Annotated in this window: 111 protein-coding genes and 1 tRNA gene (2 of these 112 cut by a window edge); 44 read left to right on the top strand and 68 right to left on the bottom strand. The window is 63.7% G+C overall.

Annotated features, from left to right (window positions below):
* The 4 genes from tuf (ACVCMJ_RS11970) to rpsL form a co-directional block, all read right to left on the bottom strand.
* Positions 1–581, bottom strand: the beginning of a protein-coding gene (tuf, locus tag ACVCMJ_RS11970; RefSeq protein WP_447081524.1) for an elongation factor Tu. The gene continues 613 nt to the left of window position 1, outside the view; the window shows 581 of its 1,194 coding nt (coding positions 1–581); the start codon lies at positions 579–581; its stop codon lies beyond the left edge, outside the window.
* A gap of 66 nt (positions 582–647) precedes the next feature.
* Positions 648–2,750 carry an elongation factor G gene (fusA, locus tag ACVCMJ_RS11965; RefSeq protein WP_447081629.1) on the bottom strand — a complete coding sequence of 701 codons (2,103 nt, stop codon included), beginning with the start codon at positions 2,748–2,750 and terminating at the stop codon, positions 648–650.
* A 40-nt stretch (positions 2,751–2,790) separates the two neighbouring features.
* Positions 2,791–3,261 carry a 30S ribosomal protein S7 gene (gene rpsG / locus ACVCMJ_RS11960; protein WP_447081628.1) on the bottom strand — a complete coding sequence of 157 codons (471 nt, stop codon included), beginning with the start codon at positions 3,259–3,261 and terminating at the stop codon, positions 2,791–2,793.
* Positions 3,262–3,416: 155 nt separating this feature from the next.
* Positions 3,417–3,791 carry a 30S ribosomal protein S12 gene (gene rpsL / locus ACVCMJ_RS11955; RefSeq protein WP_447081627.1) on the bottom strand — a complete coding sequence of 125 codons (375 nt, stop codon included), beginning with the start codon at positions 3,789–3,791 and terminating at the stop codon, positions 3,417–3,419.
* 395 nt (positions 3,792–4,186) lie between these two features.
* On the opposite strand from rpsL, the gene ACVCMJ_RS11950 reads away from it, so the two are divergent.
* The 9 genes from ACVCMJ_RS11950 to ACVCMJ_RS11910 all read left to right on the top strand — a co-directional run bounded on the left by ACVCMJ_RS11950 (position 4,187) and on the right by ACVCMJ_RS11910 (position 12,464).
* A complete protein-coding gene (locus ACVCMJ_RS11950; RefSeq protein ID WP_447081626.1) occupies positions 4,187–5,080 on the top strand; it encodes a 4-hydroxyphenylpyruvate dioxygenase in 894 nt (297 codons plus the stop codon).
* The gene (locus ACVCMJ_RS11945; RefSeq protein ID WP_447081625.1) at positions 5,077–5,958 is read left to right on the top strand and encodes a sugar phosphate isomerase/epimerase family protein; all 882 of its coding nucleotides are present in this window, start codon (positions 5,077–5,079) and stop codon (positions 5,956–5,958) included. The genes ACVCMJ_RS11950 and ACVCMJ_RS11945 overlap by 4 nt, the downstream gene beginning before the upstream one ends.
* Positions 5,942–6,808 (top strand): amidohydrolase family protein, encoded by an 867-nt coding sequence (locus tag ACVCMJ_RS11940; protein ID WP_447081624.1) that lies wholly within the window; start codon positions 5,942–5,944, stop codon positions 6,806–6,808. The genes ACVCMJ_RS11945 and ACVCMJ_RS11940 overlap by 17 nt, the downstream gene beginning before the upstream one ends.
* Position 6,809: 1 nt before the next feature.
* Positions 6,810–7,637 carry a shikimate dehydrogenase gene (gene aroE / locus ACVCMJ_RS11935; protein ID WP_447081623.1) on the top strand — a complete coding sequence of 276 codons (828 nt, stop codon included), beginning with the start codon at positions 6,810–6,812 and terminating at the stop codon, positions 7,635–7,637.
* A gap of 171 nt (positions 7,638–7,808) precedes the next feature.
* Positions 7,809–8,978, top strand: coding sequence for an ABC transporter substrate-binding protein (locus ACVCMJ_RS11930; protein WP_447081622.1), 1,170 nt, complete (start codon positions 7,809–7,811; stop codon positions 8,976–8,978).
* 104 nt (positions 8,979–9,082) lie between these two features.
* Positions 9,083–9,958 (top strand): branched-chain amino acid ABC transporter permease, encoded by an 876-nt coding sequence (locus tag ACVCMJ_RS11925; protein ID WP_447081621.1) that lies wholly within the window; start codon positions 9,083–9,085, stop codon positions 9,956–9,958.
* Positions 9,959–9,968: 10 nt separating this feature from the next.
* On the top strand, positions 9,969–10,949 hold the full coding sequence (locus ACVCMJ_RS11920; protein ID WP_447081620.1) for a branched-chain amino acid ABC transporter permease: 981 nt from the start codon (positions 9,969–9,971) through the stop codon (positions 10,947–10,949).
* Positions 10,946–11,689 (top strand): ABC transporter ATP-binding protein, encoded by a 744-nt coding sequence (locus tag ACVCMJ_RS11915; protein ID WP_447081619.1) that lies wholly within the window; start codon positions 10,946–10,948, stop codon positions 11,687–11,689. Before ACVCMJ_RS11920 ends, ACVCMJ_RS11915 begins: the two co-directional genes overlap by 4 nt.
* A 4-nt stretch (positions 11,690–11,693) precedes the next feature.
* Positions 11,694–12,464: an ABC transporter ATP-binding protein gene (locus ACVCMJ_RS11910; RefSeq protein ID WP_447081618.1), complete on the top strand. Its 771-nt coding sequence runs from the start codon at positions 11,694–11,696 to the stop codon at positions 12,462–12,464.
* A gap of 4 nt (positions 12,465–12,468) precedes the next feature.
* Here ACVCMJ_RS11910 and ACVCMJ_RS11905 read toward each other — a convergent pair whose 3' ends face one another.
* The 5 genes from ACVCMJ_RS11905 to ACVCMJ_RS11885 all read right to left on the bottom strand — a co-directional run bounded on the left by ACVCMJ_RS11905 (position 12,469) and on the right by ACVCMJ_RS11885 (position 16,735).
* Positions 12,469–13,638 (bottom strand): acyl-CoA dehydrogenase family protein, encoded by a 1,170-nt coding sequence (locus ACVCMJ_RS11905; RefSeq protein WP_447081617.1) that lies wholly within the window; start codon positions 13,636–13,638, stop codon positions 12,469–12,471.
* Positions 13,639–13,713: 75 nt separating this feature from the next.
* Positions 13,714–14,484, bottom strand: a complete 771-nt coding sequence (locus ACVCMJ_RS11900) for an amino acid ABC transporter ATP-binding protein (protein ID WP_447081616.1) — start codon at positions 14,482–14,484, stop codon at positions 13,714–13,716.
* A gap of 31 nt (positions 14,485–14,515) precedes the next feature.
* Entirely contained in the window at positions 14,516–15,352 is an 837-nt protein-coding gene (locus ACVCMJ_RS11895; protein ID WP_447081615.1) for a transporter substrate-binding domain-containing protein, read from the bottom strand.
* 51 nt (positions 15,353–15,403) lie between these two features.
* Entirely contained in the window at positions 15,404–16,066 is a 663-nt protein-coding gene (locus ACVCMJ_RS11890) for an amino acid ABC transporter permease (RefSeq protein WP_447081614.1), read from the bottom strand.
* Positions 16,067–16,735 carry an amino acid ABC transporter permease gene (locus ACVCMJ_RS11885; RefSeq protein WP_447081613.1) on the bottom strand — a complete coding sequence of 223 codons (669 nt, stop codon included), beginning with the start codon at positions 16,733–16,735 and terminating at the stop codon, positions 16,067–16,069.
* A gap of 240 nt (positions 16,736–16,975) precedes the next feature.
* Between ACVCMJ_RS11885 and ACVCMJ_RS11880 the strand changes: the two genes are divergently transcribed.
* From ACVCMJ_RS11880 to ACVCMJ_RS11860, 5 genes are all read left to right on the top strand, one after another.
* The gene (locus ACVCMJ_RS11880) at positions 16,976–17,875 is read left to right on the top strand and encodes a shikimate dehydrogenase (protein ID WP_447081612.1); all 900 of its coding nucleotides are present in this window, start codon (positions 16,976–16,978) and stop codon (positions 17,873–17,875) included.
* Positions 17,876–17,939: 64 nt separating this feature from the next.
* On the top strand, positions 17,940–18,389 hold the full coding sequence (gene aroQ, locus ACVCMJ_RS11875; RefSeq protein ID WP_447081611.1) for a type II 3-dehydroquinate dehydratase: 450 nt from the start codon (positions 17,940–17,942) through the stop codon (positions 18,387–18,389).
* A 1-nt stretch (position 18,390) separates the two neighbouring features.
* Complete coding sequence (locus ACVCMJ_RS11870) at positions 18,391–19,032, top strand: TetR/AcrR family transcriptional regulator (RefSeq protein WP_447081610.1); 642 nt, start codon at positions 18,391–18,393, stop codon at positions 19,030–19,032.
* Positions 19,033–19,157: 125 nt separating this feature from the next.
* Positions 19,158–19,979, top strand: coding sequence for a sugar phosphate isomerase/epimerase family protein (locus ACVCMJ_RS11865; protein WP_447081609.1), 822 nt, complete (start codon positions 19,158–19,160; stop codon positions 19,977–19,979).
* Positions 19,980–20,049: 70 nt separating this feature from the next.
* Positions 20,050–21,093, top strand: a complete 1,044-nt coding sequence (locus ACVCMJ_RS11860; protein WP_447081608.1) for a Gfo/Idh/MocA family protein — start codon at positions 20,050–20,052, stop codon at positions 21,091–21,093.
* 56 nt (positions 21,094–21,149) lie between these two features.
* Here the strand turns inward: ACVCMJ_RS11860 and ACVCMJ_RS11855 are convergent, their stop codons facing one another.
* Genes ACVCMJ_RS11855 through ACVCMJ_RS11845 form a run of 3 tightly spaced genes read right to left on the bottom strand, consistent with a single transcriptional unit; the run spans position 21,150 to position 22,811 of the window.
* Positions 21,150–21,542 carry a helix-turn-helix domain-containing protein gene (locus tag ACVCMJ_RS11855; RefSeq protein ID WP_447081607.1) on the bottom strand — a complete coding sequence of 131 codons (393 nt, stop codon included), beginning with the start codon at positions 21,540–21,542 and terminating at the stop codon, positions 21,150–21,152.
* Positions 21,543–21,553: 11 nt separating this feature from the next.
* Positions 21,554–21,847 (bottom strand): type II toxin-antitoxin system HigB family toxin, encoded by a 294-nt coding sequence (locus tag ACVCMJ_RS11850; protein ID WP_447081606.1) that lies wholly within the window; start codon positions 21,845–21,847, stop codon positions 21,554–21,556.
* A gap of 55 nt (positions 21,848–21,902) precedes the next feature.
* Positions 21,903–22,811, bottom strand: coding sequence for a LysR family transcriptional regulator (locus ACVCMJ_RS11845; RefSeq protein ID WP_447081605.1), 909 nt, complete (start codon positions 22,809–22,811; stop codon positions 21,903–21,905).
* Positions 22,812–22,914: 103 nt separating this feature from the next.
* On the opposite strand from ACVCMJ_RS11845, the gene ACVCMJ_RS11840 reads away from it, so the two are divergent.
* From ACVCMJ_RS11840 to ACVCMJ_RS11825, 4 genes are read left to right on the top strand one after another with little or no spacing between them, the layout of a single operon-like run.
* Positions 22,915–23,859: a ketopantoate reductase family protein gene (locus ACVCMJ_RS11840; RefSeq protein WP_447081604.1), complete on the top strand. Its 945-nt coding sequence runs from the start codon at positions 22,915–22,917 to the stop codon at positions 23,857–23,859.
* The gene (locus ACVCMJ_RS11835; RefSeq protein ID WP_447081603.1) at positions 23,856–24,245 is read left to right on the top strand and encodes a VOC family protein; all 390 of its coding nucleotides are present in this window, start codon (positions 23,856–23,858) and stop codon (positions 24,243–24,245) included. Before ACVCMJ_RS11840 ends, ACVCMJ_RS11835 begins: the two co-directional genes overlap by 4 nt.
* Positions 24,246–24,250: 5 nt before the next feature.
* Positions 24,251–24,709: a MaoC family dehydratase gene (locus tag ACVCMJ_RS11830; RefSeq protein WP_447081602.1), complete on the top strand. Its 459-nt coding sequence runs from the start codon at positions 24,251–24,253 to the stop codon at positions 24,707–24,709.
* Entirely contained in the window at positions 24,709–25,929 is a 1,221-nt protein-coding gene (locus ACVCMJ_RS11825; protein ID WP_447081601.1) for a CaiB/BaiF CoA transferase family protein, read from the top strand. Before ACVCMJ_RS11830 ends, ACVCMJ_RS11825 begins: the two co-directional genes overlap by 1 nt.
* A gap of 26 nt (positions 25,930–25,955) precedes the next feature.
* On the opposite strand, the gene ACVCMJ_RS11820 is transcribed toward ACVCMJ_RS11825, so the two are convergent.
* From ACVCMJ_RS11820 to ACVCMJ_RS11780, 9 genes are read right to left on the bottom strand one after another with little or no spacing between them, the layout of a single operon-like run.
* Positions 25,956–27,155, bottom strand: coding sequence for an ABC transporter substrate-binding protein (locus tag ACVCMJ_RS11820; protein ID WP_447081600.1), 1,200 nt, complete (start codon positions 27,153–27,155; stop codon positions 25,956–25,958).
* 23 nt (positions 27,156–27,178) lie between these two features.
* Complete coding sequence (locus ACVCMJ_RS11815; protein WP_447081599.1) at positions 27,179–27,877, bottom strand: ABC transporter ATP-binding protein; 699 nt, start codon at positions 27,875–27,877, stop codon at positions 27,179–27,181.
* Positions 27,874–28,599: an ABC transporter ATP-binding protein gene (locus ACVCMJ_RS11810; RefSeq protein ID WP_447081598.1), complete on the bottom strand. Its 726-nt coding sequence runs from the start codon at positions 28,597–28,599 to the stop codon at positions 27,874–27,876. Before ACVCMJ_RS11810 ends, ACVCMJ_RS11815 begins: the two co-directional genes overlap by 4 nt.
* Positions 28,596–29,588 carry a branched-chain amino acid ABC transporter permease gene (locus ACVCMJ_RS11805; protein ID WP_447081597.1) on the bottom strand — a complete coding sequence of 331 codons (993 nt, stop codon included), beginning with the start codon at positions 29,586–29,588 and terminating at the stop codon, positions 28,596–28,598. Before ACVCMJ_RS11805 ends, ACVCMJ_RS11810 begins: the two co-directional genes overlap by 4 nt.
* On the bottom strand, positions 29,585–30,436 hold the full coding sequence (locus ACVCMJ_RS11800; protein WP_447081596.1) for a branched-chain amino acid ABC transporter permease: 852 nt from the start codon (positions 30,434–30,436) through the stop codon (positions 29,585–29,587). Before ACVCMJ_RS11800 ends, ACVCMJ_RS11805 begins: the two co-directional genes overlap by 4 nt.
* Positions 30,437–30,458: 22 nt before the next feature.
* A complete protein-coding gene (locus ACVCMJ_RS11795; RefSeq protein WP_447081595.1) occupies positions 30,459–31,244 on the bottom strand; it encodes an SDR family NAD(P)-dependent oxidoreductase in 786 nt (261 codons plus the stop codon).
* Complete coding sequence (locus tag ACVCMJ_RS11790) at positions 31,241–31,588, bottom strand: NIPSNAP family protein (RefSeq protein ID WP_447081594.1); 348 nt, start codon at positions 31,586–31,588, stop codon at positions 31,241–31,243. The genes ACVCMJ_RS11795 and ACVCMJ_RS11790 overlap by 4 nt, the downstream gene beginning before the upstream one ends.
* Before the next feature lie 26 nt (positions 31,589–31,614).
* The gene (locus tag ACVCMJ_RS11785; protein ID WP_447081593.1) at positions 31,615–33,327 is read right to left on the bottom strand and encodes an FAD-dependent oxidoreductase; all 1,713 of its coding nucleotides are present in this window, start codon (positions 33,325–33,327) and stop codon (positions 31,615–31,617) included.
* A 1-nt stretch (position 33,328) separates the two neighbouring features.
* Positions 33,329–34,150, bottom strand: a complete 822-nt coding sequence (locus ACVCMJ_RS11780) for an SDR family NAD(P)-dependent oxidoreductase (protein ID WP_447081592.1) — start codon at positions 34,148–34,150, stop codon at positions 33,329–33,331.
* A 516-nt stretch (positions 34,151–34,666) separates the two neighbouring features.
* Between ACVCMJ_RS11780 and ACVCMJ_RS11775 the strand changes: the two genes are divergently transcribed.
* Entirely contained in the window at positions 34,667–35,284 is a 618-nt protein-coding gene (locus tag ACVCMJ_RS11775) for a helix-turn-helix domain-containing protein (RefSeq protein WP_447081591.1), read from the top strand.
* A 194-nt stretch (positions 35,285–35,478) separates the two neighbouring features.
* Here ACVCMJ_RS11775 and ACVCMJ_RS11770 read toward each other — a convergent pair whose 3' ends face one another.
* From ACVCMJ_RS11770 to ACVCMJ_RS11705, 14 genes are all read right to left on the bottom strand, one after another.
* Complete coding sequence (locus ACVCMJ_RS11770) at positions 35,479–37,086, bottom strand: GMC family oxidoreductase (protein WP_447081590.1); 1,608 nt, start codon at positions 37,084–37,086, stop codon at positions 35,479–35,481.
* Between the two features lie 11 nt (positions 37,087–37,097).
* Positions 37,098–37,889 carry a shikimate dehydrogenase family protein gene (locus ACVCMJ_RS11765; RefSeq protein WP_447081589.1) on the bottom strand — a complete coding sequence of 264 codons (792 nt, stop codon included), beginning with the start codon at positions 37,887–37,889 and terminating at the stop codon, positions 37,098–37,100.
* A gap of 39 nt (positions 37,890–37,928) precedes the next feature.
* Positions 37,929–38,693 carry an SDR family oxidoreductase gene (locus ACVCMJ_RS11760; RefSeq protein ID WP_447081588.1) on the bottom strand — a complete coding sequence of 255 codons (765 nt, stop codon included), beginning with the start codon at positions 38,691–38,693 and terminating at the stop codon, positions 37,929–37,931.
* Entirely contained in the window at positions 38,683–39,681 is a 999-nt protein-coding gene (locus tag ACVCMJ_RS11755; protein ID WP_447081587.1) for an NAD(P)H-quinone oxidoreductase, read from the bottom strand. The genes ACVCMJ_RS11760 and ACVCMJ_RS11755 overlap by 11 nt, the downstream gene beginning before the upstream one ends.
* A gap of 192 nt (positions 39,682–39,873) precedes the next feature.
* Complete coding sequence (gene lpdA, locus ACVCMJ_RS11750) at positions 39,874–41,277, bottom strand: dihydrolipoyl dehydrogenase (protein ID WP_447081586.1); 1,404 nt, start codon at positions 41,275–41,277, stop codon at positions 39,874–39,876.
* 7 nt (positions 41,278–41,284) lie between these two features.
* A complete protein-coding gene (locus ACVCMJ_RS11745; RefSeq protein WP_447081585.1) occupies positions 41,285–42,556 on the bottom strand; it encodes a pyruvate dehydrogenase complex dihydrolipoamide acetyltransferase in 1,272 nt (423 codons plus the stop codon).
* 1 nt (position 42,557) lies between these two features.
* Complete coding sequence (locus ACVCMJ_RS11740) at positions 42,558–44,765, bottom strand: alpha-ketoacid dehydrogenase subunit alpha/beta (RefSeq protein ID WP_447081584.1); 2,208 nt, start codon at positions 44,763–44,765, stop codon at positions 42,558–42,560.
* A 14-nt stretch (positions 44,766–44,779) separates the two neighbouring features.
* Complete coding sequence (locus tag ACVCMJ_RS11735) at positions 44,780–45,598, bottom strand: SDR family NAD(P)-dependent oxidoreductase (protein ID WP_447081583.1); 819 nt, start codon at positions 45,596–45,598, stop codon at positions 44,780–44,782.
* Positions 45,599–45,661: 63 nt separating this feature from the next.
* Positions 45,662–46,138, bottom strand: coding sequence for a VOC family protein (locus tag ACVCMJ_RS11730; protein ID WP_447082585.1), 477 nt, complete (start codon positions 46,136–46,138; stop codon positions 45,662–45,664).
* A 30-nt stretch (positions 46,139–46,168) separates the two neighbouring features.
* The gene (locus tag ACVCMJ_RS11725) at positions 46,169–46,891 is read right to left on the bottom strand and encodes an ABC transporter ATP-binding protein (protein WP_447082584.1); all 723 of its coding nucleotides are present in this window, start codon (positions 46,889–46,891) and stop codon (positions 46,169–46,171) included.
* The gene (locus ACVCMJ_RS11720) at positions 46,891–47,646 is read right to left on the bottom strand and encodes an ABC transporter ATP-binding protein (protein WP_447081582.1); all 756 of its coding nucleotides are present in this window, start codon (positions 47,644–47,646) and stop codon (positions 46,891–46,893) included. The genes ACVCMJ_RS11725 and ACVCMJ_RS11720 overlap by 1 nt, the downstream gene beginning before the upstream one ends.
* The gene (locus ACVCMJ_RS11715; protein ID WP_447081581.1) at positions 47,643–48,926 is read right to left on the bottom strand and encodes an ABC transporter permease subunit; all 1,284 of its coding nucleotides are present in this window, start codon (positions 48,924–48,926) and stop codon (positions 47,643–47,645) included. The genes ACVCMJ_RS11720 and ACVCMJ_RS11715 overlap by 4 nt, the downstream gene beginning before the upstream one ends.
* Before the next feature lie 4 nt (positions 48,927–48,930).
* Positions 48,931–49,872 carry a branched-chain amino acid ABC transporter permease gene (locus ACVCMJ_RS11710; protein ID WP_447081580.1) on the bottom strand — a complete coding sequence of 314 codons (942 nt, stop codon included), beginning with the start codon at positions 49,870–49,872 and terminating at the stop codon, positions 48,931–48,933.
* A 66-nt stretch (positions 49,873–49,938) separates the two neighbouring features.
* Positions 49,939–51,186 carry a branched-chain amino acid ABC transporter substrate-binding protein gene (locus tag ACVCMJ_RS11705; protein WP_447081579.1) on the bottom strand — a complete coding sequence of 416 codons (1,248 nt, stop codon included), beginning with the start codon at positions 51,184–51,186 and terminating at the stop codon, positions 49,939–49,941.
* Between the two features lie 342 nt (positions 51,187–51,528).
* On the opposite strand from ACVCMJ_RS11705, the gene ACVCMJ_RS11700 reads away from it, so the two are divergent.
* Both ACVCMJ_RS11700 and ACVCMJ_RS11695 read left to right on the top strand, forming a co-directional pair.
* Positions 51,529–52,299, top strand: a complete 771-nt coding sequence (locus ACVCMJ_RS11700; RefSeq protein WP_447081578.1) for a FadR/GntR family transcriptional regulator — start codon at positions 51,529–51,531, stop codon at positions 52,297–52,299.
* A gap of 18 nt (positions 52,300–52,317) precedes the next feature.
* Positions 52,318–53,061 carry an SDR family NAD(P)-dependent oxidoreductase gene (locus tag ACVCMJ_RS11695; RefSeq protein ID WP_447081577.1) on the top strand — a complete coding sequence of 248 codons (744 nt, stop codon included), beginning with the start codon at positions 52,318–52,320 and terminating at the stop codon, positions 53,059–53,061.
* Between the two features lie 58 nt (positions 53,062–53,119).
* Here the strand turns inward: ACVCMJ_RS11695 and ACVCMJ_RS11690 are convergent, their stop codons facing one another.
* From ACVCMJ_RS11690 to ACVCMJ_RS11675, 4 genes are all read right to left on the bottom strand, one after another.
* The gene (locus tag ACVCMJ_RS11690) at positions 53,120–53,824 is read right to left on the bottom strand and encodes an ABC transporter ATP-binding protein (RefSeq protein WP_447081576.1); all 705 of its coding nucleotides are present in this window, start codon (positions 53,822–53,824) and stop codon (positions 53,120–53,122) included.
* Positions 53,817–55,598 (bottom strand): branched-chain amino acid ABC transporter ATP-binding protein/permease, encoded by a 1,782-nt coding sequence (locus ACVCMJ_RS11685; RefSeq protein ID WP_447081575.1) that lies wholly within the window; start codon positions 55,596–55,598, stop codon positions 53,817–53,819. Before ACVCMJ_RS11685 ends, ACVCMJ_RS11690 begins: the two co-directional genes overlap by 8 nt.
* 15 nt (positions 55,599–55,613) lie before the next feature.
* Positions 55,614–56,480 (bottom strand): branched-chain amino acid ABC transporter permease, encoded by an 867-nt coding sequence (locus ACVCMJ_RS11680; protein ID WP_447081574.1) that lies wholly within the window; start codon positions 56,478–56,480, stop codon positions 55,614–55,616.
* A gap of 92 nt (positions 56,481–56,572) precedes the next feature.
* Positions 56,573–57,766 carry an ABC transporter substrate-binding protein gene (locus tag ACVCMJ_RS11675; protein ID WP_447081573.1) on the bottom strand — a complete coding sequence of 398 codons (1,194 nt, stop codon included), beginning with the start codon at positions 57,764–57,766 and terminating at the stop codon, positions 56,573–56,575.
* 208 nt (positions 57,767–57,974) lie between these two features.
* On the opposite strand from ACVCMJ_RS11675, the gene ACVCMJ_RS11670 reads away from it, so the two are divergent.
* From ACVCMJ_RS11670 to ACVCMJ_RS11630, 9 genes are all read left to right on the top strand, one after another.
* Positions 57,975–59,030 (top strand): LacI family DNA-binding transcriptional regulator, encoded by a 1,056-nt coding sequence (locus tag ACVCMJ_RS11670; protein WP_447081572.1) that lies wholly within the window; start codon positions 57,975–57,977, stop codon positions 59,028–59,030.
* 241 nt (positions 59,031–59,271) lie between these two features.
* The gene (locus ACVCMJ_RS11665; protein WP_447081571.1) at positions 59,272–60,018 is read left to right on the top strand and encodes an amino acid ABC transporter permease; all 747 of its coding nucleotides are present in this window, start codon (positions 59,272–59,274) and stop codon (positions 60,016–60,018) included.
* The gene (locus ACVCMJ_RS11660; protein ID WP_447081570.1) at positions 60,015–60,671 is read left to right on the top strand and encodes an amino acid ABC transporter permease; all 657 of its coding nucleotides are present in this window, start codon (positions 60,015–60,017) and stop codon (positions 60,669–60,671) included. The genes ACVCMJ_RS11665 and ACVCMJ_RS11660 overlap by 4 nt, the downstream gene beginning before the upstream one ends.
* A 7-nt stretch (positions 60,672–60,678) precedes the next feature.
* A complete protein-coding gene (locus ACVCMJ_RS11655; RefSeq protein ID WP_447081569.1) occupies positions 60,679–61,407 on the top strand; it encodes an amino acid ABC transporter ATP-binding protein in 729 nt (242 codons plus the stop codon).
* Positions 61,408–61,453: 46 nt separating this feature from the next.
* Positions 61,454–62,254: a transporter substrate-binding domain-containing protein gene (locus tag ACVCMJ_RS11650; protein WP_447081568.1), complete on the top strand. Its 801-nt coding sequence runs from the start codon at positions 61,454–61,456 to the stop codon at positions 62,252–62,254.
* Positions 62,255–62,323: 69 nt separating this feature from the next.
* Positions 62,324–63,850 carry a UxaA family hydrolase gene (locus ACVCMJ_RS11645; RefSeq protein ID WP_447081567.1) on the top strand — a complete coding sequence of 509 codons (1,527 nt, stop codon included), beginning with the start codon at positions 62,324–62,326 and terminating at the stop codon, positions 63,848–63,850.
* Positions 63,851–63,878: 28 nt separating this feature from the next.
* Positions 63,879–64,811, top strand: a complete 933-nt coding sequence (locus ACVCMJ_RS11640; protein WP_447081566.1) for a dihydrodipicolinate synthase family protein — start codon at positions 63,879–63,881, stop codon at positions 64,809–64,811.
* Positions 64,812–64,828: 17 nt separating this feature from the next.
* A complete protein-coding gene (locus ACVCMJ_RS11635; protein WP_447081565.1) occupies positions 64,829–65,833 on the top strand; it encodes a 2-dehydro-3-deoxygalactonokinase in 1,005 nt (334 codons plus the stop codon).
* Positions 65,834–65,843: 10 nt separating this feature from the next.
* Positions 65,844–66,491: a 2-dehydro-3-deoxy-6-phosphogalactonate aldolase gene (locus tag ACVCMJ_RS11630; RefSeq protein ID WP_447081564.1), complete on the top strand. Its 648-nt coding sequence runs from the start codon at positions 65,844–65,846 to the stop codon at positions 66,489–66,491.
* Here ACVCMJ_RS11630 and ACVCMJ_RS11625 read toward each other — a convergent pair.
* From ACVCMJ_RS11625 to ACVCMJ_RS11575, 11 genes are all read right to left on the bottom strand, one after another.
* The gene (locus tag ACVCMJ_RS11625) at positions 66,460–67,440 is read right to left on the bottom strand and encodes a LysR substrate-binding domain-containing protein (protein WP_447082730.1); all 981 of its coding nucleotides are present in this window, start codon (positions 67,438–67,440) and stop codon (positions 66,460–66,462) included. The two genes, ACVCMJ_RS11630 and ACVCMJ_RS11625, sit on opposite strands and share 32 nt — an antisense overlap.
* Positions 67,441–67,528: 88 nt before the next feature.
* The gene (locus ACVCMJ_RS11620; RefSeq protein ID WP_447081562.1) at positions 67,529–68,347 is read right to left on the bottom strand and encodes an IclR family transcriptional regulator; all 819 of its coding nucleotides are present in this window, start codon (positions 68,345–68,347) and stop codon (positions 67,529–67,531) included.
* 12 nt (positions 68,348–68,359) lie between these two features.
* Positions 68,360–69,079, bottom strand: coding sequence for an SDR family NAD(P)-dependent oxidoreductase (locus ACVCMJ_RS11615; protein WP_447081561.1), 720 nt, complete (start codon positions 69,077–69,079; stop codon positions 68,360–68,362).
* A gap of 32 nt (positions 69,080–69,111) precedes the next feature.
* Positions 69,112–70,167: an Ldh family oxidoreductase gene (locus tag ACVCMJ_RS11610; RefSeq protein ID WP_447081560.1), complete on the bottom strand. Its 1,056-nt coding sequence runs from the start codon at positions 70,165–70,167 to the stop codon at positions 69,112–69,114.
* Entirely contained in the window at positions 70,164–70,919 is a 756-nt protein-coding gene (locus tag ACVCMJ_RS11605) for an SDR family NAD(P)-dependent oxidoreductase (protein WP_447081559.1), read from the bottom strand. The genes ACVCMJ_RS11610 and ACVCMJ_RS11605 overlap by 4 nt, the downstream gene beginning before the upstream one ends.
* Before the next feature lie 60 nt (positions 70,920–70,979).
* Entirely contained in the window at positions 70,980–71,744 is a 765-nt protein-coding gene (locus ACVCMJ_RS11600; RefSeq protein WP_447082583.1) for an SDR family oxidoreductase, read from the bottom strand.
* Positions 71,735–73,225: a tripartite tricarboxylate transporter permease gene (locus ACVCMJ_RS11595; RefSeq protein ID WP_447081558.1), complete on the bottom strand. Its 1,491-nt coding sequence runs from the start codon at positions 73,223–73,225 to the stop codon at positions 71,735–71,737. Before ACVCMJ_RS11595 ends, ACVCMJ_RS11600 begins: the two co-directional genes overlap by 10 nt.
* A gap of 17 nt (positions 73,226–73,242) precedes the next feature.
* The gene (locus ACVCMJ_RS11590; RefSeq protein WP_447081557.1) at positions 73,243–73,713 is read right to left on the bottom strand and encodes a tripartite tricarboxylate transporter TctB family protein; all 471 of its coding nucleotides are present in this window, start codon (positions 73,711–73,713) and stop codon (positions 73,243–73,245) included.
* A gap of 109 nt (positions 73,714–73,822) precedes the next feature.
* Complete coding sequence (locus tag ACVCMJ_RS11585) at positions 73,823–74,794, bottom strand: Bug family tripartite tricarboxylate transporter substrate binding protein (RefSeq protein ID WP_447081556.1); 972 nt, start codon at positions 74,792–74,794, stop codon at positions 73,823–73,825.
* A gap of 65 nt (positions 74,795–74,859) precedes the next feature.
* Entirely contained in the window at positions 74,860–75,597 is a 738-nt protein-coding gene (locus ACVCMJ_RS11580; RefSeq protein WP_447081555.1) for an SDR family NAD(P)-dependent oxidoreductase, read from the bottom strand.
* Entirely contained in the window at positions 75,594–76,127 is a 534-nt protein-coding gene (locus tag ACVCMJ_RS11575; protein WP_447081554.1) for a 2,4'-dihydroxyacetophenone dioxygenase family protein, read from the bottom strand. The genes ACVCMJ_RS11580 and ACVCMJ_RS11575 overlap by 4 nt, the downstream gene beginning before the upstream one ends.
* 187 nt (positions 76,128–76,314) lie before the next feature.
* On the opposite strand from ACVCMJ_RS11575, the gene ACVCMJ_RS11570 reads away from it, so the two are divergent.
* The 6 genes from ACVCMJ_RS11570 to ACVCMJ_RS11545 all read left to right on the top strand — a co-directional run bounded on the left by ACVCMJ_RS11570 (position 76,315) and on the right by ACVCMJ_RS11545 (position 80,896).
* Positions 76,315–77,256 carry a thiamine pyrophosphate-dependent dehydrogenase E1 component subunit alpha gene (locus tag ACVCMJ_RS11570; RefSeq protein WP_447081553.1) on the top strand — a complete coding sequence of 314 codons (942 nt, stop codon included), beginning with the start codon at positions 76,315–76,317 and terminating at the stop codon, positions 77,254–77,256.
* Between the two features lie 27 nt (positions 77,257–77,283).
* Positions 77,284–78,315, top strand: a complete 1,032-nt coding sequence (locus ACVCMJ_RS11565) for an alpha-ketoacid dehydrogenase subunit beta (RefSeq protein WP_447081552.1) — start codon at positions 77,284–77,286, stop codon at positions 78,313–78,315.
* A 20-nt stretch (positions 78,316–78,335) separates the two neighbouring features.
* A complete protein-coding gene (locus tag ACVCMJ_RS11560; RefSeq protein ID WP_447081551.1) occupies positions 78,336–79,058 on the top strand; it encodes a 2-oxo acid dehydrogenase subunit E2 in 723 nt (240 codons plus the stop codon).
* Complete coding sequence (locus ACVCMJ_RS11555; protein WP_447081550.1) at positions 79,048–79,296, top strand: biotin/lipoyl-containing protein; 249 nt, start codon at positions 79,048–79,050, stop codon at positions 79,294–79,296. The genes ACVCMJ_RS11560 and ACVCMJ_RS11555 overlap by 11 nt, the downstream gene beginning before the upstream one ends.
* Positions 79,297–79,302: 6 nt before the next feature.
* On the top strand, positions 79,303–80,481 hold the full coding sequence (locus ACVCMJ_RS11550; RefSeq protein WP_447081549.1) for a fumarylacetoacetate hydrolase family protein: 1,179 nt from the start codon (positions 79,303–79,305) through the stop codon (positions 80,479–80,481).
* A 190-nt stretch (positions 80,482–80,671) separates the two neighbouring features.
* The gene (locus ACVCMJ_RS11545; RefSeq protein ID WP_447081548.1) at positions 80,672–80,896 is read left to right on the top strand and encodes a hypothetical protein; all 225 of its coding nucleotides are present in this window, start codon (positions 80,672–80,674) and stop codon (positions 80,894–80,896) included.
* Positions 80,897–81,232: 336 nt separating this feature from the next.
* Here ACVCMJ_RS11545 and ACVCMJ_RS11540 read toward each other — a convergent pair whose 3' ends face one another.
* Complete coding sequence (locus ACVCMJ_RS11540) at positions 81,233–81,997, bottom strand: FadR/GntR family transcriptional regulator (RefSeq protein ID WP_447081547.1); 765 nt, start codon at positions 81,995–81,997, stop codon at positions 81,233–81,235.
* 169 nt (positions 81,998–82,166) lie between these two features.
* Between ACVCMJ_RS11540 and ACVCMJ_RS11535 the strand changes: the two genes are divergently transcribed.
* The 7 genes from ACVCMJ_RS11535 (at position 82,167) to ACVCMJ_RS11505 (ending at position 89,985) form a co-directional block, all read left to right on the top strand.
* Entirely contained in the window at positions 82,167–82,850 is a 684-nt protein-coding gene (locus tag ACVCMJ_RS11535) for an amino acid ABC transporter permease (protein WP_447081546.1), read from the top strand.
* Between the two features lie 9 nt (positions 82,851–82,859).
* Positions 82,860–83,513 (top strand): amino acid ABC transporter permease, encoded by a 654-nt coding sequence (locus ACVCMJ_RS11530; protein ID WP_447081545.1) that lies wholly within the window; start codon positions 82,860–82,862, stop codon positions 83,511–83,513.
* A 22-nt stretch (positions 83,514–83,535) separates the two neighbouring features.
* Complete coding sequence (locus ACVCMJ_RS11525; protein ID WP_447081544.1) at positions 83,536–84,270, top strand: amino acid ABC transporter ATP-binding protein; 735 nt, start codon at positions 83,536–83,538, stop codon at positions 84,268–84,270.
* Between the two features lie 43 nt (positions 84,271–84,313).
* Positions 84,314–85,135: a transporter substrate-binding domain-containing protein gene (locus ACVCMJ_RS11520; RefSeq protein WP_447081543.1), complete on the top strand. Its 822-nt coding sequence runs from the start codon at positions 84,314–84,316 to the stop codon at positions 85,133–85,135.
* A 132-nt stretch (positions 85,136–85,267) separates the two neighbouring features.
* Complete coding sequence (locus ACVCMJ_RS11515; protein ID WP_447081542.1) at positions 85,268–86,548, top strand: L-fuconate dehydratase; 1,281 nt, start codon at positions 85,268–85,270, stop codon at positions 86,546–86,548.
* A 167-nt stretch (positions 86,549–86,715) separates the two neighbouring features.
* On the top strand, positions 86,716–88,506 hold the full coding sequence (locus tag ACVCMJ_RS11510; RefSeq protein WP_447081541.1) for an IlvD/Edd family dehydratase: 1,791 nt from the start codon (positions 86,716–86,718) through the stop codon (positions 88,504–88,506).
* Between the two features lie 66 nt (positions 88,507–88,572).
* Entirely contained in the window at positions 88,573–89,985 is a 1,413-nt protein-coding gene (locus tag ACVCMJ_RS11505; RefSeq protein WP_447081540.1) for an FAD-binding oxidoreductase, read from the top strand.
* A gap of 60 nt (positions 89,986–90,045) precedes the next feature.
* Here the strand turns inward: ACVCMJ_RS11505 and ACVCMJ_RS11500 are convergent, their stop codons facing one another.
* From ACVCMJ_RS11500 to ACVCMJ_RS11480, 5 genes are all read right to left on the bottom strand, one after another.
* Positions 90,046–91,770, bottom strand: coding sequence for an IlvD/Edd family dehydratase (locus tag ACVCMJ_RS11500; RefSeq protein ID WP_447081539.1), 1,725 nt, complete (start codon positions 91,768–91,770; stop codon positions 90,046–90,048).
* Between the two features lie 18 nt (positions 91,771–91,788).
* On the bottom strand, positions 91,789–92,631 hold the full coding sequence (locus tag ACVCMJ_RS11495; protein ID WP_447082582.1) for a carbohydrate ABC transporter permease: 843 nt from the start codon (positions 92,629–92,631) through the stop codon (positions 91,789–91,791).
* Between the two features lie 29 nt (positions 92,632–92,660).
* Positions 92,661–93,560 carry a carbohydrate ABC transporter permease gene (locus tag ACVCMJ_RS11490; protein ID WP_447081538.1) on the bottom strand — a complete coding sequence of 300 codons (900 nt, stop codon included), beginning with the start codon at positions 93,558–93,560 and terminating at the stop codon, positions 92,661–92,663.
* A gap of 101 nt (positions 93,561–93,661) precedes the next feature.
* The gene (locus ACVCMJ_RS11485; protein ID WP_447081537.1) at positions 93,662–94,978 is read right to left on the bottom strand and encodes an ABC transporter substrate-binding protein; all 1,317 of its coding nucleotides are present in this window, start codon (positions 94,976–94,978) and stop codon (positions 93,662–93,664) included.
* 71 nt (positions 94,979–95,049) lie between these two features.
* Positions 95,050–96,132 (bottom strand): ABC transporter ATP-binding protein, encoded by a 1,083-nt coding sequence (locus tag ACVCMJ_RS11480; RefSeq protein ID WP_447081536.1) that lies wholly within the window; start codon positions 96,130–96,132, stop codon positions 95,050–95,052.
* Between the two features lie 238 nt (positions 96,133–96,370).
* On the opposite strand from ACVCMJ_RS11480, the gene denD reads away from it, so the two are divergent.
* Positions 96,371–97,366 (top strand): D-erythronate dehydrogenase, encoded by a 996-nt coding sequence (denD, locus tag ACVCMJ_RS11475; RefSeq protein ID WP_447081535.1) that lies wholly within the window; start codon positions 96,371–96,373, stop codon positions 97,364–97,366.
* A gap of 3 nt (positions 97,367–97,369) precedes the next feature.
* Here denD and ACVCMJ_RS11470 read toward each other — a convergent pair whose 3' ends face one another.
* The 12 genes from ACVCMJ_RS11470 to tuf (ACVCMJ_RS11415) all read right to left on the bottom strand — a co-directional run.
* Complete coding sequence (locus ACVCMJ_RS11470; protein WP_447081534.1) at positions 97,370–98,815, bottom strand: NAD-dependent succinate-semialdehyde dehydrogenase; 1,446 nt, start codon at positions 98,813–98,815, stop codon at positions 97,370–97,372.
* A gap of 109 nt (positions 98,816–98,924) precedes the next feature.
* The gene (locus ACVCMJ_RS11465) at positions 98,925–100,058 is read right to left on the bottom strand and encodes an NADH:flavin oxidoreductase/NADH oxidase (protein WP_447081533.1); all 1,134 of its coding nucleotides are present in this window, start codon (positions 100,056–100,058) and stop codon (positions 98,925–98,927) included.
* 77 nt (positions 100,059–100,135) lie between these two features.
* On the bottom strand, positions 100,136–104,398 hold the full coding sequence (gene rpoC / locus ACVCMJ_RS11460) for a DNA-directed RNA polymerase subunit beta' (RefSeq protein WP_447081532.1): 4,263 nt from the start codon (positions 104,396–104,398) through the stop codon (positions 100,136–100,138).
* Entirely contained in the window at positions 104,398–108,510 is a 4,113-nt protein-coding gene (gene rpoB, locus ACVCMJ_RS11455; RefSeq protein ID WP_447081531.1) for a DNA-directed RNA polymerase subunit beta, read from the bottom strand. Before rpoB ends, rpoC begins: the two co-directional genes overlap by 1 nt.
* A 184-nt stretch (positions 108,511–108,694) precedes the next feature.
* Positions 108,695–109,075, bottom strand: coding sequence for a 50S ribosomal protein L7/L12 (gene rplL / locus ACVCMJ_RS11450; RefSeq protein ID WP_447081530.1), 381 nt, complete (start codon positions 109,073–109,075; stop codon positions 108,695–108,697).
* Positions 109,076–109,150: 75 nt separating this feature from the next.
* A complete protein-coding gene (rplJ, locus tag ACVCMJ_RS11445) occupies positions 109,151–109,675 on the bottom strand; it encodes a 50S ribosomal protein L10 (RefSeq protein WP_447081529.1) in 525 nt (174 codons plus the stop codon).
* Positions 109,676–109,892: 217 nt separating this feature from the next.
* Entirely contained in the window at positions 109,893–110,600 is a 708-nt protein-coding gene (rplA, locus tag ACVCMJ_RS11440; RefSeq protein ID WP_447081528.1) for a 50S ribosomal protein L1, read from the bottom strand.
* Positions 110,600–111,034 carry a 50S ribosomal protein L11 gene (rplK, locus tag ACVCMJ_RS11435; protein WP_447081527.1) on the bottom strand — a complete coding sequence of 145 codons (435 nt, stop codon included), beginning with the start codon at positions 111,032–111,034 and terminating at the stop codon, positions 110,600–110,602. Before rplK ends, rplA begins: the two co-directional genes overlap by 1 nt.
* Before the next feature lie 148 nt (positions 111,035–111,182).
* The gene (gene nusG, locus ACVCMJ_RS11430; protein WP_447081526.1) at positions 111,183–111,716 is read right to left on the bottom strand and encodes a transcription termination/antitermination protein NusG; all 534 of its coding nucleotides are present in this window, start codon (positions 111,714–111,716) and stop codon (positions 111,183–111,185) included.
* A gap of 14 nt (positions 111,717–111,730) precedes the next feature.
* On the bottom strand, positions 111,731–112,111 hold the full coding sequence (gene secE / locus ACVCMJ_RS11425) for a preprotein translocase subunit SecE (RefSeq protein WP_447081525.1): 381 nt from the start codon (positions 112,109–112,111) through the stop codon (positions 111,731–111,733).
* A gap of 41 nt (positions 112,112–112,152) precedes the next feature.
* Positions 112,153–112,228 (bottom strand) — tRNA-Trp (locus ACVCMJ_RS11420).
* An 81-nt stretch (positions 112,229–112,309) separates the two neighbouring features.
* On the bottom strand, positions 112,310–113,057 hold the 3' portion of the coding sequence (gene tuf, locus ACVCMJ_RS11415) for an elongation factor Tu (RefSeq protein WP_447081524.1). Its footprint extends 446 nt past the window's final position; only the last 748 of its 1,194 coding nucleotides appear in the window; the start codon falls outside the window, past its right edge; its stop codon occupies positions 112,310–112,312.

Below are 113,057 nucleotides of genomic sequence, written 5' to 3'. Positions count from 1 at the left end.
TGCATGATCGCCTGCTCGCCCAGCGGACCCGTGTCGCCCTCGAGCGCCAGCTTGGCCGAGCCCTTGACGATCGGCGTGTCATCGCCCGGAAAGTCGTACTTCGAGAGCAGCTCGCGCACCTCCATCTCGACGAGCTCGAGCAGCTCCTCATCGTCGACCATGTCGCACTTGTTCAGGAACACGATGATGTAGGGCACCCCCACCTGGCGGGCCAGCAGAATGTGCTCGCGCGTCTGCGGCATCGGCCCGTCGGCGGCCGAGACCACCAGTATCGCCCCGTCCATTTGCGCCGCGCCCGTGATCATGTTCTTCACGTAGTCGGCGTGCCCCGGGCAGTCCACGTGCGCGTAGTGCCGGTGCTCGGTCTCGTACTCCACGTGCGAGGTGTTGATCGTGATGCCGCGCGCCTTCTCTTCGGGCGCGTTGTCAATCTGGTCGTAGCCCTTGGCCTCGCCATGGCCGCTCTTCTTGGCCAGCACCGTGGTGATGGCCGCCGTCAGCGTCGTCTTGCCGTGGTCAACGTGCCCGATCGTGCCCACGTTCACGTGCGGTTTGGTCCGTTCAAACTTGCCTTTTGCCATGATAAATCCCGTATTCCTGAGAATTTAAAGGGGAAAGCGCCCGATCCCGGGGGATCGGGCCGCCCGTTACTTGCTGCGAGCAGCGATCACTTCGTCGGCGACGTTGCGCGGCGCCTCCGCGTACTGCTTGAATTCCATCGTGTAGGTCGCACGGCCCTGAGTCTGCGAACGCAGGCTGGTCGAATAGCCGAACATCTGGGCCAGGGGGACCTCGGCCTTGATGATCTTGCCACCGCCCGGGATGTCGTCCATGCCCTGCACCATGCCGCGACGAGACGACAGGTCGCCCATCACGGTACCAGCGTAGTCCTCGGGCGTCTCGACTTCCACGTGCATCATGGGCTCGAGCAGCACCGGGCTGGCCTTGCGCATGCCGTCCTTGAACGCCATGGACGCGGCCATGCGGAATGCGTTTTCGTTCGAGTCCACATCGTGGTAAGACCCGAAGAACAACGTAACCTTGACATCGACTACCGGATAACCCGCCACCACGCCGGCCGGCAAGGTTTCCCGGATTCCCTTGTCCACTGCGGGGATGAACTCGCGCGGCACCACACCGCCCTTGATGGCATCCACGAACTCGTAGCCGCCCCCCTGGGGCAGGGGCTCGAGCTTGAGCACGACGTGACCATACTGGCCGCGACCGCCGGACTGCTTGACGAACTTGCCTTCGATTTCGTCGCAGGTCTTGCGGATCGTTTCGCGGTAGGCGACTTGCGGCTTGCCCACATTGGCTTCCACGCCGAATTCGCGGCGCATGCGGTCAACCAGGACTTCCAGGTGCAACTCGCCCATCCCGGAGATGATGGTCTGGCCGGATTCCTCATCGCTGTGCACTCGGAAGGACGGGTCCTCGGCCGCCAGGCGCTGCAGGGCAATGCCCATCTTTTCCTGGTCGGCCTTGGATTTGGGTTCCACGGCCTGCGAAATGACAGGCTCAGGGAATTCCATCTTTTCGAGCAGGATGTGGTCGCCCACGTCGCACAGGGTTTCACCTGTGGTCACGTCTTTCAGACCCACCACAGCCGCGATGTCGCCCGCCACCACTTCCTTGATTTCGGAGCGGTTGTTGGCGTGCATCTGCAGGATGCGGCCCACGCGTTCTTTCTTGCCCTTGGCCGGGTTGAAAATGGTTTCGCCCGACTTCAGTACGCCCGAATACACGCGGATGAACGTCAACTGGCCCACGAACGGGTCGGTCATGAGTTTGAACGCCAGCGCCGAGAGGTCCTCGCTGTCGTCGGCCTTGCGGCGGACTTCGTTGCCCTCGTCGTCCGTGCCCTTGACCGGCGGAATATCCACCGGCGACGGCAGGTAGTCGATGACAGCATCCAGCATGCGCTGCACGCCCTTGTTCTTGAAGGCCGTGCCGCACAGCATGGGCTGGATCTCGCAGGCAATGGTGCGCAGGCGGATGCCAAGATTGATTTCCTCTTCGGACAGTTCGCCCGACTCGAGGTATTTATCCATCAGCTCTTCGTTGGCCTCGGCCGCAGCCTCGACCAGCTTTTCACGCCATTCGTCCGCCTGCGCGGCGAGCTCCGCCGGGATGTCGATGTAGTCGAACTTCGTGCCCTGGGAGGCTTCGTCCCAGACGATCCCCTTCATCTTGACAAGGTCGATGACGCCCTTGAAATTGTCTTCGGCGCCGATAGGGATCACGACAGGCACAGGATGGGCCTTCAGGCGAGTCTTCATCTGGTCATAGACCTTGAAGAAGTTGGCGCCGGTGCGGTCCATCTTGTTCACGAAGGCGAGACGGGGCACGCCATATTTGTTGGCCTGACGCCACACGGTTTCGGACTGAGGCTGCACGCCACCCACCGAGCAATACACCATGCACGCGCCATCGAGCACACGCATGGAACGCTCGACCTCAATGGTGAAGTCCACGTGTCCCGGGGTGTCGATGATGTTGATGCGGTGCTGCTCGTACTGGTGCTCCATCCCGCTCCAGAAGGCGGTGGTTGCCGCCGACGTGATGGTGATGCCGCGTTCCTGTTCCTGTTCCATCCAGTCCATGGTGGCAGCGCCTTCATGGACTTCACCCAGCTTGTGGTTCACGCCGGTATAGAACAGAATGCGCTCGGTCGTAGTGGTCTTTCCGGCGTCGATGTGCGCGGAAATGCCGATGTTGCGATAGCGCTCGATGGGGGTTTTGCGGGCCATAATGCTTGTCCTAGTAAATAACCGTCTGATATCCGACTGATTACCAGCGGAAGTGGCTGAAGGCCTTGTTGGCCTCGGCCATCTTGTGAGTGTCCTCACGTTTCTTCATCGCGCCGCCGCGGCCTTCGGCGGCTTCTATCAGTTCACCCGCCAGACGCAGGTCCATGGACTTCTCGCCACGCTTCTTCGCGGCTTCGCGCAGCCAGCGCATGGCCAGGGCCAGGCGGCGCACGGGGCGCACTTCGACCGGCACCTGATAGTTGGCACCGCCCACGCGGCGTGACTTGACCTCGACCACCGGTTTGATGTTGTTGATCGCGGCGTTGAAGACCTCGATGGGTTCCTTCCCGGTCTTGGCCTGGATCTGGTCCAAAGCGCCGTACACGATGCGTTCCGCCACGGCTTTCTTGCCGGACAGCATGACGACGTTCATGAATTTGGCCAGCTCGACACTGCCGAACTTGGGGTCGGGGAGAATTTCACGTTTGGGTACTTCGCGACGACGAGGCATTTCTATTTCCTTGTGACGATTCAGTTGAGCTGCCCTGGGGCGGCCACGGCTTCCATATCGGAGAGCCACTTACCTGCCGGAAGATGCGTTTTCCGGCTGCACGTTCGGCCATGAGGCCGGATGAAAGGCGGCTGGGAGTCAGCGCACGCGGCTGATTACTTCTTGGGGCGCTTTGCGCCGTACTTGGAGCGCGACTGCTTGCGATCTTTCACACCCTGCAGGTCCAGCGATCCGCGCACGATGTGATAGCGCACACCCGGAAGGTCCTTCACGCGGCCGCCGCGCACCAGGACCACGGAGTGCTCCTGGAGGTTATGGCCTTCGCCGCCGATGTAGGAGATGACCTCGAAGCCATTGGTCAGGCGTACCTTGGCGACCTTGCGCAAGGCGGAGTTCGGCTTCTTCGGGGTGGTGGTGTAAACACGAGTGCAGACACCGCGACGCTGGGGGCAATTCTCCAGCGCCGGGCTCTTGCTGTTCTCACGACTGACCTGGCGCGGCTTGCGCAGCAGTTGAGCAATGGTAGGCATGACCTTTTACGCATCCTTTGTACTTGCGTACATTTACGTCGATATCCATGGGTCTGGCGCCGCGGGGTCCAGTACCGGGTTAGTACTGGGTCTAATACTAGAACTGAGCCCCGAAGCCCAGGCGGTTCATGCAAAATCCGCCTGGCACGAATGACGTAAAGAGCGGGTCTTGCACGACGAAGACCCCCAACGCGGGGCCCTCGGTGTTGCCGGAAGCGGGATCCGTCAGAAACCCGAAGACACCAATGACAGGCGGCGCATACCGCCATCAGGGGCCAATAACCCAGCAAGCTCGCAATCTTAGCATGTTTCTTTTTTACCTGGCAATGGATTCTTTCGGCCAGGCAGCTATGATATTGTCAACTGCCCAACAGAACGCCACCACGGAGCATTCCATGACACACGAGGGTGTTGAAGAGACGAACCCCCTGGGGATGCAGGGCGTCGAATTCGTCGAATACCTGTCGCGCCACCCCGACGAGTTGGGCGGGGTGCTCTCGCAGCTTGGTTTCCGGCTGATTGCCCGGCACCGCTCACGAGCCGTGTTCCTCTATCGCCAGGGACGGATGAACATCATCGTCAATGCCGACGCCCAGGCTTTGGCCAGCCACGACAAGCCTGACGAAGGCGACCAGATCAACGCCCTGGCCATCCGTGTGGCGGACGCCAACGCCGCGTACCACCGTTGCATGCAGTGGGGCGCCTGGCCCATCCCTACGCGCGCCGACGTGATGGAGCTCAACATCCCCGGCATCCATGGCGTGGGTGATTCGGTGCTCTACCTGGTGGACCACCAGCGGGATTTCTCCATCTACGACGTGGATTTCGACTATCTGACCGACGAGCGCGAGATCACGCCCATCGTACCGGGCCTGGATTTCTTCGGTCTGGTGCAATACATCAATCCGGACCGCACCGCGGAATGGGTCGATTTCTACGCCCAGCTCCTGGGGTTCCGCGCCTTGCCGCCGGACACCCACTTCGGCATCCTGCCCAACGGCACCATCCTGCAAAGCCCCTGCAAAAGCTTTTATCTGCAGCTGGTGGAGCCCGTCGGCGATGCGCTCTTCGACGTGGAATGGTACGAGCAGTTCGCGCGCCTGGCCTTCGGCACGCCGGACGTGCCGCTCGCAGTGCGGGCGCTGCAGGCGCGCGGCGTTCCCTTCGAGAACAACGAATTCTCGCGCCCCGACATTCACGGCGCCGTGACTTCCGGGCTGTCCTACGACGTCAACTTCGAGCTGGTCCACCGCGAACCGCCGGCCACGGCCGATCGGGGTGCCGCTTGAACCGCAATTCCTTCGGCCTGGATCTCGCCTGCCTGGCGGGACCCCTCGAGGAACGCCTGGCCGCCGCCGAGGCGGCGGGCTTCTCGCAAGTCATGCTATGGGCGCGGGATCTGGCCAACCACCCCCGCGGTTACCGGGCTGCCCTCGAGCAGGTGCACGCGAGCAGGCTGCGCATCACGGGTCTGCAGCTCATGCGCAACTACGAAGGCCTGAGCGGCCCGACGCACAACCACAGGCTGGACGTCGTCAAGGCCCTTCTGGACATGTGTACCGACGTGGGCGCGCCTCTGCTGCTGGTGCGCGCATCGGCGACGGTGGACGCGCAGTTCGACCCGGATCGCGTCGAGGCGGACCTGCGCAAGCTCGCCAATCTCGCCGTGCCCGCGGGCGTACGCATCGGCTTCAAGGCCATCCCCTGGAGCCACGCGGTGCCGGACGCGGCGCGGGCCTGGGACGTGGTCAGCCGCGTCAACCACGCCAACCTGGGACTGGTGCTCGATGCATTCCACTTCATCGCCGACGGCCGGCCGCTGGATGCGCTCAACGAGATCAGGCCCGACAAGATCCTGCTCGTCCAGCTCGCGGATTTCGGCGTACCGGTCTTTCACGAATTGGGACAGAAGACGGGCGACCATCTGCGCGTCTTTCCGGGGGACGGCGTGCTGCAGGAACAGGTGGCCGCCTTCGTGCGGCACATCGACTGGCTGGGTTACGACGGCGACTACAGCCTGCTCGTCTTCAATGAAGACTACCAGGCACTCCCCGCGCAGGCCGTGGCGGGATTTGCCGCTCGGTCGGCAGCCTGGGTGAACACCCAGGTACTGCGGCGTCGGCTGCCACTGAATCGCAAAGGACCGGACCATGACCATCTTCGATGAACCCAAGATCGACTGCCACAATCACGTCATCGATCCCCTTCACTTCCCCTACATCGAAAACACGCGTTACCGCCCCAGCGGCCAGGAAATCGGCACCGCGCTCCAGTTCCGGGCCGTCATGCGCGCCTACGGCGTGAAATACGCACTGGTCGTGCAGCCCACCTCCGGCTACGGGACCGACAACCGCTGCATGCTGGATGCGCTGGCTCGCGGCGAGGGCCGCCTCAAGGGCATCGGGCTGGTTCCCAACGACGTATCGAAAGCGCGGCTGGCCGAACTCAAGGCACAGGGCGTCCTGGGCGTGACCGTGAACCTTTCCATCGAAGGGGTGGACCACTTCAGCCAGGCCGACACGCTGTTCAACCGCTTGGCAGACCTGGACATGTTCGCCCAGATCCAGTACCAGAAGGATCAACTGCTCGGCCTGCTGCCCTTGATCGGGCGCACGCGAACCCGGCTGCTGTTCGACCATTCGGGATGCCCGGACGTCCGGGCTGGCCTGGACCAGCCGGGTTTCCAGGCGCTGTTGCGCCTGGCCGATACCGGCCGGGCCTACGTGAAGCTCTCCGGCATGTCCAAGTACTCCGATGAGCCCTACCCATTCGGAGACACCAGGCCCTATCTCCACACTTTGCTGGAGGCCTTCGGTCCCCGGCACTGCATGTGGGCATCCGACTGGCCGCACCTGAAGGCCCCCGAACGGCTGGACTACGGTCCATTGCTGCTGTACGCCGAGGCCCTGATGCCGGACCCCGTCATCCGGCACCAGGTGATGTGGGAAACCCCATTCCAGTTGTTCGGCTTCGAGGCCGCTCCAATCCAGCCATCCCTTCACTCTGACAGGCTCTGACATGACCGACCGTTACGCCCTCGTGGGCAACCCCGTGGCCCAGTCCAAATCCCCCGTCCTGCATGCGGCGTTTGCCCGGCAGTTGAACCAGGACCTGACGTACGAAGCCATCCTGGCGACCAAAGAAAACTTCCACGAGACCGTCCGCCGGTTCATTGGCGAGGGCGGGAAGGGCATGAACATCACGGCACCGTTCAAGCTCGACGTCCTGGACCTGATCGACACGATGTCCGAACGCGCCCAGGCCGCACAGGCCGTCAATACCCTGAAGTTCGACGAAAACGGCGTGTATGGCGACAATACCGACGGTGCCGGCCTGGTCAACGACATCCAGGACTATCTGGGGGTCGCCCTGAAAGGCCGCCGCATACTGGTGGTCGGCGCCGGCGGCGCGGCGCGGGGCATCTTCCTGCCTCTGCTGCACACCTCCCCGGCCTACTTCCTGGTAGTGAACCGCACGGCACACAAGGCCCACGAGATCATCGGCGATCACGCCGAACCCGGAAAGGTGGAAGCGGGTTCCATCGATCTCGCCGCGGATGGCCAATTCGACGTGGTGATCAACGCCACATCCGCCAGCCTGACGGGCGACCATCTGCCGTTGCCCCAGGGGACCTATGCCAAGGGCTCCCTGGCGTACGAGCTGGCCTACAACAAGGGCCACACGCCGTTCATGGACGATGCCACCCGCGGTGGCGCGGCGCGACTGGCCGATGGTCTGGGCATGCTGGTGGGCCAGGCGGCGGAAGGCTTTCTGCTGTGGCGCGGCATACGCCCGGACGTCACGGAAGTCATGCGCATGCTGCGCAGCACGGTCAAGGCGATCTAGGAATCCCGGGCACGTCCGAGACGTGGGCCCGATGCGGCCGGTGTCGTTCAAGGCAAACAATCACGAACTAACCAGACCGTACACTAGGATGTGCCCGTATTCAAAGGCATCGGGCAGCGTGCTATAAGCAGCAAAAGCCCCGATCCATGCCGACACTACAAAGGAGACAACATGAGCACACGGGTACTGTTCACAAAGTACGCGCTCGCCGGTACATTGGCGTTCGCAGCCTCGGGCCTGGCCCTGCCGACCTTCGCGGCCGACACCGTCAAGATCGCCGAGATCATCGAGCTGACCGGTCCGGGCACCACGTCCGGCACCAACTTCAGGGATGGCGCGAACCTGGCGATCAAAGAGATCAACGCAGCAGGTGGCATCCTGGGCAAGAAGATCGTCACTACTGTGGGGGACACGCAGTCCAACCCCGGCGTCGCCAAGGGCCTGGCCCAGAAAGCCGTGGACGACGGTGCCTTCGCGGTATTCGGCCCAGTCTTCACCGGATCCGTCATGGTGAGCATGGCCGTCACCTCGGCGGCGGAGATTCCGAACTTCACGGGCGCCGAAGGCGCACCCATCACGCAGCAGGGAAACAAGTACATCTTCCGCACCAGCCTGACCCAGTCGGACGCCATGCCCAAGGTGGCGCGCTACCTCGATACGCGCAAGGACATCAACACGATCGCCGTGCTCTTCGTGAACAATGACTTTGGCGTGGGCGGACGTGACGCCATCGTCAACGCGCTGAAGAAGACCCACGTCAAGGTCGTGGACGTCATCTCCACCGCCCAAGGCCAGGTCGACTTCAGCTCGGCCGTCGTGAAGCTCAAACAGAGCAAGGCCGACGCATTGTTCGCCTACACGAACGAAGAGGAATCCGCCCACCTGCTGCGCGAACTGAAGAAACAGGGCTGGAACAAGCCCATCATCGGCGAAACCACGATCGCGGGTCAGAAGGTCATCGAACTGGCCGGTGCTGCCGCGGCTGACGGTGTCGTCGCCGACGTGGGTCTGACCGTGGACGCACCGGTGCCGGGAATGGCCAAATTCAAGAAGGACTTCCAGGCCGCTTACCACTACGTCTCCGACCATAACGGCATCAAGGGATACACGGGAATCTACATCCTCAAGGCCGCCATCGAGAAAGTCGGCAAGTTCGACCCCAAGGCCGTGGCCGCCGCCATGCATGGCATCCACCTGAAGGCCAAGGACCACCCCGGCATCCTGATGGACGTGTCCTATAACGACAAGGGCGACCTCGACCGCGAAAGCTTCCTCGTGAAGATCGTCAACGGCGAACAGAAGATCGTCGGTACCTTGCCGCCGCTGGGGTCGGGCTCCTGAGCCGCTGAGACACCCGCCGCCGCGGCCCTCGCGGGCTGCCCCGGCGGGTCATTTTCCCGGGCGGAGACCCGGGCCCGCCGCCCCTTCATCGCACGAGCGCTTCGATGATCAATTTCATGCAGCTGGTGATTTCCGGCATGGCAACCGGCTCCATCTACGCCCTGGTCGCCTTGGGCTTCACGCTCTTGTGGCAAGCCTCGGGGACCATCAACTTCGCCGCAGGCGAATTCGTCATGCTGCCGGCGTTCTCGATGCTGACCTTCCAGGCCCTGGGCTTGCCGCTGCTGGTGAGCTTCGTGCTCACCCTCGTGGTCGCCACCGCGGTGCTGGGGTATGGCTTCAAACGGGCCATCGTCGACCCCATGCGCAAGTTCGGCGTCATGCCCCTGGTCGTGGCCACCATCGGCCTGGCACTCATCATGCGCAGCGGGGCGCAGATCGCCTTCGGCGCACAGGCGATGCCCTTCAAGAACATCTTCGGCTACGACGTCTTCAGCATCGCGGGCGTCCACGTGTCGGCCAGCGACATGGGCATCCTGGGCTGCACCTTCGTGGTGGTCTTCGGACTGCAGGCGTTCCTGCAACACACCGTGACGGGCCGCGCCATGCAGGCCGTCGCACAAAACACCGAAACGGCGCGTGTACTGGGCATCCGCGTCAACCGCATGATCTTCTACACCTTTGCCATCAACGCCATGCTGGCCACCCTGGCCGCGCTGCTGGTCACACCCATGTACCTGGCCAAATTCGACATGGGCATCCTGCTGGGCCTGAAGGCCTTCCTGGCCGCCATCATCGGCGGGTTCAACAACTCACGCGGAGCGCTCCTGGGCGGGGTGATCATCGGCGTGAGCGAAAATCTCGTGGGAGCCTATATCTCATCGTCCTACATGGACGGCGTCGCACTCGCGCTCTTCCTGCTGGTGATCCTGTTCAAGCCCGACGGACTGCTGGGTGCACCCGTGGTGCGCAAGGTCTGAAGGGACAGCCATGAAGAAATTACATCTCGCACTGGGCCTGATCAGCCTCATCGCACTGATCGCAGCGCCTCACTTCTTCAAGACCTACGGGGTCTACCTGCTCACCTACTGGCTGATCTACGTCATCGCCAACCTGGGTCTGAACCTGATCGTGGGCTACGCGGGGCTGAAGGCTCTGGGCCACGCCGCGTTCTTCGGGGTAGGGGCCTACACATCCGCCATTCTGATGAAAACCGGAGTGGACTTCTGGTCGGCCATGGCCGTGGGCATGGTGCTCTGCTTCGTGCTGGGCTTGCTGGTGGGATTTCCGGCCCTGCGCGTGCAGATGCACTACCTGGCCTTTGCCACACTGGGTTTGAACGAAATCTTCGTCCTGGTCGTCAAGAACGAAAGCTGGCTCACGGGCGGCACCTTCGGTATCTCGAACATTGCACGGCCCAGCCTGTTCGGCTACGTCTTCAAGGCACCCATTCCCTTCTACTATTTCGTGCTGGCCTTCGCCCTGCTGTCCTTCTTCATCCTGTGGTGGATCGTGCACTCACCCTGGGGCAAGGCCTTCACGGCGCTGCGCGACAACCCCATTCGCGCCGAGAGCCTTGGCGTGAACATCCAGCGCTACACGCTGCTCACCTTCGCCATCGGCGGGGTCTACGCCGGGGTGGCGGGATCGCTGTTCGCGTCACTGGTGCAATACATCGACCCCTCCCCCTTCGACGTACAGATCTCGATCCTCATGTTCCTGATGGTCATCATCGGCGGGCCGGGCTACTTGCTGGGCCCGGTGCTGGGATCGTTCATCGGCGCCTTCGCTCCCGAATGGCTGCGCTTCACACAGGGCTGGTATCTGCTGCTCTTCGGTCTGGTCGTGGTCGTCCTCATGGTCTGGCTGCCAGGCGGCCTGCTGTCCCTGCGTCAGCGCCTCGCCTCCCGCAGTGAAGCCAGGGCGCACGAACTCGCGCGCCTGCGGCCCGCTCACCGGAAAACCGCATGAAGCCCATTCTGAGCGTCAAGGGGCTGAAGAAGTCCTACGGGGCCATCCAGGCCGTCAACGATGTGTCCTTCGACGTCATGCCGGGCGAGATCTTCGGCGTCATCGGCCCCAACGGCTCGGGCAAGACCACCATGTTCAACAGCATGCTGGGGCAGATCCACCCGGACGCCGGGCAGATCTTCCTCAACGGCGAAGAGATCACGAACCTCAAGCCCCAGCAACTGAGCATGCGGGGCGTGGGACGCACCTTTCAGACATTGCAAGTCTTTGGCAACATGACGGTGCGTGACAACCTCATCGTGGCGGCCCAGGAACACCGCAGCACCATGCTCAGGCGGCTGTTCGCCGCGACAGACTCGGGCCTGGGGCCGCAGGCCGATGCGCTCATCGAGATGTTCAACATCGCCCACGTGAGCCATAAACCCGCCGGGGCGCTGAGCTACGGCCAGCAGAAGCTGGTGGACATCGCCATGGCCTTCATGAGCGAGCCTTCGCTGGTGCTCCTCGACGAACCCTGCGCCGGCGTGAACCCGCGGCTGGTGGGCGGCATCTCGCGCATGCTCAAGCAGCTCAACCAGCAGCGCAACAGTTCTTTCATCGTGATCGAACACAATATGGATTTCGTCATGAGCCTGTGCCAGCGCATCATGGTCATGGTCGAAGGGGAAGTGATGATGATAGGCACACCAGCCGAAGTACGCGCCAACAAGCGGGTGCTGGACGCCTACCTGGGGAGCTGATTCCATGTCCGATAGCGCAATCGAATTCGAAAGCGTGGTAGCCGGCTACAAGGATCTGATGATCCTCAACGAGCTGTCGTTTACTGCTCGCGAATCCGCCATCACCCTGCTGCTGGGCCCCAACGGGGCGGGCAAATCCACCGTGCTCAAGACGCTCTTCGGCCTGCTGCGGGTACGCGCGGGCAAGATCCGCCTGCACGGCGAGGACATCACCCATGCCGACCCGCGCGAGCTGCTGGCACGCGGCATCGCCTTTGTGCCTCAGGGCCGCAACCTGTTCGGCCAACTCACGGTCTACCAGAACCTGGAGCTGGGCGGCATCACTTTGGGGACGAAGACCACGCGCGAGCGCATCCCCGAGATCCTGGATCGCTTCCCGCGCCTCAAGGAACGGCTGAATGCCCAGTCTTCCACCCTATCGGGCGGTGAGCAGAAGCAGCTGGAGATTGGCCGCGCGCTGCTGCTGCGCCCGCGTGTACTGCTGATCGATGAACCCTCCATCGGGCTCTCGCCGCAGATCGTCGCTGGCGTCTTCGAGTTGTTGCGGTCACTGGTCGCGCAAGGCCTGACGGTCCTCATGGTGGAACAGAACGTGAACAGCGCCCTGAAGATCGCGGACGACGCGGTGGCGCTTGCATCCGGCAGCTGCATACTGCACAAACCGGCGGCAGAGCTGCTGGCCGACCCGAACATCGAGCGCCTGTTCCTGGGCTCCGCAGCGGCCGAGGACGACGGCATCCCCGAAGAAGTCGACGCCGAGTCCGCACCGCACTGAGTGCCTACAACGTCCCATAGAGCGCCTCCCCGTGCTTGAGCAGGCTGCGCGCGATAACGCCGCGGTGGATTTCCGAGGTGCCGTCGAAGATCCGGAAGATTCGCGCATCACGGTACAGGCGCTCGACCGGCAGGTCCGCACAGTAGCCCATGCCGCCGTACACCTGGACGGCGCGGTCGGCCACACGCCCCAGCATCTCGGAGCAATAGACCTTGGCCATGGAGATCTTCTCGCGCGGATCCTTGCCTTGATCGATGTCGTGGGCAGCGTCCCAGACCATCCAACGCGCCGCATTGATCTCGATGGCGCTGTCGGCCAGCATCTGCTGGATCATCTGGAAATCCCCGATAGCATGCCCGAACTGCTTGCGCTCATTGGCATAGGACACCATCAGGTTCATCAGGCGCGTGGCCTTGCCGACGGCCCGGGCGCACACCTGGGCGAGACGCACCCGCCCCAGCGTCCGCAGGATCTGGCCAAAACCCGTGTTCTCCGCACCCAGCAGACAATCATCCGAGAGCGAGACCCCATCGAAATGCAGCTCCACATGGCTGGTGCCGGTGAGCCCCATCATCTTCTGGCTGCGCCCGACCGTCAGCCCCGCCAGGGCCTTGTCCACCAGAAAGAGTGAAATTCCGCGTGTACCTGCCTGCGGGTCGGTGACGGCCGAGACCACGAAAAAATCGGAGAATTCGCCGTCACTGATGAAATGCTTGCCGCCGTTCAGGACCCAGGCATCACCCTGGCGGGTCGCCCGGGTGCGAATGGCGCCGGCATCCGATCCCGCGCCCGGCTCCGTGATGGCAATGGAACAGGTCCGTTCGCCGCGCACCGTCGGCAACAACCAGCGTTCACGCTGCGCCGCATTCGCGTTCAAGAGTACTTCGTAGACGTTGCCGAAGGCCCTGCGGATCAGGATGTCCTTGGCGTGGCCGAATTGCTCCTCGACCAGCATGGTGTCGAGTGCCGACAGGCCGCCGCCACCGAGGTCCTCGGGGATGTTCATGGCGTACAGGCCATTTTCCCGGGATTTCTCGAACAGCGCGCGGGCCACGGACGGTTCCAGGAAGCCGTTTTCCTCGATCCCCTCTTCCAGAGGAAGGAGCTCCTTTTCAACGAACTTGCGCACGGTCTCGACCAGCATGACCTGCTCGATGGAAAGACTCAGATCCATGGTACGGTCCCCATCCAGAGGGAAAGCGCTTGCCGGATGTCACACCGACAGGAAAGCCGAGGGGCGGCGGCGCCTTCAGCGCCGCAGGATGTCCCCCAGGAAGGCCTGGGTACGAGGATGCTGGGGGTGATCGAAAAATGTGGCGGGCGGCGCCTCCTCGAGGATCCTGCCGTCCGCCATGAAGATCACCCGGTTGGCCACCGAACGCGCAAAACCCATTTCGTGTGTCACGCAAATCATAGTCATGCCGTCTTCGGCCAGCCCCACCATCGTGTCGAGCACCTCTTTCACCATTTCGGGGTCCAGCGCCGAGGTGGGCTCGTCAAAGAGCATCACCCGGGGTTCCGTGCACAGGGCGCGCGCAATGGCGACGCGCTGCTGCTGCCCACCCGACAATTGCGCGGGATATTTGTCGGCCTGGTTGAGCACGTGGACGCGGTCGAGCAGGCGGCGGGCCCGTTCCTCGGCCTGCGCCTTGGGCTGCTTCAAGGTATAAATCGGCGACAGCGTGCAGTTTTCAAGCACGGTCATGTGCGGAAACAGGTTGAACTGCTGAAACACCATGCCCACATCCAGACGCACCGCATTGATGGCCTTGGGGTCATTCGTCAGCGAGATGCCGTCCACGGAGATCCGCCCCTGGGAATAGCTCTCGAGGTGATTGATGCAGCGGATCAGCGTGGACTTGCCCGATCCCGAAGGCCCGCAGAGCACTATCCGTTCCCCCGGCTGCACCGACAGATTGATATCGATGAGGGCCTGATAATCGCCATACCACTTGTTCACCCCTTCCATGAGAATCATGGGACTGGATGACGAGGCGGCAGCGGGTTGGATAGTGCTCATGGGAAACCTTCGGAAAACGGTGCGGATTGGATTACTTGGCCACGAACGGGATGCCGGGAATGGAGGCCGGGAAATCCATCATGGAGTAGCCCATCCATTTGGTCTGGATCTTGGCGAGTTCTCCGTTGTCCTTGATCTGTTTGATGAAGGCGTTCAGCGCCGCGTTGAGCTCCTTGTCACCCAGCGGCGAGCAGGCACCGTTGTACAGACGGGTGAAGGTCAGCTTGTTTTCAAACGTGTTGGCCTTTGCGTCGTTGAGGCGCTTGACGTAGAACGCGTTGCCACCGACGGCCTGGACCTGTCCCGACAACATGGCCTGAATGGTGGCCGCGTCGTCGTCGAAGCGACGGATGACCGTGCCCGCGGGCGCGGCCTTGGTGATGTCAATATCCTGGACGCTGGAGCGGGGAACCCCGATGACGTATTGCTTCATGTCGGCCGCGGTCTTGATGGCCGTGGTCTTGGGTGCGACCAGCGAGATGCTGTTGGCGATGTACGGCTCGCTGAACTGAACCGCCTTGGCCCGATCGGGCAGCATTGCCATCGTGGCAAACAGAACGTCGACGCGCCCAGAGGTCAGCGCGGGGATGCGGTTGGCGACCTCGAGCCCGACGAATTTCGCCTTGACTCCCAGGTACTTGGCAAACAGCTTGCCCATGTCGGCATCGACGCCGTCGGCTTGGCCGGTGGTGGCGTTCACATAGCCCCAGGGCGGGTTCGCGGCTTGTATGCCAATGACGAGCTCGCCCTTGGCCTTGATCTGGGCCGGCGTGGCGGCCGATGCGGGCGCGCTGAACAGCAATGACGTGGAAGCCAGCAGGCTTGCTGCCGCGAAAAGGCCGCAGGCCTTGAGTGTGGTGAGTTTCATGGGGCTTGTCTCCTGTGGCTGGAAAAACCAGCAGTGATGATGATGAAGGTTTTAACGGTTTGATGAATCGCTGATGGCCAATCGGGCTTCGAGTCGGGAGCCGTAGATGGAAAGCGGCCAGCATAAGCAGAAATATACGATCCCGACGGCGCCGAAAACCAGCAATGGCGTAAAGGTCTGATTGGCCACGATGGTGCCGCTGCGGGTCAGTTCCGTGAAGCCCACGATGGCGGCCAGCGACGTGCCTTTGATCAACTGCACCAGGAAACCCACCGTGGCCGGCAGGGAAATGCGCAGCGCCTGCGGCAGGATGATCTTGCGCATGCGCACCCAGTAGCTCACGCCCAGCGCCGTGGCGGCCTCGGTCTGGCCCCTGGGGATGGCATCAATCGAGCCCCGCCAGATCTCGCCCAGGAAAGAGCTGGCGTACAGGGTGAAACAGACGGCCACCGACACCCAGGCAGTGATATTGAACCCGATCAGGGCCAGCCCGTAATACGTGACGAACAGTTGCAGCAGCAGCGGGGTTCCCTGGAAAATCCCAATGTAGGTCGCCGTGATGGTGCGCAGGAATCTGAAGCGTTCCGAGGTCCGGGCGAGCGAAATGACGAACCCCATGACACCGCCCAGCACCACGCCGATGATCGACAGCGCGATGGTCCAGCGCACACCCGCCAGCAGGAACATCCATTCAGGAAAGGTGGGGTTGTGCATTTACTTCACCGGATACTGGAAAAGCATGTTGAACACGGCGCGCAGACCCAGCAGCATGACGGTCGAAATCACCAGGTACATGCCGGTGACGGTGAAGAAGACCTCGAAGCTGCGGAACGTGTCGGAGACGATGCGCTGCGCCACCGAGGTCAGTTCGTAGGCCGAGATGGCGGATGCAATACTGGTGGTGAGGGTCAGCAGGATGAACTGGCTGGACAAGGATGGGAACACCGCGCGCATGGCGGGCCTCAGCACCACCAGACGAAACACGTTCAGTTTGCTCAGGCCCAGGGCAAAGCCCGCTTCGATCTGCCCTTTCTGGATGGACTGAACCCCGCCGCGAATGATTTCGATGGCATACGCCCCGCCATTGACACCCAGTGCAATGATGGCGGTGGGGGTGGGATTCAACCGCACGCCCGCGAGCGGCAGCGCAAAGAAGATGAAATAGATCTGGACCAGGAAAGGCGTATTGCGAATGATCTCGACAAAGGCAATGACAAGGCTGCGCAGTACACGATTGTGCGAACTGCGCAGGACGACGCCAACGATACCGATGACCGTGGCCAGCGCCATCCCCGCCAAGGCCAGGCCCATCGTGCCCGCGCACCCCGCCAGCAATTCGGGAAATTGCTGGAAGACGGGTTCAAAGTCGAACTGATAAGCCATCACTCATTCCGTTCGAATCTTGTTGAATACACTCATGGGAAATCACGCTATGTACTATACAGTTAATCAGAAAACCATGCTTTTGATGGTCGTGCGGCAGAACTTTTCTTCTAGGGAAGCCAGTCTGCAAGCTGCTCTGGGACTGAGGATGCCTTTTATAAACCCGGATTGACGTTCTGCTCGACAGCTCGTATATTACTCGAATGTACCAAGTGGTACGCTACATGTTTACCCTAATCCATGCGACTCAAGACAGAAAAGCCGGCACTGCTGCTCGGCCTCATCGGCGACGGAATCGGCCAGTCCCTGAGCCCCACCCTGTACGAAAGTGAGGCGGCGCACCACGGTATCTTATGCCTCTACCAGCGGGTGGACCTGGACGAACTGCACCTGACCGCCGATGCGTTGCCCGAGCTTCTCACCGCGGCGGAGCGATTCGGATTCGAGGGGCTGAACATCACCCATCCCTGCAAACAGGCGGTGATCCCGCACCTGCACAGCCTGTCCGACGAGGCGCGCACCATAGGCGCCGTCAATACGGTGGTTCTGCGTGACGGCAAGCGGATCGGCCACAACACCGATCACTACGGGTTCACGCAGAATATCAGGGACAACCTGCGCGACCGGGCCATCGGCCACGTGGTGCAGCTCGGCGCAGGGGGCGCAGGCTCGGCGGTCGCCGATGCGATCCTGCGGCTGGGCGCCACGAGCCTGACGCTGTTCGACCAGCTCGGGGACCGTGCGGAACACCTGGTCCAAGCCCTGCGGACTCGCTTCCCACGAGCCAAGGTCAGTGTGGGCCGCGATCTGGCGGGCGCGATGCGCCAGGCCGATGGCCTCATCAACGCCACGCCGGTCGGCATGCGAACCCTTCCCGGCACTCCGCTGCCGCCCGCCCTGCTGGAGAGCCGCCACTGGTTCGCCGAAATCATCTATTTCCCGCTGGAAACCGAGCTGCTGCGCATCGCGCGACAAAAAGGCTGCCATACAATCGACGGCATCGGCATGGTGGTGAACCAGGCCGCCCGCGCCTTCGAGCTCTATACCAACGGCATCCCGGCCGACGTAGCCCGCATGAAGAATCACATTACCGATGTGCTCTCGAAGCGTGCCGCAGCCCAGTCGGACGGCGCCCGCTGACCGAATTCTCCAGGCCAGTACCCCGCACCCCTACCCGATCCCTTTCACCCACGAGGCGACACCCATGAAGTTCCTCCTTCTGCACGGCATCAACCACAACATGTTCGGCAAGCGGGATCCCAAGCAGTATGGAACGATCACGCTGGAACAGATCGACGACCGGGTGCGCGGCCTGGCCAAGGAGCTGGGCGTCGAGCTCGAAACCTTCCAGACCAACTTCGAAGGCGCCATGTGCGAGCGCATCCACCAGGCCTACAAGGACGGCGTGGATGGCGTGATCATCAACGCCGGCGCCTGGACGCATTACAGCTACGGTCTGCGCGATGCGCTCGCCATCCTGACGGTTCCTATCGTCGAGCTCCACATGTCGAACATCCACGCGCGCGAAGAGTTCCGCCACAAATCCGTCCTCGCGGAAATCTGCCTGGGCCAGATCGCCGGGTTCGGGGTGGACAGCTACCTGCTGGCACTGCGCGCAGCCGTCTCGGCGGCGAAAGCCCGGCAGGCTGCGTGACATGTCCCGGACCTCGGCGGCTGTCAGCCGCAGCAACGATCCGGCCGCAACCCGCCAGGACATCCTCGACGTCGCCATCCGCGAGTTCGCCAAGAAGGGCCTGGCGGGCGCCCGCATCGATGAAATCGCGGCCCAGACGGCCACCAGCAAACGGATGATCTACTACTACTTCCAGAGCAAGCAGGGCCTGTACCTCGCCGCGCTGGAAGAGTCGTACCGCGGCATCCGCCAGATCGAGGGCACGCTGCATCTGGAAGACCTGCCACCCGTCGAGGCCATGCGCACGCTGGTGGGCTTCACATTCGACTACGAATCCCGGAACCAGGATTTCGTGCGCCTCGTGATGAACGAGAACATGCACTACGGGCACTATCTGGAGCAGTCCGACACCATCAATGACGTGAACTGGCCCGTCATCAACAGCATCCGAGACATCTATGCGCGCGGCTGCAAGGAAAACACGTTCAGAACGGGACTGGACCCCGTCGACATCCATGCGTCCATCAGTGCGCTGTGCTTCTACAACGTATCGAACCAATACACGTTCTCGCTCATTTTCCGGCGCGACATCATGTCGCCCGGAGCCTTCGCGAAGCGCCGCAGCAGCGTCATCGACATGATCCTGCGCTACATGCAGGTCTGAGCCGGACGCCACTGTTATCGAAAAACGCCATGCGAGAGCCCGCTTTCGCTTTTTTTGAACCTTCATGTACTACACAGTTCGTATAAGAGGCTCGCGCCTCTTCCATCACTGAAAGGATGGGCATCATGCAAAGAAGCTATTCCCTCGCGCATTTGACCGTCATGGAACTGGCTCCGCCCGCCATGATCAGGGCCGCGGCGCTGGCCGGCTACCAGGGGTGCGGACTGCGCCTGCTGCCTTTTGCGCCGGGAGGGACCGCGTACCGGCTGATGGATGATGCCGCGTTGCTGCGCGAAACGCTGGCCTGCATGCGGGACACCGGACTCCGCATCCCGGACATCGAAATCATCCGGATCGAGGGGCCGCTGGACGTGGAGTCCTACCTGTCCTTCTTCGAAGCCGGCCAGAAGCTGGGGGCGCAACACATCCTGGTTACCGGAGAGGATCCCGACCAAAGCCGGCTCATCGACTCGTTCGCGCGCCTGTGCGAGGCCTGCAGACCGTACGGGCTGACGGCGGACATGGAATTCATGCCCTGGATGACCGCCGATTCCGTCCGGACCGCCCGCAGCATCGTCGAGGCGGCCGGACAGGACAACGGCGGGGTCCTCATCGATCCGATTCACTTCCAGCGTTCGACCAGCACGCTGGCCGACATCCGGCAGCTGCCGGGCCGAATGATCCATTACGCCCAGATCTGCGACGCGCCGGCCAAGGGGCCGACGGACACCGCGGGGCTGATCCATGCGTCTCGCCACGAGCGCCTCCTGCCGGGCGAAGGCGACGTCCCGTTGAAGGAGATGATCGACTGCTACGCGCCTGACCTGACCATCAGCGTGGAGATTCCCAATACGAAACGACGCGCACAGGTCGGCACGCAGGCGTGGATCACGCAATGCCTGGAAGCCTCCCGGAAAGTCGGCGAGGCCGGGAACCCCGCGCACTGACACTACATCACGAATCGTGAATCAAGATTCCCGGAGACCACATCAGGGATCGAACAAGAGGAGCAAAACCATGACCAGCACCCGTATCGCCGTCGTGGGCGCGGGCTATATCGGCAGAGCCCACATAGCCGCCGCGCGACAGAGCGAGATCTGTTCCCTGTCGGCGATCGTGGATCCGGTACCGGCCACCCAGCCGCTTGCCGCCGATCTCGGGGTGCCGTTGTACGGCACGATAGAGGAACTGCTGGCGAAGGACCGGCCAGATGGCGTGATCATCGCGACGCCCAATCACCTGCACGTGCCGCACGCCCTGCAGTGCATCGCGGCCGGGCTGCCCATGCTGCTGGAAAAGCCGATCGCGCCCACGGTCCCGGAAGCCGAGGCGCTGGTGCGGGCGGCCGACGAAGCGGGCGCCAGGATCCTCATCGGCCACCACCGCGCGCACAGCCCCATCATGGCAAAGGCCTGCGAGGTCATCCAGTCGGGCGTCCTGGGCCGGCTGGTGACCGTGATGGGCAGCGCGCTCTTCCTGAAGCCGGACCATTACTTTGCCGATTCACCCTGGCGCCGGGAGCCGGGCGCCGGGCCCGTGCTGCTGAACATGATTCACGAAGTCCACAACCTGCGCATGCTGTGCGGCGAGATCGCCAGCGTGCAGGCCTTCGCCTCCAGCGAGGTGCGCCAGTTCCCCGTTGAAGACACGGTGGCCATCAACCTGCGATTCGCCAACGGCGTCCTGGGGACGTTCATGCTGTCCGACACCGCGGCCAGTGCGCGAAGCTGGGAGCAGACGTCACAGGAAAACAAAGCCTACCCGACCTATGAGGACGAGGACTGCTACCTGGTGGCCGGCACGAACGGCAGCCTGGCAATCCCGACGATGCGTTTGAAAACCTACCCCCGCCCGATGGACCGGTCCTGGTGGAAACCATTCGAGGTCGGGGTCGTCGGGATGGTGCGCGAGGATCCGATCAAGCTACAGATGGAGCACTTCGGCGCACTGGTGCGCGGCGAAATGGATCCCCTGGTGTCGGCGCGCGACGGGCTGCAGAATCTGCGCGTGACCGAGGCCATCGTGGCAGCCGCACGATCGGGGTCCACGGTCGAGCTCTGAGCCGGTTGGTGTTCACGCCAAGCGCCGGGTCCATGACCCCGCGAGTACGGGACGCATCATGCGGCCGCGCGTTCGACACCGGACTTCCGCAGCCGGTAGGGGCGGATCAGCACGCCAGCGGGCAGGCCCAGGCCATCCGCGAGTTTGCGGATCATCTCCAGGGTCAGTGGCCTGACACGGTTCAGAATATCGGACACTCGGCCGCGCGGGCCAATATAAGGCTCCAGGTCCTTGCGCGTCAGGCCGCGCGCATCCATGACATGGTCCAGAAAATCGATGGGATCGGGATCAGCAATCGGAAAATGCTCACGTTCGTATTGTTCGATCAGCAAAGCCAGCACGTCCAGTTGGTCGGCAGCGGGTGATTTGTCGGGGGCGTCCCATAACCTGTCGACCTCGAGCAGGGCGGCCTGATAGTCCTTCCTGGTGCGAATCAGCCTGAGTTCCATATCGGCCTCCTTCAAATGGATTTCACGTCGATCCCATCGTACTCACCATGCGTACCGATGAAACGGACATACATCAACGCCTTGTCATAGCGCACCGCCGCGACCATGCGGTAATCGTTACCCTTAATGTTGAACACGACCCTGTTGTTTGCTGTGAAGCTGGCGTTCCCATAAGCAGCCTTGATGTCGGCTGGTGTCTTCCAGGTTGCCCGGCTTGCCAGGGCATACCACGCACGCAAAGGCGTCTCCGCATCGGGATGAGATTTCCAGAATGCCCGCAGGGTGGAAAGGGCGATGATGCGCATGAATCACTATAGCGCGATACCAAAAGGGTATCAACATTGAATCGACGTTCAAGTCTTAATGTCCCGCGCCGAACAACTGCGAGACCACGCCTCGCAGCCAGCGGTTCCCCGCCTCCTGGTGATACCGGGCGTGCCAATGCTGCCGGACGGCGAAGCCATCGACCGGCAGAGGACACGGATAGACCCGGACGCCGCTGGCCTGGGCCAGCGTCTCGCCGATATGCCGTGGAAGCGTGGCGATCAGGTCCGTCGTCTGGATGATCGCCCCCAGCCCCAGGAAGCTCGGCAGCTCCAGCACCACCTTGCGTGAAAGCCGCTCGCGGGCGAGTGCCTGCTCCAGGAGGCGGGCTCCGGTCCCTGCGGTGATCGCGACATGTCCCTCGATCCGGTATTGCCTGATTCCGAACCGACGCCGAACCCGGGGATGATTCCGGTTCGCCAGACACACCCAGTCCTGGTCGTACAGGTGCTGCTGATACACGCCGCCGCTGAGCCACGGCACGTAGCCAATGGCGAGATCGGCCTCTCCCGACTCCAGGGCGCGCTCCGTACTGCCATCGATGCGCAGGGCATCGAGCCGGATTCCCGGTGCCAGGCGGCGAACATGGGTCAGCAGGCGGGGCAGCAGCGTGATGTGGCTGGCGTCCGTCATGCAGATCCGGAACCGGCGTTGCGCAGTGGCCGGGTCGAACGTGATGTCCCAGGCCACGAGCCGCCGCATCATCTCGAGAATCTCGCGGCACGACCCGATCAGCGCGTCCGCCTGCGGTGTAGGCGCCATGCCGCCCGGCGTACGGATGAACAAAGGATCGCGCAGGCAGTCCCGAAGCTGGCGCAGCCAGATGCTGACGGTGGGCTGGCTTTGCCCCATTTGCTCGGCAACCCTCGTCACACTCCGCAGCTCATAGAGCAGATCAAACAGCCGGAGCAGCTTCAGGTCGGGCAAGGGATTGGGAAGAACCATGATCACCCATCCTTTATTGTCTGCTGCAATGTGGAGATTGCGCTCATTGTATTGGCAATATCACCGCCCGCGTCTACTGTGTACCCAGTTCGGAGGAGACATCATGAAAATCGCCATTCTGGGGTCGGGCGCCCTGGGCTGCACCTTCGGGGCAGCGTTGACCGAGGCCGGCCACGAAACCTGGCTGCTGGGCCGATCAGCGGCCCACACAGAGGCCATGCGGCAAAACGGCCTGCAGGTGGAAGACGCCAACGGCACGCGCCGTGTCGCGGTCCATGCCACCAATCTGCCTGCCGAGGCGGGCCCGGCCGATCTCGTAGTGGTTCTGGTGAAATCCATGCAGACCGAGTCCGCCATGCGCGGCGCGCTGGCGCTGGTGGGCCCGGAGACGTCGGTGATGTCCTTGCAGAATGGCCTCGGACATGAAGACATCCTCGGCCAGATCGTCGGACCAGAACACGTACTCGCGGGCAAGACGTATGTGGGCGGGGTGCTGCTCGGCCCCGGCCGCATTCTGTCGGGCATCAGGGGCAAGCCCACCCTCATCGGCGAGCTCGACGGCCAGATCACGCCGCGCGTGCAGCGCATCGCCGAAGCGTTCAACGAGGCCGGGCTGGCCACCACCATCAGCGACAACATCATCGGCACCATTTGGGACAAGCTGCTCATCAACGTCGCCACTGGCGCACTGAGCGCGATCACCCGGCTCACCTATGGTCAGCTCTACGATGAGCCGCTGCTGAAGGCCACGGCGGTGGCCGCTGTCGCCGAGGCGATGGAGGTCGCTCACGCCATGGACATCCGCCTGTCCATCGCACAGCCCGACCAGGCCTGGGACATGGCCTCCGCAGGGCTGCCTTACGGCTTCAAGGCCTCGATGCTGCAGAGCCTGGAAAAAGGCTCGGTCACCGAGGTCGATTTCGTCAACGGATCGGTCGTACGCTATGGCGCGTCGGCAGGGATCGCCACGCCGGTGAACGTGACACTCGTGGCCTGCCTCAAGGGCGTGGAACGCGCGATGAAAGACCAACAGGGAGCCTCGCAATGAACGCACCGAAAACATATGTGGAACACGTCGCCATCCGGGTACGGGACATCCACTGGCACATCCGCTTCTTCGAACAGGTCCTGGGCATGACGCTGCGCGAGACCCGGGGGACGCCGGAGGCGCCCACGCAATGCTGGACCCACGAGGGAATACAGCTCATCCACGCGCCACAACAGGCCACGGCGCACGGGCCACTCGCGCACATCGGGATCATGTGCGAAGACCTGGAGGCCTCACTGGCCCTGGCGCAGCAGCACGGTGTCAGAACGACGGAAGGAAAACGCGACTGGCTCCAGTTACCCGACGGCATCGTCGTCGAACTCATCCAGGCCAGCCCCGCCAGCAGCGTCTCACAGGCACTGGCCGTCAACCCGCGAACGGAATGAATCATATGCCAGCCATCGAGAAGTATTGGGACGACGCCCGGGTGGGCGACGAGTGCGACAGCCCCAGCTACGTGGTCACGAAAGAACGCATTCTGGCCTACGCCGATCTGACCGGCGATCACACACCCGTGCACGTCGACGAAGCCTATGCAAAGGCCAGCCACTTCGGCGGTCTGGTCGCGCACGGCCTGTTCGGGCTATCCGTCGCGGACGGGCTCAAGACCCAGAGCGACTACCGCTTCCTGCCCGGCATGTCGCTGGGCTGGACCTGGGATTTCCGCCTGCCCATCCGGGTGGGCGACGTGCTGCACGTGCATTTCCGCGTGGACTCGATGCGGGCCAGCAAGAGCAAGCCGGACTGGGGCATCGTGGTGCTCGCCTCCGACCTGATCAACCAGGACGGACAGTCCGTCCAGAGCGGCGAGCACCGCCTGATGGTGCCGCGCAAACCCGGAGCATTCTGATGCAGGCCAGTCCTCTCAAAGGCATTCGTGTCGTCGACTACAGCCATTTCCTGGCGGGCCCGTATGTGGGGCGTTGCCTGGCCGCGATGGGCGCCGAAGTCATCAAGGTCGAGCGCCCGGGCATGGGCGATGCGGGCCGCCGCCACGCCGCCATCCTGGACGATCATCAGAGCGGCTACTTCCTGCAGCTCAACATGGGCAAGAAGGGCGTGAGCGTCAATCTCAAGGATCCGCGCGGCCAGGACTTCATGCGGCGATTGTGCGATTCCGCGGACGTCTTCATCGAAAACTACAGGCCTGGCGTCCTCGACAAGCTGGGATTCGGCTTCGAGGCGCTTTCGCGGCGCAATCCGAAGCTCGTCTACTGCTCCATCTCGGCCTACGGGCACACGGGCCCCGATTCCCATCGGGCGGGATTCGGACTCATTGCGGAGGCCAAGAGCGGGATCATGCAAATGGTCGGCACGCCCGACGCGCCGCCCCCCATGCTGCGCATTGCGCTGGGAGACATGTATACCGGCATTCACGCGGTCGCCGCCATCAACGCGGCCCTGCTCGGCCGCATGACGAGCGGTCGGGGCCAACACATCGACATGGCCATGTACGATGCGTTGGTGTCCATGCACGACTACGCCGTTCAGTGCTACACGCTGAAGGGCGAGCTGCCCGAGCCGGCCGGGCATGATCTGCCGACCTCCACGCTGTACGGATCCTTCCGGGCATCGGACGGCGATCTGGTGATCGCCGCACAAGTGGACGACGCCTGGAAGCGGTTCGCCGCACTCATCGAGGCCCACGGCGGACCGGCCGGCTTCGGCGCGGACGCGCGGTTCCACACCACGAACGGGCGCAACGCCCACCGGGCCGAGATCCTGGCCGTCGTCGAACCCTGGGTCGCCGCGCGCCCCGTCGCTCGAGTGCTGGAACTGCTCGATGCGATCGACGTCCCCAGCGCAAAGATCCAGCGCATCGATGAAGTGCTGCGAGACCCCCAGATCGAGGCAAGAGGCATGCTCCTCGAACAGCATCACCCGCGCTACGGGACGCTGAAGCTGCCCAATCTGCCGTTCCGGTTCTCGGACTGCGAGGCGACCGTCCCCGATGTCGCACCCGACCTGGGGCAGCACAATGCCGAGGTCGCCCGGTCGCTGGGTTTCAGCGACGCGGAAATCGACGCGATGGAGCGCGACGGCGCGCTTTATTCCACAGAAGGCATGTAGCCGCCGCGCCAGGGGAAAGTCCCGGTTTATTTCAGCTTGCACTCCCCGGACGGAGGCGGTACCAGGGAGGCCGGGAACGTGTGGGTAATGACGGGTCGCAGCACACCCTTGTCTTCCTTGACCTGTCCGATATAGTCGGGGATGACCAGCTGATGGTCTTCCGCCCGCATGGTCGCCGGCCCATAGATGGTGTCATACTGCAAGCCTTCCAGCGCCTTGGTGACCTTCCGGGGTTCGATGCTCCCGGCCTTCGTCACACCGGCGAAGATGGTTTGCATGCCGTTATAGGTCGAGCCTTCATTGTCCGTCGGAACGCGATGGAATTTGGCTTCCCACGCCTTGACGAACGCCTTGTTCATCGGGGTATCGATATCGGCTCCGTACTCCATGTTGCCTTCGATTCCCTTCGTGGCATCACCCGTGGCATTGACCACGAAGTTCATGATCATGGCGTGGCCGAGCGTGGTCTTCGAGGCCGCCAGACCGAAACTTTCCGCCTGCTTGACGTACCCGATCAAACCGCTGCCCACAAGCGCCACCCACACCCCGTCAATCGACGGATCGGCTTTGATCTGCGAAATGTAAGGTGCAAAATCTTTGGTGTCCATGGGCGGGAACAGCTTGAGGGATACCTTTTTGCCCTGAGCCTCGGCCGCCCTGGTGAACGCCTGCGCGGAGTCATGGCCCCACGCGTAGTCGGCGGCGATGATGGCGAAATTCTTTTGCGGGATGTCCTTCATCCACTGCCCGAACATGGCGATGTCCATTGAATCCGAGTGGTTGGTGCGGAACATGCCGGGCTTGCAACTGTCTCCCGTAATCTTGTCGCTCTTGCTCACGACTGCCATGAGCATGGCATCCCAGCGCTTCAGATTCTGACCGACGGCCAGGGTAATGGAAGAAGCGATGGGTCCGATCAGGAACTTGTGGCCATCCCGGGCCAGTTTCTCGGAAGCCTGAAGCCCCTGCTTGGGAGTGCTTTCGTCGTCGCCGGTCTTGACCAGCACTTTTCGGCCATCGATGCCGCCTTTGGCATTGGCCTCGTCGGCGGCGAACTGAATGGCCCGCATGACCTCTTCACCCTGTGGCGCGAAAACGCCCGAGATCGACGTGACGGCACCGACGCGGATGGGCTCCTTGTCGGCGGCCTGGACGGCCGCCATGCCGAGGGTGCACGCGGCCACGGCGGTGGCCACGAGCGAGCGTTTGATGGAATTGGACTTCATGAGGTTGTCTCCTTTCGGGGATGTCAGACTGCAATGTGCGAGTGAAGTGCTGCGGAGTTGCCAGGATCCACCGTTCCACTGGCCGAGACACGGCCTTTCTCAACGGCGTAATAGCGGGAGGTTGTCCGAGTCACCAGCCCGAGGTTCTGCTCGATCAACAGGATGGCGGTGCCCTGGTTCGTGACCAGGTTCAATGTGTCGGCCAGCTGATCGACGACGACCGGAGCAAGCCCTTCCGTCGGCTCGTCCAGGATCATGAGCCTGGGGTTGGCCATTAGAGAGCGGCCGATGGCCAGCATCTGCTGCTGGCCGCCCGACAGCGCCGTACCGGGCGTCCGGGCGCGTTCTTTCAGGATGGGGAACAGCCGATAGACTTCGCTCAGATTCCACGGCCCCTGGTTGCGGACGGCCGACCCCAGCATCAGGTTTTCCTCGATGGTGAGATTGGCGATGATGCATCGCCCCTGCGGGACGATCGCCACCCGCAACTGGGCCGGCGTATAAGGCATGGCTTTGCGCACGACGGTGCCGCCCAAGCGGATCTGGCCGGCGCCGACCCGGGCAAGGCCCATGAGCGCATTGACGGTGGTCGTCTTGCCGACCCCGTTTCGTCCGATCAGCGCAACCCGCTCGCCTTCGTCGACACGCAGACTCATGCCCTGCAGGATGTGCGCCGCACCGTAATAGGCGTGTACGTCGTCCATATTCAGAAGCGTGTTCATGCGGCACTCCCAAGATAGGCTTCGCGCACGCGGGGGTGGGCCCTGACCTCTTCCGGGGAACCGCTCGCAATGATGCGCCCCAGTTCGAAGACCGTGACACCATTCGAGATGCTGAACAGGGTGTCGGTATCATGCTCGACCAGCAGGATGGAAACACCCCAGTCGGCGGTGAGCCTGAGCAGGTGCGATGCCAGATCGGCGGACTCCTGAGGCGAAAGGCCTGCCATGGGCTCGTCGAGCAACAGCACGGCCGGACGCCCCACCAGGGCCAGCGCGAGATCCAGGCGGCGCTGCCGGCCATAGCCCAAGTTCTTGGCGGCGGCATGGGCCACGGCGGACAAATCGAGCTGGTCCATCACCCGCTGCATGTCCTGTTCGGGGGCTTTGGCCCCCACCTTGTGGGCTGCCAGATTGATCTGCGACGAGACCGTCATGTTCGGGAAAACGCTGGTCCGCTGAAAGGAGCGAGCCAATCCCCGCCTGCGCCGTTCGATGACGCTGCAATTCGTAATGTCCCATCCGGACAGGCGGATACCGCCGCGCGTCAGTTTCCGCCTCCCGCTGATGGCGTCGATCACCGTGGATTTGCCGGCGCCGTTTGGGCCGATCAGGCCGTGGATCTCGCCCCGCTTCAAGCTGAACGACACACCGTCCACTGCCTTGACGCCGCCATAGTGGATCGCGACGTCGGCCACTTCTAGAATCGCGCTGGAACTCATCATGATCTTCTCGCTTGAGGGTTTGGGTTCGCCCCGGCATGGCGAGACACCAGTGCGCGCAAGGCACCGCTCAGACCGTTGTCCGTGAACACGACGATCACGATCAGCATGAGACCGAAGAGCGACAGCCAGTGCGTGGACAGATCGCCAATCAGATCCTTGGCAACCACATAGACCACGGCCCCGAGAGCCGGGCCCGTGACAGACCAGTAGCCACCGACGACGACCATCATGAGCACGGTGCCGGAAACGCTCCAATGGAGACTATCCGGGGAGATGAAGCCCGAATTGAATGACGCCAGGATGCCGGCGATTGCCGTGATGACCGCTGATAACGTGAAGATCAGGGCGCGCGGGAGTGTCGGGCTGATGCCGATGAAAGCGGCGCGCTCCGGGTTGTCCCGGATCGCTTCAGTGGTGCTGCCGAAGCGGCTGCGGTGCACACAGACCAGTACGGCCAGGACGAGGACCAGGATGACGCCACTGATGGCGAAAATGACGTGGTTATCCAGAAGCGTGGCGACAGGCACACCAAACAGGGTGTCCGGCCAGTCGATGCTGATGCCGTCGGCGCCCCCGGTCAGATTGCGGGACTTCAGCGCGAGCTGATAGAACAGCTGCCCGAAGGCGAGCGTCAGCATCGCAAACGCGATCCCCGGCACCCTCACGATGACCAATGCCAGGATGAAGGCGAATACCGCGGTGGCCGCCAGACTGAGGAAAATAATGAGCTCGGCCGACAAACCGGTATCCTGCAGGCAGACGGCCACGAAGTACGCGCTCAGGCCAAAAAAGGCGGCGTGACCGAAGCTCACCATGCCGTTCTGCTTCAAAAGCACGCCAACGCCGCAAGCAAAAATCCCGAATATGGCGGCCTGCGTAAGAACGGAGAGCGTTGTGGCCGAACCCACAAGCTGGCTCGCGAGCAGGATCAGTACGATGCCGCCTGCCGTCATCGGCAATAACCGACTGGAACGGGTCCATGCATTCATGTGCGATTCCCAGCGATACCCGCCGGCCTCCAGATAAGGATGGCAATCATCAGGATGAAAGGAAGCAAGGCGGACACGTCAGGCAGATACACTGCGCCCAGCGTCTGGACCTGTCCCAGCACCAAGGCGGCGAGAAACGCCCCGGGGAGGCTGCCCAGTCCGCCAATGACGACAACCATGAAGGAGTCGATCAGTACGTTGCTGCCCATGGTGGGCGAAAGCGACAGGAATGGGGCCGTCACGACACCGGCAAATCCCGCGAGCGCCGTGCCGAGGCCGACCACGAAGGCACTGAGCCTGTCGGTGTTGACGCCCTGCATGGCAGTGGTGGTCGGGTCCGTGCTCGATGCGCGCACGAACAGGCCCATCCGCGTCCGCTGAAGCCACAGCGTCAGTCCGATGGCGACCAGCACGCCCACCAAGACGACGGCAAGCCGATAGGCTGGCAACGTGACTCCCATGAAGCTGATCGAGTGGCTCAGCAGGACTGGCTCGGCCAGCGAGAGATTGCCCTTCCCCCAGAACGTCTGGACCAGATCTTCGACAATCAGCAGCAACCCGAACGTCACCAGGATGATGCTCAGCGGGTCGTAGTTCTGCAGGAGCCGCAGGCCATAGCGATCCAGCAATGCGCCAATCAGGAACATGGCGACGCTTGCAATGACGAGTGCAGCCCAGAAATTGGTATACGCAGCAGCCGTGTACCCAATGTAGGCGCCCAGCATGTAGAGCGAGCCATGCGCAAAATTGACGACGCGCCTGAGGCCATAGATCAAGGCGAGGCCGGAAGCGACGATCGCGAGCAGCGCGCCGTACACGAGGCCGTTGATAATATTGACGGTTAACATGGTCAGTTGGTCTCGCAGAAGGTCAGGTGACCTGGCCAAGCAGGGTTTCGTCAGGCGCCCCGAACGCGAGCCAGCCGCCATCCGCGTGTATCGTGGCTCCGGTGACATAGCTGGCCTGGTCCGAGGCCAGGAACGCAATCACCGCGGCGATTTCCTCTGGCTTGGCCAAACGTCCGAGCGGTGTATGAGCTGCAATGCGCTCCGTGTTCAGCGCGCCATCGGCTTCCAGCTTTTGCACCAGCTCCGTCCGGACATAACCGGGCGCGACTGCGTTGACCCGCACACCCGAACGTGCCCACTCGCACGCCATGGTGCGGGTCATGGCGGCGATCCCCGCTTTCGCGGCTGAATATGCGTTTCGCCCGGGGATGGCCGCCAGCGCACTGATCGAGCACAGGTTCACGATGGCCCCGCCGCCATTGGCGATCATGATCCCGGCCACCTCGCGGCTCATCAGGAACGTTCCGCGCAGGTGGATGTCCAGGACCTTGTCGAAGTGATCCACTGATTGCCTCAGGGTCGGAACGGCCTGGTCGCCGATCCCGGCGTTGTTCACCAGCACATCGATCCGGCCGCAGGCGTCCATGACCTGGGCGACGGCCGCTTTGACATCGGCTTCGCCAGCGACATCGCAGGCCAGTCCCAAATGAGCGCCCCCCAGTTCCTGCGCCCTTTGCCGGGCCAGCCCGCCATCGAGATCGAGCAGGCACACCCTGTGGCCGGTTGCCGCCAAGGCGCGAGCCGTCGCGTGGCCGATTCCGGCCGCGCCCCCGGTGACCAGCGCCACGCAGGACGCTTCCCGGGTCATTGGCTGCCTCCCGGCTGGTAGAGCAGTTCGGCGCGCGACAGCAGCCGGGTCTCCTGGGCCACGATCAGATGGCCGGAAGCAGCCAGATAAGCCGGAAAGTCCGGGTGCGTATCCCGGCGGTGGCAGCGCTCCTGGTAATCGACCAGATCCTTGTAGGCCCACAGGTGGACGAACTGATTCAGGGGACCCACGGTGCTGGTGTAGAGGCCGACCGGATTGCCCAGTGTCTCACGCAGGATCGGCATGGCGAGGTTGTTGAAAACCTCCAGGAAGTCCGGCATCTTGCGCAAGGCAATCGTGTAGATGCGGTGATCGATCAAGGCGAGTGAATCATCGATATGCATGTCGTGTCTCGTATCCTGGCAACCGTTCAGGCCTGCGCGGCGGCAATGTGCCGGGCCGTGAGATAACTGAAGGTCATATTCGGACCCAGCGTGATGCCGGCCGCAATGTAGTGGCCGCCGAAGATGCTGGCCCGGTCGTTGCCGACCGCATACAGCCCGGGGATGGGCTCGGACTGCTGATCCAGCACTTCCCCATTGATCGACGTGCGAATTCCATCGAAAGTCCCCAGGTCGCCCATCACCAGCTTCAGTGCATAGAAAGGACCGTGCAGGATGGGGGCCACGCAGGGGTTGGGTTCGTGTTCGGCATCACCCAGGTAACGGTTGAATGCCGTGGAGCCGCGATGGAATTCCGGATCTTCTCCATTGATTGCGGAGGCGTTGTAGGCCTTCACGGTCTCCTCCAGAGCCTGGGCATCGATGCCTGTGGATTGCGCAAGTTCCCGCAAGGTACGGCCCTTGTTCAGATAACCGCGCTTGAGCATGGGCCCCAGCGGGACGGGTGCCGGCTTGGCATATCCGAGACCATATTTGCGAATGGTGTTGTGATCGCAGATGAGCCACATGGCCGTGTCGTTCTGTCCTTCGCAGGCCTGGATCATGGCCTGGCCGACGTCGTGGTAGGAGTTGGACTCGTTGGTGAAGCGCTTGCCGTTCCGGTTGACGCCGATCACGCCAGGTTTATAGCGGTCTATCAGATGCGGAAAGATGCCGTACTCCCCCTTCCCGAAGGGTACGCGGGAAACCGGTATCCAGGCGGAGGCATTCGGAAAGTCCAGGCGCAGCGCAGCGCCCCGCTGTTCAGCCAACCGCACGCCATCCCCGGTGTTTTCGAGCGGTGTGGGAGACAAGTGATGGCCGCCGCGATGGACATGCGGATAGACCTGCCGAAGACGCTCTTCATCGTGCGGGAAGCCGCCCGCCGCCAGCACGACTGCGCGGTCCGCAAATATCCGGACTTCGCCGCCCGGCGCGCGCACGACCGCACCCGTGACGCGCTGCGAGGCCTCGAGCAATCGGATGACGGGGGACTCGGTATAAATGGGAATCCCCAGATCCAAGGCCGACTTCGCGAGCCGCGCCATCAGCGCGTTGCCACTGGTGACGTTGACGCCGCGATGATAGAGCGCCAGTTCCTTCAGGTGCTTGGCCAGGCGCTTGGCCACGTAGATGAACGACGTCAGCGACTTCGTCGCATTGAAGAAGTGTTTGATGTCCGGACTTGATGAATTGAACATCATGCCGATGAAGGTGATCGTCTTGAGCGGGGATCTCAGACGCTTCATCTCAGGCCCCAAGGCCCGGATATCGTAGGGCTTGGCCAGGATGGAGCGCCCCACCTGCGCGGCTCCGATCTGGTCCGGGTGGTAATCGGGGTACTGGGTCGCGACGAATTTGACTTCGGTCTCGCGCTCGAAGAATTCCGCCATCTCGGGGGCGGCATCCAGGAAGACATTGATGATTTCCGGATCGAAGCTGGCGCCCGTTTCGTTCTCGATGTAGGCCAGTGCCTCTTCGCGCGTATCGGGAATGCCCGCCGAGCGCGCCACATGATTGCCCGGGATCCAGAGGACGCCGCCCGAGAACGCAGCCGTGCCGCCAAACACCGGCGCCTTCTCGACCACGATGACCTTCAGACCCTGTTTGGCCGCAACGATCGCCGCCGTCAGGCCCGATACGCCGGCCCCCGCGATCAGGACATCACAACGCGCGCCGTCCTGCAGTTCAAGTGTGTTCATCTCAGGCCTCACCCTTCGTCGTATCGTTGAATCCGGGACGCGGAACCATGTCCATGAGCATGGCGTCCATTCCGCCATTGACCGCAATGTCCGTCGCGTTCACATAGTCGGAGCGCGCGCTCAACAGAAAAAGTGCGGCATTGGCGATGTCGTCCGGTTCGCCCACCCGGCCGCTGGCCGTCATGGCGGCCCGGCGGGCCTCGAGTCCGGGCTGCGCGTAGAAGGCGGCCGACAGCGGGGTACGGATCATGCCCGGGCAGATGGTGTTGCTGCGGATGCGGTCGCCGCGCCACTCCACCGCCAGTTGCCGCGACAATAGCCGCACGCCGGCCTTGCTTGCGCTGTAGGCGCCGCTGCGCGTCTGCGGGTAGCTGCCGGCAATCGACGCCACGTGGACAATGCTGCTGTGGTTGCGCAGGCGCATCTGCGGATAAAACGCGCGCGCCGCCAACAGATAGCCCGTCAGATTGGTGCTCAGCACCCGATTCCATTCTTCCACAGCGACATCGTTGAGCGCGGCTGATCGCAAGATGCCCGCGTTATTGACTAGCCCGCTGCAGACACCCAGGGTTTCCTGAACCGCCCGTGCAGCATGTTCAAGGCTGTCGGCATCCGTCGTGTCACAGGAAACGGCCATCACTCGCGCACCGGTCGAACAAAGTTCTTTCGCAGCCATCTTCGCGGCTTCATGGTCAAAGTCCAGAAGTGCAACCCGTGCCCCGGCGTTCACGAGGCCCCGGGCGATCCCGAAACCGATGCCATGGGCCGCACCGGTGACAGCAAAAGTTCTCCCCTGCAAGCCAAGCCAGTCTGGCTCTTGCATGATGTTCTCCAAGCGAATTTGAAACGGTTTCCCGCCGCCCTGGAAGCCGGCCATCAGATCCGAAGAGAATGATCGGAGGGGTCTCCAGCGCGGGAAATCTCGGATGAGGGTCTTGTGTCTGATGGAAAATCCGAAAAACGATGCTGACCATTATCCGGATGTGATCATCCATCTGAATTGACGATTCGTGCTACTAACAGGACAATTCATGCATCAATTTCCTGGACACAGAGTGCGATGCGGGAAAACCCTAGCTATGGTTTGTATGCCACCAGAGGCCTGGACGACTGGGTCGACTCCGTTCACATCGAATCGATTCCGAAGCGATCCTCCCCGAATAACTGGATCATCAAGCCACATCTGCACAGATCCTTCATTCAGGTCCTGTACCTCACCCACGGCGGCGGAGAGATCGGATTCGGAAATGAACGATTTACGGTTCAGGCACCGTGCATCTTGTCAATTCCAGAACAAATAGAGCATTCGTTCCATTTTTCGCCGCAGGTGGATGGCCCCGTGATCACTGCGGTTCAGCATGTGCTGGAGCTCATCGTGGGCGCGGCCGACCCCGACATGCTGCGCGTCGTGCGCGAGCCCTTGTCCATCGAATTCGAGCGCGGCGACCCGGCTCTGGACGCGCTCGGGACGCTGTTCGATGCCATCTTCAAGGAATTTCTGAGCCGCGAGGTGGCCCAGCCAGGTATCTGCATGTCGCTGCTGGCGGCACTGGTCATGCGCATCGGACGCGTGCGCTACAGCCGGGGGCTGACCCTGGAGGCCGGCAGCACCCGCAAGGCGCAGTTGATCCAGAAATTCCGGACACTGGTGGACGAACGGTACCGCGAGCATTGGACGCTTGGCGTCTACGCCGAAAAGCTGGGCGTCACGGTCGGCCATCTCACACGGCTGTGCAGGGACGTGCTGGGCGTCTCCGCGTCCACGGTCGTCAATGAACGACTGGCCCACGAGGCCAGGCGCGATCTGGTCTACACCTCGGACGCCATCAAGCTGCTCGCGTGGAAGCTGGGCTTCGAGGACGAGGTGTACTTCAGCCGTTTTTTCAAGAAACACACGGGACTGAGCCCCATGCAATTTCGCCAGCAGGTCCGCGACCAAGTGGCCCGCAAGGGTTAAGGCCAATCGTTGGCCGTATAGAAATCCAGCATGTGCCGGGCCACGCAGGCAAACATCTCCAGCCCGGTCACAGTACGGCAGCCGGTCGCCCGGCGGGCCGAAACGCACCTACCTGTACATCTGCGCCACCCAACATCTGTACGGCACGCTGCTCATGGTCAACGAGTTCAGCAGCTGACAGGACCAGCGGCACGCTAGGGCGTATTGCGCGCATCCTGCAGAATCAGGTCTGCGCCCTTCTCGGCCACCATCATGACGGCGCCCTGAGTGTTGCCGGACACCATGGCCGGCATGACCGAGGCATCCACGATTCGAAGCCCGGCCAGACTCTTGACCCGCAGCCGCGAGTCCACCACCGCCAGTGGATCGGAACCCATGTGGCAGGTGCCGATGGGGTGATAAATGGTCTGCCCGTTGGCTCGCGCAAAATCCATCCACTCATCACGCGTGCGGGTTTGCGCGCCCGGACTGAGTTCCTGAGCCACATAGCGGGCCATGGAAGGCCGAGCCATGATGCGCCGGGCCACCTGCATGCCGCCGATCAGACTGTCCTGGTCTTCCTCGCAGTCGAGGAAATTCGGACGTATCGCCGGGCCGGCAAACGGATCCGCAGTGCGAACGTGGATGCTGCCTCGTGACTGCGGCCGCATCTGCGCCACGCCCAGCGTCATCCCCGGCAAACGGTCCAGAATGCGCTCGGCGGCATTGGAGTAGCTCGCGTGCATGAAGAAATACTGGACATCGGGCGTGTGCAGCTCCGGGCGGCTCCTGACGAAGCCGAAGACCAGGCCGGTACCCAGGGTCAGGATCCCGGTATGGCGGCTGAAATATTGCGCCACCGCCAGGCCAAGCCGCCAGCCCCGGGTGAGCTCATTGAGGGACTGAGTGTGCCGCACCCGCCAGTTCATGCGCGTGCAGAAGTGATCGATATAGTGCTCGCCCACCCCGGGGAGCGCGTGACGCACCGCAATCCCCGTGCGCTCCAGGATTTCCGGGCGGCCAATGCCCGACAGCTCCAGCACCTGTGGCGTCTGGACTGCGCCGGCCGCCATGATGACCTCGGCGCGCGCCTGCACGCTGATATCCTGTCCGTTCTGACGATAGGTCACCCCGTTACACCGGTTGCCCGCATCGTCCAGATCCACCCGCAGCACGTGGGCCCGCGTCCGGACGCTGAGATTGCGTCGGCCGCGCGCGGGCTTCAGGTATCCGTCGACCACGCTCCAGCGCCGTCCCCGGTGCTGCGCCACCTGGTAATAGCCGAAGCCCTCCTGGGACGCGCCGTTGTAATCGGGATTCAGGGGCTGGCCATCCTCGCGCGCGGCGGCCAGGACCGCGGCCGAGAGCGGATGCCGTTCAGCGACCTCGGTGATATGCATGGGACCATCATGCCCGCGCGCGTCGCCGCCGCCCGCATAGTTTTCGAAACGCCGGAAATAGGGCTCCACATCCGACCAGCCCCAGCCGGTGGCGCCCAGTTCCGACCAGCGATCGTAATCGGTGGGCTGGCCCCGCACATAGATCATGCCGTTGATCAGAGTGGAACCGCCCAGCCCCCGGCCCCGCGGCACGGCGATCCGGCGGTTCAGCGTATTGGGTTCCGGCTCGGTCTCGAAGCGCCAGTTGAAACGCGGATCCACCAGAAGCTTGCTGAATCCGGCCGGGATCGGGATCCAGAATCCCTGCTCGTCCGTACCCGCTTCGAGCATCAGCACGGTATGCCTGCCGGACGCCGTCAGGCGGTTGGCCAAGATGCATCCGGCTGTCCCGCCACCGACGATCACGTAATCGAAGGTATCCATGATGAAGGCCTTCAGGAGCGATCAAACATGAAGCGCGCCATCAACTCCACCTGGCAATCCAGCATATGGCGGCCATAGTGGACGGGACAGCCCCGCTGTCGAGCCGCCTCGAGCAGAGGAGTGAGTTCCGGTTTCATGATGATCTCGGCCACCAGCACCCGGGGCTCCAGCCGCGCCACATCGAGCGGCAGGGGGTCGTCGGGCCGCATGCCCAGCGACGTTCCGTTCACGACCATGTCATAGCCGCAGGGATCAGCCTCGCCAACGCCGATGTCGGCCTGCGGCAAGGCACGCCGGACGTGCTCGACCACCGCCTCCGCTTTTGCCCGGGTCCGATTGGCAACCGTCACACGGCTGGCGCCCGCTTCGGACAGCGCAAAGGCGATCGCCGAGGCGGCACCGCCCGCGCCCACCAGCAACGCCCGCTTGCCTTCAGGATCATGCCCCTGGGACCGCAAGCCACCCACGAAGCCGGCGCCATCGAACATGTCGCCCACCAGACGGCCATCGGCCGTCCGACGAACCGTATTGACCGACCCGACGGCCTGGGCGGCAGGCCCGAGCGCGTCACACAGGCGGGCGATGGCGATCTTGTGAGGCACGGTCACGATGAACCCGCCCAGGTTCTTCATACGACGCAGCCCGCCCAGCACCTCTTCCAGATTCTCGGCCGCCACGTGCATGGGCACCAGAATGGCGTCCACGCCTCGCGCGGCGAAATAGCCGTTCAGGACCTGGGGAGTCCTCACCTGCGCCACCGGGTCTGCAAGGATCGCAAACAAACGCGTGTTTCCTGAAATCATCCCTCTCTCCGTCTTATGTCATGCAGGTCCCACGGACCATCAGGTCATCAGCCAGCCGCCCGCCACATCCACGACCTGGCCCGTCACGAAACCGGCCTCCGGCGACGTCAGGAACGCGCAGACCTCAGCCACCTCGGACGGCTCTCCCAGGCGCCGCAGCGGCGTTTCGCGGATGATGGCATCGTTGGCCGCCCCGGCCACCGTCTTCAGCAGCGGCGTATTGATGCGCCCCGGTGCAATGGCGTTGACCGTGATGCCGGCCGGCCCCAGCTCCGCCGCCGCATGGCGCGTAAAGCCGATCAGCGCCGCCTTCGTCGTGCTGTAGTGCACCGCCACGATATCGGTCAGCGGCGCCTTGCCGGCGACGGACGACATCGAGACGATGCGCCCGAAGTGACGCTCCTGCATGCCCGGCGCCAACAGGTGCGTCAGGTAGAATGCCGCATTCAGGTTGACGCCCACGACACGATCCCACTCCGACGGATCCATCGCGCCAATCGTGGCCGGATGCCCGTCGTGCTTGGGCGAGATCCCGGCATTGTTCACCAGCGTATCGATCCCGCCCAGGGCGGTCTGGATGACATCGACCGCCCGTCGGCAGCCTTCCGCGGTCCCGACGTCCGCCGCCGCAAACGCCACCGTGCGGCCCTGTTCGCGCAGGCGCCGACACAGGGTCTGGCCACGGTCTTCGTCCAGATCCACGATGCCCACATGCGCGCCTTCCGCCGTATAACGGTCCACGATCGCGCTGCCGATGCCGCCCGTGCCTCCGGTCACCAGCACGACCCTTCCGTCATGCCTCATCTTTTCCTCCATTGACCTCGAGAATGATCTTGCCGATGTGCCGGCTGCTTTCCATCAACTCGTGCGCCGCGCGCGCCTCGGCGAGCGGGAACATCCGATGAATGACGGGCAGACAACGTCCCGATTCCAGAATCGGCCAGACATTGGCCTCGACCGATGCCGCGAGTTCGGCCTTCTGCTGCACCGACCGCGCCCTCAGGGTGGACCCCGTGAAGGTGAGGCGCCTGAGCATGATGGGCATGGCATCCAGATCAACCCGGCTGCCCTGCAGGAAGGCAATCTGCACAAGCCGCCCCTCCAGCGCCAGGCAGCGGATATTGCGCGGGATATAGTCGCCGCCCACCATGTCCAGTACCACGTCCACGCCCTTGCCCCCCGTCTCGCGGGCCACCACCTGGACAAAATCCTCGTCGTGGTAGTTGATTGCCACATCGGCCCCGAGCCTGCGGCAGGCCTCCATTTTCTCCGCATTGCCCACCGTCGTCATGACCCGCGCACCGCGCACCTTGGCGAGCTGAATGGCCGTCAGGCCGATGCCGCTGGAACCGCCATGCACGAGAACGCTCTCACCCGCCTGCAGCCGACCGCGCTGAAACAGATTCGTCCAGACGGTGAAGTAGGTTTCGGGCAGCGCGCTGGCCTGGATCATCGACAGCCCGCGAGGCACCGGCAGGCAATGGCCGGCGTCCACCACGCAATATTCGGCATAACCGCCGCCCGGCGTCAGGGCGCAGACGCGGTCGCCTGCCTTCCAGCGCGTGACACCGGCGCCGACCCGCACGATCTCGCCGGACACTTCGAGCCCCAGATACGGTGAAGCGTCAGGTGGCGGCGGATAGGACCCTGACCGCTGCAGGACATCCGGCCGATTGACGCCGGCGTAATGCACGGCGATGAGCACCTGTCCCGGGGAAGGCTTCGGCACGGGCGCGTCCACGAGCCTCAGGACACTCGCATCGCCGCCCTCACCATGATCGATCAATTTCATACCTGTATCCTTCAATATTGAAGCGCTTCAAAAAGCGCGTCAAAAAATGGCCGGATCGGTGAAATACAAGTCCCGCATGTCCGGCCCTCTCGGGTGAAATCGCACCACGGACGAGCCGCGGCAACTGATGCAACTTTAGCGCAACACAATCCATTCGGCCACAGGCAGCCACAAAAGGGGCACGCAACGAGGTCAAAGATGCAATGCCCGTTCGTACGCCGAGAGCACCGCCTCATGCATCGCCTCGGACTGCGTGGGGTGCGGGAACACGGTCTGCATCAGATCTTCTTCAGTGGCCTCCAATCCCATGGCGACCGCATAGCCCTGGATCATCTCCGTCACTTCCGCCCCCACCATATGGGCGCCCAGAAGCTCGCCGCTTTCCGCGTCCATCACAACCTTCACGAAACCCTCGGTGTCGCCGAGCGCAATCGCCTTGCCGTTGGCGGTGAATGGAAAGCGGCCCACGCGCACGGCGCGCCCTTTCGTGCGCGCCTGCGCCTCCGTCAGGCCTACATGCGCCACCTGCGGATGGCTATACGTGCAGGCGGGAATGCGCATGACGTCCAGCGGATGCGGCTCGCCGCCAGCGATGGCCTCCACACAGGCGACCGCCTCGTGCGAAGCCTTGTGGGCGAGCCAAGGAGCGCCAGCCAGATCCCCGATCGCATACACGCCCGGCTCGTGCGTAGCGCCCAAAGCGTCCGTCACCACATGGGAGCGCTCCACGCGCACAGCCGTCCGCTCGAGGCCCAGGTCTTCGTGATTCCCGACGATCCCCGCCGCCACCAGCACCACCTCGGCCTCGAGCGCGCGCACGGCCCCCTGAAGCTGGATCCGCCACACGCCGCCGGCCCGCTGGCTGCCGATCATGCGCGCGCCCAGATGGAGCTCCATGCCCTGCTTGCTCAGGGAAGCCGCCACATGCCTGGAGATTTCCTCGTCCTCCGGGGGCAGCACCCGATCAGCCATTTCCACGATATGCACCTGGACGCCGAGCGCATGATAGAAACTGGCAAATTCAACGCCAATGGCACCCGCGCCAATGACCACCATGCGGGGCGGCAAAAATACGGGCGACAGCGCCTCCCGGTAATACCAGACGCTGCCCGGATCGGGATCCAGGCCCGGCAGCACCCGCGCACGGGCCCCGGTCGCCAGGATGACGTGGGCCGCCTGAAAGGAACGTGCATGTGCGGAGTCCGGCACATTTTCGAGGCGGACGCTGCCCGCGCCGCCTAGGCTCGCTCGGGCGTGAATCACTTCGACGCCATTCTTCTTCAGCAGATAAGCCACGCCGCGCTGCAGCTCGCTCGCGACCTTGCGCGAGCGAGCCACCATGGCCGACAGGTCAGCCACCGGGGCGCCCACCGCGACTCCGTAGCGATCCGCCGATCGGACCAGCCGCAGTACGTCGGCCGACCGCAAGAGCGCCTTGGTAGGGATGCACCCCCAGTTCAGACAGATCCCGCCCAGATCGGCCTGCTCCACCAACGCCGTGCGCAGCCCCAGTTGTGCGGCCCGGATGGCGGCCACGTAGCCACCCGGACCGCCGCCAATCACCGCCACGTCGTAATCGTAGTCGACCGATTTCATGATGCCTTCAGATCAAAGCTGCCAGGGGGTTTTCGATGACGCGGCGAAAAGCGTCCAGCCACTTGGCCGCCGCCGCGCCATCGATGGCGCGATGATCGACCGATAGCGTGACGGTCATCATCGGCGTCACTTCCACGCTTCCCTCCGGACCTGCCACCACTCGGCGCTCGATGGCGCCGACCGCCAGGATGGCGGCCTGCGGCGGATTGATGATGGCGGCAAATTCCGTCGTCCCGTACATGCCCAGGTTGCTGACCGTGAAGCTCCCGCCCTGATATTCCTGCGGCGAGAGCCTGCCTTCGCGGGCCCGGGCCACCAGAGCGGCGATTTCCGCGCTGACCCGTGACAGGGACTTGTCGTGGACGCCGCGAACGACCGGCGTAATCAGCCCGGAAGGCGTCGAGACCGCCACCGACACGTCTGCACCGGCATGGCGAATCAGCGCCTCGTCGGTCCAAGTGACATTCATGTCCGGGCAATCCATCAGGGCCACGGCCACGGCCTTGACGATGATGTCGTTGATCGACACATGGCGCCCTGCCTCGTTGATCTGCCGGCGCAGCGCGGAAAGCGCCTCCATGCGGCACTCGGACCGAAGATAAAAGTGCGGGATCGTAGTCTTGCTCTCGAGCAGGCGGCGCGCGATCGTGCGCCGCATGGCGGAATGGGGAACCGCCACATCGCCCGGTACCCGCAGGGGCGCCGGCTCTGGCACGACCGCCGTCTCCACCGGCGCGGTCGACGGCCGCGCCGCCGTGGCGCGCGCCAGCGCCGCCTGCACGTCACGCTTCACGATCCTGCCGTGCGGGCCGCTGCCGGCCAGCCCCGGGAGCGGCAGGCCCGCCTGCGCCGCCAGCCTGCGGGCGAGCGGGCTGGCGAACACTCGGCTCGATGCCGTATCGGCAGGCGCTGGTGGCGCCGCCCGCGCAGCGGCAGGCGCCGGGGACGCCGGACCGGCCGGGCCCGCCGACGCCAGCTCCTTCAGCGGCCCGCCGGCCGGCTGCCCCGCCAGCAGCGCCTCCACGTCGACATCCCGCTCGCCGTCGTCCAGCAGCACCGCGACGGGAGCCCCTACCCGGGCCTCATGACCCGCCGCCACCAGGATGCGTCCGAGCCGCCCCGCCGATTCCGAGACAAACTCGACGACGGCCTTGTCCGTCTCGATTTCGGCCACGCAGTCGCCGGCCGCGACGGCATCACCCTCCACCTTCGCCCACGCGACGATGACAGCCGATTCCACGTTGGCCGACACCTCGGGCATTCGCAATAGCGTCGCCATATCAATTGCTCCCTTGGGCCCGCGCGGGAGCGCCCTGTCCGGCCATGGCGCGCTCCAGTCCCTCCATGACTTCTTCGGTACGGGCACAAGCCGCGCCTTCCAGAATCCTGGAAATGCTGGGGGAGGCTTCGCCGCCCGTCACGCGGAGCACGGGCTGGTCCAGCCAGTCAAAGAATCTGCGCTGGATTTCATCGCCGAGCCAGCTGCCGTAGGCCGTTCCGGTCGATCCCTGTTCCACGATCAGCACATTGTTGGTCTTGCGAATGCTGGCGCCCACCGTCTCCCAGTCCAGGCTCGCACGGTCGAGCCAGCGCAGGTCGATCACCTCGGCGTCGATTCCCGTTTTCTCCACCGCCTCCAGCGAATGCCGGACCATCGACAGATACGTCAGCACCGTCACGTCCTTGCCCTCGCGGCGCACCGCCGCCCGGCCCAAAGCCGTCTGGAAATCGAAATCATCCACCGGCGCCAGACCGGTGCTGCTGTACAAGTCCACATGTTCGATCACGAGCACGGGATCCTCGATGTGCAGCGCGGCGTTCATCAGCCCCACATAATCGAAAGGCGTGGACGGCGCGACGATGCGCCACCCCGGACTGGTCGCGAAAATGCCGGCAGGGTCCATGGAGTGCTGGGAACCGTAACCCGTGCCCATGGCCACCTTGGAGCGCAACACCAGCGGCATGCGGATGTCTCCACCAAACATGTGGCGCGCCTTGCCGATCTGATTGAAGACCTGATCAGCCGCCACCCACAGGAAGTCGGGATACATGAACTCCACCACCGGCCGGAACCGGCCGTTCATGGCGATGCCTCCTCCCAGCCCCGCGAATGCATTCTCGCTGATCGGCGTACCGAGGACACGATCCGGGAAGCGATCATGCAGGCCCCGCGTGGCGCCGTTGGTGCCTCCCTTGAGACGATGGACGTCTTCTCCCAGGATCACGATGCGATCGTCCGCTACCATGCGACGCTCCATGGTCTCGGCCACCACGTCGATGAACTTGCGCTCCTCGAGCTTCCCCTTGAAGGTGGCCTGCTCCTCGGTGCGCACGCCGCGCAGCTCGTGGAGTTCACTGCGGACGCCTACATCGCGAAATCCCGGGTCGGGCCACAGGTCGGGCCGGATGCGGCGCTTGCCCGGCCGCTCTGGATCGGCTTCGATGAGGGCGGCCACGGCTTGACGCATCGCCGCCTGCATACGCTCGCGCAGGGCCTCCAGATCCGCATCGGAGATCATCCCGCGGTCTTTCATGCGCCGGCCCAAAGCGGCCAGCGCATCACGGTTGCGCCACTGCGCCTCTTCTTCCTTGGAGCGATAGCCGAACGCACTGCCCGGATAACCCCCATTCTGGTGCAAATAGCGATAGACGTCCGCCTCGATGAGCGTGGGGCCGTTGCCGGCCCGCATGTGGGCCACGGCCTGCTCCATGGCAAGATGCACGGCATAGGCGTCCATGCCGTCCACCTTCCAGCTGGGTATATTGAAAGCACCGCCGCGCGAGGACAGGCGCGGCTCGGCCGTGGATTCTTCGACCTTGGTGGAGACAGCGTAACGATTGTTCTCTATGAAGAAACACAGCGGCAGCTTCCATGCCGCCGCCAGGTTCATGGATTCCAGCACCGATCCGATGTTGGTAGCTCCGTCTCCAAAGAAGGTGACCGAGACATCGTCGGTGCCGGCGTGGCGGTGCGCCCACGCAGACCCTGCGGCGAACGGCACCCCGCCCCCCACGATCGCGTTGGTGCCCATGACACCCGCTTCGGCCCAGCGAAGATGCATGGAGCCGCCCCGCCCCCGGCAGAACCCTTGCGACAGGCCCAGGATCTCCGCCAAGGTGCGCTGCAGCAGCGCTTGCACGTCTTCCCCCAGGGGCGCACGGGGATCGGCGCGGCCGGGACGCAGATAGGCCAGCGATTTCGCCAGGAAATGATGGTGCCCGCGGTGCGAACCATTGACCTGGTCCGATGCGCGCAGGAACGCGAGCGCGCCCGCGGCTCCGCCCTCCTGGCCAATGCTGGAGTGTGCCGGGCCATGCACCAGTCCGTCCATGGCGAGCTCCACCACGGTTTCCTCGAAAGCCCGGATCAAGTGCATGTGTGTCAGCAGCGTTCCCAGTACGGCGGGGTCCGCCGCCTTCCAGTCCTTCTCGGTGACACGCAGCTCCGACCACGCCGACGCCGGCGCGAGTGCAATCAGTTTTGACATAAACGAACTCCCGATCAAATGTATCCGTAGGCCGACCAGCCGCCGTCCGCGACGGCGACGTGGCCATTGATGAACGCCGCGTGGTCCGAAGCCAGGAACAGCACCAGGGCCGCAATCTCTTCGGGCGTACCCAGGCGCCCCAGCGGCGTGCGCCTGGACAGCACGTCCACATCCATGCGTCCCCGCGCCACCAGATCGTCCACCAGCGCGGTGCGCACATATCCGGGCGCAATGGCGTTGACCCGCACGCCCAATGGCCCCCACTCCACGGCCAGCGATTTGGTCAGCATGGCCACTGCGGCCTTGCTGGCGCAATAGGCGGCCCGGTCGGGGGCGGCGACCACGCCGTACATGGAGGCCGTGTTGATGATGACGCCGTGGCCACGGGCCGTCATGAGGCGGCCAGCCTCGCGGGCGCAATAGAACACCCCATTCAGATTGACGTCGATGGCTTTGCGCCACTGATCGCCCGTAAGCTCCAGCGTCGGGCAATTCATGGAGATTCCGGCGTTGTTGAGCAGGACATCGACGCCGCCCCAGGCCTCGTGCGTCTCGGCAAACGCCTGCCCAACAGCGGATTCGTCGTTGACCAGCCCCTGGTGGCACCGGACTTCCAGACCGGGATTCGCAGCCTCCAGTTCGTTGCACACGGACTCCATGGCCGCGACATCCATGTCGAACAGCACCAGCCGCGAGCGACAGGCCCCAAAGGCGTGCGCCATCGCGCGCCCCAGACCACTGCCCGCGCCGGTAATGAAAATCACCCGGCCGGCCAGGCCGTCAAAACCATCTCCGCGCGCCATCCTGACCAGCGCGGCCATCGAGTCCTGCATGTTCGTTTTCTCCACAACCATTGCCATGCGCCGCCTATGAGGCGCGAATCGCCGGATCCGGAATCACTGCCCGGCCGAAAGGTCGGGCCGGTAGGTCGTGATGTCGTCGTACTGCACCAACTCGACAATGTGGCCTTCCGGATCGCGAAGGAAGGCGAGCCACGTGCCGGGACGCACTTCGACCGGCTCGGGTCCCGTCATGAATGAGAGACCGTGGGCCCGCACGCGACTGCAGGCCGTTCGGATGTCATCGATGATGAACGTGATGTAGCTGCTGCCCGGTTGGTCCAGAATCAAAGGAGGCTGTGCGACCGCCTTCGGCGGCGACTCGGGCGCGAGCAGCTTCAGACGCTCGCCGCCAGAGGCCTGCAGCCGCACCACGACATAGGCCTGGTTGCTCAAGGCAGCCTGGCGGGCCTTCGCGGCGGAGACCCGAATCTCGTTGACGAACACGAGCCCAAGCACCGTCTCGTAGAACGCGCGCATCTTCGGCAAATCGCGGACATTCAGACCCACTTCCAGGGGCGCGACCATTTTCATCGACACTTCCATCTCCTCGGCGAACACTATTCAAACGGCCAGCCACTCGTCCAGAAGGGTGGGATGCGCAGCAAGATCACCCGGCGTCCCTTCAAAAACGATCTGGCCGTGTCCCATGACACAAACCCGGCTGGAAACCTTCAACGCGATCGTGAGCTTCTGCTCGACCAGGACCACCGCGACACCACGACGCTGAATGTCCCGGATCATGTCGCCCACCGCCGCCACGATCTTGGGCGCCAGCCCTTCGGTGGGTTCGTCAATCAGCATCACCAACGGGTTGCCAAGCAGCGCCCGGCACATGGTCAGCATCTGCTGCTCTCCGCCCGACAGGCTGCCCGCCATCGTGTTGCGGCGTTCCTTCAGGCGCGGAAAGTAGTCGAACATCTGCTCGACCGTCCAGACCGGGGCCCCTTTCACGGCGGGCTGGACCCCCAGGCGAAGGTTTTCGTCGACCGTCAAATTGGTGAAGATCTCGCGCTCCTCGGGGACATATCCGATGCCGCTGCGACACACCAGGTAAGGACGGCGCCCCGCCAGGTCCAGGCCCTGGAGACGGACGAAACCCGCGGCTGGCGGCACCAGTCCCATGATGGCCTTCAGGGTTGTCGAACGGCCGGAGCCGTTTCGCCCCAACAGACTGATCACCTCGCCTCGCGCCACGTTGAAACTGACGCCGTGGAGAATATGGCTTTTCCCGTAATAGGCATTGAGGCCGGAGACTTCCAGCAATGGATCGGTGCTGTCGGCCATCATGCCGTTTCCTCGCCGAGATAGGCTTCCTTGACAACCGGATTGGACCGGATCTCGTCGGGCGTGCCGGTCGCCACGATGCGGCCATACACCAGCACGCTGATGCGGTCGCTCAGGCCAAACACGACGTCCATATCGTGTTCCACGATGAATAGTGTCTTCCCCCGAGTGATGTCGCGAATCAGATCCACCGCATAGTCGGTTTCCTCGCGCGACATCCCTGCCATGGGCTCGTCAAGCAGAACGACCTGCGGTCGGGACGCAAGCGCCATGCCGATTTCCAATGAGCGTTGCTCCGAATAGGACAGCTCGCTGGCCAGCGTGGAGGCGCGATTCGCCAGGCGCAGGCGCTCCAGCAGCTCCCGGGTCTCCCGGGTGACTTGGGTCCGGCGCGCGATGGACTGCCAGAACACATACTGCAAGCCATGCTGGCGCATGACGGCCAGACGCAGGTTTTCAAACACGGAGAGGCCCGGAAATACGTTCGTGATCTGGAACGAGCGCGCCAGCCCCAGGTGATTGACGCGATCGGGGGGCAAGCCGGAGATCTTCTGATTGCCCAGAAACACTTCCCCGGCGCTCAAGCCCAATTGACCCGAAATCAGATGGAACAAGGTCGACTTCCCGGCGCCGTTCGGCCCGATCAATGCGTGGCGCTCGCCAGGAACCAAATCAAGGTCCACCCCATTGATAATGTCGATGGAGCCAAACGACTTGCGCACACCGCGCAACGAAAGAGCGGATTGAGCGTTCATGTCGATGCCCCCGACGCCACCGCCGGATCATTCGCCTCATCGGAGCCACGGGTGGCCGCCTCGATGGCCGCTCGCCATCGCCGCACGGCCTCGCGCAACACCAGCAGACCGATGGCGAACAGCACCAGGGGCACGAGCCATGTCGCGGCTGCAAGCGGGCGCCAGGACTCCCCGAACAGAGAGATGGCCGGCCATGCCTTGCCGCCGAGACGCGCCAGAGAAAGATAATCCTGAGAAAAAATGCGCTGGAGCATTTCCACGGAAAAGACAGTGCCACATGCCAGCAGCGCCGCCGCCACGCCATGCAGGACGAAGGAGGCCGCGAGCGCGCCAAACCCGCAACGGCGCACGCTGGCGGCTACCGTCTGCACCAGTCCGGCTATGCCACGCGGGACGAACAGCATCACGGCCACGAAAAGCAGCCCCTTGTAAAGCAGCCAAGAGGTGGTCAGGTCCGACACCACATAACCGAAGAAAGTCATCAGCGCCGCACCAATGGCCGGCCCCAGAAAGAAGGTCACGCCGCCGATGTAGCTATTAAGCAGCACCTCGGCCGACAGATCGAGATTGAACAGGACGTAATTGGCCGATTCGATGTTGATGGCCTGAAGGGCGCCGGCCACCCCGGCGAACATGGTGGATACCGCAAAAACAAGCACGCTGGCCATGTGCACGTTGTAGCCGAGGAACCGCAGGCGGCGCGTGTTCTCCCGCAACCCCAGTGCGACCCGGCCCAGCGGCGTACGCGTAAACAGATACAGCAGCCCCAGGCACAGCAACACCCACGCGAGGGTCAGGTAATACACCTGAACGTTGCTGCCAAAGGACAGGCCGAACGCCGGCATGCGCATGGTCGAGACACCGGCCTCACCGCCAAACCACCCGCCCAGGTGCGGCGCGAGCGAATACAGCAGTTCGCCGATCGCGAGAGTGATCATGGCGAAATACACCCCCGTGCGCTTGGTCGCAAACCAGCCGGCCACCAAACCGACCAGCAATCCCGTCACGGCTCCAACGAGCGGCATGAACGGCGTCGGCAACAGACCGGCCCCGCCCACCGCATTCATCGCGTGCACCGTCGCAAAAGCGCCGACGCCGAAGAACGCCGAATGCCCGAACGACAGCATCCCGGCCTGTCCGCACAACAGGCTGAAAGCGCAGGCGAACAGGCTCGCGATCAGCATCTGAATGCCGGCGTTGACCAGCGCGGGCGACAGCACCGCCGGCGCGAGCACCAAAGCGAGAACAATGATCGCGCCCAGAATGATCCTGGAGTCCATGGCCCTACTCCTTTTCACCCAGCAGGCCATACGGACGCACCAGCAGGATGACCAGCATCAGAGCGTACGGAATCGTGCCCGAGAGGCTGGAGAGCTTCAGGGTCAGCAGACCGCCGACCTCCCGAGCCCAGTCCCCCAACCCCACCAGCGCGAGCAGACTGGCCATGCTGTAGTCCACACCGATGCTGAAGGACGTGATCAGCCCGATGAGCAGGGACGCCAGCAACGCACCCTCCAGCGACCCCAGTCCGCCGATCACCACCACGACAAACACCATGACGCCAAGCTCGATCGCCATATTGGGATTCGTGGTGTAGAAGGCGCCGGCGACCGCCCCGGCCAGGCCGGCCAGCGCCGCCCCCACACCAAAGACCACCATGAACACCACCGGCACATTATGTCCCAGTGCCTCCACCATGGCTGGCCGGTGAATGGCGGCGCGAACGATGATGCCGACCCGCGTGCGCGTCAGAAGCAGATAAATGACGACGAACATCGCCAGCGCCACGGCGCCGATCAGCAGTCGATAAAACGGATAGGTCGAAGGACCGATCTGGAACGCCGAGAACGACAGTGACGCGGGGATCCGATAGTTGACCGGAAAATTGCCGAAGAACAGCTTGACGAATTCGGCGATGATGAACGACAGGCCGAAAGTGAGCAGCAATTCGTGCGCATGGCCGTATTTGTGCACCGGCCGGAGAAAATAGCGTTCGGCCACGACGCCCACCAGGCCCACCAGCGCAGTGGCCACCACCACCGACAACCAGAACCCCAGGTAAGGCTGCAGCGCATACGCGAAGTAGGCGCCCAGCATGTAGAACGATGCGTGCGCGAAATTCAGGATGCCCATCATGCCGAAGATCAGGGTCAGCCCCGCCGACACCATGAAAAGGAGCAGCCCGTAAATCACGCCATTGAGAAGCGAAACGACGAAGTAGTCCATATTGCCAAGCCGGAATGGGGCGTTACGCAGGATCCGGAACGCCCCGTGCGAGCGAAAACGGGGTCATCAGCTCGGGCGACGCATCTTGCAAGTGCTCTGGACCGGTGCCTCGGCTTCGGACGCCGCCAGCAGCTTCACAGGCTTGAACCCCATGTCCGTCCCGTCCACCTTGAACTTCGCACCGGTGGAGACCTCCGAGACCACCATGGGCAGCAAGACCTGGTGATCGGCCGCCCGCATGGTCCACGCGCCCATCGGGGTGTCCAGCTTGGTCTGCTCGATCTGGACGGCCAGCTTGTTGACGTTCAGCTTGCCGTTTTCAGGGGCGACCTTCTTCAGCGCCGCGCCGACCATCTCGATACCGAAAAGGGTCTGCGGCTCGACATAGACGGGGTAATGACCGACCTTGGCCTTGAACTCGTCGGCCATGGAAACGCCGGCCCCCCCGTTGGCTTCCGCATCGAACGGGTGCACCACATAGGCGCCCAGCGCCACATGCCCGGCATTGGCGAGATTTCCCGGCTGATCCAGGAAGGTGGTGGCAAAGCGGGCCTTCAGGCCGCCGGCCTTGGCGGCCTTCATGAGCAGCAGCAGGTCATTGGACCAGTTGCCCGTGATCACCGTCTCGGCGCCGCTGGCGATGATCTTCTGCACGTACGGAGAGAAGTCCTGGATCTTGTTCACGTCATGCAGCGTCTCGCCCACGACCTTGTAGTTGCCCTCGGCGGCATCCCGCTCGATGGCATGCTGCATGTCCACGCCCCAGGAATAGTTCTGGTTGATGGAATAGACCTTCGTGCCCAGCGTGTTGGCGGACTTCATGGCCCGGACCAGCGCCTTCACGCTGATGTCGGAATTCCCGGCAAAACGGAAGGCGTGGAAATTGCATTTGCTGCCGGTCAGCTCCATGGCTTCGGCACCCACATTGAGGAAGAGCACTTCCTTGCCCGGGTTGCGGATGTCGTACTTGCGAATATCCTCGCTGAGCTGGCCCGCAACGGCCGATGAGGCGCCCTGGACCACCATCTGCGCACCGTCCGCGATCGCCGCCTTCAGCTTCTCGGCGGCTCCCGCCGGGGTTCCCTGGCTGTCATATTGCAGCAGCTTGATGGGTTCGCCACCCCAGCCGCCCTGGGCGTTGAGCCGTTCCACCGCATAGCGCGTGGCATCCCGGTACATCAGGCCCGTGGAGGCCTGGGGACCCGACAGCGTTTCCACGATTGCGATCTTCAGCGGCTCTGCACTGGCCATGCCGCAGGCCACCGACAGGGCGGCACAGAGCATCAACGGTTTAAAAATGGCGCGGTTTGCCATGAGATTGTCTCCTGATTTCAAGATATCGCCCGGCCTCATCACCTCGGGGGCCGGGTCGAAGAACCGTTTTCCAACTGGTCTGACAGGTGAGTCTATTAGTCGCTTTTTTGGCTGTCAATCATAAACCGGCCCAACAAGGGTTTTCACCGATATGCCGGCGCCCGCGATTCTCCCTTCTTCTAGGATTGAAATTTATTGCGATATATCAATGCGTTATACGATAATTCCGGGAAGCGCCGCGTCGAAATCCGATCGCATGGCCTTCGGGCTGTGGGCAACATGGTTCCGTAAAAGCTGTCAGGCAGCTTGTGGCGCAATCCCGCCATGCTCTAATATCAGCCCATGAAGACACGCGAACCGCAGCCCGACAGCACCGCAGCCCCGACAGGACCCAGGTCCGAAGCAGGCCAGCGGGCGGCTGAACCCACCAGTCTCCCCGACGAGATCGCCAGTGTGCTGATCGCGGCCATCCGCAACGGCGCCTACGGCGTCGGAGACCGGCTACCCAGCGAACGCGAACTGTGCGAGGAATTCTCCGTAAGCCGCGCCGTCATCCGGGAAGCCCTGTCGCAGCTCAAGTCCGAGGGATTGGCCACGTCCCGAGCCGGCAGCGGTGTCTTCGTCACGGAGCCGAACTACCAGGACGCCTTCCGCATGCAGCCGGTGGACCTGGACGAGAAGCACTCGCTGGCCATGGTCATGGAGCTGCTGTCCGCCTTCGAATCGGCGGCGACTCGGCTCGCGGCCCAGCGGCGCACCGAAGCGGACCTGAAGGCCATCCGCCGGGCACTGGTGGGCATGGAGTACGAAATCGCCAACGACCATCTGGGTGACGAACAAGACTTTGCATTTCACCAAGCCATCGTCAACGCCACGCACAACCCTCACTACCAGGCGCTCAGCAAGCACCTGGAACACAGTGTCCGGCGCCTCATCCGCCGCGCCCGCAGCAATACCAAGGCCAACTCAGCCGATCTTGTGGAGGCCGTGCAGGAAGAACACAAAGCCATTTTCGCGGCTATCAAGGCCGGGGACCCGGCCGCGGCCGCGCAGGCGGCCGAACAGCACCTCGCCAATGCCGCCAAGCGGCTGAGGCTCTACCTGAAGATCTGACTTCGTCGAGGAACCGGAATGATCAGTTTCCAGCACAAAACGGTGGTGATCACCGGCGCCACCGGAGGGATAGGGCGCGCGACGGCGCAGCTGATGCATGCCTCTGGCGCCGGCATTGCCCTGTGCGACCTCTCCGTATCCAGTCTGGAAGCTTTGCGTGTCGAACTCGCGGCAACGGGCGGCTCCGGCCTGATCAGCAGTCACCCGCTGGACGTATCGGACTCGACGGCGTGCGACGCGACCCTGCGCGATATCACTGCCATCCATGGGCCGGTCGACCATCTGGTGAATGCCGCCGGCATCTACCCCGAACAGAAAGTCGAGCACATGACCGACCAGCAGTGGCGCGCGCTCATGTCGGTCAATCTGGACGGCACCTTCTACATGTGCCGCGCCGCCCTGCCGCACTTGCGCGAGAACAGCTCGATCGTGAACCTGTCCTCGATGGCGGGCCACCGCGGCAGCTTTGCGCACGCCCACTACGCGGCCTCCAAGGGCGGCGTGAGCAGCCTGAGCAAAAGCCTTGCGCGCGAACTCGCACCCCGGACACGCGTCAACATCGTCGCCCCGGGCATCATCGCCACCCCCATGATCGAACAGCTGGTGCGCGAGAAAGGTGCCGCCCTGATCGGCGACACGCCGATGAAACGCTATGGCACCGCACGTGAGGTGGCGGGCGTCATTGCCTTCCTATGTTCGGAACTCGCCTCCTTTGTCAACGGCGAGACGGTGCATGTGAACGGCGGACTGTATATCGTTTAGGGTAGCGCGGGCAGGAGACACGCCGGTGCACCAGCTGCGGGCCACCGGGCTGCGCCCCTCAATATCCAAGGTAGGCGCGCTTGATGTGGGGGCTCGCGAGCAGTTCGCTCCCGGTGCCCTCCTGCACGATGCTGCCGTTTTCCAGTACATAGCCACGGTCGGCAAGCTGCAGGGTCTGGAACACATTCTGCTCGACCAGGAGCACCGTCATGCCGCCGGAGGTGATGCGCCGGACGATGTCGAACATCTGGTCCACGAGCAACGGCGAAAGGCCGACCGAAGGTTCGTCGAACACGAGCAGCTTGGGCTCCGCCATCATGCCGCGTGCGATGGCCACCATCTGCTGTTCGCCCCCTGACAGCGACCCTGCCATCTGGTCCAGCCGCTCGCGCACGCGCGGGAAGATCTCCAGCACCTCGGCCATCCTGCGCCGTGCATCGGCGCGCGCCGCCCGTTTGTAGGTGCCCATCAGCAAGTTGTCGCGCACCGTGAAGGTCGGAAAGAGCTGCCGTCCCTCCGGAACCATGGTGATGCCGGCGTCCACGATCTCGAATGAAGGCTTGTTGGTCAGATCCCTGCCCTCGAACTCCACCCGCCCTTCGGTGGCGGCCACGACGCCGCACAGCGTCTTCAGCGTCGTCGTCTTGCCCGCCCCGTTGGCGCCGATCAGCGTGACGATCTCGCCGGCATTCACATGGAAGCTCAGCCGGTTGAGGACCTGGGTCTTGCCATATCCGGCGCACAGATTGGTGATGTTAAGCATGCCGATACCCCTTGCCCAGATACGCCTCGATCACCTGCGGATTCTCGACGACCTCCCGAGGTGTGCCGCTGGTCAGCACCTGCCCCTCGTTGATGACGATGATCCGATCGGACAGCGCCATGACCGCCTGCATCATGTGCTCGATCATTACCACCGACACCCCCGATTCCCGTATCCGCCGGATCATGGCGATCGCCTTCTCGATATCGGTAGGATTCAGCCCCGCCATGACTTCGTCCAGCAGCAGAATCCTGGGGCGCGTCGCCAGCGCACGGGCCACCTCCAGCCGCTTCATCCCGCCCACGGTCAGGCTTCTGGCTTCGACCTGCAGTTGGTCGGCCAGCCCCGTCTGCTGCGCGATCGCCAGCGCCTCGGCCTCCGCCTGGCGCCGGTCGGTGGTGTGGATGAACGCGCCCAGCATGATGTTCTCGAGGACCGTCAGACCGGTGAAGGGTTGCGCAATCTGGAAGGTCCGGCTCAGCCCCTTGTGGGCGAACTGGAAGGGTGCGCGGCAACTCGTCCAGCCGCCGCCACGCTCCAGCATGCGCACCGTCCCGCTGTCCGGCCTCAGGAAACCCGACAGCTGGTTGAACACCGTCGTCTTCCCGGCCCCGTTGGGACCGATGATTCCCAGGATCTCGTTTTCGTACAGCGCCAGCGAGACATCGTGGGTGGCGCGCAGACCACCGAAGTTCTTGAACAGGTGGCTGGCTTCGAGCACCGGCTGTTCACCCCGCACGCAGCCGCTGGCCAGCGGCTGCACCGCGCGGCGTTCCCCGTTTCCGCGGCCCAGATAGGGCAGGCGAGCGAGAATCGTCCTTTCGACATAGCCGCCCAGGGCGCCGACCAGCCCATGAGGAATGGTGAGGACGACGACGACCAGTATCACACCGTAGATGAGGCCATGCACGCCGTTGCCCACGCCGCTGAGCCAGGCCCGGGCCAGCTCGGCAATGGGCAGCACCAGGAAGGTTCCGGCTACCGGTCCGGCCACGGTTCCCATGCCACCGATCAGGGCGAACATGGCGATCTGAATGGAAAGATCCAGCGAGAAGGCCGAGGCGGGATCGATGAACGTCAGATAGGTAATGTGGAACGTTCCCACCACGCTGGTCAGCATGGCGGAGAGTACAGCCGCCAGCGTCTTGACTCTGGCCGTATTGATGCCCACCGCCAGGGCGGCATCCTCGCGCTCGCGGATGGCCAGCAGATAATGCCCCAGGCGCGCCTTGCGAATGACCCACGATGCCCACAGCACCAGCAGGAACAGCACGAACGCGATGATCAGATAGTTGGTCTTGTCGCGGAACACCATCCACTTCCAGCCTATGCTCAGAGGCAGGCTGATGCCGCTGGAGCCGCCGGTCCAGCTCTCTTCGTGGATGACGAGAAGCCGCACGACCTCCAGGATCGCGATGGTGGCCAGCGCGAAGAACGGGCCCTTGAGCCGCAGCGTGGGGTAGCTGATGACGGCCGCCACGAGCCCGGACAACAGGGCGCCCACGATCATGCCGAACCACGGCGAGATTCCGAAATCCTGGGTCAGCAGCGTGGCTGCGTAGCCGCCAATGCCGTAGAACACGGCGTGCCCCAGGGAAAGCTGGCCCGCGAAGCCGCCCACGATGTTCCACGCGACCGACAACGACGAGAACACGAAAAGCAGCACAAACAGATTGGTCCAGAACGGGCTATCCAGTGACAGCGGAAGCATGAACATCAGCGCGAACAGGATCAGGCTGACGTAGGTTCTCGGATGACGAATGTCGGGAAACACGCGCGGGACTCCTTATCAGTCCGTGCCCAGGCCAAACAGCCCGCTGGGACGCAGTATCAGGATCAGCAGGAAAACGCCGAAGTAGACGACCTCCTTCAGGTCCGGCGAGATGTAGTAGCCCGCCATGGTGTCCACGACGCCGATGATCAGCGAACCGGCCACGGCACCATACAGATTACCCATGCCGCCCAGCACCACAATCACGAAGGCCGTCAGGACGAAATAGGTCCCCACCGTCGGGAAGACCGGGTACTGGGGTGATAAAAGGCCGGCGGCCACACCCACGAACGCAGTGCCCAGGCCGAAGGCGACCACGTAGACCGATTTGACGTTGACGCCCATCAGCATGGCCGCATACCGGTGCTGCGCCACGGCCCGCAGTGCGCGACCCAGGTAAGTGCGGTGCATGAACAGATGCAGCAGGATGGCCAGTATGATCGCAACGACGAAGGTGAAAATCTGCCCGGTCACCAGGGACAGGGGCCCTACGGCCAGCGAACCGGTGCCGACCGTCACGTGTGCGCGAAAGACGTCGGCACCGAACACCACGAGCGCAAGATTCATCAGCAGGATCGATACGCCCACGGTCGCAAAAATCTGGATCTCCTCGCCCGCATCCAGCAGCGGCTCAATGACGACCTTCTGCATGAAGGCGCCCAACGCGAACAGGATGATCACCACGGGCACGAGAGCGACATACGGATGGACGCCCAGGTGGATCGACATGAGATAGACGAGATACATGCCGACCATCAGGAACTCGCCATGGGCGAAGTTCACGACACGCACCACCCCGAAGATGAGCGTGAGCCCCAGGCTGATGATGGCGTAGACGCCACCCAGAAGGAGGCCGTTGACGAGCAACTGAAAAAAGATGTCCATGGACCCAGTCTCCGATTCGCCCCATGCCACGTTGGGGACAGCCGGGCAGCGGGGCCGGCGCGCCGGCCCGCTGCTCCATCATGCGGCTGCCCTCACTTCTTGAAGACGGGCTGCGCCTGAGACAGGTCCTTGGGTGCGATCGTCTTCAGATCGCCGTCCTGCCATTGCATCAGGTACAGCGAAGACGCGACGTTCTGCCCATCCTTGTCAAACTTGAAGCCCCAGCCGTTGGCCGTCTGCCCCACCGGCACCTGGTAGGCCAGGACCGCATCGCGGATCTTGTCCTTGTCCAGAGACCCCGCCTTCGCCATGGCATCCAGGAAAGCCTTGGCACCCACATAGTTCGCCAGGCTGTGCCCCGACTGCGGTGTACCGTTGTAAGTGGATTTGTACTCGGCCAGGAATTTCTCGAGACCGGGGGCTCCCTTGGGATTGATGGAAATCTGCGGGAAGTCGAGGTTGAACACCCCGTTGATATCCGAGCCCACCGCCTTGGCTGTATCGACCAGCGAATAGCCGCCGCCCGCACCGATCACCACTGTGGGGTTGAAATTCGCTTCCTTTGCCTGTCGGAAATAAAGCACTGTGTCGTTCTGGTAGGAGGTTTGCAGCACGACATTGGCCTTGTCGCCCTTCAGACGCAGGATGAGGGAGGACAGGTCCACGGACTTGGCCGAATACGGCAACTTCTGCACTACGGTATAGCCCAGCGCCTTCGCGCGTTTTTCCTCGGTGGCCGCCACGTCGGTGCCGTAAGGGCCATCCTCGTGAATGATGCCGATCCGAACGTCCTTCTTGTCCAGTCCCATGCCCGGAGCGATCGTCTTGTCCAGCGCACTCACGACAGCATCGCCGAACGTTTCAGTATTCGGGTTGCTGCGAAAAAGGTATTTGTAGCCACGGGTCGTGATCTTGTGGGCCGTGGCGCCGAGTTCGAAATACGGGACACCCGCCAGTTCTGCGACCGGAGATGCCGCGTACGCCAGCCCAGAGGCATAGCTTCCAAAAATGGCCGCGACCTTGTCCGCCACCAGTTGTTTGGCGCCGGATACGGCCTGATTCGGATCGACCGCGTCCACCTTCACGATCTCGATCTTGTCGCCATTGATGCCGCCGGCTGCGTTGCGCTCGTTGACGGCCAGCTCCAGACCGCGAAAGCTCTCCTGCCCCAGCAAGGCCAGACCGCCGCTGAAGGGATACAACGCGCCGATCTTCACGGTGGCCGCCGTTGCCGTAGTCGCCAGAACACTTGCCGCCAGGGCAAAGACCAGTTTCCTGTATTTCATGTCTACACTCCTCATCCCATGCGACAGACGTCGTGTCGGGGAAATATTGTCGGATTGAACTTCCTTCTTCCGGGTGCTGCGATGTGGCCGTTGAAGCGCTTCAAAAACCCGCCTCGAAAAAAGGAAATGCCGTTTCGTGATCACTTATAATCGTTGAAGCGCTTCATTCCCTTCCGCCAGATTATCACGACACCAAAATTCACTGTCAATGCCCAAGCACCCTGCACGAACGGAAGGCAGCCACCGTCGCCCCACACTGGCTGACGTCGCGGAGCTCGCAGGCGTGTCTCTGGGCAGCGCCTCGCGCGCGCTTTCCATGCCGGAACAGGTCAAGCCCAATACACTGCAGGCCGTCAACCGCGCCGTCAGCCAGTTGGGTTATATCCGGGACGGAGCCGCCCGCGCGCTTGCATCGCGCCGCACGCATACCATCGCTGCCGTTTACCCTACGCTGAACAATCCGATCTTTGCGCACTCCACGCATTCGATGCAGCAGACGCTCTGGTCGCTGGGCTTTCAATTGCTCATTGCGAGCCACGAATACCACGCCGAGGACGAAGCGGCCCTGATCAGGGCGACGCTGGAACGAGGCGTCGACGGCCTCATCATGGTCGGGACCGATCATCCCGCAGCCGTCTACGCGATGCTGGAACAGTATGAGTTGCCCTACGTCCTGACCTGGTCGGTGGACGAGAGCGACCATCCCTGGTGCGTGGGCGTCTCGAACTTCGACACCGCCCGCCGCCTGACCGAGAAGGCACTGACCCTGGGACACCGGCACATCGGCATCTGCGGCGGCGATATCTCCTGCAACGAACGCGCACGGTGTCGGCGCAAAGGCATCCTGGCGGCCGTCGATGCCGCCGGCGCCCTGGTCCGTCCCGAATGGATCGTTGAATTCCCGTTCTCCTACGAGGGCGGGCGGGCCGCCATCCGTCACTACTGGGGCCTGTCGAACCGGCCCACCATCATCTTCTTCGGCACGGACCTGCAGGGCATGGGCGCGCTGGATGAATGCCGCCGAATGGGCATCCGAGTCCCCGAAGACATCTCGCTGATCGGATTCGATGGCATCGAAGAAGCCGCCATGCTGCAACCCGCGCTGACCACTGTCCGCATCCCGGCCCATGAGATCGGCGCCCGCGCTGCGCGCATCATGACCCGGCTGATCGCCGGAGAAGCGGTGGAGCGCCAGCTTCCGATGGAAGCCACCTACGTCGAGGGCGGGAGCCTGGGCCTCCCGCGCGAGACCCCCGCTTTCTGACCCGACGACCGGCCGCCGTCCACGCAGCGGTCCGCCCGCCTTCCAAAGTGGATCGTGGTTTTCCCCAGTACACCGACCCGCCCGGTCAACGCGCCTCGTCCAAGGACCGCGCCGTTGCGGGCTGCCGCTCCCGCCATTCCAAAAATCGTTCAGCCGACCACAAATATTCCATCGACGCCACGATTCCCGCTGCGGATACTGTTTCCGCGGCAGGCATACGCCGCCACTCAATCTGTCCACCATGAATTACACCTTCGACTTCAGCTTTATCGGCCAATACTGGCCCAGCTTGCTGGACGGCCTCTGGATATCGGCTGAAATGTCGGCCGTTGCCCTGATCGGCGGTTTCCTGCTGGGCGTCATGCTGGCCGTGGCACGAACCCAGGGCTCCCCGACGGTTCGCAGGCTGGCGACCGGATTCGTGGACCTGACCCGGAACACGCCGTTGATCGTGCAGACCTTCTGGCTGTTCTTCGGTCTTTCCGCGCTGGGATTCCTGGTGCCGGCCATTGCCGCCGCCGTCGTTGCACTGGCGGTCAACACGTCGGGCTATACCTGCGAAATCGTGCGGGCGGGAATCGATTCCGTCCACTACGGTCAGAAAGAGGCTGCGGCATGCCTGGGCCTGAGCCGGTCCCAGGTCATGCGCAACGTCGTGCTGCCTCAGGCCATCGAAAAAATGTACCCGGCGCTCATCAGCCAGTTCGTCCTCGTGATGCTGGCGACATCGATCATGTCGCAGATTTCCGTCGAAGAACTCACCGCCGTCGGCCTGCAGATCCAGACCCGCACCTTCCGGGGCTTCGAGGCGTATCTGGTCATCGCGGCGATCTACCTGGTGATGTCCTGGCTGCTGCGCGTCATCATGAACCTCTGCTACAACGTCGCCTTCCCCAGGCAGCGCCACATCAGCCAGGCGCGGTCGACCTTCCGCCCGGGGGCGCCCGCACCGAGCGACACATCGATCGCGACAGGAGCAAAACCATGATCATGGGCGTGACGTCCGGCCAGTGGTTCTTCATCCTGCAAGGTGCGGGCTGGACTCTCATCCTGTCCTTGCTGGGGTTCGTGGGCGGTACGGTCGTCGGGCTGCCCGTTGCCGTGTTCGGGACATCGAACAGCCGCGTGCTGCGGATCCTCACGGGCGGCTACGTGAAACTGATTCAGGGCATACCGCTTCCGGTGGTCATGTTCATCTGCTATTTCGGCATCAGCATTGCCGGCTACGATCTCCCGGCCCTGGTGGCGGCCGGCATCGCGATGACGCTGTATTCCAGCGCATTCCTGGGCGAAATCTGGCGCGGCTGCATTGAAGCCATTCCAAAGACGCAATGGGAAGCCTCCGAGAGCCTGGCGCTGGGGAAGATCCAAGTCCTGACCAGCGTCATCCTGCCACAGGCCCTTCGCGTGGCCATCCCGCCGACCGTCGGGTTTCTGGTGCAGATCGTCAAGAACACGTCCTACGCCGTGGTGATCGGCTTCTTCGACCTGACCTACTCTTCGCGCGTCATCAACAACTCGACCTTCAAGCCTTTCGTCATCTTCACGGCGGCGGCACTGATTTACTTCGCCATGTGCTATCCGCTGTCCGTACTGTCGTACCGCCTGGAGCGCAAGCTCAAGCGCCACTCCAGGTTGTGAGAACTTCATGAATTCGACCGTCCAATTCCAGAACGTCCGCAAATGCTACGGCCACAACGAGGTGCTGAAAGGCATTTCCTTCGACGTGCCCAAGGGCAGCGTGGTCGCACTCATTGGCCAGAGCGGTTCAGGCAAAAGCACGGCCCTGCGCTGCATCAACGGGCTGGAGGAAATCCACGGCGGCGAGCTGTACGTCTGCGGTCGCGCGCTGCACGAGAAAAACTGCGACATCACCGCGCTGAGACTCCAGGTGGGCATCGTCTTTCAGAGCTACAACCTGTTCCCGCACCTCACCGTGGAGAAAAACATCACGCTGGCGCCGCGCAAGGTCAAGCGCACGGCCCCCAAAGAGGCGCGCGAACTGGCAGCGCACGTGCTGAGCCAGGTCGGGCTGGCGGACAAGGCCGGCGAATATCCCGACCAGCTCTCGGGCGGCCAGCAGCAACGCGTCGCGATCGCCCGGTCGCTGGCCATGCAGCCCGAGCTCATGCTGTTCGACGAGGTCACTTCGGCGCTGGATCCGCAGATTACCGGAGAGGTGCTGAAAGTGATCGAAGGTCTCGCGAAAGACGGCATGACGATGGTGCTGGTCACGCACGAAATGGGCTTCGCCTCGGCGGTCGCCGACCAGATCATCTACATGCGCGAAGGGGTGGTATGGGAAGCAGGAGACGGCAATCTGCTCAAGCACCCCAGCACCCCCGAACTGCAGCAATTCATCAGCAACGGGCTGTGACCAACCGGCATAGCCCGATATTTCCCACAAGAGGATGGAGCACGCAATGAAAATCATGAAGACCTTGTCCGGCATGGCGCTGTGCACGGCAGCGCTGGCCTGCGCCGTGGGGGCGCAAGCCAACGAACTGCAGAACATTCAGAAGAAGGGCGAGATCCGGATTGGCGTGGACATCAGCGCGCCTCCGTACGGCATGGTCGACAAGGACGCCAAGCAGACCGGATTCGACGTGGAATCGGCCCGCCTGCTGGCAAAGGATCTCGGCGTAAAGCTGGTCGTCGTGCCGGTCACGGGGCCCACCCGCGTCCAGTTCCTCCTCACCAACAAGGTGGACGCCATCATGGCCTCGTTCTCGATCACCGACGAACGCAAGAAGGTCATCGACTTCTCGAACCCCTATGGCGTCGTGCCGGTCGTGGTGTTCGGCCCCAAGGCTGACCCGATCGCCGGGCCCAAGGACTTGGCGAACAAGTCGATCGCGGTCACCCGGGGGACCACGAGCGACATGACCATCACGGACAGCACCAAGGGGATCCCGGGCGTGCGGATCGTTCGCTACGAAGACGACTCCACGTCCAACACCGCCGCCTCCACCGGCCAGCAGAAGGTTCTGGTCGGCGCACCCAGCGTGCTGCCCGAAATCCAGAAGGCCAATTCCAAGGCCGACCTGGCCTACAAATACACGGCCACCGAGTTCCCGATGGGGGTCGGCATCCGCCAGAACCAGCCGGAGCTCAAGGCGCGCATCAACCAGTGGGTCGCCACCAATCTGAAGAACGGTGAGCTGAACACGATCTACAAGAAGTACTTCTTCGGACAATCGCTGCCAGAATCGATGTTGAAGTAGCATACCCGCATCACTATCCCGAACCGCCGGGCCCCCTCGCCGCCCGGCGGCCGTTACGAGACAACCGCCATGTCAACGAATACCCGTTTCCTCATCCTCAATCCTGCCGACGACGTCATGATTGCGCTGCGGGATTTCCCCAAGGGAGAAAAGGTCAACCACATCGAGCTGCTCGACCCCGTCCCGTTCGGCCACAAGATCGCGCTGCGCGCTGTGGCGAACGGCCAGCCTGTCAAGCGCTACGGGCAGATCATCGGGTTCGCCACGCAAGACATCGCAGCCGGCCAGCATGTGCACATGCAGAATCTGGAATTCCGCGAATTTGACAAGGATTACCGCTTTTCAGAGGACTACGAACCCACCAGAACGGTCGACGAGCCCGACACCTTCATGGGATTCGTGCGGCCTGACGGACGCGTTGCCACCCGCAACTACATCGGCATCCTGACGTCTGTGAACTGCTCGGCCACGGTGGCTCATGCCATCGCGGACCAATTCCGCCGCGACATCCGCCCGGAGGCTCTGGCGGACTTCCCGAACGTGGATGGCGTCGTGGCGCTCACGCACGGCGTGGGCTGCGGGATCGATTCCAGCGGCGAGGGCCTGAAGGTGCTGCAACGCACGATTGCGGGATACGTGCGCCATCCGAACTTCGCGGGCCTGCTGATCATCGGACTGGGGTGCGAGACCAACCAGATCCCGGCCCTGATGAAAGCCCAGGCGCTCGAGGAAACCGCGAACCTGCGCGCCTTCACCATCCAGGCCGTGGGCGGCACTCCCAAGAGCATCGCCAAGGGCGTAGAACTGATCAAGAGCATGCTGCCCGAGGCCAACAAAGTCGCGCGTACGCCCGTGCCCGTCAGCCACCTGACCATCGGCCTGCAATGCGGCGGCTCGGACAGCTTCTCGGGCATCACGGCCAACCCGGTCCTGGGCGCCGCTGTCGACATCCTGGTGCGCAACGGCGGGACCGCCATTCTGTCGGAAACGCCCGAAATCTACGGTGCCGAACACCTGCTGACCTGCCGCGCGGCAACGCCGGAAGTCGGCCAGAAGCTGGTGAACGTCTTCGAGTGGTGGGAAGACGTCTGCCACCGCAACAACGCTTCGATGAACAACAACCCGTCAGCTGGCAACAAGAAGGGAGGCTTGACGACCGTGCTGGAAAAATCCCTGGGCGGCGTCGCCAAGGGCGGCACGACCGGCCTGATGGAGGTCTACGATTACGCGGAGCCCGTCGAAGCCAAGGGGCTGGTCTTCATGAACACGCCGGGCTACGACCCCATGTCGGCGACCGGCCAGGTGGCAGGAGGCGCCAACATCATCTGCTTCACGACCGGGCGCGGTTCGGCCTTTGGCAGCGTGCCGTCGCCTTCGCTGAAGCTGGCCACCAACACGGCCCTGTGGATGCGCCAGCAGGACGACATGGACATCAACTGCGGCAGCGTGATCGATGAAGGCCGCGACATCCGCGACCTGGGACGCGAATTCTACGAAATGATCATCCGTTGCGCGTCCGGCGAACCCTCCAAGAGCGAGCTCTACGGCTACGGCCAGAACGAATTCGTTCCCTGGCAGCCCAGCGTGATCTGCTGAAGCTCAGCCACATTATCGGTACGAACCTATGTCAGACCTCTATCAAAAAGCCCGCTACAAGGGCGTGTACCCCGTCGTCCCGACCATCTTCCAGGACGACGGCTCTCTGGACCTCCCAGGGCAGCTGCGCTGCGTCGACTTCATGATCGACGCAGGCTCGGACGGCCTGGGACTGCTGGCCAATTTCTCGGAGCAATTCTCGCTCACGGACGAAGAACGCCGGCTGCTGACCGAGGCGATCCTCAAGCACGTCGCCGGGCGGGTGCCGGTCATCGTCACGACTTCGCACTACAGCACCGACATCTGCATCCAGCGCAACCGGCACGCGCACGATTTCGGCGCCGCCATGGTCATGGTGCTGCCGCCCTACCACGGCGCGACCATCCGCTGCCCCGAAGCCGCCGTCCACGAGTACTACAGCCGCCTGTCCGATGCCAGCGACATTCCGATCATGGTGCAGGACGCGCCCATCAGCGGCACGCCCCTGTCGGCCGAATCGCTGGCCCGCATGGCCCTGGAGATCGAACAGATCTCCTACTTCAAGATCGAGACGCCGGGCGTCGCCTCGAAGATCCGCACCCTGGTCCAGCTGGCCGGCAATGCCATCGAGGGGCCGTGGGACGGCGAGGAAGCCATCACGCTGCTCCCCGATCTGGATGCGGGCGCAACCGGCGCCATGACGGGCGGCGGCTATCCGGACGGCATCAAGGCCATCTTCGACAGCTACCAGGCGGGCGACCGCGAGCGGGCCACCGCGCTCTACCAGCAGTGGCTGCCGCTCATCAACTACGAAAACCGGCAGACCGGCATCCAGACGAGCAAGATTCTCATGAAGGAAGGGGGCATCATCGGTTCGGACAGCACTCGCCACCCGCTGCCGCAGGCGCGGGCCGAGACGCGAAAGGGCCTGATCGAAACGGCCCGTCGGCTGGATCCCATGGTCCTGCGCTGGGCGGCCTGAGGAGGACCGCACGCACCATGGCACCGCGCCAATTCATCGGCATCGACTGGGGCACCAGCTCCATGCGGGCCTATCTGTTTGGCGATGGCGGCCGGGTACTGGACAGCCGCGAGGCCGGCTGGGGCGTGATGAACCTCCCGGCCGTTCCCGGCGCCCACCCGGGCGACCGGGAAAGCCAGTTTTCACGGGCCTTCTGGGAGCTGCTCGGCGACTGGCTGGAGCAGCCCGGCACCTGCCGGCGTGTGATGGCCTGCGGCATGGTCGGCAGCAACCAGGGATGGCGAGAAGCGGGCTACATCGGCGTTCCGGTCGGTCTCGCGGACATCGCGGGATCGCTCACCGAAGTCGATGCCGGCCGGGGAGTCACCCTGGCGATCACGCCCGGCTTGCTCCAGGAGGGCGCGCTACCGGACGCGATCCGAGGTGAAGAAACGCAGATCGCAGGGGTGCCTGCGCTGCTCGCACAGAAGGGCACAGACATGCAGGGATGCTGGCTGCTGGGCCTGCCGGGCACGCACAGCAAATGGGCCGCCGTCCGGGACGGCCGGATCCTGCGCTTTGATACGTTTCTGACTGGCGAGCTCTACAGCCTGCTGGTGCAGCACAGCATCCTGGGCCGGACCATGGGTGACACGATACTGGCGCCCGACAGCGACGAATCACGACAGTCCTTCATGCTGGGCGTGCGCAACGCCACGACCGCCGTCGGCCGCAAAGGCTTGCTGGGGACCGTCTTCAGCAGCCGGACCTTGTCGATCACCGGGCGCCTCACCGGCCCGGAGCAGCGCGAATATCTGTCGGGTCTGCTGGTGGGGTACGAGATCCAGGGCCTGCTCGCCAGCCTGCAGGGCGAATGGCGCACGGCGCGCATCGCGCTCGTCGGCCGGCCCGGCCTCTGCGTGCGCTACCATGAGGCCCTACAGGAACTGGGGCACTCGGCCGAGATGTTGTCGGAGGACGCCGGCATCCACGGGCTCTGGTCCCTCATCCAGCATGACGCCGCGCGCACGGCACCGTCATAGAAACACCGAAATGAACGAACAGACACTGAAACAGCACTTCCTCGCGCAACTGGACGAAACCGGACTGGTGGCCATTTTGCGGGGTATCCGCCCCGACGAAGTGCTGGCCATCGGGACGGCACTCTACGAAACGGGCTTTCGCCTCATCGAGATTCCACTGAATTCCCCCGACCCGCTGCGCAGCATCGAACGTCTGACGACGGAGCTTCCGCCCGACACACTGGTGGGCGCCGGAACGGTCATGACACCCGCCCAGGTTGCCGACGTGCACGCCGCGGGCGGCCGGCTGATCGTGATGCCGCACTCGGACCCACAGGTGATCCGCGCCGCCGCTGTCGCCGACCTGGTCGTGCTGCCCGGTGTGGCCACGCCGACGGAAGCCTTTGCCGCACTGGCTGCCGGCGCCACGAGCCTGAAAGCCTTTCCCGCGGAGCTGCTGACCCCCGCCGTCCTGAAGGCGTGGCGCGCCGTGCTGCCGCGCGACATCCGCCTCCTGCCGGTGGGCGGCATCACCCCCAACAAACTTCAGGCCTATCTGGAAGCCGGCGCCTCCGGGTTCGGGCTGGGCGGCGCGCTGTACCGCCCCCGAGATACGGCCGACAAGGTCCGACAGAACGCCCAGGCGTTCATGTCCAAGTGGCGGGCAGCGAAGAAATAGGATCCCTGGACCCGACTAGCGTGTGATTCCGCGCCGCATCGATCAGCAGTTGCACGACGGCGGTCGTGGTCCCCGTCTTTCGCGTGACGATGCCATAGGTATCGGCGGGGACCTTCAGGTCAATGGGCAGAATGCGGATCAGCCCGACCGATGTGAACATGTCGGCCACTTCGGTCGGCAGCAACGCCGCCGTATCGACGCTGTTGCCCAGGATGGCGACCGTCACGAAGGTCGAGTCGGTCTCGACGAAACTCGCCGGCAGCGACAGTCCGGCAAGATTCATTTCCTTCTCGAGCAGGATGCGCAGCGGCATTCTTCGGGGATAGACCACCCAGCGGAAGCCGCGCAGCTGCGCGAACGACATCTCGCCGGCGACTTCCGGGTGCCGGCTGCCGACCACGACCGAAGTCGGCTCCCCACTCACGGGGTAGTAGCTGTATTCGTAGGGTTCGGCGCTTACTCCGGGCCGGCCGATCATCAAGTCGATCCGCCCATCGTCCAGCAGCTTCAGCAGATGGCTGCTGGTCCCCTCGATGATCTCGATGGACAGATTGGGGTAAGCGGCCCGCAGGCTCGCCAGCGCCGACACCAGAATGCGCGGCACCGCCCCCATGATGGTCCCGATCACGAGGCTGCCGCCCGCGCCAGTGCGAATGTCCTCTACCTCGCGGCAGAAACAGGTGAGCTCCGACGAAATGAGCGTGGCATATCGAATCGCGCAGTGCCCCATGGCGTTGGGCACCAGGCCGGCACGGGTCCGCTCGAACAGCGTCACGCCCAGCATGCTCTCGATTTCCTGAAGGGCCTTGCTCGCGGCGGACTGCGTCATGAACATCGCGGTCGCCGCCTTGCGCAGCGACTTGTGTTCGCTCAGAGCAATCAGCAACTGCAGTTGCTTGATCCGCAGCTTGCTGACCACAGCCTTCACCATCCGGTCCGCGTCATTCATGATTGTCATGGTCACATGAAAGGATTCGATCGGTACCGGTGAGTGTACGACAGGCGCCCAGCGCGGCGACTGGCCGCCAGACAGGCGCTCACGCCACGGTGCGATCAGCGGCGGGCACCCGGGCGATCCGTCGCGAGATGGCGGCGCAGGCGGTACGCAACGGCATCACATAGGCCTGCATCGGATCGGGCCGCTGGCGGAAGCGCAAGGTGCTGACACTGACTGCCGCCACCGGACGGCCGCTGGCGTCCACGATGGCGGCCCCGAAGCAGAAGATTCCATCTTCGTTTTCTTCTTCGTCCTGGGACCAGCCCCGCGTCCGGACAGCGGCCAGCTGCTCGCGCAGCGCCTCGGTGGAGCCCACGGTATTGGCCGTATACCGGGGGAATTCCAGGCGCTGCAGGATCCGCTCGCACGTGGCTTCGTTCAGGGCGGCCAGATAGGCCTTGCCGACTGCGGATGAATGCATGGACACGCTGGAACCGATGCGCGAAGCCATGCGGACCGCGCTGGGGCTTTCGAGCTTCTCGATATAGACCATTTTCCGATCGTCGGGTACGGCCAAGTGCACTGTCTCGCCAGTCGCGTCCCGCAGCGCCGCCAGATCCACGACGGCCAGGCGGCGCAATTCGGACTGCTCCCAGCTACGGCTGGCGAATTCGATCAGGCGCGGCCCCAGCACGTAGGTCTTCTCGCCAAGGCTTGGCGCCAGCAAGCGTTCGGCCACCAGGCCGGCCACCGTACGATAGACCGTGGCGCGCGGATAGCCGCTCAGCCGCACGAGCTCGGCGACCGAACAGGGGTGGTCGCTTTCGGCCACCAGTTGCAGCAAATGGATGAACTTGGAGAACGCCGCCGTACCGGCCGGCCGGGAGCGCAACGAAGGACTGCGATCAGCGAATGTCATGGCAAGCAACCCTCACGCGACGAGATATCCGCCATCCACGGGAAGAATGACCCCCGTCATGAAGGCAGAAGCCGGCGAGCACAGGAAGGCCACGCAACCGGCTACGTCTTCAGGCGTTCCCCAGCGGCCCAGCGGAGTGCGGGAAAGAATGGGCGCCGAACGGACCGGATCTTCCTGCAGCGGCCGGGTCAATGGCGTTGCGATCCAGCCCGGGGCAACCGCGTTGACCCGTATGCCGTCCTCCGCGTAGGCCAGCGCCAGGGACTTGGTGAGTTGCGCCACGCCGCCCTTGCTCGCCGCGTAGCCGGGCACCAGGGCTCCGCCAAAAAAACTCAGCATCGAAGCCGTATTCACGATCGCGCCGCGCGAGGTCTTGAGCATCGGACGCGACGCGCTGCACAGCCGCATGGTGCCGGTCAGATTGACCGCCAGCACCTTCTCGAATACATCCACCTGGTGCTCGGCCCCCCGGCGGATAATGCCGGCACAGTTGACGAGGATATCCAGCGAATCGATCTGCCCGAACAGGTCTTGGATGGACGCCTCGTCGCTGACATCCGCCACCGCCACGCGGACTCCCGACGCCAGCGAGCCGTCGCCCGCGTCCAATCCCACAGCCGTGACACGGGCCCCGAGCGAAGCGAGGCAGTTGGCCACACCCGCCCCGATCCCTTGGGTCGCACCGGTCACCAGCGCATACTTGCCCGCGAACAGCTCATTTTGAAAAGTCATCTTCTTCTTTCGAGACCAGCCGGCCCCATGCCTCAATCCCCGGGAAACACGAGCCCGTACTCGCGCGCGCAGGCGTCCAGCATGGGCGCGATCGCCGGATGCAGCAGGACCCCATCGCGTTCCTGTTCCTGTTTGCGGGCGGCGCCCCGGTCTCCGGGCATGCGCACGGGCGCACCACCCGGTCGGGGAGGATTCGCGCGGCAGGCCTCTCCCAGCCAATCAGTCTGGCGCGTGAATCCCGCCAGGCCGCCGAAAGCTTCCGGATCATACAGCGACAGGAACACCGTAGCACCCCAGCCCTCCGCGGGATCGGCACGGCCATGGGCCGCCAGGCCGCCCGTCAGGGCCTCGACCAGCACCGCCAGCGCAAATCCCTTGTGTCCGGCATCGACGCCGCCGAGCGGCAGGATGGTCCCCGGGGGATCGGCCGCCAGAACGGCGGGATCATTTGTCGGCCGGCCCTGCGCATCCTGCAGGCAGGCGTAGTCGAACCGCTGGCCGGTCTTCTGCAGGCGGCCGCACATGCCGTTGGTCACCAGCGAGGCCGAAATATCGATCAGGAACGGGCTGCCGGAGGTCGGGATGCCCGCCGCAATGGGATTGGGCGTGAACACGCCGCGCGTGCCGCCGAACGGTGCCACGCTGCCACCGTCGGGATCGGAACTGGCCAGCACCATTACCAGCCCTTGCTCGGCCGCCTGAAGCAGATAGGCGGCGAGGCACGCAATATGGTGACTGCGCCGGATCACGAGCGTGGCGGTGCCGTACCGGCGAGCGCGCGGCTCCAGCACCCGCATGCCCTCGCGCACCAGCCAGGGCCCCGGCAGACGCCGCCCGTCCCAGCACAGCGCCGCCCCGCGATCCGAAATGACTTCAGGCGCACCCGACGCCATCATGCTGCCGCTGCGCAGCTCGCGGACGTAAGGGGCCAGCAGCGCCAGCCCGTGCGTGTCGTGGCCCAGCAGATCGCCCTCGACCAGGACGTCGGCGACGTCACGCGCCTTGTCCTCGTCCAGGCCGGCGGCCTGCAGCAGGCGCCCGGCAAAGCGCCTGAGGATTTCTGCCGGAATGCGTTCGGAAGCCATCAATACGTCGCCCTTCCGCCGGAAATGTCGAAGGTACCGCCCGTCGTGAAGGAGCAGTCGGCCGATGCCAGCCAAGCCACCAGCGCCGCGACTTCGTCGGTCTGGCCAAATCGGCCCATGGGAATCTTGGACAACATGTAATCGATGTGCTGCTGGGTCATTTGATCGAAGATCGCCGTATGCACGGCCGCTGGCGTGACGCAGTTGACCGTGATGCCGGTGCGCGCGAGTTCCTTGCCCAGCGACTTGGTCAACGCAATCACCGCCGCCTTCGACGCGCTGTACGCCGACGCATTCGGATTGCCTTCCTTGCCAGCGATGGACGCGATGTTGACGATGCGGCCGTAATTGCCGGGCACCATGCGGGCCGCCAGCGCACGGCAGCACAAAAAGGTGCCGCGCAGGTTGACGGCCATGACCTGGTCCCAGTCCTGCACGGAATAGTCGCACACCGTCTGGTTCGGACCCGTGATTCCGGCGCTGTTGACGAGAATTTCGACCACGCCGCCGTTCTGTTCGGATTGCGCCGTGGCGGCAGCCACGGAAGTCTCGTCGCTGACGTCCACGACCACACCGCGGACCTTCCCTCCCTTGAACCCGGCACGCGCCTGCTCGAGCATATCGGCGTTGCGGTCCCACAGGCTGACCGCAGCGCCGCCTTCGGCGAGCTTGTGCGCGATGGCCAGGCCGATGCCCGAGGCGCCCCCCGTCACGACTGCGTGTCTGCCGGAGAAGTTGTACTGATTCCCTGCCATGATGGCTCCCTGTGTCAATACGGAATGATGGATCGGACTGAATCGGCTCAGGCGAGCCGATCAGCCCCGGCCGACGAACGGCATTTTGGTCGCCATGACGGTATGGAACAGCACATTGGCTTCCAGCGGCAGGTTCGCCATGTACAGCACCGATTGGCCGACAATGTCCACGTCCATGCGCGGCTCCGCCGCCAGCGTGCCGTTGGCCTGCGGCACGCCTTCGCTCATGCGCGCCGTCATGTCGGTGGACGCGTTTCCGATGTCGATCTGGCCCACCGCGATGTCGTATGGGCGCCCGTCCAGCGAGGCCGAACGCGTCAGGCCCGACACCGCATGCTTGGTGGCCGTATAGGGTGCCGAAAGCGGGCGCGGGGCGTGGGCTGATATGGAGCCGTTGTTGATGATGCGCCCGCCCGGAGGGTTCTTCGCCTTCATGACGCGGAAGGCCTCGCGAATGCACAGGAACATACCCGTCAGATTGACGTCGACGACCTGCTGCCATTGGGCCAGTGTCAGGTCTTCGAGCGGCACGGCCGGCGCGCCGCGCCCCGCATTGTTGAACAGCACGTCCAGACCGCCGAAGTGCTGGACGCAGGTTCGAAACAGACGCGCGACCGACTGCTCGTCGGTCACGTCGGTGGGCACGGCCAGCGCCCGGTCGCCGGCGCCGGACTGCGCGGCCACTTCTTCCAGCGGTTCCGGACGGCGGCCGGCAAGCGCGACGCGATACCCATCCGACAGCAGCGCCAGCGCAGCCGCCCGGCCAATGCCGGAGCCCGCGCCGGTGACAATGGCGATTTTCGAGTGTGCAGCCTTCACGCTAATCTCCTCGCGCGAATGGCGCGCAAAATGAACGGCACGATCCAGATGGCCAGCGTGATGATGCCCAGCGTCCCGGCGATCGGCCGGTCAAAGAATGCCAGCAGATGACCGTCGGATTTGATGAGCGAACTGACCAGGTTGCTCTCCAGCATACCGCCCAGAATGATCCCAAGGATGGTGGGGGCCAGCGGGAAACCGTTTTCTTCCATCAGATAGGCGATGACACCAAAAGCCAGCGTGACACCCACGTCGAACAGGCTGTTATTGATGGAGTAGGACCCCACCAGGCAGAACAGCAAGATGAGCGGCATCAGGATGTTGCGGGGCACCTTCAGCACCGTGCGCGCCAGGCGAATGGCGCCATAGCCCAGCGGGACCATCAGCAGGTTGGCGAAAATGAAGATCAGGAAGATGGCGTACAGAGGAACGGCGTTCTCGATGAAGATGGTGGGCCCCGGATTCAGGTTCTTCATGTAGAGCACACCGATCACGATGGCCGTGATGGAATCCCCCGGGATCCCGAACACCAGCGCCGGGATCCACGCGCCGCCCAGCGAGGAATTGTTGGCCGAACTGGCCTCGACAATGCCCTCTACGTAGCCGGTGCCGAATCTTTCCGGCGTTCGCGAGAATTTCTTGCTGATACCGTAAGAGATATATGCCGCGATGTCCGCGCCGGCCCCCGGCAGTGCGCCTACGACCACCCCGAGCACGCTGCCCCGCACCACGGACATCGGATATTTGATGACGACGTGGTAGAGGCCCTTGAAGATGTGCCCCACGGTGGCATCGATCTTCTGGAACCCGTGCGCGCTGGTCACGGCATAGCGCAGGACCTCGGACACGGCAAACATCCCGACCATCACGGGAATCAGCGACAGACCGCCCAGCAGGTCCGGGTTGTCGAACGTGAAGCGCGCGTAACCGCCTGGATTGTTCATGCCTACAGTCGTCGCGAACAGGCCGATCAGCAGCGACACAAATCCCTTCAGGGGACTTTCCGAGGCAATGAAGATGGCGCAGGTCAGGCCGAGCAGCACCAGCCAGAAGTACTCGTAAGTGGAGAAGTCCAGCGCAAACTCGGCCAGCACCGGTGCGAAGAAAATCAGCACCAGAGTACCGAACAAGCCGCCGATACAGGATACGACCAGACCCGCCCCCAGGGCCCGCCCCGCTTCGCCCTTCATGGCCATGGCGTGGGCCTCGTCGGTGTAGGCGGCGGATGCGGGCGTGCCGGGGATACGCAGCAGACAGCCCGGGAGATCACCCGAAAAAATTGCCATAGCCGTGGCCGATACCATCGCGGCAATGGCCGGCACCGCCGGCATGAAGAAGGTGACGGGCACCAGCAGGGCCACCGCCATGGTCGCGCTGAGCCCGGGCACGGCGCCGATGAAAAGACCGTAGATGGACGACAGCAGGACCACCACCAAGACGTAGGGGTCCGTAATCATGCCGAACGCGGCAATAATGTGATCAAGCATGGATCAGTCTCCGGCGATCAGGCGAATGGTTCGAGCAGGCCCCAGGACAGCGGCACGTGCAACAGGGAATAGAAGGCGTAGAAAATGATCACGCCCCCCAGGACGGCGACCACCACGGCGGGTACCGGCCGCACCCCAAAGGCCAGGAACAGCGTCAGCAGGAAGATCACGGAGAAGACGACGAATCCGACGCTGTCCGAGAACAGGATGTACAGCACGATCATGATCGGCACCAGCAGGAACCGGAACACGCTGTGGGCGCTGCGGAATTCGTTCGACAGCCGGAACCACTCCGCACGCGGCCGCGCCTTCAGGCCGTTGCGGATCAGGAAAATAGCACAGAGAATGAACCCCGCGCCTATGGCGGTGGGGAAAGCGCGCGGCCCGAAGTCCTGGCCGGGGATAACGGGAAAGGTCTGCGAATACAGCACGACGGCAATCCCGAAGAGCGCGAGCAGGATCCCGGTCAACACGTCACTGACTTTCATGCGAATGGTCCTTGGTTCGGTCCGGGCGGGCGCACGGCGGCCCGCCCGGTGACGCCCGGCAGCATGCCTTCAGGCGTACAGGCGCCGGGCAGCCGCCGCGCCCGGGAGATCAGTCCTTGGCCAGGCCCAGGGTCTTCATGATCTTGCCCATGTCGGCGTCGCTCTTGGCCATGAAGGTGCCGAAGTCCTTGCCACTGGCGTAGGCGATGCCGTAGCCCTGCTTGGTCATGAAGTCCTTGTACTCCTGGCTGTGATTGATCTTGTCCAGGACCTTCTCGTACTTGGCCGCGATGTCGGCCGGCAGGCCCTTGGGGGCCACGATGCCGCGCCAGGCACCCATCGCCCAGTCGGACCCGGTTACCGACTTGAGCGTCGGCACGTCCGGATACAGGCCAGCCGGTTTGTCCGCCATCACTGCCAGCGGCTTGGCTTTCCCCGCATCGATCAGGGAGCGGGCCTCGGGCAGGGAGACCGGAACCAGGTCCACCCCCCCGGCAACCAGCTCCAGCATCGCCGGCGCCGCTCCGTTCGACGGCACCCAGCGGATGGCGTCCGGCTTGATCTGCAGGCTGTTCAGCATGCCGGCCAGCGCGAGCTGCCAGATGCCGCCTTCGCCCGTGCCGGATGCCTTCAGCTTGCCGGGATTCGCCTTGGCCGCATCGAGCAGATCCTGGAGTTTCTTGTATTTCGAGTTGGCCGCCACGGTCACACCCGACGGGTCGAAGTTCATCAGCGCCAGCGGCGTGTAATCGCTGGGGGTGAGCTTGGTCAGCGCCATGTGGTGCTGCATGGAGATCTCCACCGAGATCAGCCCGATGGTGTAGCCGTCGGGTTTGGCCGAGGCCATGGCCTGGTTGCCCACGACCCCGTTGCCCCCCGGGCGGTTGACCACGTTGACCGGGGTACCCAGTTCTTTTTCCATGAGACTGCCGATGATGCGCGCCGTGGCGTCCGTGCCGCCCCCCGGCGACCACGACAGCAGCAGCGTGATGGGGCGATCGGGCCAAGCGGCGCTCGCCGTGGCCGAGACCATGGCCAGTACGGTGACTGCGGCCATTTTCGTCAAGGTGAATCGTTTCATTTGTCCCTCTCCGTTTTGTGGATCATGAGTTGAAGACACTGCAGACTGCCAAACAGGCGCGTTCATCAGTAGGTCGCGCGCCCGCCCGACAGATCAAAGACTGCACCGGTACTGAACGTGCAGGAATCCGAGCACAACCACGCGACCAGTTCGGCCACCTCCTCAGGTTCGCCCAGCCGCTTCATGGGGCTTTTGGCCACCATGGCTTGTACATGCTCGGGCGTCATCTGCTCGAGCAGCGACGTCCGCACCGCGGCCGGCGCAATGGCGTTGACCAGAATGCCCGAACCGGCGAGCTCCTTGCCCAGAGATTTGGTCAGCGCGATGACCCCGGCCTTGGAGGCGCTGTAGGCCGACGAGTTGGGAGTGCCTTCCTTGCCCGCCAGCGATGCGATATTGACGACCCGACCCCGCCCCGTGTCCCGCATGAGCGGGAGCACGGCGTGGCACACATTGAACACGCCCAGCAGATTGACTGAAATGATCCTGGCCCACACGGTGGGATCGAAGGATTCGAGCGGAACCGTGGGGCCGGAAAACCCCGCATTGTTGATCAGGAAATCCAGCCGGCCATGGTGTTCCCGGACCTCCTGGGCCGCCCGCATCACGGACGGCAGGTCGGAGACGTCGACCGGCGCTGCATCGGCGTCGGCCGCATCCGCCGCCAGGTCCCAGGTGCAGACGGTGGCACCGGCCTGCTGCAGACGCTCACGAATCGCCGCACCGATGCCCGCGCTGCCGCCCGTGACCACCGCCACCGAGTCGGAAAAGTCATAGCGGGCCGTTCGATGCGCCCCATTCATCGGATGAACTGGTCCACGTAAGCCTCGCCCAGACCGACTTGGGTGTAATGCGCCCGACACATGGCGATCTTGGTGAAGACGTCCTCGTAGCCGATGTTCTTGCCGTAGGGATCGGTGTAGTACATGACGCCGTTGACCTGGAAGAACGTGATCATTTCCTCGACGTCCGGCGGCACGTACAGCGTGTGTGTCTCGCCAGGCGGTTCGAACACATAGCTGCCTTCGGTGGCCTCCCAGTCATGTTCGAGATAGCGCCAGCGGCCCTTCAGCACGAACCCGTGCACGGGTTGGGGGTGCCGATGACAGGCCAGCACGCCCGAGCGCCGCACGCGCAGCAGGTTGGTCCAGTAGCCCTGTCCGGCATTGAGGCATAGCGGCCGAAACCAGACGTTCTCGGCCTGCGGCACCCAGATCCGCTCATCCGTCGGGATGGCGTTGCCCACCACAATGTCCGACAGCGCCTCGCGTGGGTTGACTCCCTGGAACGGCAAGGTCTTCGAACCGGGGTCGGCAGACGATTTCTGGTCCATCGGATGCTCCACAATGTGAACACATGATCTACTATGTAGAAAATGTTAAAAAGGACAAGACCTTTCAGCTACTAGGGATTTCACGCAGAAAGAATCAGGCAGGCCGCTCGGGCCCGCCGCGACAAGACCAGAATGACCATCCGGCCATACGAAGCCGGACGAATCATCACCAGAGGAGCAGAGACCGGTGAACGCAATCGACCTGTATCGATGGATGTTGACCAGCCGCCAGTTCGAATCGGCGCTAAGCAGCAGGAACCCACGCTGGTTTTCGACGGAAGGAGAAGAGGCGACGATCGTGGGCAGCTTCGCCGGCATCCGGGAGGGCGACATCGCCGCCCCGCACTACCGGGGCCCCTTCGTGACCTACCTGATGCGCGGCGCCGACATGAAGCGTCTCGCCTGCCAGGCATTCGGCAAAGCCGGCGGCTACAGCAAGGGCCGCTCGGTCCCCTTCATGGGACCGGCGGCATTGGGGTTCGTCCCCTGGGTCGCTGGCGACTTGGGCACGTCGCTGGGCATCGCAACCGGCGCGGCGCTCGCATTGCGACGCGGTGGACGAGGTCGCGTCTGCGTCTGCTCATTCGGCGACGGGACGTCCAACCGGGGCGACTTCCACGAGAACGTCAACTTGGCGGCGCTCTGGAAGCTCCCCATCGTCTACGTCTGCCAGAACAACGGCTGGGCGATCTCCCAGCCGTCGCGCAGCTACCTCCCCGCCCCCATCGTCGAGCGCGCAAAAGGCTATGGCATCCCGGGTGTCGCGCTGGACGGCAACGACGTGGAAGCCGTGCACGGCGCAGTCACACAGGCTATGGAACGGGCAGCGGCCGGAGACGGCCCCACGCTGATCGAGGCCCGCACGTGGCGCAAGGGCGGCCACTGGGCCAACGACAAGACGCCGTATCGCACGGCTGCCGACGTCCCGGATCACCCGTGCGACCCGTTGGACCTCATGCGCCAGCGGCTGCTGGACCGCCGCCTGGCGAACGCGGCCGACCTGGAGCGAATGCGGGACACCCTCGTGGCACAAGTCGACGCCGCCATCGAATATGCACTGAGCCAGCCGAACGCCGGCGAGCCCGAGTTCGGGCTGGACGAGGTTCTCGCCCCGGCCAATTCGGTCTGACGCAGCCACCCCCTATTCGAGACCATCATGAACCAGGTCAAGACTCAAGCCGACACCGGCACCGCCGTCCGCCAGCCCAGACTCACCTTCGCGCAGGCCGTGATCGAGGCCATCCGGCATGAAATGCGCGCGGACGACACCGTCCTCTATCTCGGTCAGGACGTCGGGCCCTTCGGCGGCGTGATGCAAGGCACACAGGGGCTGTATGAAGAATTCGGGCCGCAGCGGGTCATGGAGACCCCCATCAGCGAATCCTCCATGGCCGGCGTCGGACTGGGCGCGTCGTGCTTCGGCTGCAAACCCATCGTGGAGCTGAGCTTCGGGGAATTCCTGCCGGCTGCCATGAACCAGCTCATCAATCAGGCGCCCAACCTGCATTACATGACGGCAGGCGCCCTATCGCCGCAAGTGGTCATCCGTACCCGCGCCGGCGACGGCCCGTACGGCGGCCATCCACAGGATTATTCGGTCTGGTTCTGCCACGTCCCCGGACTGAAAGTCGTGATGCCGGCCACGCCGCCGGACGCCTACCAGCTCATGCGGGCCGCCATCCGCGATCCGGCCCCGGTACTGTTCGTCGAGCCCATGTCGCTGTCGCACGGACGCCGCGAGGTCGTGGACCTGGACGCCGCGGACGCCACCTTGGGAAGCGCCCGGATCGCCCGCGCCGGAAAAGACCTCACCATCGTGGCCTACGGGTCGGAACTTCCGCACGTCCTGCGAGCCGCCGAACAGGCAGCCCTGGACGGGGTGGACGCGGAGGTCATCGACCTTCGGTCGCTCGCGCCCTGGGACGAAACCATGGTCATGGCTTCGGTGCGCAAGACCGGCCGGCTGCTGACCGTCCACGAAGCCTGGAAGGCCTTCGGACACGGCGCCGAAGTCATTGCGCGCGTCACAGAAGTGCTGGGTGCGGAAGGCCGCACGGTCCGAGTTGGCCGCGTCGGAGCCAGACCCGTCCCCATTCCCACCGGACCGTTGCGCAAGCTCGCCCTGCCGGCCCTGCAGGAGATCCACACGGCCCTCCTGCAAACCGCAGGGATTGCGCCCCGATCGTGACCTGCCACGGATCCCAACGCATGGAAAGCACCTTCAACCACGTGCCCGTCGCGCGCCAATACAAGCTGTCGGGCATGCAGAAGTTCGTGGCCGAGCGCCTAACGGCCAGCCGGCACGAGACCGCCAGCGTCACCGCCATGGCCGAGGTCCCCATGCGCGGACTGCTGGAAGCTCAGGACGCCTGGCGCGCCCGCGGGATCGAAACCAGCCTCACCCACCACATGATTCATCTGACGGCCCACTGCCTGGATCGTCACCGGCTGCTGAACAGCACGCTGCATGAGGGCGTCGTCTACGAATACAGTCCGATCAACGTGGCGCTGGCCATCTCCATGCCGAACGGCGACCTGCAGGCCGTGGTCATCCGCGACGCCAGCGGCAAGAGCGTGGCGGACATCGCAACGGAGACCGACGCGCTGATCGGCCTGGCGCGCGACGGCAAGCTCGAGCTGGAACACGTCCGCGGCGGCACCTTCACGCTCAGCAACTATGGCAGCCTCAGGCACACGGTCTGGGCCACGCCCATCATCCCGCCCGGGCAATCGGGCGTACTTGGGATGGGCCGCGCACGGCCGGGGGTGGTGGCAGACGACAGCCCGCAGGGCTGGCACGTGGAAACCGTCGTTCCACTCTCCTTCACCTACGACCACCGCGTCATCAACGGCGTTCCCGCCGGGCGCTTTCTCGAAGACCTCGCAGACCTCATGATCCACGCTTCCACGGAGAACCCGCATGAGCCATGAACACACCGTCACTCTGCCGGAACTGGCCAACGATTTCCGGTCCGGCACCCTGGTCGCCTGGCGCAAGGCCGTCGGCGATACGATCCAGCAGGGCGAAGTCATCGCCGAGGTCATGACCGACAAGGTCAACCTGGAGGTCGAATCGCCGCACGCCGGTACCGTCAAGACGCTTCTGGTGGAAGTGGACGATACTGTCAGCGTCCATCAACCTATTGCCATCATCGAACAAGCCCACTGACCCGCCATGCAAACCCATCTCTCTCTGCTCCCTGAAGACCATGAGCAGGCCCTGCTCATCGGCCGCATTCACGACCCGCGCGACGAAGGCCCCAGCATCGTGGCCATCAAGGGCCACACGCTGCATGACCTGACGCCGCGCTTTCCGACCGTATCGCAACTGCTCGAACAGAACGAGCTGACCGCGATCGTGGCCGGAACGCCGGCCACTGCGCGATGGTCTCTGGACGCCGTGATGCGCAGCACGCTCGACAACGACCGCCACGCCGCCCGCTTTGTCGCCCCCTGCGACCTGCAGGTCATCAAGGCTTGCGGCGTGACCTTTGCCGGCAGCATGCTGGAACGCGTCATCGAAGAAAAAGCCGGCGGCGACCCGACACGCGCCACGCAGATCCGCGACGAGATCGTCAAGGTGATCGGCTCGGCCGTCTCCAGCCTTCGCCCGGGCTCCGAAGATGCCGCGCGGGTCCGTCAGTACCTTGTCAAAGAAGGGCTGTGGTCCCAGTATCTGGAAGTCGGTATCGGCCCGGATGCCGAGGTCTTCACCAAGGCGCCCGTGCTGTCGTCCGTCGGAAGCGGTGAAGCGATCGGCATTCTGGCGGCCTCGAAATGGAACAACCCTGAGCCCGAACTGGTGCTCGCGGTGAATTCGCACGGCCAGATCCGCGGGGCGACGCTGGGCAATGACGTGAACCTGCGCGACATCGAGGGCCGAAGCGCGCTGCTGCTGGGCAAGGCGAAGGACAACAACGCCTCCTGCGCCATCGGTCCCTTCATCCGGTTGTTCGACGAGCGCTTCACGCTGGACGACGCGCGGCATCTCGAACTCGAACTGAACGTCAGCGGTGACGACGGATTCACGCTCGCGGGCCACAGCTCCACCAGCCAGATCAGCCGCGACCTGACGGACCTGGCCGCGCAGACCTGCGGCCGGCACCACCAATATCCCGACGGCTTCATGCTGTTCACCGGCACGCTGTTCGCGCCCACCGAGGACCGTGACGCCCCGGGCCAGGGCTTCACCCACAAACTGGGCGACGTGGTGCATATCCGCTCGGCCCGGCTGGGGTCCCTCGTCAATCGCGTCACCCACAGCGAAGACGCCCCCGAGTGGACCCAGGGCATCACGTGGCTCATGGCAAACCTGGCCAAGCGTGGCCTGTTGGGGAATCTCAGCCCCCGCTAGGAGCCGCTGCCCGAGAACCGCGCCTCCTCCGCGTCATCTTCCGACGAGACGACGCGGGCCAATTCCCGAATCGCCCGTTCCCCTTGATAATCCTCACGTTCCGGCGTCAATGACCCGGGCGTGCGGGCGGTCCTGTTTCGTCACGAGTCCTATAGTCGAGATGTATGGCTGGATGACGAAGGAGAACGCGATGTCTGCAATCCTGTTGGCCTGGGTTATCACCGGGTGCGTGTTGGTGCTCGTCTACGTTGCTTTCTTCGAGGACATCGAAAGCCACTGGGCATCCGTATTCTGGGGTGATCCGGTGCTCGACCTGCTGACCATATTTCTGTGGCCCGTGACGCTGCCGGTGTTCCTGCATGCCCGCTTCCTGAAGAGAAAAGTGTCGATGCCGGAAGCTCCGCGGCGGGGCTGACTTCGTCGGTTCGCCGCCGGATCCACGTTGTGTCCCGGGGGCGTCGTATGGGGGGATCCGCCCTCATTTTCCCAGCGATCGGTGCATCCGCATCGATAAAGCGGTTCGCCGCATCGCGGGCAAATCGTTTCGGGGGTTGTCCGCGGACCGTCATTGGCTTGTCCGGGCGTCGAATCCTTCTGAGTCATGAGCATTGCTCCCTACAGGAATCAGGACTGTCAGCATTCGCGAGAATGGACGAATGGCTCTGCGGCAGCTGCTTTCAGCCTACTCCGTCTCGTCGGCCCTTCGGCGCCAGAGACTGTCGGAAATTGACGGAAGTCAAATTGGCGCCGGTCAGCGGGGCCCGATCACAGTCATCAGACGGGCATGCGCGCGCGTCAGATGGCGCTGCATCGCCGCCTGAGCCTGCAAGGCATCGTGATCGGCCACCGCCTCGTAGATGGCCTGGTGTTCATCCACAGCGCTCTGCCACACTGCCTGATTGTCGAACAATCGGTGCATGGAGCCGCCAATCGGCGTGTAGCGCTGATCAAAGAGCTCTTCGACGGTCTGGAGCAGAAGCCGGTTGCCGGTGGTCGACGCCAGCGTGGTATGAAACTGGCGGTCGGCGTCCGCCAGCGGCTTGTCGCCCGCATGCTCGCGCATGTCCAGCGCGTCGCGCATGGCGTCCATGCTGGCGGACAGCGCCTGGATCTGTTTGCGCGAAATGAAACGCGCCGCGTGCGCCGCCACGCTGCTCTCCAGAAAAAAGCGGGTCTGGTTCACCTCCCGGGGACTGTAGCCCATGAGGGAGGCCTCCGACGCCACGTCGCCCGCTGCGGAATCCCCGGCGGCAGGCTCGAGCTGCAAGGCATCGCGCGTCAGATAAATACCCGAGCCGACACGGATCTCGATCTCACCCTGGAGCTCCAGAACGATCAAGGCCTCGCGCAGGCTGGGCCGGGAAATCTGCAATTGCCGGGCCAGATCGCGCTCAGAAGGCAAGCGCGCCCCCTGGGGCACGTTCATCCGATGAATCGCGCGCCGAAGCGTATCCGCGATATGCATGTAGCTGCGGGCGCGGTCGAGAACCGGCACGGCGGTGACTGTTTTTGGCATGCAAGCCACCCCTCGATTTGTGGCACTGAGTCGGGGCCCATTTTATCTGGTCAAACCAGTTTGATAAAAACTAGGGAAATCCATAACTGGTTTTACCGGTCAACCAATTTAGACTAGCAGGCACAGACGGTTCCATGCCCGCCTTCCGGTGGCAGACAGGTTTTCAACCATGACGTACCAATTCGATTTCAGCGCGGTCCTGCAGTATTGGCCCCTGCTGCTGCAGGGCGCGGAAACGACGCTGATCATGTCGTTCTGGTCCACGGTGGCGGGCTTTGCCATGGGCGTCGTCTGCGCCATCGCCCGCAGCTCAGGCACGCCCGTCGTCCGGCGAGTCGTGGGCGGCTACGTGGAGATCATCCGCAATACCCCGCTCATCATCCAGAGCTACTTCCTGATTTTCGGCCTGGCCAGCGTGGGGCTCAAGATGTCCATCATGGCGGGGGCCATTCTTGCGCTGGTGATCAACATCACCGCCTACACCTGCGAAATCGTGCGCGCGGGGATCGAATCCGTTCCGCGGAGTCAGCGCGAGGCCGGCGAATGCCTGGGCCTGTCGCCCCTTCAGGTCTACTGGCACGTCATCCTGTCGCCGGCCCTGGAGCGCGTCTACCCGGCGCTGACCAGCCAGTTCGTGCTGCTCATGCTGGTCACCAGCCTGTTGTCGGCGGTCGGCACCGAAGACCTGTTCGGCATTTCCGGCAACATCCAGGCCATGACTTTCCGCAATTTCGAAGTCTTCATCGTGCTGTGGGTGATGTATCTCATCATGTCGGCCCTGGTGCGCGCGATGTTCGCGCTGGCCAGCCGCATCCTGTTCGTGCGCAAACGCAAGCTGGGCACACTGCTCTGAGGACGCGCCATGAACAACGATCAGATCCTCTATCTTCTTCAGGGCGCATGGGGCACCGTCGAGCTGTCCGTCCTGACCTTCGTCTTCTCGGCCGCGCTGGGACTGGCCATCGCGCTCATGCGCGTCTCCGCCAGCCAGACGCTGCGCGGTTGTGCGTTCGGCTACATCAACCTCATCCAGGGCACGCCGCTGCTGGTCATCATGGGCGTGTGCTTCTACGGCCCCTCGATCCTGGGCTTCACGGAGACGTCGCCCATGTTCGCGGCGGTCCTGGCGCTCACCGTCCACGCGGCGGCCTTCCTGGGCGAGATCTGGCGCGGCTGCATCGAATCCGTTCCGAAGAACCAGTGGGAAGCGGCCGAATGCCTGGGACTGAACCGCATCCAGCGCATGTTCAAGGTCATCCTGCCACAGGCCTTGCGCATCGCCACCCCCCCAACGGTCGGATTCATGGTCCAGATCGTGAAGAACACGTCGTTTGCTTCCCTGGTGATCGGTTTCGCCGAACTCTCCTACAACGCCAAGATCCTGAACAACTCCACCTTCAAGCCTTTCCTGTATTTCGGCGTTGCCGCCGCCCTGTACTTCGTCATCTGCTATCCGCTTTCCTGGGTCAGCCTGAAGCTGGAGCGCAAGCTGACGGTCGCCCGCGACCAGGGCTGAACGACGACTCCCGGAGCTCTCCATGACAGAAATCGTCCGCCTCAAGAACGTCCATAAATGGTTCGGAGACAACCACGTCCTGAAGGGCGTGGACCTCAGCGTCAAAAAGGGCGAAATCGTCGCCATCATCGGCCAGAGCGGGTCCGGCAAAAGCACGGCGCTGCGCTGCATGGACCACCTGGAAATCATCAACGAAGGCGAGATCTCCGTCTGCGGCCACACCTTTGGCGCGGGCATCTCCAGCAGCGACCTGAAGAGCCTGCGCCTGGATGTGGGCATCGTCTTCCAGAGCTACAACCTGTTCCCACACCTGACGGTCGAGCAGAACATCACCCTTGCGCCCCGTTCGGTGCGCAAGATGCCCAAACAGCAGGCGCGCCAGATCGCGTTGGACGTGCTCACCCAGGTGGGGCTTGCGGACAAGCTGGCCTTCTACCCGGAACAACTTTCGGGCGGCCAGCAGCAGCGCGTGGCCATCGCGCGGTCCCTGGCGATGGACCCCAAGCTCATGCTGTTCGACGAAGTCACCTCCGCCCTGGATCCGCAACTGACGGGCGAGGTGCTGCGCGTCATCGAAAAGCTCGCGGCCGGCGGCATGACGATGGTGCTGGTGACGCACGAAATGGCCTTTGCCATGAAGCTGGCACACCGGATCATCTTCATGTTCGAGGGCAAGATCCACGAACAAGGCACGGCAGATATTCTGCGCAATCCCAAAACTCCGGAACTGCAGCAGTTCGTCAGCAACGGACTTTAACCGACGGGCCCGGTCGGGCCCGGCCCATTCAAGGAGACACCCCATGAATTTCTTTCCGTTGAACCGCAGCGCCGTCGCGCTGACCCTCGCAGCCACCGCGCTGTTCACGGCGTCGGTTCCCGCGCAGGCGAACACACTGGCGCAGGTCCAGCAGCAGAAGACGCTGCGCGTCGCCATCGACCTGAACGCGCCGCCCTACGGCATGAAAGACGCCGACCTGAAGGAAGTCGGCTCGGACGTGGAAACCGCGCGCCTGTTCGCAAAAGAACTGGGCGTGAAGCTCGACATCGTCCCCACGACACAAGCCAACCGGATTCCGTTCCTGCTCACCAACAAGGCGGACGTGGTGATCTCCAGCCTGACCATCACGCCCGAACGCCAGAAGGTCGTGGACTTCACCATCCCGTACGCGGCCATCCAGTCGGTGATTGCCGCGCCGGCCAGTGCGGACATCAAGTCGCTCTCCGACCTCGCGGGCAAGACGGTGGTCACCGCGCGCGGCACCACCAACGACATGAATGTCACCAAGCTGGCGCCGGCGGGCACCGACATCGTGCGCTTTGAAAACGACGCGACGGCCATGACCGCCGTGACCAGCGGGCGCGCGGACATCTATTCCGGTGCGCCGGCCATCATCGCGTCGCTGAACAAGGAGCTGAAGAAGAACGGCAAGCCGCCTCTGGTGACGAAAGTCGTGATGGCCACCTCCATGCTGGGCCTGGGCGTCGCAAAGAACAACCCCGCGCTGCTCGACAAGCTGAACGAGATGATTCGCAAGGATCTGAAGAACGGCGAGCTCAACACCATCTACAAGAAGTATCACGGCGCCGACCTGCCGCAAGACGTGCTGAAGGAAGGCAAGTAATCCCATCGGGCAAAGCCCGCAGCGGGACTGCCCGTTCGGCCGGCTGGTGAACCCGGGCCGGCCGGATGGGCGCCCGGGACGCCCCAAACGAGCATCCCCCCGCATTTTCGATTTCACAGGACAGACCTGACCATGACCATCATTCAATCCGTCGAAGTGCTGGATGTGCGCTTTCCGACCTCGAAGAACCTGGACGGCTCGGACGCGATGAATCCGGACCCCGACTATTCCGCTGCGTATGCGATCCTGCACACGGACGTCCCCGGGCTGGAAGGCCATGGCCTGACCTTCACCATCGGGCGCGGGACAGAGATCTGCTGCGCCGCCATCAATGCGCTCAAGCATCTGCTGATCGGCATGGACCTGGACTGGATCACCGAGGACATGGGCCGCTTCTGGCGCCACATGACGTCTGACAGCCAGCTGCGCTGGATCGGTCCGGACAAGGGCGCCACTCACATGGGCACCGCTGCCCTGGTCAACGCGGTCTGGGATCTGTGGGCCAAATCAGAGGGTAAACCGGTCTGGCGGCTGGTGGCCGACATGACGCCCGAACAGATCGTCCGCCTGATCGATTTTCGCTACATCACCGATTGCATCACCCCGGCGGAAGCCCTGGCGCTGCTGACCGAGCGCGCGCAAGGCAAGGCGGGCCGCCTGCGGGAGCTGGAGCAAAACGGCTACCCGTGCTACACCACGTCGGCCGGCTGGCTGGGCTACAGCGACGAGAAGCTGCGCCGGCTCGCGACCGAAGCCGTGGATGCCGGCTTTTCGTACATCAAACTGAAGGTCGGACGGGACCTCCAGGACGACATCCGCCGCCTGCGCATCGCCCGCGAGGTGCTGGGCCCCGACCGGCATCTGATGATAGACGCCAACCAGGTCTGGGACGTCGACCAGGCGATCCCATGGCTGGAACAACTCGCCTTTGCGCGGCCCTGGTTCATCGAGGAACCGACGAGCCCGGACGACATCGCCGGCCACCGCCGCATCCGCCAGGCCATGCAGGGCCACATGCAGGTCGCCACAGGCGAAATGTGCCAGAACCGCATCCTGTTCAAGCAACTGATCATGGAATCGGCCATCGACGTCGTCCAGATCGACGCCTGCCGGCTGGGCGGCGTCAACGAAGTCCTCGCCGTCATGCTCATGGCCGCAAAATACGGCCTGAAGGTGTGCCCGCACGCGGGCGGCGTGGGCCTGTGCGAATACGTGCAGCATCTGTCGATGATTGATTACCTGTGCTTCTCGGGCACCAAGGAAGGCCGGGTGATCGAGTACGTGGACCACCTGCACGAGCACTTCGTCCATCCCTGCGAGATTCGCAATGCGGCGTACATGGCGCCCACCCACCCCGGCTACTCGATCGAAATGAAGCGCGAGTCGCTCGCGCAATACGCATTTCACGGGTAAAGGCACGGCGATTTTCGATGGCGGTGGCCCGTGCAGCCACGCCGGTGGAGAAGCCTTGTTTCGGAGGAATTGAGGACTAAGATAAGACCGGATACTGTGGGTAGCGTCATGGACGCCGCCGGATAGGCGGCCCGAGGTTCAATCAACAGTGAGGCAGGGACAGGTTTATGTCATCATCAGAGAAGCCGTCGAAAAAATTGCGCAGCCGCCGGTGGTTCGACAGTTCCGAAAATCCGGGAATGACGGCGCTGTACGTCGAACGCTACCTGAACTACGGGCTTACGCGTGACGAACTGCAATCCGGCAAACCCATCATTGGCATTGCACAGACCGGATCCGACTTGTGCCCCTGCAACCGCCACCACATCGACCTGGCCAAGCGCACCCGGGACGGCATCCGGGATGCCGGCGGCATCCCCATGGAGTTCCCGGTCTACCCCCTTCAGGAGACCGGCGTACGGCCTACCGCCGCCATGGAGCGCAACCTCGCCTACCTCGGGCTGGTGGAAGTGCTGCACAGCTACCCGCTGGACGGCGTGGTGCTGACGACCGGCTGCGACAAGACGACACCCGCCTGTCTGATGGCGGCCGCCACCGTCAACATCCCCGCCATCGTGCTATCGGGCGGTCCCATGCTGGACGGCTGGTGGCACGGCGAACTGGCCGGATCGGGCACGGTGATCTGGGAAGCTCGCCGGAAATTGTCCGTGGGCGAAATCAACTACAACGACTTCATGGACATCGCGGCATCGGCCGCTCCCTCCATCGGCCACTGCAACACCATGGGCACGGCGCTGTCGATGAATTCGCTGGCGGAAACGCTGGGCATGTCGCTGCCCGGCTGCGCCGCCATTCCGGCGCCTTACCGGGAGCGCGGCCAGATGGCCTACGAAACCGGCCGGCGGATCGTCGGGCTGGTACATGAAAATCTGCGCCCGTCGGACATCATGACCAAGCAGGCCTTCGAAAACGCCGTGGTGGCCGCGGCCGCGCTGGGCGCCTCGTCGAACTGCCCCATTCACATGATCGCCATCGCACGCCACATGGGCGTGGACCACGATCTTCAGGACTGGCAGCGCCTGGGGCCCAAGATCCCGCTGCTGGTCGATTGCCAGCCGGCCGGGCGCTTCCTGGGCGAGAAATTCCACCGCGCGGGCGGCGTGCCGGGCGTCCTGCGCGAGCTGATGCAGGCGAACAAATTGCACACGGACGTCATGACGGTAACCGGCAAGACGCTGGGCGAGAACCTGAAGGCCGTCCCGGAACCCGACCGCGAGGTGATCCGCGCCTACGACAAGCCGCTCAAGCCCAACGCAGGCTATGTGGTGCTCACCGGCAACCTGTTCGACAACGCCGTCATCAAGACGAGCGTCATCGACGTGAAGTTCCGCGAGCGCTTCCTCTCGGACCCCGCCCATCCCGACCGCGTGGACCTGAAGGCCGTGATCTTCGAGGGTCCGGAGGATTACCACGCGCGCATCGACGACCCAGCGCTGGGCATCGACGACAAGACCATCCTGGTCATTCGCAACGTGGGGCCGGTGGGCTATCCGGGCGGTCCGGAAGTCGTCAACATGCAGCCGCCCGCCGCGCTGCTCGCCCGGGGAATCGACACCCTCCCCACCATGGGCGACGGCCGCCAGAGCGGGACTTCGGCCAGCCCTTCCATCCTGAATGTGACGCCCGAATCCGCCATCGGCGGAGGACTGGCACTGCTCAAGGATGGCGACGTCATCCGGCTTGACCTGAACACCTGCCGCGTGGACGTGCTGATCTCCGACGAGGAACTGGCCCAGCGGCGCGCCGCCTGGCAGCCGCCGAAGCTGGTGAACCAGACGCCCTGGGAGGAAATCTACCGCAATACCATTGGCCAGCACGGCACGGGCGCCTGCATGGAGCCGGCCACGCTGTACCTGAACATCATCGAAACCCGCGGGGAAGCCCGCGACAGCCACTGAACGGCACGCGCTGCCACGGCCGGCGGCATCCGTCGCGCCGTGGCAGCCCGCGTCCGGCGCCCGATCATGGACACGCTGACCCTTCAGACACTGCACCGCGCCATCCCGGCCGCCTGCGCGAGCGAATTCCGGTCGCTGCTGGGCGACCGCTTCATCACCTCCGAAGCCGTCCGGACGCATCATGGAACGGACGAGTCCCCTTATCCTGTCTGCCTCCCCGACGCAGTGATCTTCCCCCGCGACGTGGACGAGGTCGTGCGCATCGTCGGGCTGTGCCAGCAGTACAAGGTCCCCGTCATCCCTTTCGGGATCGGCTCGTCGCTCGAAGGGCACGTGCTTCCCATTCAGGGCGGCATCACGCTGGACTTCGCGGAAATGAACCGGGTGCTCGCGGTCAACGCGGAAGACTTCACCGCCACGGTCCAGCCGGGCGTCATCCGCACCCAATTGAATGAGGAGATCCGCGACACGGGCCTGTTCTTCCCGGTCGATCCGGGCGCCCACGCTTCCATCGGGGGCATGACCGCCACGCGCGCTTCCGGCACCAATGCCGTGCGCTACGGCACCATGCGCGAAAACGTGGTGTCGCTGAAGGTCGTGACCGCGAAGGGCGAGGTGGTGCGCACCGCCAGCCGGGCCCGCAAGTCGTCATCCGGCTACGATCTGACGCACCTCTACGTCGGCAGCGAGGGCACGCTGGGCATTATCGTGGAGATCACTGTACGCCTCTATCCGCGCCCCGAGACCATATCGGCGGCTGTCTGCAATTTCCCCGCGCTGGCCTCGGCCGTGCAATCCGTGGTGGAGATCATGCAGTATGGCATTCCCATCGCCCGCGTCGAATTCATGGATCAGCATGCGGTCAACGCCGTCAATCGGCACAGCAAGCTCGGCTTGAAGGAAACGCCGCTGCTGCTCTTCGAATTCCATGGCAGCAAGGCCGGCGTCCAGGAACAGATCAAGGCCGTACAGGACATCGCGCACGGACAGGGCGGCACGGATTTCCAGTGGGCGGAGCGCCCGGAAGACCGCACGCGCCTGTGGCATGCGCGGCACAACTCTCATTACGCCGGGCTGCAGTTGCGCCCGGGCAGCCGCAGCGTGGCCACCGACGTCTGCGTGCCGATTTCACGGCTGGCCGACTGCGTGACGCAGACGGCGGCCGACCTGGAGGACATGCCGTTCCCCTACACCATCGTGGGCCATGTCGGTGATGGCAATTTTCACGTGCAGATGCTGATCGACCCCGACAAGCCCGAGGAATGGCAGAAGTCCGAGGCGATCAATCACCGTTTGGTTCACCGCGCCATCGCCATGGACGGAACCTGCTCGGGCGAGCACGGCGTGGGCATCCACAAAATGGAGTTCCTGAAGGCGGAACACGGCGAAGCTGCATTGGCGCTCATGCGCCTGATCAAGCATGCTTACGATCCGGACAACATTTTCAACCCCGGCAAGATCATCGCCTGGGAACCCTGATCCGTATCGGCCGCGGCGCCGAAAAAATTGCCGTGGGCCATGCGCGCGCCCTGCGGCCCGCTACGCCCGGGGGACGCTGATGTCTCGCTGCGGCGACTGCAGGAAGCCGAAGTCGCAGCCCTGATCGGCCTGCAGCACGGATTCCACGTACAGCTTGCGGTACCCGCGGCGCTCCGCGTCGGCCGGCGGTTCGGCACGAGCGGAGGCCCGCGAGGCCAGCTCCGCATCGCTGACCAGCAGCGCCAGGCTGCGGTCATGCACGCTGAGCCGGATGCGGTCGCCGGTGCGCACCAGCGCGAGCGGCCCGCCACAGGCCGATTCAGGCGTCACGTGCAACACGATGGTGCCCGCCGCCGTCCCGCTCATGCGGCCATCTGAAATACGCACCATGTCGCGCACCCCCTGGTGGGCCAGCTTGCGCGGGATCGGAATGTAGCCGGCTTCCGGCATGCCCGGTGCGCCCACCGGGCCGATCTGCCGAAGCACCAGGATGTCGTCGGCATGGACATCCAGCTCGGGATCATCCAGCCGCTCGGCCATGTCCTGCGCGTTCTCGAAGACCACCGCCCTCCCCTCATGCTCCATGAGCTCGGCTGACGCGGCTGACTGTTTGATGATGGCGCCGCCTGGCGCCAGGTTGCCCCGCAGCACGGCAAGGCTCCCCAGTGGATAGACCGGATGGTCGAAGGGACGGACAACGTCCTGAGGGAAGGCGAGCGGCGCGGCATCCAGCTCCTCGCCCAGGGTACGACCCGTGACCGTCAGCGCGTCCAGGTGCAGCAAGGGGCGCAATTCGCGCAGCACCGCCGCCAGCCCGCCCGCATGATGCAGGTCGCTCATGTAGTGGCTGCCGGAGGGCTTCAGGTCGACCAGCACTGGCGTCTCCTGACTCATCCGGTGGACCTGGTCCAGATCGATGCGGATGCCCATGCGCCCCGCAATGGCCGTCAGATGAATGATTCCGTTGGTCGAACCGCCGATGGCCAGCAGTACGCGCAAGGCATTCTCAAAGGCATCGGCAGTCAGGATGCGTTCCGGCACCAGTTGTTGCGCAATCATGGCGACCGCCTGCTTGCCGGTCTGTTCAGCCACCCGGATACGGTCCGCCGATACGGCAGGTGCCGTGGCCCCGCCCGGCAACATGATGCCCAGCGCCTCGCCCAAGCAGGCCATGGTGCTGGCCGTGCCCATGACGCAGCAGGTTCCCACGCTGGCCACCAGGCGATCATTGACGGCGGCGATCTCGTCGTCATCGATCTCGCCGGCACGATAGCTGCCCCAATAGCGCCGGCAATCCGTGCAGGCACCGATACGCGTCCCGTGGTGAGAGCCGTTGAGCATGGCGCCCGTCACGAGCTGGATGGCGGGCATCCCGGCGGATGCAGCGCCCATGAGCTGGGCCGGTACTGTCTTGTCGCAGCCGCCGATGAGCACGACGGCGTCGATGGGCAGCGCGCGAATCTGCTCCTCGGTGTCCATGGACATGAGGTTGCGCTGGTACATGCTGGTGGGGAAGGCAAAGCTCTCGTGGATCGAGATCGTCGGAAAATCAAACGGCAGGCCGCCCGCCAGCATCACGCCCCGCTTCACGGCTTCGAGCAGTTGCGGCATGTTGCCATGACAGGGATTGAAGCCGCTGCCCGTATTGGTAATGCCGACGATGGGGCGATCCAGCGCCTCGTCGGTGTAGCCCGCGCCCTTGATGAAGGCCTTGCGCAGAAACAGCGAGAACTCGACGTCCCCGTAACTCGTCAGACCCCGCTTGAGGCCACCGTTTTCGGACACCGCACACCTCGCTCGTCGCTATTCCTTGATGGCACCCGTCATGCCCGATACATAGTACTCCGCGAAAAAGGAGTAGATGACCGCAACCGGCAGCGACCCCAGCAGCGCACCCGCCATCAATTGCCCCCAGTGATAGACGTCGCCCTCGATGAGTTCGGTGGTCATGCCCACCGGCACCGTCTTCATTTCCGAAGACGAGATCAGCGTCAGCGCATAGATGTATTCGTTCCAGGACAAGGTGAAGGCGAAGATGCCCGCCGAAATCAGCCCAGGCACCGACAGCGGCAGGATGATCTTCACCAGGATCTGCCAGCGCGTCGCGCCGTCGATGAGCGCGCATTCTTCGAGCTCGTACGGAATGGAGCGGAAATAGCCCATCAGCAGCCAGGTGGAGAACGGGATCAGGAAGGTGGGATAGGTCAGGATCAGCGCCCAGCGCGTATCGAACAATCCCATCTTGAAGACGATGGATGCCAGCGGAATGAACAGGATGGAGGGGGGAACCAAATAGGCAAAGAAGATGGCCATTCCGACCTGCTTGGACCCCTGGAAGCGCAGGCGCTCGATGGCATAGGCGCCCAACGTCCCGCAGGCCAGCGACAGGACGGTGGCCACCACGGACACGATGAGCGTGTTCAGCATCCAGCTCGGGAACGGCGTGTTGAACAGCAGGTCCTTGAAGTGCTGCAGCGTGGGCGAGATCACCCAGAACGGATTGCTGGTATGCAGGGCGAGTTCCGAGGCGGGCTTGAATGCCGTGATCACCATCCAGTAGAACGGAAACAGCAGCACGAACACGAAGATGCCCAGCGGAATGTAGATCGTCACCCAGCGACGCGGCAGGGACTGCAGATACTCCATGCCTTCCGGCTCTGCCTTGGTCTTGTCGTTCACTTGTCACCCCCGCGTTGCCAGGCCCGGCGCTGCAGGCCAAAGTACGAGAACAGGACGGACGCCAGCAGGAACGGCACCATCATGATGGCCAGCGCCGAACCCTCGCCCAGCGCGCCGCCCGAAATGGCCTGCTGATACGACAACGTCGTCATGAGTTGCGTGGCATTCACCGGGCCGCCCCGGGTCAGCACGTATACCAGTTGGAAGTCGGTGAAGGTGAAGAGCACCGAGAACGTGGTCACCACGGCAATGATGGGCGTGAGCAGCGGCAGCGTCACGTAGCGGAACTGCTGCCAGGGCGTGACCCCGTCGATCGCGGCGGCCTCGTAGAGGTTGGGCGAGATGGTCTGCAGGCCTGCCAGCAGCGTGATGGCAAAGAACGGAATGCCGCGCCAGATGTTGGCGATCACCACCGACAGGCGCGCCAGCCACGGATCCCCCAGGAAATCGATGTACCGGTCGATGAGTCCGAGCTTGACCAGCACCCAGCTGATGATGGAGAACTGCGGGTCGTACATCCACCAGAAGGCCAGGGCCGACAGCGCCGTCGGGACGATCCACGGCAGCATGATCACGGAGCGGAAGAACGACTGCATGCGCAGCTTGTGGTTGAGCAGGATCGCCAGCCACAGGCCCAGCGCGAACTTGAAGGCACACGCCACCACCGTATAGAGAATCGTGTTGAACAGCGCCAGTCGTGAAATCGGGTCGCCCACCAGATAGGCGTAATTGTCCAGCCCGATCCACTGCCCGTCGCTGCCGATCGTGGTGTCGGTGAACCCGAGCCAGACACCCAGGCCCAGCGGGTAAGTCAGGAAGAACAGCAGCAGGATCGCGGCGGGCGCCATGAAGATCCAGCCCAGCAGGTTGCTGTTGTCAAATCGATGCGACAGCATGGGAACCCCTTTGCGCGATCACGGCCGGGCGGCGGGCGCCCGGCCGGATCAGCCGCGCAACGGATCGCCGGGCACAGGCCAGCGACCGGCGCGCGGGTTGGTCAGGACTTGTAGTAACGCTTGGCCCGTTCGGCTGCGTCGGCGGCTGCCTGCTTGGGCGTCTTGGAACCGCTGACGGCGGCGGCAAACATGTCGACCACCACGTAGTTCGCCATGACCGCGGCCGACGCGGCGCCCAGCGGGCCGTCGTAGCCGTTGTCCAGCATGATGCCCGTCGAATCCCGATATACCGTGATCTTGGGGTCGTTCCAGACCGGATTGGACTCGTAGGCCTTCAACGGCTGACTGACGTAGCCGATGGAGGACTCCATCCACGGGTTGTACTGATCGGCTTCCATCATGAACTGCGTGTAGGCCTTGGCCGCGTTCGGATACTTTGAATATTTGAAGTGCATGAACTGGCTGATCTGCATGATCTCGGTGTGCTTGCCGCTGGCCCCGACCGGGAAGTGCGAATGGGCCATGTCCTGGGCCATGGCATTCATCTTGGGATCTTTCGACGTCTTGGCACTGTAGTAGAGCGAAATGCCATTGGCGGTCAGGGAGATCTGGCTGTCCAGGAAGGCGCGGTTGTTGGACGTGTCGTTCCAGCCCAGCGTCCCGGGAATGAAAGTCTTGTAGAGCTGCGTCGCGTACTCGAGCGCCGCGACGGTCTCCGGGGAATTCAGCACGACCTGGCCCTTGGGATTGGCGACCTTGCCGCCGTGGGACCACAGCAGCCAATGGCAGAAGTTGTTGCCGTCGCCCACGGCGTGGCCAAACGCAAAACCGGCCGGGGTGCCCTTGGCCTGCAGCGCCTGGCACAGTTTGAGGAAGCCCGCCAGATCCGTGGGCACGCCATCGAAGCCGGCGGCCTTGACCATGCTCTGGCGATAGGCAATGGCGTTGCCGTTGGAGCCCAGCGGGATGGCGATCCATTTGCCGCCATGCCTTCCATAGCGCTTGCAGACGTCATACCAGCCGCCATACTTCTTGCCCAGGTAGTCTCCCAGTTCGGACACATCGATGAGCTTGTCGGGGAACTGCTCGGGATCGTCGAACCAGCTGATGATGATGTCGGGACCACTGCCCACGCGCGCGGCCAGAGCCGCCTTGGCGCGCACATCCTCCCAGCCCACGTCGTCCACCTTCACGGGGATGCCGGTCTGCTTGGTGAACTTCTCGGTGTTGACCTTCCATTGATCGGCGTCACCCTGGACGAAGGCGTGCCAGCGCAAAACATTCAGTTTTGCGCCCTTTTCCGGCGCATGCAGCAGCTTGGTTCCGGTGTCGGCAGCGGCAGCCAGCCCCGGAAAAGCCGTGGAGGCCGCCGCTGCGGCGGTGGTCGTCAGAAAATCACGTCTTGTGAACTTCGCCATGTCTCTGCTCCTTCAAGGAAATTTTTCGTGCACACAGGCACGAACTGCCAGACCAACCGGCGTGGGAAACCTCACTGTCTCATTGCTTTTCCGGAACCTTCATCAAACAGATGCGTGAACGCGGGCTCCGGCGCCAGCGACACCGTATCGCCGGGATGCAGGCTCTGGCGTTCGCGGAATACCGCCACCACGTCCACCGAATCGATGCGGGCGTGAACCTCGGTGTCGGCCCCGGTGGGTTCCACCACGGTGACGACCGCCTCGAGGCCCTGATCGCCTGCCGCCAGGGTCAGGTGTTCCGGGCGTACGCCGTAGATGACCCGCTGGCCATCCTGGCCCAGGCCGCGGGCAGCCGGCGGCACCGGCAGGCGGCTGCCATTCGGAAAGAGGACGTGGTCGCCCTCGGCCGACCGATGCAGCACGCCCGGCAGCATATTCATGGTGGGCGAGCCGATGAAACCGGCTACGAACAGATTGTCAGGCCGATCGTACAGGTCCAACGGCTGCCCCTGTTGCTCCACCCGGCCGTCGTTCATCACCACGATGAGGTCGCCCATCGTCATGGCCTCGATCTGATCGTGCGTCACATAGACCGACGTGGCCTGCAGCCGCTGGTGCAGGGCGCGGATCTCCGCACGCATCTGCACGCGCAATTTGGCATCCAGATTGGACAGAGGCTCGTCGAAGAGAAAGACCTGGGGATTGCGCACGATGGCGCGGCCCATGGCCACCCGCTGGCGCTGTCCACCGGACAATTGGCGCGGATAGCGCGCGAGGAGTTGCGACAGGCCCAGGATCTCCGAGGCCTGGTCGACCCGCTTGCGGATTTCAGCGCGATCGGTCTTGGCCAGCATGAGCGAGAACGCCATGTTGTCGAACACCGTCATATGGGGATAGAGCGCGTAGTTCTGGAACACCATCGCAACATCGCGCGCTTTGGGAGACAAGGTGTTGACCACCCGGCCGTCGATCAGAATCTCGCCGCCGGAGATCTGCTCCAGCCCCGCCAGCATGCGCAGCAGAGTGGACTTGCCGCATCCGGAAGGCCCGACCAGCACGACGAACTGGCCGTCTTCGACTTCCACATCCACACCCCGGATAACCTGAGTGCCACCAAACGACTTCTGTACTGCTTTAAGCTGCACTGATGCCATTGGACGTCCTTGTGTTCGAGTTTTGAACCGCGCGACTGCCACTCCAAGGATTCTGCGCCACGTGGAAACGTCGCGTAAGCAGGGAAATCCCCATCATGCGCACGGCTCGTTCACATCGTGGGACTTTTCAGGGATAACGACCCTTTCCGCCGCCGCACCCGCGCCCTAAGATGGAACCCTCACGCCCCCTACCGCCGCGCGGGCGGCCTATTGGCCCGCGCTCAACCCGAGACCTGATATGCACATCCTGATCATTGGCGCCGCCGGCATGATTGGCCGGAAGCTCACCCAACGCCTGATGGCGGACGGGCGGCTCGGCGACGCAGTCATCGAGCGGCTGACGCTGGCCGACGTCATCGCACCGGAAGCGCCGGCGGCATTCGGGGGCACCGCCAGCACCGTCGCTGCGGACTTGGCCAAGGCAGGCACCGCCGCGCGCCTGGTTGCGGGGCGTCCCGACGTGATCTTTCACCTGGCGGCCATCGTGTCAGGAGAAGCCGAGGCCGATTTCGACAAGGGTTACCGGACCAATCTGGACGGCACGCGCCTTTTGCTGGAAGCCATCCGCGAACAAGGCCGGCAGTCGCCGTACCGGCCGCGCCTGGTGTTCACATCGTCCATCGCCGTGTTCGGCGCGCCGTTCCCCGACCCGATCGATGATGAATTCTTCTCGACCCCGCTGACCAGCTATGGTACCCAGAAAGCCATCGGCGAACTCCTGCTGTCGGACTACACGCGCAAAGGATTCCTGGACGGCATCGCCATTCGCCTACCCACCATCTGTGTACGCCCCGGCAAGCCGAACAAGGCGGCTTCCGGATTTTTCTCCAATATTTTGCGGGAGCCGCTGGCCGGCCAAGCGGCCGTGCTGCCTGTGTCCACCGACGTGCGTCACTGGTTCGCCAGCCCTCGCGCCGCCATCGGGTTCCTGACCCACGCGGCGACGCTGGACCTTCGCCGGCTGGGCGCCCGGCGAGCACTGAGCATGCCGGGGCTGTCCGCCACCGTCGGCGACGAGATCGATGCGCTGCGCCGCGCTGCCGGGGAGTCGGCCGTGCGCCTCATCCGCCACGAGCCTGATCAGACCATCATCGACATCGTGGCGGGCTGGCCGCGGAATTTCGACGCGCGGCGTGCGATCGCGCTCGGGTTCAAGGCGGACGCGGACTTCGACCACATCATCCGCGCCCACATCGAGGACGAGCTGGGCGGCCGGGCCGCCCCGAAGGCTTGATCGTCAGACGCCGACGGCTGAAAGCGCCTTGGTGTTGAGGTACGTCTCCAGCGCTTCCGGGCCCCCTTCCGACCCGTAGCCCGAATCCTTGATGCCGCCAAACGGCAGCTCGGCCGACGGCGTCGCCGGCTGATTGATCCAGAGCATGCCGGCCTGGACCTGATCCGCCAGCAGCCGCACATTCTTGAAGGAGCGCGTGAACGCATAGGCGGACAGGCCGAAGGCCAGGCGATTGGCCTCGGAGATGGCCTCCTCCAGACGCTCGAACGTACGGATGCCCGCGATCGGGCCAAAGGGTTCCTTGTTGAAGAGGTCGGCCTCGATCGACAGATTCGTCACCACCGTCGGCGCGAAGAAGTTGCCGGCGTCACCCACGCGCTTGCCGCCCGTCACGATGTCGGCGCCGCGCTTGCGCGCATCGGCCACGACATCTTCCATGGCCGTGATCCGGCGGGGATTGGCCAGAGGCCCCAGCGTCGTGCTCTCCGACAGCCCGTCACCGAGATTCAGCGACTCTGCATACTTCACGAAGGCTTCGGTGAAAGGCTTCTCCAGGCTCTTGTGCACCAGGAAGCGGGTCGGCGAAATGCACACCTGCCCCGCGTTCCGGAACTTGGACTTCGCAGACACGCTCACCGCCACGTCCAGATCCGCGTCATCCGCGACAATCACCGGTGCGTGGCCACCCAGTTCCATCGTGACCCGCTTCATATGGGCGCCCGCCAGGGACGCCAGGTGCTTGCCGACCGGGATCGATCCGGTGAACGTGACCATCTGAATGATCGGATGCGCGATCAGATAGCTCGAGATTTCGGCCGGATCGCCATAGACCAGCCCCACCACCCCGGCGGGTACGCCCGCATCCACGAATGTCTGCAGCAGCGCCGCCGGCGAGGCCGGCGTTTCCTCTGGAGCCTTGCACAGAATCGAGCAGCCTGCCGCCAGCGCGGGGCCCAGCTTGCGCACGACCTGGTTGATGGGGAAATTCCACGGCGTGAAAGCCGCCACCGGCCCTACCGGCTCCTTGATGACCAGTTGCAGTGCGCTGACGTTGCGCGACGGGACGATGCGGCCATAGACGCGCAGGCCCTCGTCGGCGAACCATTCGATCAGATTGGCACCCGCCAGTGTCTCACCCGTGGCCTCCGCCAGCGGCTTGCCCTGCTCCTGGGTGAGCAGCCGCGCAATATCGCCCGCGCGTTCACGCAACAGCGCCGCCGCGCGGCGCATCGTGGCCGCACGCTCGTGCGCGGATGTGTTGCGCCACACCCTGAAACCTTCCTGGGCAGCCTGCAAGGCCCGATCCAGGTCGTTCTTTCCGGCATGGGCAACCTTGCCGATGACCTCGCCGGTGGCGGGGTTCCGTACGTCCAGGGTTTTGCCGCCGGAGGCGTCCACCCACTGGTTGGAAATCAGAAGCTTGGTATTGGGATATTGAGTAGCAGTCATGGAGAAACCCGAAAATAGGTGAAAAAACGCGGCTGCCAGCCCCGGCCGCGGGGCTGGACCGCGCCGCGCTCGATAGATGTCGTACCACCCAAGTGTAGTACGAATGAATTCACCGCTTCCCCGCAGCTCCCGCGGAGCCGGGCACACGGTCCTCGAAGACCCCTTGCACGCCGTGAGGCTGGCTGCGCCAATACTGGGCAGGCGCCTTCACGCTGGCACCCAGTTCGGCCGCCGCCTGCCAGGGCCAGTGAGGATTCCATAGCAGCGCCCGGGCCAATGTCACCAGATCGGAAGAGCCGCCGGCTACGATCTCCTCGGCCTGCCGCGGCTCCGTGATCAGCCCCACCGCACTCGTGGGCATACCGGACGCGCGGCGGATTTCGCGAGCAAACGGCACCTGATAGCCCGGCCCCGCCGGAATCTGCTGCTGCGCGCTCAGCCCCCCGGACGAGACGTCGATCCAGTCGCAGCCCAGCGCCTGAACGCGCTGCGCCAGAGCGATCGTCTGCGCAAGATCCCAGCCGCCCTCGACCCAGTCGGTGGCGGATACGCGGATGCCCAGGGGCCGGTCCGGCCACACCTGGCGCACGGCATCGAAGACTTCGAGGGCATAGCGCAGGCGGTTCTCCAGCGAACCGCCGTACTCGTCCGTCCGCCGATTGGAGAGCGGCGAGAGGAACTGATGCACCAGATAGCCGTGCGCGAAGTGCAACTGGATGGCATCGAGTTCCAGCCGGGCCGACCGGCGGGCCGCCGTCACGAACGCCTCGCGGATGCGGGCCAGGTCCTTCCGATCCAGCGCGACCGGCGGAAGATCGCCGTCACGGATCGGTAGAGCCGAGGGCGCAACCGTCTGCCACCCCCCGGGATCCGCCGCGTTGATCTGGTGCGCGCCGCGCCATGGCACCTCGCAGGAAGCCTTGCGCCCGGCGTGAGCGAGCTGGATCCCGATCGGCATGTCGCTGTTGGCTCGCACACCCGCCAGTGTCTCGGCCAGCGCGCGCTCGTTGGCATCGGAGTAAATCCCCAGATCGCCGTAGGTGATGCGCCCTTCGGGCACGACTGCCGCCGCCTCGATCAGCAGCAAGGCGGCCCCGCTGCCGGACAGCATGCCCCAATGCGTGCGGTGCCACTGGCTTGCGCAGCCTTCCACAGCGCTGTATTGACACATCGGACTGACGACGATCCGGTTGTGCAGCGTCAGACCCTTCAGGGCCAGGGGTGAGAAAAGCGAAGATCCCATGTCGTTCCACCTGGAAAGAAAAACCCTCGATTTCCGGCTTGCACGGAACATCGAGGGTCGGCCAAAGCGCCTAACTGTTACTCATCGGATGGCACATCCGGCATCGTGGATTCCCCATCGTCCGGGTTGCCTTCGTCGGATCCCACGTGCGCCATCTCTTCGGAGTCGCCAAACGGGTTGGCCTGCTCGCGAGCCGCCGCGCGCTCGGCCGCTTCGAAGATTTCGCGGGCATGCCGCGCTTCGTGGTAGGCCATGCCGGTTCCGGCCGGAATCAGCCGCCCGACGATCACGTTTTCCTTCAGGCCACGCAGATCGTCGCGCTTGCCCATGATGGCAGCCTCGGTGAGCACGCGGGTGGTTTCCTGGAAGGAAGCCGCCGAGATGAACGAATCGGTGGACAGCGAGGCCTTGGTGATGCCCAGCAGCACGTTGTCGTACGTAGCCGGGATCTTGCCGGCCACGTCCATGCGGTCGTTCTCGTTCAGCAGCTCGGCACGCTCGACCTGTTCACCGGTGATGAACGACGTATCGCCCGAACTGGTGATGTTCACCCGGCGCAGCATCTGGCGCACGATGACTTCGATGTGCTTGTCGTTGATCTTCACACCCTGCAGACGGTAGACGTCCTGGACTTCGTTGACGACATAGGCCGCCAGCGCCTCGATGCCCTGCAACCGCAGAATGTCGTGCGGATCGGCCGGACCGTCGACGATGAGCTCGCCCTTGTTGACCACCTGGCCATCGTGCACCAGCACCTGCTTTTCCTTGGAAATCAGGAACTCGTGGCTGGTGCCGTCCATGTCGGTGATGACCAGACGCTGCTTGCCCTTGGTGTCCTTGCCAAAGGACACCGTGCCGGTGACCTCGGCCAGCATGCCGGCGTCCTTCGGAGAACGGGCCTCGAAGAGTTCGGCCACGCGCGGCAGGCCGCCCGTGATGTCGCGGGTCTTCTGGGATTCCTGCGGGATACGCGCCAGGAAGTCGCCTTCGCCGACCTTCTGTCCATCGCGTACGGTGACGAGCGCGCCCACCGGCAGCGAGATGGCCACCGCGTGATCGGTACCCGCGACCTTGATTTCCTGGCCCTGCTCGTCCAGAAGCAGGATCTGGGGCCGTTGCGCGCCCTTGCCGCCGCGCGTCGTCTTCGGCGTGATGACGACCAGCGTGGACAGGCCGGTGATCTCGTCGACCTGGCGGGCCACCGTGACGCCTTCCTCGATGTTGGCGAAGCGCACCGTGCCGTGGTATTCGGACACGATGGGGCGTGTCAACGGGTCCCAGGTCGCCAGCTTGGCACCAGCCTTCACGCTGTCGCCATCGCCCACCAGGATGGTCGCACCGTACGGGACCTTGTGGCGTTCACGCTCGCGGTGATTGTCGTCGACCAGCACGACCTCGCCGGAACGCGACACCGCAATGCGGTCGCCCTTGCCGTTGGTCAGATACCGCAGGCCGATGGCAAAGCCGATGGTCCCGGCGGACTTGGTTTCCACCGAGCTCGCCATCGCGGAACGCGATGCCGCACCGCCGATGTGGAAGGTCCGCATCGTGAGCTGCGTGCCCGGTTCGCCAATGGACTGGGCGGCGATGACGCCCACCGCCTCGCCCTTGTTCACCAGCGAGCCGCGGCCCAGGTCGCGGCCGTAGCACTTGGCGCACAGGCCGTGGCGGGTTTCGCAGGTCAGCGGCGTGCGAATCTTGACTTCGTCGACACCAGCCTCGTCCAGCAGCTCGACCTGGTGTTCGTCCAGCAGCGTGCCGGCGTGAATCAGGGTTTCCTGGGTTTCTGGATTGACGATGTCGGCGACCGCCACACGGCCCAGAACGCGGTCCTTCAGGGCCTCGACGACTTCGCCGCCCTCGACCAGCGCCTTCATGATGTAGCCGTTCGTGGTGCCGCAGTCGTCCTCGGTGATGACCAGGTCCTGGGTCACGTCCACCAGACGGCGTGTCAGATAGCCGGAGTTGGCGGTCTTCAATGCCGTATCGGCCAAGCCTTTACGCGCGCCGTGCGTGGAGATGAAGTACTGCAGAACGTTCAGGCCTTCGCGGAAGTTCGCCGTGATAGGCGTCTCGATGATGGAGCCGTCCGGCTTGGCCATCAGGCCCCGCATACCGGCAAGCTGCCGGATCTGGGCCGCCGAACCCCGGGCTCCCGAGTCGGCCATCATGTAGATGGAATTGAAGGATTCCTGGCGGGCGGGCTTGCCATGGCGGTCGACGACCGGCTCCGTGGACAACTGCTCCATCATGGCCTTCCCGACCCGATCGCCGGCCTTGCCCCAGATGTCCACCACATTGTTGTAGCGTTCCTGGGCGGTCACCAGACCGGAAGAGTACTGGCGATCGATTTCCTTGACCTCGGCGGATGCCTGCGCCAGGATCTCGGCCTTGGCATCGGGCACGATCATGTCGCCCATGGCGATCGAGACCCCCGCGCGAGTGGCCAGGCGGAAGCCCGTCTTCATCAGCTTGTCGGCAAAGATCACCGTGTCGCGCAGGCCGCAGCGACGATACGACAGATTGATGAGCTTGGCGATCTCCTTCTTCTTCAACGCCTTGTTCAGGACGCTGAAGGACAGGCCGTGCGGCAGGATCTCGGACAGCATCGCGCGGCCCACCGTCGTCTGGAAGCGGTGGGGACTGGCGTGCCATTCGCCGTTTTCGTCCTTGGCATATTCCGGCAGGCGCGTGGTGATGCGGGTCTGCAGCTCGACTTCATGGTTGTCGTAGGCGCGCTGGACCTCGGCCAGGTCGGCCAGGAACATGCCCTCGCCCTTGCCGTTGATGCGCTCGCGCGAGGCGTAGTACAGGCCCAGCACCATGTCCTGGGACGGCACGATCGACGGCTCGCCGTTGGCCGGGAACAGGATGTTGTTCGAGGCCAGCATCAGCGTGCGGCACTCGAGCTGAGCTTCCAGCGACAGCGGGACGTGCACGGCCATCTGGTCGCCGTCGAAGTCGGCGTTGAAGGCCGCGCACACCAGCGGGTGCAACTGGATGGCCTTGCCTTCGATCAGTTGCGGCTCGAACGCCTGGATCCCCAGCCGGTGCAGCGTCGGGGCGCGGTTGAGCATCACCGGGTGTTCGCGGATGACGTCTTCCAGAATGTCCCAGACCACCGGTTCCTGGCTTTCGACGAGCTTCTTGGCGGCCTTGATCGTGGTCGCCAGGCCCATGAGCTCCAGCTTGTTGAAGATGAAGGGCTTGAAGAGCTCCAGCGCCATCAGCTTGGGCAGGCCGCACTGGTGCAGGTTCAGCGACGGGCCCACCGTAATCACGGAACGCCCGGAGTAGTCCACGCGCTTGCCCAGCAGGTTCTGGCGGAAGCGGCCGCTCTTGCCCTTGATCATGTCGGCCAGGGACTTGAGCTGGCGCTTGTTGGCACCCGTCATGGCCTTGCCGCGCCGACCATTGTCGAGCAGCGAGTCCACGGCTTCCTGCAGCATGCGCTTTTCGTTGCGCAGGATGATGTCCGGCGCCTTCAGTTCGAGCAGGCGCTTGAGGCGATTGTTGCGGTTGATGACGCGGCGGTACAGATCGTTCAGGTCGGAGGTGGCGAAGCGGCCGCCGTCCAGCGGCACCAAGGGACGCAGATCCGGAGGCAGAACCGGCAGCACGTCCATGATCATCCAGTCGGGCTTGATGCCGGACTTCTGGAAGCCTTCGAGAACCTTCAGACGCTTGGAGATTTTCTTGATCTTGGCATCCGAACCGGTGGCCTTCAGTTCACCACGGAGCTTTTCGACTTCTTGGTCGATGTCGATGGTGCGCAGCAGCTCACGCACGGCTTCCGCGCCCATCAGGGCATGGAAGTCATCGCCGTACTCCTCGGTCTTGGCGAGATAGTCGTCATCGGACATGATCTGGCCGCGCTTGAGCGGCGTCATGCCGGGTTCGATCACGCACCAGGCCTCGAAGTACAGCACGCGCTCGATGTCGCGCAAGGTCATGTCCAGGACCATGCCCAGACGCGACGGCAGCGACTTCAGGAACCAGATGTGGGCCACCGGGCTGGCGAGCTCGATGTGCCCCATGCGCTCGCGGCGCACCTTGGCCACCGTGACTTCGACGCCGCACTTTTCGCAGATGACGCCGCGATGCTTCAGGCGCTTGTACTTGCCGCACAGGCACTCGTAGTCCTTGATCGGGCCAAAGATCTTGGCGCAGAACAGACCGTCGCGCTCCGGCTTGAACGTCCGGTAGTTGATGGTTTCCGGCTTGCGGACCTCGCCGTAAGACCAGGAGCGGATCTTTTCAGGCGATGCAATGCCGATGCGGATGGCATCGAACTGCTCGTCCTGAGAGACTTGCTTGAAGAGATCGAGTAGCGCTTTCATTATTTACGCTCCAGATCCATGTCCAGGGACAGGGATCGAATTTCCTTGACCAGCACGTTGAACGACTCGGGCATGCCCGCGTCGATCACGTGATCGCCCTTCACGATGTTTTCATAGACCTTGGTGCGGCCGGTGATATCGTCGGACTTCACGGTCAACATTTCCTGGAGGGTGTAGGCTGCGCCATAGGCTTCCAGGGCCCAGACTTCCATTTCCCCGAAGCGCTGGCCCCCGAACTGCGCCTTGCCGCCCAGCGGCTGCTGGGTGACCAGGGAGTACGGTCCGGTGGAACGTGCGTGCATCTTGTCGTCCACCAGGTGGTGCAGCTTCAGGAAGTGCATATAGCCCACCGTGACCGGGCGCTCGAATTGCTCGCCCGTGCGGCCATCGGTGAGCCAGGCCTGCGTGCGCCCATTGGCGAGCTTCAGGCGCTCGGCGACGTCATCCGGATAGGCGACTTCCAGCATGTGCCGGATGTCCCCTTCGGGCGCACCGTCGAACACCGGCGTCGCCAGCGGCACACCGTCGCGCAGGTTGTTGGCCAGCACCCGGATTTCATCGTCCGAGAGCTCATCCAGATGGACCGGCGTGCCGCGGGAGTTGTAGATCGTGTCCAGCAGCTTGCGCAATGCCTTGATCTGCACCGTGCGTTCGGCATTGAGCATTTCGGCGACACGATGGCCCAAGCCGCGGGCCGCCCATCCCAGGTGGACTTCCAGCACCTGACCGATGTTCATCCGCGAAGGCACGCCCAGGGGGTTGAGCACGATGTCCATCGGCGTGCCGTCGGCCATGTGCGGCATGTCCTCCACCGGCACGATGCGCGAGACCACGCCCTTGTTGCCGTGACGGCCGGCCATCTTGTCGCCGGGCTGCAGGCGGCGCTTGACGGCCAGGTAGACCTTGATCATCTTCAGCACGCCCGGCGGCAGTTCGTCGCCCTGGGTGAGCTTCTTGCGCTTTTCCTCGAAAGCCAGGTCGAACTGGTGGCGCTTCTGCTCCAGGGCGTCCTTGACCTGCTCCAGCGCTACCGCCGCGTCCTCGTCGGACAGGCGGATGTCGAACCACTGCCAGCGATCCAGATCGTCCAGGTACTCGGCCGTCAATGCCGTGCCCTTGGCGAGCTTGCGCGGCCCGCCGTTGGCGACTTTGCCGATCAGCGTCTTGCGCAGACGGTCGAAGGCGTCGTTTTCGACGATACGGAGCTGGTCGTTCAAGTCCTGGCGATAGCGGCGCAGCTCTTCGTCGATGATGGACTGGGCGCGCTTGTCGCGCGTGATGCCCTCGCGCGTGAAGACTTGCACGTCGATCACCGTGCCGACCATGCCCGAAGGCACGCGCAGCGACGTATCCTTTACGTCGGAAGCCTTCTCGCCAAAGATGGCGCGCAGAAGTTTTTCCTCGGGCGTGAGCTGGGTTTCGCCCTTCGGCGTGACCTTGCCCACCAGCACGTCGTCTGCCTTGACTTCGGCGCCGATGTGCACGATGCCGGACTCGTCCAGGCGGTTGAGCTGGGTTTCCGCCAGGTTGGAGATATCGCGCGTGATTTCCTCATCGCCCAGCTTGGTGTTGCGCGCCACCACCGTCAGTTCCTCGATGTGGATCGAGGTATAGCGGTCGTCGGCCACCACGCGCTCGGAAATCATCACCGAGTCTTCGTAGTTGTAGCCGTTCCAGGGCATGAACGCGATCAGCATGTTCTGGCCCAGGGCGAGTTCGCCCAGGTCGCTGGAAGCGCCATCGGCCAGTACGTCGCCGCGCGCGACATGATCGCCGCGCGAAACGATGGGACGCTGGTTGATGTTGGTGTTCTGGTTGGAGCGCGTGTACTTCTTCAGGTTGTAAATGTCCACGCCGACTTCGCCGGCGATGTTCTCGTCATCGTCCACGCGGATCACCACTCGCTCGGCATCGACGAAATCGACGAGGCCGCCCCGCTTGGCCTGCACGGTCGTACCCGAGTCCACGGCCACCGTGCGTTCGATCCCGGTTCCGACCAGCGGCTTCTGGGGCCGCAGGCAGGGCACGGCCTGGCGCTGCATGTTGGCGCCCATCAGGGCCCGGTTCGCGTCGTCGTGCTCCAGGAACGGAATCAGCGAAGCCGCCACCGACACGATCTGCGCCGGCGCCACATCCATGTAGTGCACGTTGGCCGGTGCGGTCAGCATGGTTTCGCCGGCTTCGCGGCAGGCCACCAGGTCGTCGATGAAGCGGCCTTCCTCGTCCAGGTGCGCATTGGCCTGCGCGATCACGTACTTGCTTTCCTCGATGGCGGAGAGGTATTCGATCTGATCGGACACCTTGCCGTCGACGATCTTGCGATACGGCGTTTCGAGGAAACCGTAGTCGTTCAGGCGCGCATACAGGGCCAGCGAGTTGATCAGGCCGATGTTCGGGCCTTCCGGCGTTTCGATCGGGCAGACGCGGCCATAGTGCGTGGGGTGCACGTCGCGCACCTCGAAGCCGGCGCGTTCGCGCGTCAGACCGCCGGGTCCAAGGGCCGAAACGCGGCGCTTGTGGGTGATCTCCGACAACGGGTTGGTCTGGTCCATGAACTGCGAAAGCTGGCTGGAGCCGAAGAATTCCTTGATGGCCGCGGAGATGGGCTTGGAATTGATCAGGTCATGCGGCATCAGGTTTTCAGTTTCCGCCTGGCCCAGGCGTTCCTTCACGGCGCGCTCGACGCGCACCAGGCCGGCACGGAATTGATTTTCAGCCAGTTCGCCCACGCAGCGCACGCGGCGATTGCCCAGGTGATCGATATCGTCGATCTGGCCGCGCCCATTGCGCAGCTCGACCAGGATGCGGATGGTATCCAGGATGTCGTCGTTCGTCAGCGTCAGCGGCCCTTCATTGCCTTCGCTGCGGCCCAGGCGGCTGTTGACCTTCATGCGCCCGACGCGCGACAGATCGTAGGTCTCTTCGGAGTAGAACAGCCGCTGGAACAGCGCCTCGACAGCCTCTTCGGTGGGCGGCTCGCCCGGGCGCATCATGCGATAGATGGCGATGCGCGCGGCCATCTGGTCGGCCGTTTCATCAGTGCGCAGCGTCTGCGAGATGTAGGCCCCTTCGTTCAGCTCGTTGACGTACAGCGTTTCGATGGCGCCGATCCCGGCGGCACGGAAATCGGCCAGTGCGGATTCCGTGATCTCGTCGTTGGCGCTGGCAAGCACTTCGCCCGTGTCGGGATTGACGACGTTCTTTGCCAGCACGCGGCCCAGCAGAAAGTCTTCCGGCACGGAAATGTGGTTCACGCCTGCCGCCGTCAGGTCGCGCAGATGCTTGGCATTGATGCGCTTGTCCTTTTCGACGATGACGTTGCCCTTCTTGTCGCTGATGTCGAAACGCGCGACTTCGCCTTTCCAGCGCTCGGGCACGAACTCCAGCGAGCCGCCTTCCTTATGCAGCTCGACGTGGTCGAAGCTGGAGAAATAGGCCAGGATCGCCTCAGGCGTCATGCCAATGGACTTCAGCAGGATCGTGACCGGCATCTTGCGGCGGCGGTCGATACGGAAGAACAGGACGTCCTTGGGATCGAATTCGAAGTCCAGCCAGGAGCCACGGTAGGGAATCACGCGCGCCGAGAACAGCAGCTTGCCCGAACTATGGGTCTTGCCGCGGTCGTGCTCGAAAAACACGCCCGGCGAACGGTGGAGCTGCGACACGATGACACGCTCGGTGCCATTGATCACGAAGGATCCGGTGTCCGTCATGAGCGGAATCTCGCCCATGTAGACTTCCTGTTCCTTCACTTCTTTCACGGTGGGCTTGCTGACCTCGCGATCCATCAGCACCAGGCGGACCTTGGCACGCAGCGGGGAGGCGTAGGTCAGCCCACGAAGCTGACATTCCTTCACGTCGAATACGGGGGTGCCCAGCACATAGCTGACAAACTCCAAACGCGCCATCCCGTTGTGGCTGGCGATTGGAAATATCGAATTGAAGGCAGCTTGCAGACCTTCATCTTTGCGCTTTGCGGGCGGCACATCTGACTGAAGGAAGGTCTTGAACGAATGCAGTTGCGTGGCCAGCAGATAGGGGACGCGCTGAACGTCCTCGCGCTTGGCGAAGCTCTTGCGTATGCGCTTCTTTTCGGTGTACGAATAAGGCATGAGCACTCCGACTCGAGGGTTGCTGAGACCGTCTACCACGGTCTGGGGTGTGGAAGCAGAGCTTCCTTACGACTCCGGAAAACGGGTCTCTTGAGGCATCCGCCCAGGGGCGGCGAGACCGGTTTCCTGGAAACGCAAAAGCCCGGGAAGGCTTTTCGGCTTCCCGGGCGCGGCGTACGAGGTCTTACTTCAGTTCGACCTTGGCGCCGGCTTCTTCCAGCTTCTTCTTGGCGTCTTCGGCAGTTGCCTTGTCCACGCCTTCCTTCACGGGCTTCGGTGCGCCATCGACCAGGTCCTTGGCTTCTTTCAGGCCCAGACCGGTGATTTCGCGGACAGCCTTGATGACGCTGACCTTGTTGGCGCCGATCTCGGCCAGCACGACCGTGAATTCGGTCTGCTCTTCAGCGGCGGCAGCCGCACCGCCCGCAGCCGGGGCAGCCGCCACGGCGACAGCGGCCGCAGCAGCGGACACACCGAATTTTTCTTCCATTTCCTTGATCAGCTCGGACAGTTCGAGCACGCTCATGGCGGCGATCGCGTCCAGGATTTCAGCTTTAGTTGCCATTTTTAGAACTCCAGATAATTGTATGAGCCAGGTTTGGTTGTCGCCGGTAACAGCGCAATGTCCCTGCAGACCGAATCAAGCGGCCTGCTTCTGGTCGCGGACGGCCGCCAGGCCGCGCACGAACTTCGTGGGCACTTCGTTGAGCGTACGCACAAACTGAGCGATGGGCGCCTGCATGGTGCCCAGCAGCTTCGAGAGCAATTCCTCGCGGGAGGGCATGGTGGCCAAAGCCTTCACGCCTTCCTGGTTCAGCAGGCTGTTGGGCAGAGCCCCGCCTGTGATGACCAGCTTGTCATTGGTCTTTGCGAAATCGGCCAGGACTTTGGCGGCCGCCACCGGATCTCCGCTGATCCCATAGATCAACGGACCGGTGAGCTGAGCGGACAACCCCTCGAAGGGGGTGCCACCCAGCGCGCGGCGCACCAGCGTGTTTTTCAACACGCGCAGGTACACGCCCGATTCACGCGCAGTTTTGCGCAATACGGTTACGGAGGCGACGTCCAGACCACGGTACTCGGCAACGATGATCGATTGGGCCCGGCCGACTTCCGCCGAGATTTCCTCGATGACCACCGCCTTTTCTTGGCGATTGAGACTCATGGTTGAACACTCCATCTAACGATGCCGGAGCAGGATCCCCGACATCAACCGAATGCGGCGCACCTGGTCGAGTTCATGAATGAATTCTTCCTGGGCGCCGTCTACGCTGGATCCGGCAAAACGGCCCGGGATTAAGCAGCCGGCTTCGTGAGAAACGGCCCGCTCCAGCGGTCTTTGACAGCGGTGGGCGATACGAGACCCCCCACAGCCCAAAGTTCTATTGGCCGGCCTGCGCGGCCAGCGATGCCACCTCGATACGCGCGCCGCCACCCATGGTGGAGGACACCGCGACCTTGCGCAGATAGATGCCCTTCATGGCCGTCGGACGAGCCTTGTTCAGGGCGTCGATCAGGGCGCTCAGGTTGGCCTGAAGCTTGTCGACATCGAAGGACGCGCGGCCGATCGTGCAGGCCACGATACCGGCCTTGTCGGTGCGGTACTGCACCTGGCCGGCCTTGGCGTTCTTCACCGCCGTGGCGACGTCCGGCGTCACCGTGCCGACCTTGGGGTTCGGCATCAGGCCACGGGGGCCGAGAATCTGACCGAGCTGTCCAACGACGCGCATGGTGTCCGGCGAGGCAATCACCACGTCGAAATCAATGGTGCCGCCCTTGATGGTGGCAGCCAGGTCTTCCATGCCCACGATGTCGGCGCCGGCTTCGCGCGCGGCGTCGGCCTTGTCGCCCTGGGCGAACACAGCCACGCGGACGGTCTTGCCGGTGCCCGAAGGCAGCACGACGGAGCCGCGCACGAGCTGGTCGGACTTCTTCGGGTCGATGCCCAGTTGCACGGCCACGTCGATGGACTCATCGAATTTGGCGGTGGCGGTTTCCTTGATCAAGGCCAGGGCCTCGGTCACCGGGTACAGCTTGGTGCGGTCGATCTTGGCGGCAATGGCCGCGACGCGCTTGCTGAGCTTGGCCATCACACCACTCCTTCGACATCGATACCCATGCTGCGCGCGCTACCTGCGATGGTGCGCACGGCGGCGTCCATGTCGGCGGCCGTCAGATCAGGTTCTTTGGTCTTGGCAATTTCTTCGGCCTGGGCGCGCGTCAGCGTGCCGACCTTGGAGGAATTGGGGTTCGAGGAACCCTTCTGCACGTTCGCGGCCTTCTTGATCAGAACCGTGGCCGGCGGAGTCTTCATGATGAACGTGAAGCTCTTGTCGGCAAACGCGGTGATCACCACGGGAATCGGCAGACCGGGCTCCATGCCCTGCGTCTTGGCGTTGAACGCCTTGCAGAATTCCATGATGTTCAAGCCCCGCTGACCCAGCGCCGGGCCGATCGGAGGGGAGGGATTGGCTTTACCGGCTGGCACTTGCAGCTTGATGAAGCCGACGATTTTCTTCGCCATGCGATGCTCCTGTCGGGTAATTGCGCCCGTCACGACCGTGACAGGCTCCCCGGGTTATAAACGCCCCCACGCTGCGCCTTCGGCTTGCGGCCACCCCGGGCCTGCATGGGGGGACGCCTTGCCGTGACACGGCCTGGCGGTAAAAAAATCAGACCTTTTCGACCTGACTGAAATCCAGCTCGACCGGCGTGGCGCGACCAAAGATCGTGACCGACACCCGGACCTTGCTCTTTTCGTAGTTGACTTCCTCGACATTGCCGTTGAAGTCGGCAAACGGACCTTCCTTGACGCGAACGGACTCGCCGACCTCGAACAAGACCTTGGGACGCGGCTTTTCGACGCCCTCTTCCATTTGCGACAGAATTTTCTCGACTTCGCTTTCGGAGATCGGCGCCGGCCGGTTGCCCGAACCGCCCAGAAAGCCCGTCACGCGATTGGTGCTCTTGACCAGGTGCCAGGTTTCGTCGGTCAGATCCATCTCGACCAGTACATAACCCGGGAAGATCCGCCGCTCGGAGATCGACTTGCGACCGTCCTTGATCTCGACGACTTCTTCGGAAGGCACGAGGATGCGGCCGAAGGCGTCCTGCAGCCCGGCGCGCTCGATGCGTTCGGCCAGAGCCTTATGGACGCTTTTCTCCATGCCCGAATAGACATGGACGACGTACCAGCGTTTGCTCATGCGGTTTATGTTCCTTAGTTCCAGCCCAGCAGCAGGCCGTAGATCACCCACTCGAGCAGCTTGTCAGCCACCCAGAGCAACGCACCCATGGCGATCACGAAAGCGATCACGATGCCTGTCATCTGGGTGGTTTCCTTCCGGGTCGGCCAGACCACCCGCCGCGTTTCGTTGTACGATTCACGCCCAAAGGCTGCTGTACGGCGACCGGTGTCGCTGAACCAGACGATGACGGCGGCCACGATCAGCCCCGCGATGAAGGCGCCGACGCGCACATAAATGGACTGATCGACCAGAACCGAATACGCGACGATTCCGGCGGCCACGACCAGCACGGCCAGACCGAGCTTGATGCGGTCGGCACCGCGATTGACTGTTTCTACGTTCTGGTGTGACATATATCGTCGATTGACACCGCATGACGCGGTGATGAGGTCAGTGGCAGGGGCAGAAGGAATCGAACCCTCAACCTTCGGTTTTGGAGACCGACGCTCTGCCAATTGAGCTATACCCCTACAACCCGCAAACAGTGCTGCACTGACACACCACTGAAAACCACGAATGGTGGGTAGCCAGCCCACCATTGTACATCAAAATTACTTGATGATTGTGGCGACGACGCCGGCACCGACGGTGTGGCCGCCCTCGCGGATGGCAAAGCGCAGGCCCTCTTCCATGGCGATGGGCGCAATCAGCTGCACCGTCATCGTCACGTTGTCGCCCGGCAGCACCATCTCCTTGTCGGCCGGCAGCTCGATGGTGCCCGTCACGTCGGTCGTGCGGAAGTAGAACTGCGGACGGTACCCCTTGAAGAACGGCGTGTGGCGACCGCCCTCCTCTTTGGACAGGATGTAGACTTCGGCCGTGAAGTTCGTGTGCGGGTGAATCGACCCCGGCTTGGCCAACACCTGGCCGCGCTCGACGTCCTCGCGTTTGGTGCCGCGCAGCAAAATCCCCACGTTGTCGCCCGCCTGTCCCTGGTCGAGCAGCTTGCGGAACATCTCCACGCCCGTGCAGGTCGTCTTCTGCGTGTCGTGAATGCCGATGATCTCGATCTCCTCGCCCACCTTGATCACGCCGCGCTCCACGCGCCCCGTCACCACCGTGCCGCGGCCCGAGATCGAGAACACGTCCTCGACCGGCATCAGGAAGGCCCCGTCGATGGCCCGCTCCGGCGTCGGAATGTAGCTGTCCAGCGTCTCGGCCAGCTGCATGATCGCCTGCTCGCCCAGCGGACCCGTGTCGCCCTCGAGCGCCAGCTTGGCCGAGCCCTTGACGATCGGCGTGTCATCGCCCGGAAAGTCGTACTTCGAGAGCAGCTCGCGCACCTCCATCTCGACGAGC

It is taken from the genome of Castellaniella sp. UC4447_H14 (genome assembly GCF_052978285.1).
The sequence above is the reverse complement of the archived record's forward strand: the minus strand, read 5'-3'. Positions and strand labels throughout refer to the sequence as shown.

Bases quoted from the DNA above. Each gene is read 5' to 3' on its own strand.
- ACVCMJ_RS11565 (WP_447081552.1), top strand. From the start codon at position 77,284: ATGAACCAGGTCAAGACTCAAGCCGACACCGGCACCGCCGTCCGCCAG.
- aroE (WP_447081623.1), top strand. From the start codon at position 6,810: ATGACCGACCGTTACGCCCTCGTGGGCAACCCCGTGGCCCAGTCCAAA.
- ACVCMJ_RS11860 (WP_447081608.1), top strand. From the start codon at position 20,050: ATGACCAGCACCCGTATCGCCGTCGTGGGCGCGGGCTATATCGGCAGA.
- ACVCMJ_RS11910 (WP_447081618.1), top strand. From the start codon at position 11,694: ATGTCCGATAGCGCAATCGAATTCGAAAGCGTGGTAGCCGGCTACAAG.
- ACVCMJ_RS11950 (WP_447081626.1), top strand. From the start codon at position 4,187: ATGACACACGAGGGTGTTGAAGAGACGAACCCCCTGGGGATGCAGGGC.
- ACVCMJ_RS11885 (WP_447081613.1), bottom strand. From the start codon at position 16,735: ATGGCTTATCAGTTCGACTTTGAACCCGTCTTCCAGCAATTTCCCGAA.
- ACVCMJ_RS11485 (WP_447081537.1), bottom strand. From the start codon at position 94,978: ATGGCGAAGTTCACAAGACGTGATTTTCTGACGACCACCGCCGCAGCG.
- ACVCMJ_RS11895 (WP_447081615.1), bottom strand. From the start codon at position 15,352: ATGAAACTCACCACACTCAAGGCCTGCGGCCTTTTCGCGGCAGCAAGC.
- rpsL (WP_447081627.1), bottom strand. From the start codon at position 3,791: ATGCCTACCATTGCTCAACTGCTGCGCAAGCCGCGCCAGGTCAGTCGT.
- rplL (WP_447081530.1), bottom strand. From the start codon at position 109,075: ATGGCAACTAAAGCTGAAATCCTGGACGCGATCGCCGCCATGAGCGTG.
- ACVCMJ_RS11530 (WP_447081545.1), top strand. From the start codon at position 82,860: ATGAACAACGATCAGATCCTCTATCTTCTTCAGGGCGCATGGGGCACC.
- ACVCMJ_RS11710 (WP_447081580.1), bottom strand. From the start codon at position 49,872: ATGGACTACTTCGTCGTTTCGCTTCTCAATGGCGTGATTTACGGGCTG.
- ACVCMJ_RS11585 (WP_447081556.1), bottom strand. From the start codon at position 74,794: ATGAAACGATTCACCTTGACGAAAATGGCCGCAGTCACCGTACTGGCC.
- ACVCMJ_RS11755 (WP_447081587.1), bottom strand. From the start codon at position 39,681: ATGAAATTGATCGATCATGGTGAGGGCGGCGATGCGAGTGTCCTGAGG.
- ACVCMJ_RS11715 (WP_447081581.1), bottom strand. From the start codon at position 48,926: ATGGACTCCAGGATCATTCTGGGCGCGATCATTGTTCTCGCTTTGGTG.
- ACVCMJ_RS11635 (WP_447081565.1), top strand. From the start codon at position 64,829: ATGGCACCGCGCCAATTCATCGGCATCGACTGGGGCACCAGCTCCATG.
- ACVCMJ_RS11510 (WP_447081541.1), top strand. From the start codon at position 86,716: ATGTCATCATCAGAGAAGCCGTCGAAAAAATTGCGCAGCCGCCGGTGG.
- ACVCMJ_RS11640 (WP_447081566.1), top strand. From the start codon at position 63,879: ATGTCAGACCTCTATCAAAAAGCCCGCTACAAGGGCGTGTACCCCGTC.
- ACVCMJ_RS11825 (WP_447081601.1), top strand. From the start codon at position 24,709: ATGCAGGCCAGTCCTCTCAAAGGCATTCGTGTCGTCGACTACAGCCAT.
- ACVCMJ_RS11805 (WP_447081597.1), bottom strand. From the start codon at position 29,588: ATGAATGCATGGACCCGTTCCAGTCGGTTATTGCCGATGACGGCAGGC.
- ACVCMJ_RS11725 (WP_447082584.1), bottom strand. From the start codon at position 46,891: ATGGCCGACAGCACCGATCCATTGCTGGAAGTCTCCGGCCTCAATGCC.
- ACVCMJ_RS11785 (WP_447081593.1), bottom strand. From the start codon at position 33,327: ATGAACACACTTGAACTGCAGGACGGCGCGCGTTGTGATGTCCTGATC.
- ACVCMJ_RS11925 (WP_447081621.1), top strand. From the start codon at position 9,083: ATGATCAATTTCATGCAGCTGGTGATTTCCGGCATGGCAACCGGCTCC.
- ACVCMJ_RS11470 (WP_447081534.1), bottom strand. From the start codon at position 98,815: ATGACTGCTACTCAATATCCCAATACCAAGCTTCTGATTTCCAACCAG.
- ACVCMJ_RS11850 (WP_447081606.1), bottom strand. From the start codon at position 21,847: ATGCGCATCATCGCCCTTTCCACCCTGCGGGCATTCTGGAAATCTCAT.
- ACVCMJ_RS11730 (WP_447082585.1), bottom strand. From the start codon at position 46,138: ATGAAAATGGTCGCGCCCCTGGAAGTGGGTCTGAATGTCCGCGATTTG.
- ACVCMJ_RS11810 (WP_447081598.1), bottom strand. From the start codon at position 28,599: ATGATGAGTTCCAGCGCGATTCTAGAAGTGGCCGACGTCGCGATCCAC.
- ACVCMJ_RS11560 (WP_447081551.1), top strand. From the start codon at position 78,336: ATGGAAAGCACCTTCAACCACGTGCCCGTCGCGCGCCAATACAAGCTG.
- ACVCMJ_RS11900 (WP_447081616.1), bottom strand. From the start codon at position 14,484: ATGAGCACTATCCAACCCGCTGCCGCCTCGTCATCCAGTCCCATGATT.
- ACVCMJ_RS11625 (WP_447082730.1), bottom strand. From the start codon at position 67,440: ATGAATGACGCGGACCGGATGGTGAAGGCTGTGGTCAGCAAGCTGCGG.
- ACVCMJ_RS11615 (WP_447081561.1), bottom strand. From the start codon at position 69,079: ATGACTTTTCAAAATGAGCTGTTCGCGGGCAAGTATGCGCTGGTGACC.
- ACVCMJ_RS11735 (WP_447081583.1), bottom strand. From the start codon at position 45,598: ATGCAGGACTCGATGGCCGCGCTGGTCAGGATGGCGCGCGGAGATGGT.
- ACVCMJ_RS11705 (WP_447081579.1), bottom strand. From the start codon at position 51,186: ATGGCAAACCGCGCCATTTTTAAACCGTTGATGCTCTGTGCCGCCCTG.
- ACVCMJ_RS11835 (WP_447081603.1), top strand. From the start codon at position 23,856: ATGAACGCACCGAAAACATATGTGGAACACGTCGCCATCCGGGTACGG.
- ACVCMJ_RS11555 (WP_447081550.1), top strand. From the start codon at position 79,048: ATGAGCCATGAACACACCGTCACTCTGCCGGAACTGGCCAACGATTTC.
- denD (WP_447081535.1), top strand. From the start codon at position 96,371: ATGCACATCCTGATCATTGGCGCCGCCGGCATGATTGGCCGGAAGCTC.
- ACVCMJ_RS11880 (WP_447081612.1), top strand. From the start codon at position 16,976: ATGCGACTCAAGACAGAAAAGCCGGCACTGCTGCTCGGCCTCATCGGC.
- ACVCMJ_RS11930 (WP_447081622.1), top strand. From the start codon at position 7,809: ATGAGCACACGGGTACTGTTCACAAAGTACGCGCTCGCCGGTACATTG.
- ACVCMJ_RS11695 (WP_447081577.1), top strand. From the start codon at position 52,318: ATGATCAGTTTCCAGCACAAAACGGTGGTGATCACCGGCGCCACCGGA.
- ACVCMJ_RS11580 (WP_447081555.1), bottom strand. From the start codon at position 75,597: ATGAATGGGGCGCATCGAACGGCCCGCTATGACTTTTCCGACTCGGTG.
- ACVCMJ_RS11800 (WP_447081596.1), bottom strand. From the start codon at position 30,436: ATGTTAACCGTCAATATTATCAACGGCCTCGTGTACGGCGCGCTGCTC.
- ACVCMJ_RS11465 (WP_447081533.1), bottom strand. From the start codon at position 100,058: ATGGGATCTTCGCTTTTCTCACCCCTGGCCCTGAAGGGTCTGACGCTG.
- ACVCMJ_RS11525 (WP_447081544.1), top strand. From the start codon at position 83,536: ATGACAGAAATCGTCCGCCTCAAGAACGTCCATAAATGGTTCGGAGAC.
- lpdA (WP_447081586.1), bottom strand. From the start codon at position 41,277: ATGAAATCGGTCGACTACGATTACGACGTGGCGGTGATTGGCGGCGGT.
- ACVCMJ_RS11670 (WP_447081572.1), top strand. From the start codon at position 57,975: ATGCCCAAGCACCCTGCACGAACGGAAGGCAGCCACCGTCGCCCCACA.
- ACVCMJ_RS11905 (WP_447081617.1), bottom strand. From the start codon at position 13,638: ATGGATCTGAGTCTTTCCATCGAGCAGGTCATGCTGGTCGAGACCGTG.
- ACVCMJ_RS11855 (WP_447081607.1), bottom strand. From the start codon at position 21,542: ATGGAACTCAGGCTGATTCGCACCAGGAAGGACTATCAGGCCGCCCTG.
- rplK (WP_447081527.1), bottom strand. From the start codon at position 111,034: ATGGCGAAGAAAATCGTCGGCTTCATCAAGCTGCAAGTGCCAGCCGGT.
- ACVCMJ_RS11830 (WP_447081602.1), top strand. From the start codon at position 24,251: ATGCCAGCCATCGAGAAGTATTGGGACGACGCCCGGGTGGGCGACGAG.
- ACVCMJ_RS11765 (WP_447081589.1), bottom strand. From the start codon at position 37,889: ATGATTTCAGGAAACACGCGTTTGTTTGCGATCCTTGCAGACCCGGTG.
- ACVCMJ_RS11865 (WP_447081609.1), top strand. From the start codon at position 19,158: ATGCAAAGAAGCTATTCCCTCGCGCATTTGACCGTCATGGAACTGGCT.
- ACVCMJ_RS11595 (WP_447081558.1), bottom strand. From the start codon at position 73,225: ATGCTTGATCACATTATTGCCGCGTTCGGCATGATTACGGACCCCTAC.
- fusA (WP_447081629.1), bottom strand. From the start codon at position 2,750: ATGGCCCGCAAAACCCCCATCGAGCGCTATCGCAACATCGGCATTTCC.
- nusG (WP_447081526.1), bottom strand. From the start codon at position 111,716: ATGAGCAAACGCTGGTACGTCGTCCATGTCTATTCGGGCATGGAGAAA.
- ACVCMJ_RS11575 (WP_447081554.1), bottom strand. From the start codon at position 76,127: ATGGACCAGAAATCGTCTGCCGACCCCGGTTCGAAGACCTTGCCGTTC.
- ACVCMJ_RS11540 (WP_447081547.1), bottom strand. From the start codon at position 81,997: ATGCCAAAAACAGTCACCGCCGTGCCGGTTCTCGACCGCGCCCGCAGC.
- ACVCMJ_RS11870 (WP_447081610.1), top strand. From the start codon at position 18,391: ATGTCCCGGACCTCGGCGGCTGTCAGCCGCAGCAACGATCCGGCCGCA.
- rplJ (WP_447081529.1), bottom strand. From the start codon at position 109,675: ATGAGTCTCAATCGCCAAGAAAAGGCGGTGGTCATCGAGGAAATCTCG.
- ACVCMJ_RS11630 (WP_447081564.1), top strand. From the start codon at position 65,844: ATGAACGAACAGACACTGAAACAGCACTTCCTCGCGCAACTGGACGAA.
- ACVCMJ_RS11920 (WP_447081620.1), top strand. From the start codon at position 9,969: ATGAAGAAATTACATCTCGCACTGGGCCTGATCAGCCTCATCGCACTG.
- ACVCMJ_RS11740 (WP_447081584.1), bottom strand. From the start codon at position 44,765: ATGTCAAAACTGATTGCACTCGCGCCGGCGTCGGCGTGGTCGGAGCTG.
- ACVCMJ_RS11840 (WP_447081604.1), top strand. From the start codon at position 22,915: ATGAAAATCGCCATTCTGGGGTCGGGCGCCCTGGGCTGCACCTTCGGG.
- ACVCMJ_RS11620 (WP_447081562.1), bottom strand. From the start codon at position 68,347: ATGACATTCGCTGATCGCAGTCCTTCGTTGCGCTCCCGGCCGGCCGGT.
- ACVCMJ_RS11480 (WP_447081536.1), bottom strand. From the start codon at position 96,132: ATGGCATCAGTGCAGCTTAAAGCAGTACAGAAGTCGTTTGGTGGCACT.
- ACVCMJ_RS11780 (WP_447081592.1), bottom strand. From the start codon at position 34,150: ATGCAAGAGCCAGACTGGCTTGGCTTGCAGGGGAGAACTTTTGCTGTC.
- rpoC (WP_447081532.1), bottom strand. From the start codon at position 104,398: ATGAAAGCGCTACTCGATCTCTTCAAGCAAGTCTCTCAGGACGAGCAG.
- ACVCMJ_RS11680 (WP_447081574.1), bottom strand. From the start codon at position 56,480: ATGGACATCTTTTTTCAGTTGCTCGTCAACGGCCTCCTTCTGGGTGGC.
- secE (WP_447081525.1), bottom strand. From the start codon at position 112,111: ATGTCACACCAGAACGTAGAAACAGTCAATCGCGGTGCCGACCGCATC.
- ACVCMJ_RS11675 (WP_447081573.1), bottom strand. From the start codon at position 57,766: ATGAAATACAGGAAACTGGTCTTTGCCCTGGCGGCAAGTGTTCTGGCG.
- ACVCMJ_RS11940 (WP_447081624.1), top strand. From the start codon at position 5,942: ATGACCATCTTCGATGAACCCAAGATCGACTGCCACAATCACGTCATC.
- ACVCMJ_RS11550 (WP_447081549.1), top strand. From the start codon at position 79,303: ATGCAAACCCATCTCTCTCTGCTCCCTGAAGACCATGAGCAGGCCCTG.
- ACVCMJ_RS11490 (WP_447081538.1), bottom strand. From the start codon at position 93,560: ATGCTGTCGCATCGATTTGACAACAGCAACCTGCTGGGCTGGATCTTC.
- ACVCMJ_RS11495 (WP_447082582.1), bottom strand. From the start codon at position 92,631: ATGGAGTATCTGCAGTCCCTGCCGCGTCGCTGGGTGACGATCTACATT.
- ACVCMJ_RS11795 (WP_447081595.1), bottom strand. From the start codon at position 31,244: ATGACCCGGGAAGCGTCCTGCGTGGCGCTGGTCACCGGGGGCGCGGCC.
- ACVCMJ_RS11890 (WP_447081614.1), bottom strand. From the start codon at position 16,066: ATGCACAACCCCACCTTTCCTGAATGGATGTTCCTGCTGGCGGGTGTG.
- ACVCMJ_RS11820 (WP_447081600.1), bottom strand. From the start codon at position 27,155: ATGAAGTCCAATTCCATCAAACGCTCGCTCGTGGCCACCGCCGTGGCC.
- aroQ (WP_447081611.1), top strand. From the start codon at position 17,940: ATGAAGTTCCTCCTTCTGCACGGCATCAACCACAACATGTTCGGCAAG.
- ACVCMJ_RS11665 (WP_447081571.1), top strand. From the start codon at position 59,272: ATGAATTACACCTTCGACTTCAGCTTTATCGGCCAATACTGGCCCAGC.
- ACVCMJ_RS11770 (WP_447081590.1), bottom strand. From the start codon at position 37,086: ATGGATACCTTCGATTACGTGATCGTCGGTGGCGGGACAGCCGGATGC.
- ACVCMJ_RS11545 (WP_447081548.1), top strand. From the start codon at position 80,672: ATGTCTGCAATCCTGTTGGCCTGGGTTATCACCGGGTGCGTGTTGGTG.
- ACVCMJ_RS11605 (WP_447081559.1), bottom strand. From the start codon at position 70,919: ATGGCAGGGAATCAGTACAACTTCTCCGGCAGACACGCAGTCGTGACG.
- ACVCMJ_RS11845 (WP_447081605.1), bottom strand. From the start codon at position 22,811: ATGGTTCTTCCCAATCCCTTGCCCGACCTGAAGCTGCTCCGGCTGTTT.
- ACVCMJ_RS11790 (WP_447081594.1), bottom strand. From the start codon at position 31,588: ATGCATATCGATGATTCACTCGCCTTGATCGATCACCGCATCTACACG.
- ACVCMJ_RS11915 (WP_447081619.1), top strand. From the start codon at position 10,946: ATGAAGCCCATTCTGAGCGTCAAGGGGCTGAAGAAGTCCTACGGGGCC.
- ACVCMJ_RS11815 (WP_447081599.1), bottom strand. From the start codon at position 27,877: ATGAACACGCTTCTGAATATGGACGACGTACACGCCTATTACGGTGCG.
- ACVCMJ_RS11520 (WP_447081543.1), top strand. From the start codon at position 84,314: ATGAATTTCTTTCCGTTGAACCGCAGCGCCGTCGCGCTGACCCTCGCA.
- ACVCMJ_RS11700 (WP_447081578.1), top strand. From the start codon at position 51,529: ATGAAGACACGCGAACCGCAGCCCGACAGCACCGCAGCCCCGACAGGA.
- ACVCMJ_RS11655 (WP_447081569.1), top strand. From the start codon at position 60,679: ATGAATTCGACCGTCCAATTCCAGAACGTCCGCAAATGCTACGGCCAC.
- ACVCMJ_RS11645 (WP_447081567.1), top strand. From the start codon at position 62,324: ATGTCAACGAATACCCGTTTCCTCATCCTCAATCCTGCCGACGACGTC.
- ACVCMJ_RS11720 (WP_447081582.1), bottom strand. From the start codon at position 47,646: ATGAACGCTCAATCCGCTCTTTCGTTGCGCGGTGTGCGCAAGTCGTTT.
- ACVCMJ_RS11590 (WP_447081557.1), bottom strand. From the start codon at position 73,713: ATGAAAGTCAGTGACGTGTTGACCGGGATCCTGCTCGCGCTCTTCGGG.
- rplA (WP_447081528.1), bottom strand. From the start codon at position 110,600: ATGGCCAAGCTCAGCAAGCGCGTCGCGGCCATTGCCGCCAAGATCGAC.
- ACVCMJ_RS11690 (WP_447081576.1), bottom strand. From the start codon at position 53,824: ATGCTTAACATCACCAATCTGTGCGCCGGATATGGCAAGACCCAGGTC.
- ACVCMJ_RS11650 (WP_447081568.1), top strand. From the start codon at position 61,454: ATGAAAATCATGAAGACCTTGTCCGGCATGGCGCTGTGCACGGCAGCG.
- rpoB (WP_447081531.1), bottom strand. From the start codon at position 108,510: ATGCCTTATTCGTACACCGAAAAGAAGCGCATACGCAAGAGCTTCGCC.
- ACVCMJ_RS11660 (WP_447081570.1), top strand. From the start codon at position 60,015: ATGATCATGGGCGTGACGTCCGGCCAGTGGTTCTTCATCCTGCAAGGT.
- ACVCMJ_RS11760 (WP_447081588.1), bottom strand. From the start codon at position 38,693: ATGAGGCATGACGGAAGGGTCGTGCTGGTGACCGGAGGCACGGGCGGC.
- ACVCMJ_RS11515 (WP_447081542.1), top strand. From the start codon at position 85,268: ATGACCATCATTCAATCCGTCGAAGTGCTGGATGTGCGCTTTCCGACC.
- ACVCMJ_RS11535 (WP_447081546.1), top strand. From the start codon at position 82,167: ATGACGTACCAATTCGATTTCAGCGCGGTCCTGCAGTATTGGCCCCTG.
- ACVCMJ_RS11505 (WP_447081540.1), top strand. From the start codon at position 88,573: ATGGACACGCTGACCCTTCAGACACTGCACCGCGCCATCCCGGCCGCC.
- rpsG (WP_447081628.1), bottom strand. From the start codon at position 3,261: ATGCCTCGTCGTCGCGAAGTACCCAAACGTGAAATTCTCCCCGACCCC.
- ACVCMJ_RS11745 (WP_447081585.1), bottom strand. From the start codon at position 42,556: ATGGCGACGCTATTGCGAATGCCCGAGGTGTCGGCCAACGTGGAATCG.